The organism is Pseudomonas sp. 02C 26 (assembly GCF_002843585.1).
Classification (GTDB): Bacteria; Pseudomonadota; Gammaproteobacteria; order Pseudomonadales; family Pseudomonadaceae; genus Aquipseudomonas; species Aquipseudomonas shirazensis.
Map to the genome: position 1 here is coordinate 1 of NZ_CP025262.1, position 112969 is coordinate 112969.

100 protein-coding genes, 1 other RNA gene and 7 pseudogenes are annotated in these 112969 nt (G+C 62.8%); 73 read left to right on the forward strand and 35 right to left on the reverse strand.

The genetic code is table 11. From position 1 onward, the window contains the following. Positions 1-235 precede the first annotated feature (235 nt). The 3 genes and pseudogenes from CXQ80_RS25155 to CXQ80_RS00010 form a co-directional block, all read right to left on the reverse strand. Positions 236-967, reverse strand: a pseudogene (locus tag CXQ80_RS25155) (2-oxoadipate dioxygenase/decarboxylase family protein). Positions 968-1004: 37 nt separating this feature from the next. Beyond that, positions 1005-1610: pseudogene (locus tag CXQ80_RS25160) on the reverse strand (2-oxoadipate dioxygenase/decarboxylase family protein); the annotation flags it as partial. A 117-nt stretch (positions 1611-1727) separates the two neighbouring features. After that, positions 1728-2618 (reverse strand): LysR substrate-binding domain-containing protein, encoded by an 891-nt coding sequence (locus tag CXQ80_RS00010; protein ID WP_256585636.1) that lies wholly within the window; start codon positions 2616-2618, stop codon positions 1728-1730. Positions 2619-2754: 136 nt separating this feature from the next. On the opposite strand from CXQ80_RS00010, the pseudogene CXQ80_RS00015 reads away from it, so the two are divergent. Together CXQ80_RS00015 and CXQ80_RS00020 are read left to right on the forward strand one after the other, a co-directional pair. Continuing rightward, positions 2755-4243: pseudogene (locus tag CXQ80_RS00015) on the forward strand (aldehyde dehydrogenase family protein). A gap of 99 nt (positions 4244-4342) precedes the next feature. Then, positions 4343-5628, forward strand: a pseudogene (locus CXQ80_RS00020) (NAD(P)/FAD-dependent oxidoreductase). Positions 5629-5734: 106 nt separating this feature from the next. Here the strand turns inward: CXQ80_RS00020 and CXQ80_RS00025 are convergent. Further along, a pseudogene (locus tag CXQ80_RS00025) lies at positions 5735-7153 on the reverse strand (mechanosensitive ion channel domain-containing protein). Between the two features lie 227 nt (positions 7154-7380). Between CXQ80_RS00025 and ycaC the strand changes: the two are divergent. The 4 genes and pseudogenes from ycaC (at position 7381) to CXQ80_RS00045 (ending at position 11432) form a co-directional block, all read left to right on the forward strand. Next, a pseudogene (gene ycaC, locus CXQ80_RS00030) lies at positions 7381-8012 on the forward strand (isochorismate family cysteine hydrolase YcaC). A 76-nt stretch (positions 8013-8088) separates the two neighbouring features. Next, a complete protein-coding gene (locus CXQ80_RS00035; RefSeq protein ID WP_101315215.1) occupies positions 8089-8655 on the forward strand; it encodes an antibiotic biosynthesis monooxygenase in 567 nt (188 codons plus the stop codon). A 55-nt stretch (positions 8656-8710) separates the two neighbouring features. Further along, positions 8711-9530 (forward strand): annotated as a pseudogene (locus CXQ80_RS00040) (alpha/beta fold hydrolase). Between the two features lie 60 nt (positions 9531-9590). Then, positions 9591-11432 carry an amidohydrolase gene (locus CXQ80_RS00045; RefSeq protein WP_101315217.1) on the forward strand — a complete coding sequence of 614 codons (1842 nt, stop codon included), beginning with the start codon at positions 9591-9593 and terminating at the stop codon, positions 11430-11432. Positions 11433-11635: 203 nt separating this feature from the next. Here CXQ80_RS00045 and CXQ80_RS00050 read toward each other — a convergent pair whose 3' ends face one another. The 3 genes from CXQ80_RS00050 to CXQ80_RS00060 all read right to left on the reverse strand — a co-directional run bounded on the left by CXQ80_RS00050 (position 11636) and on the right by CXQ80_RS00060 (position 16083). Beyond that, complete coding sequence (locus CXQ80_RS00050) at positions 11636-12547, reverse strand: LysR substrate-binding domain-containing protein (RefSeq protein ID WP_101315219.1); 912 nt, start codon at positions 12545-12547, stop codon at positions 11636-11638. 239 nt (positions 12548-12786) lie between these two features. After that, the gene (locus CXQ80_RS00055; RefSeq protein ID WP_101315220.1) at positions 12787-14571 is read right to left on the reverse strand and encodes a monovalent cation:proton antiporter-2 (CPA2) family protein; all 1785 of its coding nucleotides are present in this window, start codon (positions 14569-14571) and stop codon (positions 12787-12789) included. A gap of 210 nt (positions 14572-14781) precedes the next feature. Further along, a complete protein-coding gene (locus CXQ80_RS00060; RefSeq protein ID WP_101315222.1) occupies positions 14782-16083 on the reverse strand; it encodes an Nramp family divalent metal transporter in 1302 nt (433 codons plus the stop codon). A gap of 496 nt (positions 16084-16579) precedes the next feature. Here CXQ80_RS00060 and CXQ80_RS00065 point away from each other — a divergent pair, with 496 nt between their 5' ends. Together CXQ80_RS00065 and CXQ80_RS00070 are read left to right on the forward strand one after the other, a co-directional pair. Then, positions 16580-16834 carry a hypothetical protein gene (locus CXQ80_RS00065; protein WP_101315224.1) on the forward strand — a complete coding sequence of 85 codons (255 nt, stop codon included), beginning with the start codon at positions 16580-16582 and terminating at the stop codon, positions 16832-16834. 12 nt (positions 16835-16846) lie between these two features. Further along, positions 16847-17095, forward strand: coding sequence for a DUF3077 domain-containing protein (locus CXQ80_RS00070; RefSeq protein WP_101315226.1), 249 nt, complete (start codon positions 16847-16849; stop codon positions 17093-17095). 148 nt (positions 17096-17243) lie between these two features. Here CXQ80_RS00070 and CXQ80_RS00075 read toward each other — a convergent pair whose 3' ends face one another. From CXQ80_RS00075 to CXQ80_RS00095, 5 genes are all read right to left on the reverse strand, one after another. Beyond that, entirely contained in the window at positions 17244-17699 is a 456-nt protein-coding gene (locus CXQ80_RS00075; RefSeq protein ID WP_101315228.1) for a transposase, read from the reverse strand. Positions 17700-17862: 163 nt separating this feature from the next. Next, positions 17863-18606, reverse strand: a complete 744-nt coding sequence (locus CXQ80_RS00080) for a penicillin-binding protein activator LpoB (RefSeq protein WP_101315230.1) — start codon at positions 18604-18606, stop codon at positions 17863-17865. 3 nt (positions 18607-18609) lie between these two features. Beyond that, a complete protein-coding gene (gene lpoB, locus CXQ80_RS00085) occupies positions 18610-19197 on the reverse strand; it encodes a penicillin-binding protein activator LpoB (RefSeq protein ID WP_101315232.1) in 588 nt (195 codons plus the stop codon). Between the two features lie 21 nt (positions 19198-19218). Next, positions 19219-19584, reverse strand: coding sequence for a YcfL family protein (locus CXQ80_RS00090; protein WP_101315234.1), 366 nt, complete (start codon positions 19582-19584; stop codon positions 19219-19221). A 15-nt stretch (positions 19585-19599) separates the two neighbouring features. Beyond that, a complete protein-coding gene (locus CXQ80_RS00095; RefSeq protein ID WP_101315236.1) occupies positions 19600-20991 on the reverse strand; it encodes a COG3014 family protein in 1392 nt (463 codons plus the stop codon). A 219-nt stretch (positions 20992-21210) separates the two neighbouring features. Here CXQ80_RS00095 and CXQ80_RS00100 point away from each other — a divergent pair, with 219 nt between their 5' ends. Beyond that, positions 21211-23142, forward strand: a complete 1932-nt coding sequence (locus tag CXQ80_RS00100) for a cytochrome c/FTR1 family iron permease (protein WP_101315238.1) — start codon at positions 21211-21213, stop codon at positions 23140-23142. A 53-nt stretch (positions 23143-23195) separates the two neighbouring features. Further along, on the forward strand, positions 23196-23648 hold the full coding sequence (locus CXQ80_RS00105) for a YaiI/YqxD family protein (RefSeq protein ID WP_101315241.1): 453 nt from the start codon (positions 23196-23198) through the stop codon (positions 23646-23648). 58 nt (positions 23649-23706) lie between these two features. Here CXQ80_RS00105 and elbB read toward each other — a convergent pair whose 3' ends face one another. Further along, complete coding sequence (elbB, locus tag CXQ80_RS00110; protein WP_101315243.1) at positions 23707-24375, reverse strand: isoprenoid biosynthesis glyoxalase ElbB; 669 nt, start codon at positions 24373-24375, stop codon at positions 23707-23709. A gap of 72 nt (positions 24376-24447) precedes the next feature. Beyond that, entirely contained in the window at positions 24448-25071 is a 624-nt protein-coding gene (locus tag CXQ80_RS00115; RefSeq protein WP_101315245.1) for a DedA family protein, read from the reverse strand. Between the two features lie 207 nt (positions 25072-25278). Between CXQ80_RS00115 and hemB the strand changes: the two genes are divergently transcribed. After that, the gene (gene hemB / locus CXQ80_RS00120; protein ID WP_101315247.1) at positions 25279-26289 is read left to right on the forward strand and encodes a porphobilinogen synthase; all 1011 of its coding nucleotides are present in this window, start codon (positions 25279-25281) and stop codon (positions 26287-26289) included. Positions 26290-26308: 19 nt separating this feature from the next. Beyond that, positions 26309-28564 (forward strand): polyphosphate kinase 1, encoded by a 2256-nt coding sequence (ppk1, locus tag CXQ80_RS00125; protein ID WP_101315249.1) that lies wholly within the window; start codon positions 26309-26311, stop codon positions 28562-28564. Here ppk1 and ppx read toward each other — a convergent pair. Beyond that, a complete protein-coding gene (ppx, locus tag CXQ80_RS00130) occupies positions 28551-30053 on the reverse strand; it encodes an exopolyphosphatase (protein WP_101315251.1) in 1503 nt (500 codons plus the stop codon). The genes ppk1 and ppx overlap by 14 nt on opposite strands. A gap of 242 nt (positions 30054-30295) precedes the next feature. Between ppx and trxA the strand changes: the two genes are divergently transcribed. The 5 genes from trxA (at position 30296) to CXQ80_RS00155 (ending at position 35652) form a co-directional block, all read left to right on the forward strand. Beyond that, on the forward strand, positions 30296-30625 hold the full coding sequence (gene trxA / locus CXQ80_RS00135) for a thioredoxin TrxA (protein ID WP_101315253.1): 330 nt from the start codon (positions 30296-30298) through the stop codon (positions 30623-30625). Between the two features lie 229 nt (positions 30626-30854). After that, entirely contained in the window at positions 30855-32114 is a 1260-nt protein-coding gene (rho, locus tag CXQ80_RS00140) for a transcription termination factor Rho (protein ID WP_101315255.1), read from the forward strand. A gap of 209 nt (positions 32115-32323) precedes the next feature. After that, the gene (ubiD, locus tag CXQ80_RS00145; RefSeq protein ID WP_101315257.1) at positions 32324-33790 is read left to right on the forward strand and encodes a 4-hydroxy-3-polyprenylbenzoate decarboxylase; all 1467 of its coding nucleotides are present in this window, start codon (positions 32324-32326) and stop codon (positions 33788-33790) included. Then, a complete protein-coding gene (locus tag CXQ80_RS00150; protein ID WP_101315259.1) occupies positions 33790-34758 on the forward strand; it encodes a CDP-6-deoxy-delta-3,4-glucoseen reductase in 969 nt (322 codons plus the stop codon). Before ubiD ends, CXQ80_RS00150 begins: the two co-directional genes overlap by 1 nt. A 243-nt stretch (positions 34759-35001) precedes the next feature. Further along, entirely contained in the window at positions 35002-35652 is a 651-nt protein-coding gene (locus CXQ80_RS00155) for a gamma-glutamylcyclotransferase (RefSeq protein WP_101315261.1), read from the forward strand. Between the two features lie 18 nt (positions 35653-35670). Here the strand turns inward: CXQ80_RS00155 and CXQ80_RS00160 are convergent, their stop codons facing one another. Continuing rightward, positions 35671-36648, reverse strand: a complete 978-nt coding sequence (locus tag CXQ80_RS00160) for an NADPH:quinone oxidoreductase family protein (protein ID WP_101315263.1) — start codon at positions 36646-36648, stop codon at positions 35671-35673. 158 nt (positions 36649-36806) lie between these two features. Here CXQ80_RS00160 and CXQ80_RS00165 point away from each other — a divergent pair, with 158 nt between their 5' ends. Further along, entirely contained in the window at positions 36807-37211 is a 405-nt protein-coding gene (locus CXQ80_RS00165) for a flagellar basal body-associated protein FliL (protein WP_101315265.1), read from the forward strand. Between the two features lie 167 nt (positions 37212-37378). Here the strand turns inward: CXQ80_RS00165 and CXQ80_RS00170 are convergent, their stop codons facing one another. After that, a complete protein-coding gene (locus CXQ80_RS00170; RefSeq protein ID WP_101315267.1) occupies positions 37379-37831 on the reverse strand; it encodes an EVE domain-containing protein in 453 nt (150 codons plus the stop codon). Between the two features lie 173 nt (positions 37832-38004). Between CXQ80_RS00170 and CXQ80_RS24790 the strand changes: the two genes are divergently transcribed. Beyond that, a complete protein-coding gene (locus tag CXQ80_RS24790; protein WP_178080737.1) occupies positions 38005-38154 on the forward strand; it encodes a hypothetical protein in 150 nt (49 codons plus the stop codon). 13 nt (positions 38155-38167) lie between these two features. Here CXQ80_RS24790 and CXQ80_RS00175 read toward each other — a convergent pair whose 3' ends face one another. The 4 genes from CXQ80_RS00175 to CXQ80_RS00190 all read right to left on the reverse strand — a co-directional run bounded on the left by CXQ80_RS00175 (position 38168) and on the right by CXQ80_RS00190 (position 39577). After that, on the reverse strand, positions 38168-38776 hold the full coding sequence (locus tag CXQ80_RS00175) for a 5-formyltetrahydrofolate cyclo-ligase (protein WP_101315269.1): 609 nt from the start codon (positions 38774-38776) through the stop codon (positions 38168-38170). 80 nt (positions 38777-38856) lie between these two features. Beyond that, positions 38857-39036: non-coding RNA, 6S RNA (ssrS, locus tag CXQ80_RS00180), on the reverse strand. A gap of 17 nt (positions 39037-39053) precedes the next feature. Then, positions 39054-39371: a cell division protein ZapA gene (locus CXQ80_RS00185; protein ID WP_101315271.1), complete on the reverse strand. Its 318-nt coding sequence runs from the start codon at positions 39369-39371 to the stop codon at positions 39054-39056. Beyond that, a complete protein-coding gene (locus tag CXQ80_RS00190) occupies positions 39368-39577 on the reverse strand; it encodes a TIGR02449 family protein (RefSeq protein WP_101315273.1) in 210 nt (69 codons plus the stop codon). Before CXQ80_RS00190 ends, CXQ80_RS00185 begins: the two co-directional genes overlap by 4 nt. 153 nt (positions 39578-39730) lie before the next feature. Between CXQ80_RS00190 and CXQ80_RS00195 the strand changes: the two genes are divergently transcribed. From CXQ80_RS00195 to gcvH, 9 genes are all read left to right on the forward strand, one after another. After that, on the forward strand, positions 39731-40285 hold the full coding sequence (locus CXQ80_RS00195) for a YecA family protein (protein WP_101315275.1): 555 nt from the start codon (positions 39731-39733) through the stop codon (positions 40283-40285). Between the two features lie 20 nt (positions 40286-40305). Then, the gene (gene pepP, locus CXQ80_RS00200; RefSeq protein ID WP_101315277.1) at positions 40306-41640 is read left to right on the forward strand and encodes a Xaa-Pro aminopeptidase; all 1335 of its coding nucleotides are present in this window, start codon (positions 40306-40308) and stop codon (positions 41638-41640) included. Continuing rightward, on the forward strand, positions 41637-42836 hold the full coding sequence (gene ubiH / locus CXQ80_RS00205) for a 2-octaprenyl-6-methoxyphenyl hydroxylase (RefSeq protein ID WP_101315279.1): 1200 nt from the start codon (positions 41637-41639) through the stop codon (positions 42834-42836). The genes pepP and ubiH overlap by 4 nt, the downstream gene beginning before the upstream one ends. After that, a complete protein-coding gene (locus CXQ80_RS00210) occupies positions 42833-43315 on the forward strand; it encodes a DUF4442 domain-containing protein (RefSeq protein WP_101315281.1) in 483 nt (160 codons plus the stop codon). The genes ubiH and CXQ80_RS00210 overlap by 4 nt, the downstream gene beginning before the upstream one ends. A 3-nt stretch (positions 43316-43318) precedes the next feature. Beyond that, positions 43319-44542, forward strand: a complete 1224-nt coding sequence (locus CXQ80_RS00215; protein WP_101315283.1) for a 2-octaprenyl-3-methyl-6-methoxy-1,4-benzoquinol hydroxylase — start codon at positions 43319-43321, stop codon at positions 44540-44542. An 87-nt stretch (positions 44543-44629) separates the two neighbouring features. Further along, complete coding sequence (locus tag CXQ80_RS00220; protein ID WP_101315285.1) at positions 44630-45631, forward strand: extracellular solute-binding protein; 1002 nt, start codon at positions 44630-44632, stop codon at positions 45629-45631. 228 nt (positions 45632-45859) lie between these two features. Next, positions 45860-47482 carry an iron ABC transporter permease gene (locus tag CXQ80_RS00225; RefSeq protein ID WP_101315286.1) on the forward strand — a complete coding sequence of 541 codons (1623 nt, stop codon included), beginning with the start codon at positions 45860-45862 and terminating at the stop codon, positions 47480-47482. 124 nt (positions 47483-47606) lie between these two features. Then, positions 47607-48689 (forward strand): glycine cleavage system aminomethyltransferase GcvT, encoded by a 1083-nt coding sequence (gene gcvT / locus CXQ80_RS00230; RefSeq protein WP_101315288.1) that lies wholly within the window; start codon positions 47607-47609, stop codon positions 48687-48689. 52 nt (positions 48690-48741) lie between these two features. Then, entirely contained in the window at positions 48742-49125 is a 384-nt protein-coding gene (gene gcvH, locus CXQ80_RS00235; protein WP_101315290.1) for a glycine cleavage system protein GcvH, read from the forward strand. Between the two features lie 99 nt (positions 49126-49224). Here the strand turns inward: gcvH and CXQ80_RS00240 are convergent, their stop codons facing one another. The 3 genes from CXQ80_RS00240 to CXQ80_RS00250 form a co-directional block, all read right to left on the reverse strand. Then, positions 49225-49539: a DUF2388 domain-containing protein gene (locus CXQ80_RS00240; protein WP_101315292.1), complete on the reverse strand. Its 315-nt coding sequence runs from the start codon at positions 49537-49539 to the stop codon at positions 49225-49227. Between the two features lie 87 nt (positions 49540-49626). Further along, positions 49627-51306 carry a GspE/PulE family protein gene (locus CXQ80_RS00245; protein ID WP_101315294.1) on the reverse strand — a complete coding sequence of 560 codons (1680 nt, stop codon included), beginning with the start codon at positions 51304-51306 and terminating at the stop codon, positions 49627-49629. Between the two features lie 212 nt (positions 51307-51518). Continuing rightward, positions 51519-51845, reverse strand: a complete 327-nt coding sequence (locus CXQ80_RS00250; protein WP_101315296.1) for a hypothetical protein — start codon at positions 51843-51845, stop codon at positions 51519-51521. Between the two features lie 126 nt (positions 51846-51971). On the opposite strand from CXQ80_RS00250, the gene CXQ80_RS00255 reads away from it, so the two are divergent. Then, a complete protein-coding gene (locus CXQ80_RS00255) occupies positions 51972-52442 on the forward strand; it encodes an Lrp/AsnC family transcriptional regulator (protein WP_101315298.1) in 471 nt (156 codons plus the stop codon). Here the strand turns inward: CXQ80_RS00255 and CXQ80_RS00260 are convergent. Beyond that, the gene (locus tag CXQ80_RS00260; protein WP_101315300.1) at positions 52431-53825 is read right to left on the reverse strand and encodes an inorganic triphosphatase; all 1395 of its coding nucleotides are present in this window, start codon (positions 53823-53825) and stop codon (positions 52431-52433) included. The two genes, CXQ80_RS00255 and CXQ80_RS00260, sit on opposite strands and share 12 nt — an antisense overlap. Before the next feature lie 153 nt (positions 53826-53978). Between CXQ80_RS00260 and argE the strand changes: the two genes are divergently transcribed. Both argE and argA read left to right on the forward strand, forming a co-directional pair. Continuing rightward, positions 53979-55121 carry an acetylornithine deacetylase gene (gene argE / locus CXQ80_RS00265; RefSeq protein ID WP_101315302.1) on the forward strand — a complete coding sequence of 381 codons (1143 nt, stop codon included), beginning with the start codon at positions 53979-53981 and terminating at the stop codon, positions 55119-55121. Between the two features lie 126 nt (positions 55122-55247). Next, the gene (gene argA / locus CXQ80_RS00270) at positions 55248-56546 is read left to right on the forward strand and encodes an amino-acid N-acetyltransferase (RefSeq protein WP_101315304.1); all 1299 of its coding nucleotides are present in this window, start codon (positions 55248-55250) and stop codon (positions 56544-56546) included. A 48-nt stretch (positions 56547-56594) separates the two neighbouring features. Here argA and CXQ80_RS00275 read toward each other — a convergent pair whose 3' ends face one another. Next, positions 56595-57971 carry a glutamine synthetase family protein gene (locus CXQ80_RS00275; protein WP_101315306.1) on the reverse strand — a complete coding sequence of 459 codons (1377 nt, stop codon included), beginning with the start codon at positions 57969-57971 and terminating at the stop codon, positions 56595-56597. Between the two features lie 667 nt (positions 57972-58638). Between CXQ80_RS00275 and CXQ80_RS00280 the strand changes: the two genes are divergently transcribed. The 7 genes from CXQ80_RS00280 (at position 58639) to CXQ80_RS00310 (ending at position 66950) form a co-directional block, all read left to right on the forward strand. Then, entirely contained in the window at positions 58639-59997 is a 1359-nt protein-coding gene (locus tag CXQ80_RS00280; RefSeq protein WP_101315308.1) for a glutamine synthetase family protein, read from the forward strand. 48 nt (positions 59998-60045) lie between these two features. Then, positions 60046-61407 carry an aspartate aminotransferase family protein gene (locus CXQ80_RS00285; protein WP_101315310.1) on the forward strand — a complete coding sequence of 454 codons (1362 nt, stop codon included), beginning with the start codon at positions 60046-60048 and terminating at the stop codon, positions 61405-61407. Between the two features lie 169 nt (positions 61408-61576). Continuing rightward, a complete protein-coding gene (locus tag CXQ80_RS00290) occupies positions 61577-62674 on the forward strand; it encodes a polyamine ABC transporter substrate-binding protein (RefSeq protein WP_101315312.1) in 1098 nt (365 codons plus the stop codon). Positions 62675-62848: 174 nt separating this feature from the next. Continuing rightward, positions 62849-63943 carry a polyamine ABC transporter substrate-binding protein gene (locus CXQ80_RS00295; RefSeq protein WP_101315314.1) on the forward strand — a complete coding sequence of 365 codons (1095 nt, stop codon included), beginning with the start codon at positions 62849-62851 and terminating at the stop codon, positions 63941-63943. A 57-nt stretch (positions 63944-64000) separates the two neighbouring features. Then, a complete protein-coding gene (potA, locus tag CXQ80_RS00300; protein WP_101315316.1) occupies positions 64001-65143 on the forward strand; it encodes a polyamine ABC transporter ATP-binding protein in 1143 nt (380 codons plus the stop codon). After that, the gene (locus CXQ80_RS00305; protein WP_101315318.1) at positions 65140-66060 is read left to right on the forward strand and encodes an ABC transporter permease subunit; all 921 of its coding nucleotides are present in this window, start codon (positions 65140-65142) and stop codon (positions 66058-66060) included. Before potA ends, CXQ80_RS00305 begins: the two co-directional genes overlap by 4 nt. Continuing rightward, positions 66057-66950: an ABC transporter permease subunit gene (locus CXQ80_RS00310; RefSeq protein WP_101315320.1), complete on the forward strand. Its 894-nt coding sequence runs from the start codon at positions 66057-66059 to the stop codon at positions 66948-66950. Before CXQ80_RS00305 ends, CXQ80_RS00310 begins: the two co-directional genes overlap by 4 nt. 215 nt (positions 66951-67165) lie before the next feature. On the opposite strand, the gene CXQ80_RS00315 is transcribed toward CXQ80_RS00310, so the two are convergent. Then, positions 67166-67621: a transposase gene (locus CXQ80_RS00315; RefSeq protein WP_101315322.1), complete on the reverse strand. Its 456-nt coding sequence runs from the start codon at positions 67619-67621 to the stop codon at positions 67166-67168. A gap of 204 nt (positions 67622-67825) precedes the next feature. On the opposite strand from CXQ80_RS00315, the gene CXQ80_RS00320 reads away from it, so the two are divergent. From CXQ80_RS00320 to CXQ80_RS00385, 14 genes are all read left to right on the forward strand, one after another. Then, on the forward strand, positions 67826-68914 hold the full coding sequence (locus CXQ80_RS00320; protein WP_101315323.1) for an efflux RND transporter periplasmic adaptor subunit: 1089 nt from the start codon (positions 67826-67828) through the stop codon (positions 68912-68914). Then, entirely contained in the window at positions 68911-69978 is a 1068-nt protein-coding gene (locus CXQ80_RS00325; RefSeq protein ID WP_101315325.1) for an efflux RND transporter periplasmic adaptor subunit, read from the forward strand. Before CXQ80_RS00320 ends, CXQ80_RS00325 begins: the two co-directional genes overlap by 4 nt. After that, complete coding sequence (locus CXQ80_RS00330; RefSeq protein ID WP_101315327.1) at positions 69975-73031, forward strand: efflux RND transporter permease subunit; 3057 nt, start codon at positions 69975-69977, stop codon at positions 73029-73031. The genes CXQ80_RS00325 and CXQ80_RS00330 overlap by 4 nt, the downstream gene beginning before the upstream one ends. Before the next feature lie 177 nt (positions 73032-73208). After that, complete coding sequence (gene oscA, locus CXQ80_RS00335; protein ID WP_101315329.1) at positions 73209-73391, forward strand: sulfur starvation response protein OscA; 183 nt, start codon at positions 73209-73211, stop codon at positions 73389-73391. A 49-nt stretch (positions 73392-73440) separates the two neighbouring features. Beyond that, positions 73441-74448 carry a sulfate ABC transporter substrate-binding protein gene (locus tag CXQ80_RS00340; protein WP_101315331.1) on the forward strand — a complete coding sequence of 336 codons (1008 nt, stop codon included), beginning with the start codon at positions 73441-73443 and terminating at the stop codon, positions 74446-74448. A gap of 89 nt (positions 74449-74537) precedes the next feature. Continuing rightward, positions 74538-75356 (forward strand): sulfate ABC transporter permease subunit CysT, encoded by an 819-nt coding sequence (cysT, locus tag CXQ80_RS00345; protein ID WP_101315333.1) that lies wholly within the window; start codon positions 74538-74540, stop codon positions 75354-75356. 13 nt (positions 75357-75369) lie between these two features. Further along, positions 75370-76242, forward strand: coding sequence for a sulfate ABC transporter permease subunit CysW (gene cysW, locus CXQ80_RS00350; protein ID WP_101315335.1), 873 nt, complete (start codon positions 75370-75372; stop codon positions 76240-76242). Between the two features lie 3 nt (positions 76243-76245). Beyond that, positions 76246-77235: a sulfate/molybdate ABC transporter ATP-binding protein gene (locus tag CXQ80_RS00355; protein ID WP_101315337.1), complete on the forward strand. Its 990-nt coding sequence runs from the start codon at positions 76246-76248 to the stop codon at positions 77233-77235. Positions 77236-77583: 348 nt separating this feature from the next. Beyond that, on the forward strand, positions 77584-78381 hold the full coding sequence (locus CXQ80_RS00360) for an energy transducer TonB (protein ID WP_101315339.1): 798 nt from the start codon (positions 77584-77586) through the stop codon (positions 78379-78381). Between the two features lie 58 nt (positions 78382-78439). Next, a complete protein-coding gene (locus CXQ80_RS00365; RefSeq protein WP_101315341.1) occupies positions 78440-79168 on the forward strand; it encodes a MotA/TolQ/ExbB proton channel family protein in 729 nt (242 codons plus the stop codon). Between the two features lies 1 nt (position 79169). Then, positions 79170-79571: a biopolymer transporter ExbD gene (locus CXQ80_RS00370; RefSeq protein ID WP_101315343.1), complete on the forward strand. Its 402-nt coding sequence runs from the start codon at positions 79170-79172 to the stop codon at positions 79569-79571. 179 nt (positions 79572-79750) lie between these two features. Continuing rightward, positions 79751-80332 (forward strand): alpha/beta hydrolase, encoded by a 582-nt coding sequence (locus CXQ80_RS00375; protein WP_101315345.1) that lies wholly within the window; start codon positions 79751-79753, stop codon positions 80330-80332. A 63-nt stretch (positions 80333-80395) separates the two neighbouring features. Beyond that, positions 80396-81331 (forward strand): sigma 54-interacting transcriptional regulator, encoded by a 936-nt coding sequence (locus CXQ80_RS00380; RefSeq protein ID WP_101315348.1) that lies wholly within the window; start codon positions 80396-80398, stop codon positions 81329-81331. 180 nt (positions 81332-81511) lie between these two features. After that, positions 81512-82297 (forward strand): MetQ/NlpA family ABC transporter substrate-binding protein, encoded by a 786-nt coding sequence (locus CXQ80_RS00385; RefSeq protein WP_101315350.1) that lies wholly within the window; start codon positions 81512-81514, stop codon positions 82295-82297. Between the two features lie 68 nt (positions 82298-82365). Here CXQ80_RS00385 and CXQ80_RS00390 read toward each other — a convergent pair whose 3' ends face one another. After that, on the reverse strand, positions 82366-84729 hold the full coding sequence (locus tag CXQ80_RS00390) for a penicillin acylase family protein (RefSeq protein WP_101315352.1): 2364 nt from the start codon (positions 84727-84729) through the stop codon (positions 82366-82368). A gap of 86 nt (positions 84730-84815) precedes the next feature. On the opposite strand from CXQ80_RS00390, the gene CXQ80_RS00395 reads away from it, so the two are divergent. Beyond that, positions 84816-85382 carry a sugar O-acetyltransferase gene (locus CXQ80_RS00395; RefSeq protein WP_101315354.1) on the forward strand — a complete coding sequence of 189 codons (567 nt, stop codon included), beginning with the start codon at positions 84816-84818 and terminating at the stop codon, positions 85380-85382. On the opposite strand, the gene CXQ80_RS00400 is transcribed toward CXQ80_RS00395, so the two are convergent. After that, positions 85361-85915: a DUF6436 domain-containing protein gene (locus CXQ80_RS00400; RefSeq protein ID WP_101315356.1), complete on the reverse strand. Its 555-nt coding sequence runs from the start codon at positions 85913-85915 to the stop codon at positions 85361-85363. The genes CXQ80_RS00395 and CXQ80_RS00400 overlap by 22 nt on opposite strands. Before the next feature lie 117 nt (positions 85916-86032). On the opposite strand from CXQ80_RS00400, the gene CXQ80_RS00405 reads away from it, so the two are divergent. Further along, positions 86033-86956, forward strand: a complete 924-nt coding sequence (locus CXQ80_RS00405) for an alpha/beta hydrolase (RefSeq protein WP_101315358.1) — start codon at positions 86033-86035, stop codon at positions 86954-86956. Here CXQ80_RS00405 and CXQ80_RS00410 read toward each other — a convergent pair whose 3' ends face one another. After that, positions 86957-87709 carry a DUF2059 domain-containing protein gene (locus CXQ80_RS00410; RefSeq protein WP_101315360.1) on the reverse strand — a complete coding sequence of 251 codons (753 nt, stop codon included), beginning with the start codon at positions 87707-87709 and terminating at the stop codon, positions 86957-86959. Positions 87710-87829: 120 nt separating this feature from the next. On the opposite strand from CXQ80_RS00410, the gene CXQ80_RS00415 reads away from it, so the two are divergent. Together CXQ80_RS00415 and CXQ80_RS00420 are read left to right on the forward strand one after the other, a co-directional pair. Beyond that, the gene (locus CXQ80_RS00415; RefSeq protein ID WP_101315362.1) at positions 87830-88453 is read left to right on the forward strand and encodes a 2OG-Fe(II) oxygenase; all 624 of its coding nucleotides are present in this window, start codon (positions 87830-87832) and stop codon (positions 88451-88453) included. Next, a complete protein-coding gene (locus CXQ80_RS00420) occupies positions 88440-88943 on the forward strand; it encodes a DUF523 domain-containing protein (RefSeq protein WP_101315365.1) in 504 nt (167 codons plus the stop codon). Before CXQ80_RS00415 ends, CXQ80_RS00420 begins: the two co-directional genes overlap by 14 nt. A 15-nt stretch (positions 88944-88958) precedes the next feature. On the opposite strand, the gene CXQ80_RS00425 is transcribed toward CXQ80_RS00420, so the two are convergent. Then, positions 88959-89444: an ABC transporter substrate-binding protein gene (locus CXQ80_RS00425; RefSeq protein WP_101315367.1), complete on the reverse strand. Its 486-nt coding sequence runs from the start codon at positions 89442-89444 to the stop codon at positions 88959-88961. A gap of 225 nt (positions 89445-89669) precedes the next feature. Here CXQ80_RS00425 and CXQ80_RS00430 point away from each other — a divergent pair, with 225 nt between their 5' ends. Continuing rightward, positions 89670-90146, forward strand: a complete 477-nt coding sequence (locus CXQ80_RS00430) for a DUF4399 domain-containing protein (RefSeq protein ID WP_101315369.1) — start codon at positions 89670-89672, stop codon at positions 90144-90146. Between the two features lie 123 nt (positions 90147-90269). Here the strand turns inward: CXQ80_RS00430 and serA are convergent, their stop codons facing one another. Further along, complete coding sequence (serA, locus tag CXQ80_RS00435) at positions 90270-91499, reverse strand: phosphoglycerate dehydrogenase (RefSeq protein ID WP_101315371.1); 1230 nt, start codon at positions 91497-91499, stop codon at positions 90270-90272. 170 nt (positions 91500-91669) lie between these two features. Here serA and CXQ80_RS00440 point away from each other — a divergent pair, with 170 nt between their 5' ends. From CXQ80_RS00440 to CXQ80_RS00455, 4 genes are all read left to right on the forward strand, one after another. Next, the gene (locus CXQ80_RS00440) at positions 91670-93067 is read left to right on the forward strand and encodes an FAD-binding oxidoreductase (RefSeq protein WP_101315373.1); all 1398 of its coding nucleotides are present in this window, start codon (positions 91670-91672) and stop codon (positions 93065-93067) included. 25 nt (positions 93068-93092) lie between these two features. Further along, positions 93093-93758, forward strand: coding sequence for a fumarylacetoacetate hydrolase family protein (locus CXQ80_RS00445; RefSeq protein ID WP_101315375.1), 666 nt, complete (start codon positions 93093-93095; stop codon positions 93756-93758). Positions 93759-93935: 177 nt separating this feature from the next. Next, entirely contained in the window at positions 93936-94859 is a 924-nt protein-coding gene (locus tag CXQ80_RS00450; protein WP_101315377.1) for an SdiA-regulated domain-containing protein, read from the forward strand. Between the two features lie 80 nt (positions 94860-94939). Beyond that, positions 94940-95851 carry an SdiA-regulated domain-containing protein gene (locus tag CXQ80_RS00455; protein WP_101315379.1) on the forward strand — a complete coding sequence of 304 codons (912 nt, stop codon included), beginning with the start codon at positions 94940-94942 and terminating at the stop codon, positions 95849-95851. 50 nt (positions 95852-95901) lie between these two features. On the opposite strand, the gene rpiA is transcribed toward CXQ80_RS00455, so the two are convergent. Further along, a complete protein-coding gene (gene rpiA / locus CXQ80_RS00460) occupies positions 95902-96576 on the reverse strand; it encodes a ribose-5-phosphate isomerase RpiA (protein WP_101315381.1) in 675 nt (224 codons plus the stop codon). 145 nt (positions 96577-96721) lie between these two features. On the opposite strand from rpiA, the gene ilvA reads away from it, so the two are divergent. The 4 genes from ilvA to ptsP all read left to right on the forward strand — a co-directional run bounded on the left by ilvA (position 96722) and on the right by ptsP (position 101661). Beyond that, the gene (gene ilvA / locus CXQ80_RS00465; RefSeq protein WP_101315383.1) at positions 96722-98236 is read left to right on the forward strand and encodes a threonine ammonia-lyase, biosynthetic; all 1515 of its coding nucleotides are present in this window, start codon (positions 96722-96724) and stop codon (positions 98234-98236) included. A gap of 91 nt (positions 98237-98327) precedes the next feature. Further along, on the forward strand, positions 98328-98753 hold the full coding sequence (locus CXQ80_RS00470; protein WP_101315384.1) for a DUF2269 family protein: 426 nt from the start codon (positions 98328-98330) through the stop codon (positions 98751-98753). A gap of 126 nt (positions 98754-98879) precedes the next feature. Next, positions 98880-99359 (forward strand): RNA pyrophosphohydrolase, encoded by a 480-nt coding sequence (locus CXQ80_RS00475; protein WP_101315386.1) that lies wholly within the window; start codon positions 98880-98882, stop codon positions 99357-99359. Between the two features lie 22 nt (positions 99360-99381). Then, positions 99382-101661, forward strand: coding sequence for a phosphoenolpyruvate--protein phosphotransferase (ptsP, locus tag CXQ80_RS00480; RefSeq protein WP_101315388.1), 2280 nt, complete (start codon positions 99382-99384; stop codon positions 101659-101661). Between the two features lie 23 nt (positions 101662-101684). Here the strand turns inward: ptsP and CXQ80_RS00485 are convergent, their stop codons facing one another. Then, the gene (locus tag CXQ80_RS00485) at positions 101685-102431 is read right to left on the reverse strand and encodes an NRDE family protein (RefSeq protein ID WP_101315390.1); all 747 of its coding nucleotides are present in this window, start codon (positions 102429-102431) and stop codon (positions 101685-101687) included. A gap of 131 nt (positions 102432-102562) precedes the next feature. On the opposite strand from CXQ80_RS00485, the gene CXQ80_RS00490 reads away from it, so the two are divergent. The 3 genes from CXQ80_RS00490 to CXQ80_RS00500 are packed head-to-tail and all read left to right on the forward strand — an operon-like array spanning position 102563 to position 105203. Beyond that, positions 102563-103345, forward strand: coding sequence for a sulfite exporter TauE/SafE family protein (locus CXQ80_RS00490; RefSeq protein WP_101315392.1), 783 nt, complete (start codon positions 102563-102565; stop codon positions 103343-103345). A gap of 28 nt (positions 103346-103373) precedes the next feature. Continuing rightward, positions 103374-104183 (forward strand): prolipoprotein diacylglyceryl transferase, encoded by an 810-nt coding sequence (gene lgt, locus CXQ80_RS00495; RefSeq protein WP_101315394.1) that lies wholly within the window; start codon positions 103374-103376, stop codon positions 104181-104183. A 48-nt stretch (positions 104184-104231) separates the two neighbouring features. Beyond that, on the forward strand, positions 104232-105203 hold the full coding sequence (locus CXQ80_RS00500; protein WP_101315396.1) for a thymidylate synthase: 972 nt from the start codon (positions 104232-104234) through the stop codon (positions 105201-105203). Between the two features lie 42 nt (positions 105204-105245). Here CXQ80_RS00500 and cadR read toward each other — a convergent pair whose 3' ends face one another. Beyond that, a complete protein-coding gene (gene cadR, locus CXQ80_RS00505) occupies positions 105246-105689 on the reverse strand; it encodes a cadmium resistance transcriptional regulator CadR (protein WP_101315398.1) in 444 nt (147 codons plus the stop codon). Between the two features lie 134 nt (positions 105690-105823). Here cadR and CXQ80_RS00510 point away from each other — a divergent pair, with 134 nt between their 5' ends. The 5 genes from CXQ80_RS00510 (at position 105824) to CXQ80_RS00530 (ending at position 112968) form a co-directional block, all read left to right on the forward strand. Continuing rightward, on the forward strand, positions 105824-108097 hold the full coding sequence (locus tag CXQ80_RS00510) for a heavy metal translocating P-type ATPase (RefSeq protein ID WP_101315400.1): 2274 nt from the start codon (positions 105824-105826) through the stop codon (positions 108095-108097). A 9-nt stretch (positions 108098-108106) separates the two neighbouring features. Continuing rightward, positions 108107-108976 (forward strand): LysR family transcriptional regulator, encoded by an 870-nt coding sequence (locus CXQ80_RS00515; RefSeq protein ID WP_101315402.1) that lies wholly within the window; start codon positions 108107-108109, stop codon positions 108974-108976. 145 nt (positions 108977-109121) lie between these two features. Next, entirely contained in the window at positions 109122-110186 is a 1065-nt protein-coding gene (locus tag CXQ80_RS00520; protein ID WP_101315404.1) for a putative 2-aminoethylphosphonate ABC transporter ATP-binding protein, read from the forward strand. Position 110187: 1 nt separating this feature from the next. After that, positions 110188-111912 carry a putative 2-aminoethylphosphonate ABC transporter permease subunit gene (locus CXQ80_RS00525; protein ID WP_101315406.1) on the forward strand — a complete coding sequence of 575 codons (1725 nt, stop codon included), beginning with the start codon at positions 110188-110190 and terminating at the stop codon, positions 111910-111912. A 30-nt stretch (positions 111913-111942) separates the two neighbouring features. Continuing rightward, positions 111943-112968, forward strand: coding sequence for a putative 2-aminoethylphosphonate ABC transporter substrate-binding protein (locus tag CXQ80_RS00530; protein ID WP_101315408.1), 1026 nt, complete (start codon positions 111943-111945; stop codon positions 112966-112968). Position 112969: the final 1 nt, after the last annotated feature.

Here is a 112969-nt window from a genome sequence, read left to right on the forward strand (position 1 = left end):
AGCAGAGCAGCACCGCGACCTTGCTCAGCCGCAACCTGCAGAGCATCGCCCAAGCCAACAGCGAGCAGCACGATGTGGCCAATGAACTGGCCACCACCGCACGTGAGCTGGAAGGCCTGGCGGCGCAGTTGCGCCAGGAAGTGGATCGCTTCCGCGTCCGCTGACAGCGGCAGCCGCCGCGCAGATCGGCCTGCGTAGCGGCTGCAATCAGGCGAGGGTTACAGCGCGCTCAGGTTCAGTGCCTGCGCACAGGCCTGCAGCGAGCGCTGTTCGCTCTGCGCGTATAGCGCCAGCTCGTCCTGCACCGCCAACCCAGCGCCGCCTCGAACGCTTCGCGGTTGGCATTGCTGCCGTAGTTGGCCTGGGCATCGTCGCCCAGGTTGGACTGGAAGATCCCCGCCGCACTGACCGGCAGGAAGTCTTCGTAAACCAGCGCTTCGAAATGCACATGCCCGGCGTCGATCAGGCCCTGCAAGGTGCTCGGCCGGCAGCTTCGTTGCGCGCTGCCAGGCCCTTGTCGGTGGCGAAATAACGGAAGTAGGCCAGGCCCTGCTCGCGCATCTGCGCCAGGTCATCGGGAACTCGGCGAACTGCGCCTGGAGCAACTGCTGGTAGCGCTCGGCATTGGCCTCGGCCGGCACCCGCCGAGTGCTGCGCGGGTCGCATCGAGCAGGGTGTCGTACAGCGCCCGGCCCTTGGGCGTCAGCGCTGCTCCACGCTGTTCGATTTCGCCGAAGCGCGCAGTATGGCTGCCTTCGCTGCCGGCCTGATCGGTGAAGGCGACCTTCTCTTGCAGGGCCTTGAAGCTGGTCTGACGCAGCAGGATCGGGTGACGCCGGGTTGGCGGGCCTTCGACCACTGCCTTGGGGGGAATGCCCTTGGCCGGCATGCCCAGCTGAATCGCATCGATGTCCAGCGTGCGCGGGGTCAGGTGATTGATGTGCGGGGCCTTTGAACGCCACCACATCGGCAATCAGCCGGTGCTGGTCATGCAGCTGCTTATACTGCTCGGCAGTCACTGTCGCCTGCTGGTGCCAGCGGAAGGTGTGCAGCGCCTCCTGCACAAAGGCCTCGGCGTCGGCGGCGTTGAGGCCGTTGTTGCGCTCACATTGGGCGATCAGTTCCAGCACCCGCGGGGTGAAGATCTGCCGCTTGGCCAGAATGCTCGCAGCCAGCTCGCGCAGTTGCGGGTTGTCGATCAGCTCCAGGCGCAGCAGCGAGGTGAACACGCGGAACGGGCTGACGTGCAGCGACTGCTCATGCACTGCGCGAAATGCCGTCGAGTGCACCGGCACGCCCGCCGAGCTCAGGTCGTAGTAACCCACCGGCTGCATGCCCATCACCGCGAACAGGCGGGCGATGGTGGCAAGCTCGGCGGCGGTGCCAACGCGGATGGCGCCATGGCGTTCGTGGTCGAGACGCTCGATTTCGCCGGTCCAGCGCAGCGCTTCAGCGACCTGCGGCTGTTGCTGCATGACCTGCTGGTTGATTTCGCTGACCAGCTCCAGCAGCGTGCCGTACAGCGGCACTTCCTGTTTGTACATGAGCGACATAGCGGCAGAGAACTGCGCACGGATGCTGTCTGGGCTGACGAAATCAAGGGCGGGCATCGCAAGCTTCCTGGTGGTTAATGGGACCGTTACATGAAAACTGGGAATGGACTGCCGCCACAAGCGAAAAAAAGTAGAGGTGTCATTCCCTTTATGATTGATGTCGCCCCGACACTATCAGCCCCCAAGCTGAGTTTTGATCCACTCCACCAACGCCCGCACCTTCGGCACTTCGGCCGCATGCTCGGCATACGCCAGATAATGCGCGCCATTACTGCGCATAGCATGCTGCAGGCAATCACCAAACTGCCCTCGGTCAGTTCCTTCTCCGCTAGATACCGCGGCACCAGCGCGCACGCCGCAGCCCGCCTGAGCCGCACTCAAGGCCATATAAAAGGTGTCGAAGCGTGGCCCGTGGTAGCTGTTGTCGGTGTGCAGGCCCTGCTCCAGGAACCACTCATGCCAGGCCTCCGGCCGTGAAGTGCTCTGCATCAACACCAGTTCGGCCAGCGCACTGGCATCGCTCAACTCGCGCCCTTGCAGCAATTCAGGCGCGCACACCGGCACCACTTCCTCGTCGAACAGCTGCACGCAGGTTGCCCCCGGCCAGGTGCCCTGGCCAAAGAAGAACACCACGTCGGCCGAGCCCTGCAACAGCGAGAACGGCTCCATCTCGTTGCGGATATCAAGGTGGATATTCGGGTAGCGTTTGCCAAAACCCTTGAGGTGCGGGATCAACCAGCGCACGCCAAAACTCGGTTGAGTAGCTACCTTCAATATCTCGGTCTGCTCGCCGTACGTCAGGATGTAGCGGCTGGACATGTCGACCTGGGTGAGGATCTTGTTCACCTCGGCCAGGTACAGGCTGCCCGCAGGCGTCAGTTGCAAGCGCCGGCGAATGCGCAGGAACAGGTGATGGTGGAGCATTTCTTCAAGCTGCGCGACCTGTTTGCTGACCGCACTTTGGGTCAGGTGCAGCTCTTCGGCAGCGCGGGTGAAGCTCAAGTGACGGGCTGCGGCTTCAAAGCACTGCAGGGCCGTCATCGACGGTACCAGACGTTTCGACATGGCAGTCTCTATGCAAGGGGATCATGACCTGACGGAATGATATGCGGAATAAAGGTCGTTTGTTGCACTGCTGTGATCGGATTAATACTGATCCACATCATATTTACCACCCTTCAGCCGATTTAGGAGAAGCACGATGGTTGCTGCATTGCTCGAGCGCCTTGGCGTCGCCGCCCAGGCCTACACCCAGGGCGACTACCCTGTTCACACCCCGATCGACGGTAGCCAGATCGCCACGGTGAAACTGCTCGGCAAGGCCGAGACCACCGTCTGCATCGACCAGGCCCACGCCGCCTTCGAAGCCTGGCGCACTGTACCGGCCCCGCGTCGCGGCGAGCTGGTGCGGCTGTTTGGCGAAGTCCTGCGTCAGCACAAGGCCGAGCTCGGTGAGCTGGTCTCGATCGAAGCCGGCAAGATCACCAGGAAGGCCTGGGCGAAGTGCAGGAAATGATCGACATCTGCGACTTCGCCGTCGGCCTGTCGCGTCAGCTGTACGGCCTGACCATCGCCTCCGAGCGCCCCGGCCATCACATGCGTGAGTCGTGGCATCCGCTGGGCGTGGTTGGCGTGATCAGCGCCTTCAACTTCCCGGTGGCGGTGTGGGCGTGGAACACCGCGCTGGCGCTGGTAGCCGGTAACGCCGTGGTCTGGAAACCGTCCGAGAAGACCCCGCTGACCGCACTGGCCTGCCAGGCGCTGTTCGAAAAAGCCCTGCTGGCCTTCGGTGATGCACCGGCCGGCCTGGCCCAGCTGGTGATCGGCGGCCGTGAAGCCGGCGAAGCGCTGGTCGACGACCCACGTGTACCGCTGGTCAGCGCCACCGGCAGCACCCGCATGGGCCGTGAAGTCGGCCCACGGGTTGCCGCACGCTTTGGCCGCAGCATCCTCGAACTGGGCGGCAACAACGCCATGATCCTCGCGCCGAGTGCCGATCTTGATCTGGCTGTGCGCGGCATTCTGTTCTCCGCCGTCGGCACCGCTGGCCAGCGCTGCACCACCCTGCGTCGGTTGATCGTGCACCGTTCGATCAAGGACGAAGTGGTTGCCCGCGTCAAAGCCGCCTACGGCAAAGTGCGCATCGGCGACCCGCGCGAGAACAACCTGGTCGGCCCGCTGATCGACAAGCAGTCGTTCGACGCCATGCAAGGCGCACTGGCCAAGGCCCGTGACGAAGGTGGCCAGGTGTTTGGTGGTGAGCGTCAGCTGGCCAGCCAGTATCCGAACGGCTACTACGTGACCCCGGCAATCGCCGAGATGCCTGCGCAGAGCGAAGTGGTCCGCCACGAGACCTTCGCACCGATCCTGTACGTGCTGGCTTATGACGACTTCGAGGAGGCCTTGCGCCTGAACAACGAAGTGCCACAAGGCCTGTCGTCGTGCATCTTCACCACCGACCTGCGTGAAGCCGAGCGCTTCCAGAGCGCAGCCGGCAGCGACTGCGGCATCGCCAACGTCAACATCGGCACCAGCGGTGCAGAGATCGGTGGCGCGTTCGGCGCGAGAAAGAAACCGGCGGCGGTCGCGAGTCGGGTTCGGATGCCTGGAAAGGCTACATGCGGCGCCAGACCAACACCGTCAACTACTCACGCGAATTGCCGCTGGCGCAGGGCATCGTGTTCGACTGATGATCGCAGGCGGGGGCCTCGGCCCCCTTTCGCGGCCGTGTGCCGCGAGCGGCCGCCTGGCGGCCACACCGTAACAAGAAAAATAAGCTGAGGCCGGTCATGCCCGAATTGCGTCAACAATGTCTCTGGGAACACGTCACTCCGGCGAGCGTCGCCGTGCAGGCCCTGGCGGGCGAGCACAGGGCCGACGTCTGCGTCATCGGTGGCGGTATCACCGGCCTGTCGGCAGCGATCCATCTGCTCGAACAGGGCAAGTCAGTGATCGTTGTCGAAGCCTGGAAAATAGGCCACGGCGGCTCCGGGCGCAACGTTGGCCTGGTCAACGCCGGCACCTGGATTCGCCCCGACGATGTCGAGGCGACCCTCGGTCAACAACAGGGCAGCCGCTTGAACAAGGCCTTGGGCGAGGCACCCGCCGAGGTGTTCGCCATGATCGAGCGCCTGGGCATCGACTGCCAGGCCCAGCACAAGGCACTCTGCACATGGCGCACAACGCCACTGGCCTGGCTGACCTGGAGGCGCGCCATCAGCAATGGAGCCGGCGCGGCGCCAACGTCGAACTGCTGACCGGCGCGCAGTGCCAGGAATACTGCGGTACCGACAAGATTTCCGCCGCGCTGCTTGACCATCGCGCCGGCACCATCAACCCGATGGCTTACACCCAAGGCCTGGCTGCTGCAGTAGAGCGGCTGGGCGGCAAGCTGTTCCAGCAATCCTCGGTCGAAGGCCTGCAGCGCGATGGCGCTGGCTGGCAGGTCAACACCGGCAAAGGCGTGGTCCGTGCCGACAAGGTGGTGATCTCCACCGGCGCCTACACCGAGGGCGACTGGAGCAACCTGCAAAAGCACTTCTTCCGTGGCTATTACTACCAGGTTGCATCGGCACCGCTGCACGGCGCAGCCGCCGACAAGGTGCTGCCCCATGGCCAAGGCTCGTGGGACACCCGTACCGTACTCAGCAGCATCCGCCGCGATGACCAAGGCCGCCTGCTGCTCGGCAGCCTCGGTCGGGTCGACAACAAGCCGGCATGGTTCGTACGGCGCTGGGCCGACCGCATTCAGAGCCACTACTACCCGGAGCTGGGCAAGGTCGACTGGGAAATGCACTGGACCGGCTGCATCGACTTCACCCCCGATCACCTGATGCGCCTGTTCGAACCTGCACCGGGGTTGGTCGCGGTGACCGGCTACAACGGTCGCGGCAATACCACCGGCACCGTGATTGGCCGAGCCTTTGCCGAGTTTCTGCTCAAGGATGACCCCGAGCGCCTGCCGGTGCCGTTCTCGCCGATGAAAGCCGTCAGCGCGCCGTCGTTGCGTACTGCGTTCTATGAGTCAGGCTTCTCGCTGTACCACGCCGGCCAGTGCTTGCGCGTGGTCCTGTAGGAGCGGCCTTGTGTCGCGAAAGGCCAGCGTAGCTGGCCCGGCGATACCCGCGGCGAAGCTGAAATCTGGGGCCGCTACGCGGCCCTTTCGCGACACAAGGCCGCTCCTACCGCAGCCAGCTGAGAAAGCCGCCTTTCTTGACCAGCACCGGTTTCTGCATCAACAGTGAATCGCGCTCTGCCGCGGAACCGTTGCAGCTTGGTCAAGGCCATCTGCACGTCGCCGCGCTGGTCCAGGCAACTGCGCAGCTGTTCCTTGTCGATCCGATACAGCACGCAGCCCTCAGGGTACGGAACTCCACCGCCGACTCTTCTTCATCGACCAACCTTCAATGGCCAGCAGCTCGCCCGGCCCCATGCGCCCGGCCTCGACCAGCCGCTCGCCATCGCGCACCGACGCCGACACTACCCCGCTGGCAATCACCAACACATGCTGCGAGCGCTCGCCGTGCAAGGATCACCTGATCGACCAGGTACTCCACCGTCGTCATGTGCTGGCTCAGCTCATCACGCTCGTCGCCGCTCAGCGAGCGGAACAGGCGCACCTCATCCAGCAGCTCGCGCTGACGGCTGCGTGGCGCCGAAGCCAGGTCGGCATTCCAGATCACGCCGCTGGCTTCCAGGTGCCGATGGGCCAGGTCGAACAACTGATTGCGCACCTCGCCCTTGCGCGCCATGTCGGTGATGAAACCACTGGCTTCATATTCCACCGACTCCAGGCTTGAGGCTTTTAACCGAGACCTTTGTGCAGGCTTGGCGAGTAGCGCAGAGGTGCCTTGCAGGGCCTTTTCCAGCGCATCGAACACCCGCTTCGGGCGCACTTTGGCCGGCACCACCACGGTGATGCTCAGCCCATGCCGGTCCGCCGGGCGGCTGTGATTGAGCAGCTTGGCCTTGGCTGCCACCGAGTTGGGCACCACCGCCAGGCTGCCGCTGGCAGTGATCATCCGCGTCGCCCGCCAGTCGATATCGACCACTTTGCCCTCGGTGCCATCGATCGAAATCGAATCGCCGATCTGATACGGCCGCGTGGTATTCAGAACGATCCCGAGAACACATCGCTCAAGGTGCTCTGCAACGCCAGGCCGATCACGATCGCCATTACCCCTGACGTCGCCAGCAGCCCCTTGACCGGCAACTGCAGCACATAGGCCGCCGCGGCCACCACCGCCACCAGAAAAATCAATGCCCCGAGCACGTCCTGCAACAAACGCCCGCCATGGCTGCCGCGCGCCACCAGCAGCACGCCGAACACCACCGTCACCGTCCGCGCCGCAAACAGCCACCAGCCAATCGCCAGCACCGTCGCCAACAGATTGCGCGCCACATCATCGACCCACGGCGGCGGCTGCAACGGGCTCATCCCCGCCGCCAGCAAACACCGCGCTGAACAACAGGAAGATCGCCAGACGCGCAGCGATCCGCCACGGCTGGCGCTGCAGCGTGATCAATTGCCAGAGCAGCACATCGAGCAGGATCAAACAGGTGCCGAGCAACAGCGGGTAGGACTGGATGAACGCCAGCATGACGGTCTCGGTGCGGGGGAGGGCTGATGGTAGTAAAGAGTAGGCGAGGGGGACAAGCAACCGGGCCGTAGTCGCAACAACAGGCCGTAATCACCATCGTTCATAAAATAGAACGCTAAAGACAAATTTAGCTATCTAGTCGCACAAAGGTCTTGGTTTTAATCTTTACTCATCAACGCGAAACACCCAACTCACTCGAAACCAAGACCCTTGCGGAGCACCAAGCCATGAACAACTTCAAATACAACCGCCTGAACAAAGACGACGCCGTAGTCCTGCTGGTCGACCATCAAGCTGGCCTGCTGTCGCTGGTGCGTGACATCGAGCCGGACAAGTTCAAGAACAATGTGTTGGCCCTGGCTGACCTGGCCAAGTTCTTCAACCTGCCAACCATCCTTACCACCAGCTTCGAGCAAGGCCCCAACGGCCCGCTGATCCCGAGCTGAAAGCGCTGTTCCCGGATGCGCCGTACATCGCTCGCCCTGGCCAGATCAATGCCTGGGACAACGAAGACTTCGTCAAGGCGGTCAAGGCGACTGGCAAGAAGCAGCTGATCATCGCTGGTGTGGTGACCGAGGTTTGTGTGGCGTTCCCGGCACTGTCGGCGCTGGAAGAAGAGTTCGATGTGTTCGTGGTTACCGATGCGTCCGGCACCTTCAACGAGATCACTCGTGACGCCGCCTGGAACCGCATGAGCAGCGCTGGTGCACAACTGATGAACTGGTTCGGCGTGGCCTGTGAACTGCACCGCGACTGGAGGAACGACATCGAAGGCCTCGGCGCGCTGTGCTCCAACCACATCCCGGACTACCGCAACCTGATGACCACCTACAGCGCCCTGACCGCCGCCGGCAAATAAGCCGCGCCCTCAACCCAGCGCCGGCCCACAGCAACAGCGTGGGCCATGGCCAGCCGCCTTTGCCCAGGGAACACCCATGGACAGTGCAACCGTCGATAACCGCAACGTGGTGACCCTGGTCATCCAGCACAAGGCGCGGGCCGCCGCGCTGGCGCAGTACGAGGCATGGCTCAAGCGCGCGGTAACCACTGCCCGCCAGCAGCCTGGCCACCTCGACGTCAATGTGATCCGCCCCGATGGCGGTGGTTGCCACTTCACCACCGTGGTGCGTTTTGCCGATGCTGAACTGCTGCAGGCATGGGTCAATTCGGCTGAACGCCAGGCACTGATCAGCGAGGTGCTGCCGCTGCTTGAAGACGGCGACCACACCCGTGTGCATGACGATCCGGAGTTCTGGTTCACCCCGGCCAGCAGCAACACCCCAGCGCCGCCGCGCTGGAAGCAGGCCGTGCTGACCTACCCGGTGATCTGCCCGTTGACCATGTTGGTACCGATCGTGCTCGCACCGCTGTTCACTCGCGTGCCGCAACTGGCCGGGCCGGTCATTGGCAACCTGATCGGCAACCTGCTGGTGATCCTGCCGGTGGTGTTTTTCATCATGCCGTGGGTAACCCGCCGCTGCGCCAACTGGCTACGCGGTTGAAACATTTCTGACGCTACGCTGTGCAAGCCCCTACCTAAATTCTGGAGATACCGATATGAGCACGTTCGTAACCCGCGATGGCACTTCGATCTACTTCAAGGACTGGGGCAGCGGCAAGCCCGTGCTGTTCAGCCATGGCTGGCCGCTGGATGCGGACATGTGGGACACCCAGATGGAGTTTCTCGCCAGCCGCGGCTACCGCGCCATCGCCTTTGACCGGCGTGGCTTCGGTCGCTCCGACCAACCGTGGACCGGCTATGACTACGACACCTTCGCCGACGACATCGCCCAGCTGATCGAGCACCTCGACCTGCGCGACGTGACCTTGGTCGGCTTCTCCATGGGTGGCGGTGACGTTAGCCGCTACATCGGTCGGCATGGCAGCGAGCGGGTGGCCAAGCTGGTGTTGCTCGGCGCAGTAACGCCGGTGTTCGGCAAGTCCGAGAGCAACCCGGATGGCGTCGATGCTTCGGTGTTCGAAGGTATCCAGGCGGGCCTCAGAGCCGACCGTGCACAGTTCCTGGCCGACTTCGCCACCCCGTTCTACGGCATCAACAAAGGCCAGGCGGTCTCCACCGGAGTGCAGGCGCAGACCCTCAATATCGCCCTGCTGGCGTCATTGAAAGCGACTCTGGATTGCGTCAGCGCCTTCTCTGCCACCGACTTCCGTCCAGACATGGCCAAAGTCGATGTGCCGACTCTGGTCATTCATGGCGACGCCGACCAGATCGTAACCGATGGAAACCACCGGCAAGCGCGCAGCAGGAATGATCAAGGGCGCTGAGTTCAAGGTATACAGCGGCGCGCCGCACGGCTTTGCGGTCACCCATGCGCAGCAGTTGAACGAAGACCTGCTGGCGTTCCTGGCCAAGTAAGCCACCGAGGCGGCGTGGTTCACTCCGCGCCGCTCCCGCCCCCTATCCGAGGATTTGCCCATGACCGCCGACCTGATCCTGTTCAACGGCAAGCTGCACACCGTCGACCGTGAAAACCCAACCGCCACCGCCGTGGCCATCAAGGACGGGCGTTTTCTCGCCGTGGGCAGCGACGCCGAGGCCATGGCCTTGCGCGGTGACAGCACGCAAATCATCGACCTCAAGCAGCGCACGGTGATCCCCGGCCTCAACGACTCGCACCTGCACCTGATCCGCGGCGGCCTCAATTACAACCTGGAACTGCGCTGGGAAGGCGTGCCTTCGGTAGCCGATGCCCTGCGCATGCTCAAGGACCAGGCGGCGCGCACGCCAACTCCGCAGTGGGTGCGGGTAGTTGGTGGCTGGAACGAATTCCAGTTCGCCGAAAAACGCATGCCGACCCTTGAAGAGATCAACCAGGCCGCGCCCGATACCCCGGTTTTCCTGCTGCACCTGTACGACCGCGCGCTGCTCAACCGCGCCGCGCTCAAAGCCGTCGGCTACGACAAGGACACGCCCAACCCAGCCGGTGGCGAGATCCAGCGCGACAAGTTCGGCAACCCGACCGGCATGCTCATCGCCCGCCCCAACGCGATGATTCTCTACGCGACCCTGGCCAAAGGGCCGAAGCTGCCCTTGGAGTATCAGGTCAACTCGACCCGCCAGTTCATGCGTGAACTCAACCGCCTCGGCCTGACCAGCGCGATCGATGCCGGTGGTGGCTACCAGAACTTCCCCGACGATTACTCGGTAATCCAGGAGCTGGCCGACAACAACCAGCTGACCGTGCGCATCGCCTACAACCTGTTCACGCAAAAACCCAAGGAAGAGCTCGACGACTTCCGCAAGTGGACCTCCAGCGTCAAGCTGCACAGCGGCACCGACTTCCTCCGGCACAACGGCGCCGGCGAGATGCTGGTGTTCTCCGCCGCCGACTTCGAGGACTTCCTCGAGCCGCGCCCTGACTTGCCGCAGACCATGGAAGAAGAGCTGGAACCGGTGGTCCGCCATCTGGTCGAGCAGCGCTGGCCGTTCCGCCTGCACGCCACCTACAACGAGTCGATCACGCGCATGCTCGACGTGTTCGAGAAGGTCAACCGCGACATCCCGTTCAACGGCCTGCCGTGGTTCTTCGACCACGCCGAAACCATCACCCCGCAGAACATCGAGCGCGTGCGTGCCCTGGGCGGCGGTATCGCCATTCAGGACCGCATGGCCTTCCAGGGTGAGTACTTCGTCGACCGTTACGGCGCCAAGGCGGCCGAACAGACCCCGCCGATCAAGCGCATGCTGGAAATGGGCGTGCCGGTCGGTGCCGGTACCGACGCCACTCGGGTTTCCAGCTACAACCCGTGGACCTCGCTGTACTGGATGGTCAGCGGCAAGACCGTCGGCGGCATGGAGCTGTACCCCGAAGGCCTGAGCCGCGATACCGCGCTGCAGTTGTTCACCCAGGGCAGCGCCTGGTTCTCCAGCGAGCAGGGCAAGAAAGGCCAGCTCAAGGTCGGCCAGCTGGCTGACCTGGCAGCGCTGTCGCTGGACTTCTTCAGCGTCAGTGAGGAGGCGATCAAGAGCATCGAGTCGGTGCTGACCATTGTCGATGGCAAGGTCGTGTACGGCGCCGCCGAGTTCGACAAGCTGGGCCCGGCGCAGGTGCCGGTACTGCCTGAATGGTCGCCGGTGGCCAAGGTGCCGGGGCACTGGCGGGCGGGCACACCGTCGCTGGCAGCGATGCCACATCAGTGTTCCGGGCCGTGTGGGGTGCATGCTCACAGCCATGACAAGGCGCGCAAATCGAGTGTGCCGGTGAGTGACTTCCAGGGTTTCTGGGGATCGCTGGGCTGTTCGTGTTTCGCGTTCTGATTTGATCCGAGGCGGCCGCCTCGACGCGATCTCTGTAGGAGCGGCCTTGTGTCGCGAAAGGGCCGCGCAGCGGCCCCGACGATCTCTGGTGCTGCACAGATCCTGGGCCCGCTACGCGCGCCTTTCGCGACACAAGGCCGCTCCTACAGGGATCGCGTCAAACCTCAAGATCAGGCTTCGGGACAGATGTCGCTTTAACCCATTCAAGCCATGTCGCAGGACACGAACTCTTCCGCCAGGTGATCGATCAGCGAGCGTACCGACGGCAGCAGGCCACGCCGCGATGGGAAGATCGCATGGACGATACCGCAGCGCGGATTCCAGCCCGGCAGCACTTCTACCAGGTGCCCGCTAGCCAGATCCTCACGCACGGCCACCTTCGGCAAGTGCGCTATACCGATCCCCGCCAGCACGAAATGGCGCAGCGCAAACAGGTCATCGGTGACCATCCGCGGGGTATGCGGGATGACGATGCTGCGGCTCATGTCCTCGCCCTGAAACAGCTCCCACTGATACTCCCGCTGCGCGCCGCCCCAGTGCAGGCTCGGCAGCTGGCTGAGCTGCTGCGGATCGAAGCCCGCCGGCAGTTGCTCAAGAAACGCCGGCCGACCGACCAGACATTGGATGCTGTTGCTCAGCACCTTCATCACCATGTCGGTGTTTTCCAGCGGTGGAAAGCGCACCCGCAGCGCCACATCGAAGCCCTCGTGCAGCAAGTCGACGCGGCGGTTGGTGCTCTCGATGAACAACTCGACCCGCGGATACTTGAGCATATAGCGCGTCAGCATCGGCCCGACCCAGGAGTTGAGCAGGGTGGTCGGGCAGCTCATGCGCACCAGCCCGCGCGGCTCGCTGCGGTTGCGCTCGATCACCTCGGCAGCGCTCTCGGCCTCGACCCGCATGGCCAGGCAGCGGCGGTAATACTCCTGGCCGATTTCGGTCAGTGAGCAATGCCGGCTGGTGCGGTGCAGTAGGCGCACGCCGAGCCTTTCTTCGAGGTCGGCGATGCGCCGGCTGAGCTTCGATTTGGGCATGTCCAGCGCCCGCCCGGCAGGGGCAAAGCCACCGTGCTCGACTACCTGAGTGAAGAAGTACAGCGAGTTGAGGTCTTCCAAGCGGGTCTCCTGGTCAGTCGCTTGCTGCTGCGCCGGAGTGTTTGCGACTCGAGCGAGACGGAGCGTAACAGGCCAGGGGTAGAGGGGGCGGGGGATTTTTTGTGGTCACGCAGTGGCTGCGACTGAGGGAGCAAGCCGCACTGGCTTGAGATTTGTTACGAGCGCGACCTACGAGCTGTGGCAGGCCGCGCAGCGGGAGCATCCGCCTATCTGTCGACTGGTGTTGGCCTGAGTTGGCCTCAGTCGGCGTCTGACTCGAATAGCCGGGCCAGCTCCACCCGTGCTTCCTTGGCGTTCTGCATGACCTTGGCGCGGTCGTCGCGGATGCGGCCCTGGGCTTCGAGCACCTGCTCGTCATGTTCGGCAAAGCGCTGGATGCGGTCAGCGGCCTGATCATCCGACAAACCCAGGCCGACCAAGGCGCGTCGGCTCATTTCCAGGCTGGAATAGAACGTCTCGCGGATCGGCTCGGCGCCGACGTCCATCAGCTTGTGCACATGCTGGCGGTTGCGCGCGCGGGCGAGCACTTTCAGATGTGGATAGAGACGTTTGACCCTCTCTGCCGTGCGTGTGGTGATCTCGGGGTCGTCAGTGGTCACGATCAGGTATTCGGCCTCGCCGACTTTGGCGGCGTGCAGCACTTCGGCGCGCATCGGGTCGCCGTAGAACACCGGCGCCTGCTCGAAGGTGCGGGTCATCTCGATGGCGTCGACCGAGGTGTCGAGGGCAATGAACGGGATCTTCTGCGCACGCAGGATGCGCGAGACGATCTGGCCCATGCGGCCCATGCCGACGATCACCACCCGCGGCGCATCGGTCTGGATGTCCTTGTACTGTTCCGGCACTTCACGCGTGGCAGGCGGGCGCTTGAGCAGGCGGGCGCAGGCCATCAGCAACAGCGGCGTGGCGGCCATCGATAGAGTGATGGTCATCAGCAGCAGGTCGTAGGTGTAGCTGTCGAGCAGGCCTTGGTCCTTGCCCAGCTTGAACACCACAAAAGCGAACTCGCCGCCAGCCGCCAAGACCACGCCGAGGCGCAGGGCATTGGCCGTATTGAGGCCGCCCAGACGCCCGACCAGCATCAGCATCGGCAGCTTTACTGCGATCAGCAGCGCAGTCAGGCCGAGCAACAGCCAAGGCGTGTCGAACAACAGACTGAGATTGGCGCCCATGCCGACACTGATGAAGAACAGGCCCAGCAGCAGCCCTTTGAACGGCTCGATTTGCGACTCCAGTTCGTGCCGGTATTCCGAGTCGGCCAGCAACAGGCCGGCGAGAAATGCGCCCAAGGCCATGGAGATTCCGGCCAGCTCCATCAGCCAGGCAGTGCCGATCACCACCAGCAGTGCGGTGGCCGTGGACACTTCCGGCAAGCCGGTGCGGGCGACGATGCGGAACACCGGGCGCAGCAGATAACGGCCGCCGACGATGACCACGGCGATGCTGGCAAAGATGGTCAGGCCGTGTTGCAGGCTGTCGCCATGGCTGGTGTCCGGGCCACTGGCGGCGAGCAACGGCACCAGTGCGATCAGCGGGATGGCGGCGATGTCCTGGAATAGCAGAATGGCAAACGCCAGACGCCCGTGCGGGGCATTCAATTGCTTGGTTTCGGCCAGCGTCTGCAAGCCAAAGGCAGTCGACGACAAGGCCAGGCCCAGACCCAGCACCAGCGCTGCGGGCAGTGATTGGGCGAAACCGAACAGAGCGATGGCGCCGAGTATCGCGCCGGTCAGCAGCACCTGTGCCAGGCCCACGCCGAATACCGCTTTGCGCATCAGCCACAACCGCCGCGGTGACAGTTCCAGGCCGATGATGAACAGCAGCAAGACTACGCCCAGCTCGGAAATGTGCGCGACGCTTTCGGTGTCGCGGATCAAGCCTAAAACCTGTGGGCCTATGGCTACGCCGGCAAGCAGGTAACCGATGACGGCGCCGAGTTGCAGGCGCTTGGCCAATGGCACGGCAATCACTGCGGCGAGAAGGAAGATGACCGCGGTTTGTAGCAGGCTGCCTTCGTGTGGCATCGCTCGAACTCCATGAGCTGCGAAGAGGGCAGCGGGATCAGATTAGTCGCGCATTGTGAAGGGCAGGGTGGGTGCAGACAATCCGCCTGTGCAGAGACACATTGTCATTTCAGTGGCGACAATCAACGCACACTGGCTGCAAACAAACACGGGGCAAGCCCTTTTCAAGACCTGCCCCGCAGAGTGTTTACAACAGCGTTGTACGATGACCTAGCTGAACAGCTCCACACCCAGCTGGAACGCCACCCACAGCGCCAGGCCGGTGGCGAATGCCAGGGCGATGTTCTCGAACAGGTTGTTGCGGTATTCCTTGCTCAGCAGCGATTTCTGGTTGGACATGATCAACAGGCCCAGCGAGATCACCGGCAGACCAATGATATTCAGCGCGCTGACGCCGATGGTCAGGGTGACGAAGTCAGGCATGCCCGGAATCGACCAGATCAGTGGCGTAACCAGGATGAACAGCATGAACCAGCGGTGCGCCGGGTCCTTGTGGAACTCCTTGCCATAACGCTCGCGACGCTTGGGCTGCACGTGCTGCAGGGCGTCGGTGATCAGCATCGGGAAGGCTGTGGTCTTGCCGGAAATGCTGGCGAACAGGGTGGCGAACACGCCGATGAAGAACACATACCAGCCGATCGGGCCGAAGAAGATTTCCAGCGCCTTGCCCAGATCGCCGAGGGTTTTCACTTCGATGCCGTTGGGCCGCAGGATTTCTGCGCCGACGATCCAGATCGCCAGGTTGATGACGATACCGACGAATACTGCAAACAGCAGGTCGTTGCGTTGCACACGCTTGTGCTGCGGGCCAACCCAGCCCTTCTGGCGCATCACGTAGGGGTGGACGAAGTTGGCCACCGAACCGGCCACTGCGCCGATCACCGACACCGCTACCAGCATGGCGCCATGCACGCCCTCGTCAGGCGGGATGCTGAAGCCGATGGTGCCTTTGACGATGCCTGCCACATCCGGCCCGGACATCACCGCCAGCGCCAGAAACGCCAGGGTCATGATCGCCAGCAATGCCTTCATCACGCCTTCGATAAGCGAATAGATATTGCGCCCGACCAGCATCCACACCGCCAGCACCACCGCCATCGAGCAAAGCAGCGGGTAGTCGACGCGCAGCAGCATGGCCAGTGATTCGCCGGCGCCCTTGATCATGTATGCATTCATCAGGTGGCCCATGATCAGCGCGTAGCCGAGCATGAACCAGGCGAACACCGGGTGCAGTTGCGCGTAGCCCTGAAGGATGGTCATGCCCTGGTTATTGCACAGTTGGAAGCGGGCGATGATGTTGACGATCAGGTAGCGCAGCAGCAGCGAAACTGCCAGCACCCACATCATTGCGTAACCGTAGTTGGCGCCGGCCACGGAAGAGGTGATCAGATCACCTGCGCCCAGCCACGACAGCACGGCGATGATGCCTGGGCCGAGCAACTTGGCGATGCGCGCGAGGCGGCTTTGCGAGGGCACAGCAGCTTTGCCCTCAACGGAAGGTAGGCTGGTCATTGGATGTCTCCGTTATTTTTGTAGTGAGAGCCGGCGCAGTCGAACATGCTGATAGGACGTCGTACAACTAAAATCGCAGAGCAAACATTACAAAGTATTACGGCAAATCCAGGCTGTTTTGTGCAGGCCTTGCGGGGCTTGAGCTGCCGTGGAATATGGCGTGCTGACATCATGGGGGTGCTTGTAAGACCTTTCCCAACTTCGCGCTGAGCGCTTCAGGCTGGATGGCCTTCGGAAGTATCCTACGTGCTTTGCGGAAGTAGCCATATTGTCGGGGAAATGCCTCAGGGCTAACTTCGTCGGGTCGCCTGAACAGGGCGAACGGGCGTGAGACACCCGATAACAGGCAAACAATCGCTTTATGGCGGTCGTATATGGACAGGCGCATGCCTGGCCGGGTTTGCCTGTGCCCCGGGTCTCACACCATGTACGACTGCCACCCAATTCTGTGAGACGAGGAGGACGGCAGTTCCTATCCGAGCACAGGAGTTGCGCCATGAAAAAAATCGTCCCCGATCCACCCCGTTTCAAGCTGATTATCTCCCCGCATTTTTCTGTCCACAGCGACATGCTCCCGCCTGATTCCCTGGGCTTGGCCAATGAATTTCTCTGCGGCGTGGTCGAGACCCTCGACCAGCAGTGCAGCGACTCGGCTGAGCAACCTGACCTAAACGCCCTGGCCAGCGCCGCCCATGCCACGCGCATGGCCCGTACCCTGGTTGAACACGCATTGACCCGGCTGCGTAGCTGAAGGAGCCAAGGTATGAGCGTGCAAACCAACGGCATTACCACGGTGGGCGTGGCCTCAACCGAGCTGTTCACCGTCCGCCCTGGCATCCCGATCACCCAGGCGTTTGATGAGCTGTCGGTATTGCTGGGTTGTATCCGCCATCTGACCGATGAGGCCGAAATGCAGGGCGACCTCCAGGCCGGCAGCGCGGCGCGGATCCTCAGCGGGCTGGCCAAGGCGCTGGTCAATGACATGGAAACCGGGGTCAATCGACTGCGGTGAATGGCCCTGCAGCGGCGTACAGGGGCCGCTTTGCGGCCCTTTCGCGACACAAGGCCGCTCCTACCCCGACCGCGTACAAGCGCCGTGCGCGGACAATGTAGGAGCGGCCTTGTGTCGCGAAATGAGGGCGAAGCCCTCACCGAGGCCGCTACAGCCAAACACAATCCCAATGCGAATACTCGCCAGCTCTGCGCACCAGTCCCGCGCGTATTGGGTTGCGAATGATGTACAGCGCGACAGCCTTGACATCCTCATCCCGGCGCAGGGCCCGGTCATGAAATCCTTGTTGCCAGATGTGCTGTCGAGCGGCCCCAGCGCGGTACAAACCGACGCTGCAGCGTGATTTAAAGGTACACATCAGACTGGCGAGGGATCCCGTTCCAAGCTCAACCAGCCAGTGAAGGTGGTCGGGCATGAGTACCCAGGCTAAAGAGCGGCATGCACCCTCATCCTGGATTGTGCGTAGTTGATGGATGGCCGTTCTGGCGTAGGTCAGATCAGTGAAAACAGGCTGACGATTTCGGGTGACAGTGGTGAGTAAATATAAGCGTCCGGGCTCAGATGTTCGACCGTGGCGCAAGCTGCTGGCGTGAGGACTGTCCATGTCCTGCTCCTGTGATTACGGTTTGGAAACGGTAGTCGCGGTGGCGCAGAGGTATGTGTGATTACGGTATCTGGATGTGACTTCGGTGAGGGCTGCGCCCTCATTTCGCGACGCAAGGCCGCTCCTACAGGAGCGGGCTTGCCCGGGAGAGTGCTTTCAGCTCTCAGCGCAAAATCTGCGCCGGTTCGTCCGGCGGCAAGTTGCTCTGCACACCTTCTCGCGCTGGCGCCGCCGACACTTCGCCGGCCAGCTGCTCGGCCAGTTGCCGCGCTACATCCATGCCCAGCTCCCTGGACACCTCGCGGACCACCCGCGGGCGGTTGAGGGTGACGCGCGCATCCTGGCGTTTTACCAGCTTGGTGTCCTGGCCCTCGCCCATGGCGGTGAAGGCCGAGGTGATCTCGTAGGTGCGGGTATTGATCAGGCTGAAATCAGCCACCACGCTCAGGGCCAGTACCGCCGAGTAGCTGTCGGTGTGGTCGAGTGCGTTGATGTCCCTCTGGAAGTCGATATCCGACAGGGTGCCGAACAGCACGTAGTCGGCACCTGGGAACGAGCCGGCTTTGATCCGGGCGATCACGTCGTAGACATCGTCGTTGGAACGGCTGGTGTAAGGCTTGCCCTGCACCAGCTGGAACAGCCCACCCTTGAGGATTGCGCCCTTGATGTCGCCACCGAAATTGCGCAGCTCGGTCTGCTCGATGTAGCTCTTGCTGCTCTCGTACTCGCTGTAGCTGGCCGAGTGGCTGGCGCTGTACGGGCTCGCCTGGCCGCTGTTGTGCGCACTGACGCTGTGGATGTATTCCTCCACCTGCGCCTGATAGGCAAGGTCGGTGACTGCGACCTTGGGCGCCGCCTGCGCAGAAAATGCGCAAGCCAGAGCGATGACTGCCATCCATGTACGCATCGCTTAGCGCTCCGTGGTCTTGCGGATTTCTTTTTCGTCCATCCATTCAGCCAGGCCGCTTTCGACGTCGACCAACTGCAGGCTGAACTTGTAGAACACGTCTTTGTAATCGCTGCTGCGTTTGACGATGGAGCTGATCGAGCCTTCCAGGCGGTACTGCGCGGCGATCATGTTGCCCGTCTTGGCGACGGTGGCTTTTTTGTACAGGCCGCTTTGGTTCTGCAACTTGAGCTGGTCGACCTGGCTCTGCATGTCGGTGTTGTCGCTGGCAAAGCGGGCAACGCCGGTCTTGAGCAGTTGGGTCTTGATCGTGGTGGTGATCTCGCGGGTATCGATGTACTCGCTGGTCTTGTTCTTCACGTCATACACCTGCACCACCGGGCGGCCATGCAGCACGCCGGACTGGGCCAGCGAGCGGGTCATGCTCTCGGCGATCATCTGCAGGTCGGTGGAGCCGAATTCGTTGGTAATCAGCTCGACTGCCTTGGTGTCGCCGTAGCTGATGTTCTTGCTGCCCAGGCCTGGTGACGGCGTGCTGCAGCCGCTGAGCAAGGCGAGGGTGAGGGCGGCGAGGGTAATGCGTGCAAACATCAAAAGTGCTCCTGAAAATAATTACCGGGTATGGACTTCGAGGCGGAAGTCGCGCGCCTGCGGCAGCGGGGCGATGGCGGGCAGGAAGCTGGCCTGCTTGCCGTAAAGGGTGAGGGTCTTCCAGCTTTCTTCATCGCCTACCGGGAAGCCGTCGTCGCCCAGCCAGGCGAAGCGGTAGTAAAGGGTCTGGTTGCTGCGGCTGGTGTTGTTGATGGCGACCTTGACGGTGAGAAATCCGCGTTCGCGGGCCACCCGCATCGGGCCAATGTCAAAGTCGTCGAGCTGGCCCATGGTCACCACCTTGCTGGCGGCGCTGCCTGGCTCGGGCGGACTGGCGCAGCCTGCCAGGAGGGCGGCGGCGACAAGAGCGATGCAGATTAAACGCATGTTCGATCCTTGAGATTATTTGAGGTTGGCAAGCACCGGCGCTTGGGCCGGCTGCGGCAGTTGTATGGCGGCGCCACTGGCGAACACCTGATGGCCGAGCACGCGCAGGCTGATCACTTGGTAGGGTTGGTCGATCTTGACCTTGAGCGTACCGCTGCCGAGGATCGCCGGCAGGCTCAGGCGATGTTCGCCTTGGGCCAGATGCACGCGGGCGACCTGGGTCTGGTTGGGCAGGGTGCGCCAGGTGCGGGTGTCGGCGCCTTCGACCACTGCCGCGGCAATGCCCACGATCAGGGCTGCCAGCGGATCGACCTCGTTCAGCTTTTTTTGCGCCAGGGTGCGGCTGACCGCGCGCACGCTGGTGCGCAGGATGATCTCCGGCATGTCGTCACGCAGGGCCCTGCGCGACATGGCGCTGGTGTTGTTGAGTGAAGTGAGGCTGACAGCCTGGTCGTTCAGGTAGACCTCGGCAAAGCGCGCAGTGCTGTTGTCTTCTCTTATCACCGGGAACGACAGCGTGGTGATCACCAGATTACCGTCGATCGTCAGTGGCAGCGGGATGCGCATCGAGTCGCGTGCCGGTGCCAGGCCGCTCTGGACCACAATCAGCACATCGCTTTCGCCGGACTTGCTTCGCTTGCCATCAAGGTTGAGCAGGGCTTGCTCGAGCAATGGCGTCTTCGGCCGTAGCTCGGCTGCAGTGCGGTAGCCCGGCGCGGCCAGGCCCTTCTCGCCAAGGGCCTCGTAGACGAAGCCGGACAGGTAATGGCTGAACGCGCTCTGGTAGCTGTTTTTCAGACTGACCACTTCAGGGTCGTCGAGGCTGGCCACCGGATATCCCTTCAGATCTTTGAACTCGGTGCTGGCACCTTGTTGTTCGGCTTCCTGCTCGCCCTTGAGGTACTGCTTGTCACGCAGCTCGGCGATGACCGCTTCGCGTTCGTGGGTCTTCTTGATTTCGGTACGGGCGCCGGCGAAATCGTTCTGCGCCAGCAGGTTCAGGGCCATCTGGGTGGTCAGCATGACCTTTTCGTAGTCGTAGCCCTGGTAGCGGCGGACCTTGTCGTTGACCAGATAGCTGGCGAACTGGCTGAGGTACTTTTCAGTGTCCAGTTTGACTGCTTCTTCCCACTCGAAGACCACGCCGTCGGCCACGCGCCAGGCTTGCTGGCTACCCTGCAGATCACCTTTGGAACGCAGCAGCTCGCCTTTTTCGAAGTAGTAGAGGAGGTCTTTGACGTCGCTCTTGTTGTTGCTCTCGAGCAGAGCCAGGGCAGCGTCGACATTGCCGGCGACAAGCTGCTGGTTGGTTTCCTGAAGCTCGCTGTCGTAACTGCGAAACACAGCGCAGCCGGTCAGTTGCGTGACGGCGATAAGCGCTGCCAGAAGTACTGCGCGGGGGACCATCGGTGTTGTTCTTCCTGAATGGATGGACTGCGTCCTGCGCCAGCGCGGCCCGTGATTGCGGGGGAACAAAGGCAAAGGCGCGACATTATAAGCACAAGGTGGCGTTTTGCTGGCATGGAGGCTTGAATTAGGTTGCGCTGGTCCCTGTCGCTAATCTGTTACAAGATTTTTCGTGAAATCTGCCGGCAGCCCTTGAGCAGGCGCGAGTGGAAGTGAACAATGTTCTCTTTCGTATTCCCCTCGAGATCGGCCATGACTTCCCGTCCCCGTTTACTCGCCTGGCTGCTGTGGCCAGTGCTGGCGCTGTGCAGCACGCTGGCCACGGCCGAAGCCCCTGCAGAGGCGACCAAGGCCTTGCACCTGCTCGATTACATTGGCGCGGATTACCCGCCAACGGTGCGCGAGGGCAGGGTGGTCGATGACGGTGAGTACCGCGAGCAGCAGGAATTCAGCAGCGTGCTCGCCGAACTGGTGAAAAACCTGCCAGCGCACGCCGAACGTGATGCCCTCGAACAGGGCGTACAGGCCTTGCGCACCGCCATCGACCAGCGCCAGGACGGCCCTACCGTTGCTCGCGAGGCGCGCCAGCTCGGTGCCCGTCTGGCGGTTGCCTATGAGGTCAGCCAGGCCCCGATAATCACCCCTGATCCTGCCCGCGGCGCCGCGCTGTACGCGCAAAACTGCTCGATCTGCCACGGTGACAGTGGTGCCGGCGATGGCCCGGCCGGGCTCGGTCTGGAGCCAGCGCCGGCCAACCTGCGCGACGTCGCCCGGCTCGATCAGCTCAGCCTGTTCGACCTCTACAACACCCTTGGCCTGGGCATCGAAGGCACCGAAATGCCCTCGTTTGCCGACCAGCTCGACGAGCGTCAGCGCTGGGACGTAGCGGCCTTTGTCGCCAGCTTTAGCGCCGAGCCGCAGGCCGCTGCTGGTGCCCCGGCCTGGAACCTGGCTGATCTGGCCCGGCAGACCCCTGCAGAAGTCGCCGCCAGCCACAGCGCCGAGGCCGTCGCTGCGTTTCGCGCCCAGCGTGCACAGCCGCCGCAGGTCAAGCGCGGCCCGGCGCAGTTGCTCGACTACACCGCCAGCACCCTCGACAAGAGCCTGGCGGCCTATAGCGACGGCGATCATGACCAGGCCTACGACCTGTCGGTTGCGGCGTATCTGGAAGGTTTCGAGCTGGTCGAAAGCTCCCTCGACAACATCGATGCCCAGGTACGCAAAGACACCGAGAAGGCCCTGATGGCCTATCGGCAGTCGTTGCAGGACGGCCTGCCCGTCGCCCAGGCCGAACAGCGCCTGAGCGAGGCCAAGGTCAAGCTCGACGCCGCCGCCAAGCTGCTTGGCAGCGATGGCCTGAGCTGGTCGCTGAGCTACATCTCCGGGCTGTTGATTCTGCTGCGCGAAGGCCTCGAGGCGATTCTGGTGCTGGCCGCGATCCTGGCCTTCCTGCGCAATACCGGCCAGCAATCTGCGGTGCGCAGCGTCAACGTTGGCTGGGCGCTGGCACTGGTCGCAGGCTTCGCCACCTGGGCGGTAGCGGCGTATCTGATCGACGTTGGCGGTGCTCAGCGCGAATTGCTCGAAGGTTGCACCGCGCTGTTTGCCAGCGTGATGGTGCTGTGGCTCGGCGTGTGGATGCACGACCGGCGCCACGCTGCGGCCTGGCAGGACTACATCAAAAGCAGCCTGGTCGGCGGCGGCGGGCGCTTTGGTTTTGCCTTGCTGGCGTTCTTCTCGGTGTACCGCGAGCTGTTCGAGGTGATCCTGTTCTACGAAACCCTGTGGCTGCAATCAGGGCCTGCCGGGCACAACGCTGTGCTGGCCGGTGGTGCCACCGCGCTGGTGCTGTTGGTGGGCCTGGCCTGGGTGATCCTGCGCGGTTCGGCCAAGCTGCCGTTGGCGCTGTTCTTCAGCATCAACGCCGCGCTGCTGTGCGCACTGTCGGTGGTGTTCGCCGGGCATGGCATCAAGGCCTTGCAAGAGGCAGGCATCCTCGGCACGCGGCCGGTGGCGTTCTTTGAATTCGACTGGCTGGGCATTCATGCCGATGCCTACTCACTGGCGGCACAAGCCTTGGCACTGAGCGCGATCGCGCTGCTGTATGGCCGCTCGTGGCTGCTCGAGCGGCGCCGCGCTGCGGCCAGTTGAGCTGCGATCTGGCACACTGGGTGCAGTGATTAACAGCCGATGAGAATGCAGCAATGCGTATATGGATCGATGCCGACGCCTGCCCCAAGGCAGCCAAGGACCTGATCGTAAAGTTTGCCCTCAAGCGCAAACTTGAGGTAGTGATGGTCGCCGGCCAAGCGCAGATCAAGCCGGCATTTGCCTGCGTAAAGCTGATCTTGGTGCCGAGCGGACCGGATGCCGCCGATGATTATCTGGTCGAGAATGCCGTACCGGGCGAGTTGGTGATCTGCAGCGATATCCCCTTGGCCGACCGCCTTGTGAAAAACGGCGTGGCGGCGCTCGACCCACGTGGCCGTGAGTTCGATGAGCGCAATATGGCCGACCGGTTGGCGACGCGTAACTTGTTCACCGAGCTGCGTGAACAGGGCCAGGCCAGTGGTGGCCAGGGGCCTTACGGCGAGAAAGAGAAGCAGGAGTTCGCCAACTCACTCGATCGCATCCTGACCCGCCTCGCGAGGGGCTGATTACGACATTGATCACAGCACCACGCAGCGCCGGCCTGGGCCAGCGCTGCAGGGCAGCTCAGTGGTCGTTGGCGTGGGTCAATTCCAGCACCCGATCGACCAGTTTGTAGATGCCGCTGGCCGCATCGCTGATCGAGGTAGCGAGCATGTACGCCGGGGTGGTCACCAGCTTGCGCTGGGTGTCTTCGACGATGTCATGTACATCGCACTCTTCGTGGGTGCCGCCCATCTTCACCACCGCCGCGCTGGTGCCGGCATCGTTACCGATGGTGCAGACCACGCCTGGGCCGTAGATCTTCGCTGCCAGAGCTGGCGAGATGCACATCAGGCCGACCGGTTTGCCGGCTTCGGCGAAGGCCTCGGCCAGCGCCAGTACGTCTGGTTGAACCGTGCACTTGTCACCTTCAACGGCAAAGTTGGAGAGGTTTTTTGCAGCGCCAAAGCCGCCGGGCACGATCAGCGCGTCAAACTCGCTGACGTCTGCTTCGCGAATGTCCTTGACCTGGCCGCGGGCAATCCGCGCCGACTCGACCAGCACATTGCGAGTCTCGCTGGTTTGCTCACCGGTCAGATGATCGATTACATGCAGTTGGGGGATGTTTGGTGCAAAGCACTGCACCTGCGCGCCGCGCTGGTCCAGGCGCAGCAGCGTGATCACGCTTTCGTGGATTTCAGCGCCATCGTAGACACCACAGCCGGAAAGAATCACCGCCACTTTTTTTGTCATGCTTGTTTCTCCAGAGTCCACGCGCCAATTGTTGCTTGGCACTTTACTAGGATCACGGCAACAGCGGCATGTTCATTCTTGCGGTGGGCTTGGCTTGTCCGTCAGCTGCTCGGTCGCAGCCGCGTCGGCGGCCGCCTTGCGCTCGGCGCGCTGGGTGCGAAAACGCCGGCGCAGCCACAGCAGCAGGCCCAGCACCAGCAGGCCGCCAAGTACCCACAGCTCGTACTTCTTGACGTTGCCAAGCAGGCCTTCGAGGATCGCCCCGAAGTGGTAGGCCGCAGCGCCCAGGGCCACTGCCCACACCGCAGCGCCAATGCCGTTGAGCAACAGGTAGCGGCGTGGCGGATAGCCCGACAAGCCAATTGCCACCGGCATCACCGTGCGCAGGCCATAGACGAAGCGGAAGCTCAGTACCCAGATGTCCGGGTGGCGGCGGATATGATCCAGGGCACGGTCGCCCATGGCCTGCCAGCGCGGCCTGCGCGCCAGGATTGCGCGGCCATGGCGGCGGCCCATGAAGTACCACAGCTGGTCGCCGGCATAGCTGCCGAAGAAGGCCACCACGCACACCATGTTGATGTCCATGTAACCGCGGAACGCAAGAAATCCCGCAAGCACCAGGATGGTCTCACCTTCAAAAAATGTGCCGAGAAAAAGGGCAAAGTAGCCGAAATCCTGCAGGAATTGTTGAAGCATCTTCTGGGGTGCTGGCGAAATGAACGCGCAGCCTACCCCTTCGCGGGCCGTGGGGAAAGTGTCCAAATGTGTCTCGACGTGAACAATTCCTACATGGTGATTGCCTGTGGCGACACGTCGCAGGGTTGCCCAAGGGTGTAACACAGGCGTCATAATGGCCGCTTATAACTGTCGCGCTGCCCGCCTGCGCGGGCTCAGGAGTCTGCCGTGAGCTTTACCCCCGCCAACCGTATGTTTCCTGCCACACGTCTGCGTCGCAATCGCCGCGACGAGTTTTCCCGTCGCCTGGTGCGTGAAAACACCCTGACGGTCGATGACCTGATCCTGCCGGTATTCGTTCTGGATGGTGAAAACCGCCGGGAAGAAGTGCCGTCCATGCCAGGTGTCGAGCGCTTGTCGATCGACTTGCTGCTGGAAGCTGCGCAGTCCTGGGTGGACCTGGGGATTCCGGCCTTGGCACTGTTCCCGGTAACCCCGGTCGAGAAAAAGACCCTGGATGGCGCCGAAGCGTGGAACCCGGACGGCATTGCCCAGCGCGCTACCCGCGCCCTGCGTGAACGCTTCCCGGAGCTTGGGGTGATCACCGACGTTGCCCTCGACCCGTTTACCACCCACGGCCAGGATGGCATCCTCGACGAAGACGGCTACGTGCAGAACGACATCACCGTCGATGCGCTGGTGCGCCAGGCGCTGTCCCACGCCGAGGCTGGCGCGCAAGTGGTGGCGCCTTCTGACATGATGGACGGCCGCCTCGGCGCGATCCGCGAGGCGCTGGAAGTCGCCGGCCACGTCAACGTGCGCATCATGGCCTACTCGGCCAAGTACGCCAGTGCCTACTACGGCCCGTTCCGCGATGCGGTAGGCTCGGCTTTGAACCTGGGCAAGGCCAACAAGGCGTCGTACCAGATGGACCCGGCCAACAGCGACGAGGCCCTGCACGAAGTGGCCACTGACCTGGCCGAAGGTGCCGATATGGTCATGGTCAAGCCAGGCATGCCGTACCTGGATATCGTTTACCGGGTCAAAACCGAGTTCAAGGTGCCGACCTTTGTCTATCAGGTCAGCGGCGAGTACGCCATGCACATGGCGGCAATTCAGAATGGCTGGCTGAGCGAGGCCGTGATCCTCGAATCGCTAACCGCTTTCAAACGTGCAGGCGCCGATGGCATTCTCACTTATTTCGCCGTTCGCGCCGCCCAATTGTTGAGAGGGCAGTAACGCCCTTCAGGAACGTCAGATGAATAACGAAGTGCTATCCCCGGTCGACATCAAGGATGCTCAAGCGCTACCGCAAGAGCTGACGCAAACGCCGCCAGACCTTGAGCCGGTGGCCGAGCCTGTGGTCGAAGCGGTTGCCGACGCTGCGCTCGAAACCGCCGCGCCGACCCCTGCGCCGGCGCCGGCGATCCCGGTGCCTGGGCTGGACGACAGCAGCCTGTACATTCATCGCGAGCTCTCGCAGCTGCAGTTCAACTTCCGCGTGCTGGAACAGGCGCTGGACGAGTCGTATCCGCTGCTCGAGCGCTTGAAGTTCCTGCTGATCTTTTCCAGCAACCTCGACGAGTTCTTCGAGATCCGCGTCGCCGGCCTGAAGAAGCAGATCAATTTTGCCCGTGAGCTGGCCGGCGCCGACGGCCTGCAGCCACATCAGGCCCTGAGCCGGATCAGCGAGCTGGTGCACCACGAAGTGGATCGCCAGTACGCGATCCTCAACGACGTGCTGCTGCCAGAGATGGAAAAGCACAACATTCGCTTCATTCGTCGGCGCAACTGGACGCCGAAGATCAAGACCTGGGTGCGGCGTTTCTTCCGCGACGAGATCGCGCCGATCATCACCCCGATTGGCCTCGATCCGACCCACCCGTTCCCGTTGCTGGTGAACAAGAGCCTGAACTTCATCGTCGAGCTCGAAGGGGTCGATGCATTCGGCCGCGATTCGGGCCTGGCGATCATCCCCGCGCCGCGTTTGCTGCCTCGGGTGATTCGCGTACCGGAGGAGGTAGGCGGCACCGGTGCCAACTACGTATTCCTCTCGTCGATGATTCACGCCCACGCCGATGATTTGTTCCAGGGCATGAAGGTCAAGGGTTGCTATCAGTTCCGCCTGACCCGTAACGCCGACCTGGCGCTGGACTCGGAAGAGGTCGACGACCTTGCCCGCGCTCTGCGTGGTGAGCTGTTCTCGCGTCGCTACGGCGATGCGGTGCGCCTGGAAGTCGCCGACACCTGCCCCAAGCATCTGTCCGACTACCTGCTCAAGCAGTTCAGTCTGAGCGAGAACGAGCTGTATCAGGTCAATGGTCCGGTCAACCTGACCCGGCTGTTCAGCATCACCGGCCTGGAAAGCCACCCAGAACTGCAGTACCTGCCGTTCACCCCGGCGATCCCCAAGCTGCTGCAGAACGCCGAAAACATCTTCAGCGTGGTCAGCAAGCAGGACATCCTGCTGATGCACCCCTTCGAGTCGTTCACCCCGGTGGTCGACCTGCTGCGCCAGGCAGCCAAAGACCCGCACGTGCTCGCCGTGCGCCAGACCCTGTACCGCAGCGGCGCCAACTCGGAGATCGTCGACGCACTGGTCGACGCAGCGCGTAACGGCAAGGAAGTCACTGCGGTGATCGAGCTGCGCGCGCGCTTCGACGAAGAGTCCAACTTGCAGATGGCCAGCCGCCTGCAGGCGGCCGGCGCGGTGGTGATCTATGGCGTAGTCGGCTTCAAGACCCACGCCAAGATGATGCTGATCCTGCGTCGCGAACAGGGCGAAATCGTCCGCTACGCGCACCTCGGCACCGGCAACTACCACGCCGCCAACGCCCGTCTGTATACCGACTACAGCCTGCTGACCTCGGATGACGCGCTGTGCGAAGACGTTGGCAAGCTGTTCAGCCAGCTGATCGGCATGGGCAAGACCCTGCGCATGAAAAAGCTCCTGCATGCGCCGTTCACGCTGAAGAAGGGCATGCTCGACATGATTGCCCGCGAGACCCAGTGCGCGCTCGACGGCAAGCCGGCGCACATCATCGCCAAGTTCAACTCGTTGACCGACGCGAAGATCATCCGCGCGCTGTACAAGGCCAGCCAGTCAGGTGTACGTATCGATCTGGTGGTGCGTGGCATGTGCTGCCTGCGCCCGGGCATCGCCGGGGTTTCGCACAATATTCACGTACGCTCGATCATCGGCCGCTTCCTTGAGCACACGCGGGTGTTTTACTTCCTCAATGGCGGCGAAGAGCAGATCTTCCTGTCGAGTGCCGACTGGATGGAGCGCAACCTCGATAAACGCGTCGAGACCTGCTTCCCCGTCGAGGGCAAGAAGCACCTGCTGCGGGTCAAGAAGGAGCTGGAAAGCTACCTGACCGACAACACTCAAGCATGGATCCTGCAGTCCGACGGCCGCTACGTGCGCAGCACGCCAACCGGCAACCAGAACCCGCGCAGTGCCCAGGCGACCCTGCTGGAGCGCCTGAGCAACCCGGTCCTCAACGTACGCTGAGGACGAAGCCGACTCGGGCCAGCCACTCCGCCTCGTTGGCGAAGTCGGCCTGGGTCAGCGGGTGCTGTTCCAGCCAACCGTCCGGGAATACTACTTCCAGGCTATTTTCGTGGGCTTGCAGCACCACTTTGGGCATCTCTTGGGTGCCGCGGATGTGGTGGAAGAGGATGGCAAAGCGCAGCAGTACGCACAGGCGAATCAGCTGGCTGCCTTCATCGCCGAACTCGGCGAATTTGTCCTTGGGAATGTTGCGGCGATGGCCGCGTACCAGCAGCGCGAGCATCTGCTGGTCTTCACGCGAGAAACCGGCCAGGTCGGAGTGCTCGATCAGGTAGGCGCCGTGCTTGTGGTAGTGATAGTGGGCGATGTCCAGGCCCACCTCATGGACCTTGGCCGACCAGCTCAGCAGGTCGCGCCAGTTGCCTTCTTCCAGATCCCAGTCTTTGGCCACTTGATCAAACGCGTGCAGCGCCTTGCGTTCGACCCGCGCGGCCTGGCCGTGGTCGACGTGGTAGCGCTCCATCAACGAATTGAGGGTGCGCTCGCGCACATCTTCGTGGTGATGGCGGCCAAGCAGGTCGAACAGCACACCTTCACGCAGGGCGCCGTCGCAGTGGTCCATGCGTTGCAGTTCGAGTGCATCGAAAATGGCTTCGAGAATCGCCAGGCCGGCCGGGAAGATCGTGCGGCGGTCAGGCTTGACCCCTTCGAAGTCGATCTTGTCGGTGTCGCCCAGCTTGAACAGCTTGCGTTTGACCCAAGCCAGGCCTTCGGCATTGACCTCACCGTTGCCCAGGCCGCCAGCCTTGATCGCCGCGCCGATGGCGCGAATGGTCCCGGACGAGCCGATCGCTTCGTCCCAGGTCAGCCGGTGCAGGGCGGTTTCGATGCTCATCAGTTCCAGGCGCGCAGCGGTGTAGGCCTGGGCGTAGCGCGCCGGGGTGATCTTGCCGTCGCGGAAGTAGCGCTGGGTATAGCTGACGCAGCCCATTTGCAGGCTCTCGCGCAGCAACGGCTCGAAGCGCTGGCCAATGATGAACTCGGTGCTGCCGCCACCAATGTCGGCGACCAGGCGCTTGCCCGGATTGTCGGCCAGGGTGTGCGACACGCCGAGGTAGATCAGGCGCGCTTCTTCACGGCCGGAGATGACCTCGACCGGGTGGCCGAGGATAGCTTCGGCGCGCTGGATGAATTCGTTGCGGTTGCGCGCTTCGCGCAGCGCGTTGGTGCCGACGATGCGCACGGCGCCATCGGGCATGCCGTTGATCAGCTGGGCGAAGCGCTTGAGGCACTCCAGGCCGCGCTGCATGGCTTCTTCGCTGAGGCGGCGCTCTTCGTCGATACCGGCGGCCAGCTGAACCTTCTCGCCCTGCCGCTCAAGAATGCGGATTTCCGTGTGGTGGGCCTTGGCCACGACCATGTGGAAACTGTTGGAGCCCAGGTCGATGGCGGCGATCAGGGATAGGTTCTTCGCGGAGTTCTGCGGCATGATTTTCGAGATTCTCGGTCGGTTACCTGGCAATCCTGCCACGAACGCGGGCATACGCCAACGCGTGGCTGGGCAAGGTTTGATGCAAAGCAAGGTGCGCACGGATCGTATGACACCTATGTGACAGTTTCGATGCGAGGTGTCTTGCTCCACTATAGTTACACTCAATCGTCCGCGACTTCCTGTAGCCAGCCGGTGCAGCTATGATGGGCCACGATTTTGCTTTCCACCTGGAGATATCCATGAGCAACGACCTGATCAAACATGTCACCGACGCCACCTTCGAGGCTGAAGTCCTGAAGGCAGAAGGCCCGGTGCTGGTCGACTACTGGGCTGAATGGTGCGGCCCATGCAAGATGATCGCTCCAGTCCTGGACGACATCGCCACTACCTACGAGGGTAAACTGACCGTCGCCAAGCTGAATATCGACGACAACCAGGAAACCCCGGCCAAGCACGGCGTGCGTGGCATCCCGACGCTGATGCTGTTCAAGAACGGTAACGTCGAGGCAACCAAGGTCGGCGCGCTGTCGAAATCACAACTGGCTGCGTTCATCGACGCCAACCTGTGATGTGAAATGGCCCCGGTAAATCCGGGGCTTTTCTTTTTGCGAACCCTAGACGCGCAAAAAAGCAAGTGTTACATTCGGCCTCGCACTGTTTCTTCAAGTGCCCCCTGCACGCCGTCGCCGAAGCATCCCAATTCGAATCAGTACGCGATCCTGTCGCCTTCTTGCGGCGCGGCTTCATTAAGCCAGAAGCTTAATTCTCCCTTCTTACATGATTACGTCCACTCCCCTTATGAACCTGACTGAACTCAAGCAAAAGCCGATTACTGATCTGCTAGAAATGGCCGAACAGATGGGCATTGAAAACATGGCCCGTTCGCGCAAGCAGGACGTGATTTTCGCCCTGTTGAAAAAACACGCTAAGAGCGGCGAAGAGATCTCGGGTGACGGCGTGCTGGAGATTCTCCAGGATGGTTTCGGTTTCCTGCGGTCGGCTGATGCGTCCTACCTGGCCGGCCCTGACGATATCTACGTCTCGCCCAGCCAGATCCGTCGCTTCAACCTGCGTACCGGTGACACCATCGTTGGCAAGATTCGCCCGCCAAAGGAAGGGGAGCGTTACTTCGCGCTGCTCAAGGTCGACACGATCAACTACGACCGTCCAGAAAACGCGAAGAACAAGATCCTCTTCGAGAACCTGACGCCGTTGTTCCCCAACAAGCGCCTGAAGATGGAAGCCGGCAACGGCTCCACCGAGGACTTGACCGGGCGTGTGATCGACCTGTGCGCGCCGATCGGCAAGGGCCAGCGTGGCCTGATCGTCGCTCCGCCAAAAGCGGGCAAGACGATCATGCTGCAGAACATCGCTGCCAACATCACCCGTAACAATCCCGAGTGCCACCTGATCGTTCTGCTGATCGACGAGCGCCCGGAAGAAGTTACCGAGATGCAACGCACCGTGCGCGGCGAAGTGGTTGCTTCGACCTTCGACGAGCCGCCAACCCGCCACGTGCAGGTTGCCGAAATGGTCATCGAAAAGGCCAAGCGCCTGGTTGAGCACAAGAAAGACGTGGTCATCCTGCTCGACTCGATCACCCGTCTGGCCCGTGCCTACAACACCGTCATCCCGAGCTCCGGCAAGGTCCTGACCGGTGGTGTCGATGCCCATGCGCTCGAGAAGCCAAAGCGCTTCTTCGGTGCTGCGCGTAACATCGAAGAAGGCGGCTCGCTGACCATCATCGCCACCGCGCTGGTTGAAACCGGCTCGAAGATGGATGAAGTGATCTACGAAGAGTTCAAAGGTACCGGTAACATGGAACTGCCTTTGGACCGTCGTATCGCCGAGAAACGTGTGTTCCCGGCCATCAACATCAACAAGTCGGGCACGCGTCGTGAAGAGCTGCTGACTGCTGATGACGAGCTGCAGCGCATGTGGATCCTGCGCAAGCTGCTGCACCCGATGGACGAGATCGCCGCTATCGAGTTCTTGATCGACAAGCTCAAGCAGACCAAGACCAACGACGAGTTCTTCCTGTCGATGAAGCGCAAGTAAGCTTCGCGCTTAATATGCTGAAGATTTGGGGCCGCTGCGCGCCCCTTCGCGGGTAAACCCGCTCCCACAGGGATTACATCGAACCTTGTGGGAGCGGGTTTACCCGCGAAGGGCTGCGCAGCGGCCCCAAGTCATTTTGGCATCCTAAAAAAGCCTGATCGGCGCTACACTCTGCACCCCGACCGATACGGCCAACACGAGGCTTACGCATGCAGTATCGCGATTTGCGCGACTTTATCCGTGGCCTGGAGCAGCGCGGCGAACTCAAGCGCATCCAGGTTCCGATTTCACCCGTCCTGGAAATGACCGAAGTCTGCGATCGCACCTTGCGTGCCAAGGGCCCGGCGTTGCTGTTCGAAAAGCCTGTCGGTTTCGACATCCCGGTGCTGGGCAACCTGTTCGGCACACCGGAGCGGGTCGCAATGGGCATGGGCGCCGAGTCGGTTGCAGAACTGCGCGAGATCGGCAAGCTGCTGGCCTTCCTCAAGGAGCCCGAGCCGCCCAAGGGTCTCAAGGATGCCTGGTCGAAGCTGCCGATCTTCAAGAAAGTCGTGTCGATGGCGCCCAAGGTGGTCAAGGACGCGGTGTGCCATGAGGTGGTGATCGAGGGCGACGACGTCGACCTCAGCCAGCTGCCGATTCAGCATTGCTGGCCGGGCGACGTCGCGCCGCTGATCACCTGGGGCCTGACCGTCACCCGCGGGCCGAACAAAGAGCGGCAGAACCTGGGCATCTATCGCCAGCAGGTGATCGGCCGCAACAAAGTCATCATGCGCTGGTTGAGCCATCGAGGCGGCGCGCTGGACTATCGCGAGTGGTGCGAGAAGCACCCGGGCCAGCCATTCCCGGTGGCGGTGGCGCTCGGCGCCGACCCGGCGACCATCCTTGGCGCGGTCACGCCGGTGCCGGATACCTTGTCCGAGTACGCCTTTGCCGGCCTGCTACGCGGTAACCGTACCGAGCTGGTCAAGTGCCGCGGCAGCGACCTGCAGGTGCCGGCCACGGCGGAAATCATCCTTGAAGGGGTTATCCACCCTGGCGAGATGGCCCCGGAAGGCCCGTATGGCGATCACACCGGCTACTACAACGAAGTCGACAGCTTCCCGGTGTTCACCATCGAGCGCATCACCCATCGGCGTAATCCGATCTATCACAGCACCTATACCGGCCGGCCACCGGATGAGCCGGCGATTCTGGGTGTGGCCCTGAACGAAGTGTTCGTGCCGATCCTGCAGAAGCAGTTCCCGGAGATCACCGACTTCTACCTGCCGCCGGAAGGCTGCTCGTACCGTATGGCGGTGGTGACCATCAAGAAGCAGTACCCAGGCCATGCCAAGCGGGTAATGCTCGGTGTGTGGTCGTTCCTGCGACAGTTCATGTACACCAAGTTCGTTATTGTCACCGACGACGATATCAACGCCCGCGACTGGAACGACGTGATCTGGGCCGTCACCACGCGCATGGACCCCAAGCGTGATACGGTGATGATCGACAACACGCCGATCGACTACCTGGATTTTGCCTCACCGGTGTCGGGGCTTGGCTCGAAGATGGGCCTGGACGCCACACACAAGTGGCCGGGCGAGACAACACGCGAATGGGGCCGGGTCATCGTCAAGGACGATGCCGTCACCCGCCGTATCGATGAGCTGTGGGATCAGTTGGGAATAGATTGATGCAGGTAACGTTGCAGCCCTCCGGGGCGGTACTGGCGCTGGAGCCCGGTGAAAGGATTCTTGATGGTGCGCGGCGCCTGGGCTATGACTGCCCGAGCAGCTGTCGCAATGGCAACTGCCATGTCTGCGCGGCACTGCTGGTCGAAGGCCGGGTGCGCCAGGACGGTGAAGTGCGCGATCACGGCGAGCTGTTCACCTGCATTGCCGAGCCGCTGGAAGACTGCGTGCTGCTCTGGGATGGCGTTCTGGCCCTGGGCGAGCTGCCGCTGCGCACGCTGGCCTGCACGGTCAGCGAGTGCATCGAGGTTGGCGGTGATGTCTGGCGCGTGCGCCTGCGTGCCCCGGCCGGCAAGCCACTGCGCTACCACGCCGGCCAATACCTGATGATCGAGCGCGATGGCGCCGACAAGGCTGCCTTCTCGCTGGCCTCGGCACCGCATGCCGGGCGGGATCTGGAGCTGCATGTACTGGCTCGCGAGCCCAGCTCGGTGGCATTGATTGAGCAATTGCAGCGCGACGGCCTGGCGCGTATTCAGATGCCGTTTGGCGACACCCACCTGGCCGAGCTGCCGGATGGGCCGCTGGTGTTGATCGCCGCCGGCACCGGCATGGGCCAGATGCACAGCCTGATCGAGCACTGCCGGGCCAACGGCTTCAAGCACCCGGTGCACCTGTACTGGGGCGTGCGTCGCCCTGAGGACTTCTACGCGCTCGAGCACTGGGACGAGTGGCAGCGCTTGCCCAACCTGTTCCTGCACAAGGTGGTCAGCGACCTGTGTGGTTGGGAAGGGCGCTGCGGCATGCTCCACGAGGCGGTTTGCGAAGATATCGCTGACCTCAATGACGTTCACGTGTACGCCAGCGGCTCGCCCAACATGGTCTATGCCACGCTGGATGCTCTGGTCGAAGCCGGTATGGACGCCCATCGCATGCGCGCAGATGTATTTGCCTACGCCCCGCGTGGTTGATCGCTAATAACCAAAGTTGTTCGACTTGATTATAAGGCGGTAAGTCTTACCGCCCTTGCCAATAACTTTATCTATACTCGCAACAGCACTGCACATTCGCCTGCAGTGCCCATGTTGCGGCTGCTCCTGCCTGCGTCAGGGCTTGTAATACGGTGCCTTTCTGCCGTACGGTAAGTCCAGCGCAGCGCCAGTGAGTTACAGTGGCGCTCATTGTAAGTTCTCGGGGAATAATGGCGGCAGCTTATGTCGGCACTTGAAAGTCTATCCTGGAAAGTTTCCTATCCGCCGTCGCTGGACTTTGGTCAGCAACTCACGCGCGAGCAACTGTCAGTTTCTATGCAGTCGACCATGTCGCGTCACCGTGGCGGGCCGGTGTGGTTGTTTGCCTATGGTTCGCTGATCTGGCGGCCGGAGTGCAACTCGGTCGAACGTCAGCGCGCGCGCGTGCACGGTTATCATCGCGGGCTGTACCTGTGGTCGCATGAGCATCGCGGCACACCCGAGTGCCCGGGGCTGGTGTTTGGCCTGGATCGCGGCGGCTCGTGCAGCGGCTTTGCCTACCGGCTGGACGACAGCAATCTGGATGACTCGCTGATGGCCCTGTGGCAACGGGAGATGCCGTACCCGGCCTATCGCCCGCACTGGCTGACCTGCCGGCTCGACAATGGCAGCAAGGTGCAAGCCTTGGGTTTCGTGCTGGAGCGGCACTTGCCGTGTTACGCCGGCGACCTGCCGGATGGGCTGCTGAGCCAGATCTTGGCCAGCGCCAGCGGGCGCTTCGGCACCACCCGCGATTATGTCGAGCAGACCTTGAACGCGCTGCGCAGCCACCAGATGCCTGATCGCAATCTGGAAGCGCGTTTTCGCCGCTGCCATAACCTGCGCGAGGTTTGACCCCCGCGCAGGCTTCGTTCAACGGGTCTGCACCACCAGCTTGCCCACCGCCTTGCGCTGCGCCAGTTGCTCTATGGCGCTGCCGGCTTCGGCCAGTGGGTAGGTTTTCGATACCAGTGGTTTGATCTTGCCCTCGGCGTGCCAGGCGAACAGTTGACGGAAGTTGGCGGCGTTGTCCTGTGGCTGACGCTGGGCAAATGCACCCCAGAACACTCCCACTACCGCCGCGCCCTTGAGCAGCGCCAGATTGACCGGGAGTTGTGGGATCACGCCGCTGGCAAAGCCCACCACCAGCAGCCGGCCGTTCCAGGCCAGGCCGCGCACCGCCTGGTCGAACAGCTCGCCGCCGACCGGGTCGTAGATCACGTCGACGCCCTGGCCGCCGGTCAGGCGCTTGATTTCATCCTTGAGCGAGCTTGTGCTGTAGTCGATCAGCTCATCTGCACCGGCAGCCTTGGCTACCGCCAGCTTGTCGGCGCTGCTGGCTGCTGCGATCACCTTGGCACCCATGGCTTTGCCGATCTCCACGGCGGCCAGGCCGACGCCACCGGAAGCGCCCAGCACCAACAGGGTTTCTCCAGGCTGCAGGTTGGCCCGCTGGCGCAGTGCGTGCAGCGAAGTGCCGTAGGTCATGCCCAGCGCGGCGGCGGTGGTGAAGTCCATGCTGTCGGGGATTGGCAGCACGTTGTAGTAGGGCACCGCGACCTGCTCGGCAAACGCGCCCCAGCCGGTCAGCGCCATGACCCGCTGGCCCACCTCGAACGCGCCTGCCTTGGCGCCCACCGCCGCAACCACCCCGGCCGCTTCGCCACCCGGCGAGAACGGCAGCGGTGGCTGGAACTGGTATTTGCCTTCGATGATCAGCGTGTCAGGGAAGTTGACCCCGGCGGCGTGCACGTCGAGCAGGACCTCGTTGATCTTCGGCTGGGGGCTGGCGACGTCTGCAAGCACAAGATCGCGCGCCGGGCCCAGGGTTTTGCACAACACGGCTTTCATCGGGGCTATTCCTTTGCAGGTGATGGCCGATAAGTGTAGGAGGACTGCTTGCCCGGTCAACGAGCATGCTCGGCCCTGATGGCCCGGCATAAGCCCGGGCTTGGGTTTGCGCGACGTGCTGGGTAAGCTGGCGCCAACTGTATGTGAGGAGCGAATTCGTGAAAGCGTGGATCTTGATGGTTATGGCGCTGATGCTGCCAATGGCGGCGATGGCCGAGGAAGCCGCAGAAGGCGCGCCGAAGGTTGCCTATATCAGCCTGAGCCCGCCCTTTGTCGGCAACTACGCACTGGATGGCAACAGCAAGCTGCGCGTGTACAAGGCTGACGTGGCCCTGCGCGTGACCGGCGATGCCGCTGCGGCGGCGGTCAAGCACCACGAGCCGCTGATTCGTAATCAGCTGGTGGCGCTGTTCACCCAGCAGACCGTGGACAGCATGAGTAACGTCGAGGCCAAGGAGCGCCTGCGTCAGGAAGCGTTGAAGCAGGTACAGCAGGTGATGGAGAACGAGGAAGGCAAGCCGATCGTCGAGGACCTGCTGTTCAATAACCTGATCGTGCAGTAAAGCCAACCGGGGCCGCTCTGCGGCCCTTCGCGGCGGTCCGGCGTCCCGGTAAACCCGCTCCCACAGGGTTCAGCGGCGTTTGTCGAAATTCGGTTTCAAAACCGCTGTGATCCCTGTGGGAGCGGGTTTACCCGCGAAGGGCTGCAAAGCAGCCCCTCTGCTTTCCACTACTTGGCCAAGGTCAGGATCGCAGCCCACTGCTTCAAGGTCACCGGCATTACCGACAGCCGTGTACCTTTTTGCACCAGCGGCATCTCCTCCAGAGCTGCCTGCTGCTTGAGCAAGCCCAGCCCGAGCAAAGGCTTGAAGGTGCGCACATGGGCGACATCGACGGCGCTCCAGGGGTTCTTGTCGGCGCTGGCCTTGGCATCGTGGTAGTGACTCTGCGGGTCAAGTGCCGTAGGGTCGGGGTACGCCGCTGCAACAATTTTGGCGATACCGGCAATCCCCGGCTGCGGGCAGCTTGAGTGATAGAAGAAAAATTCGTCGCCAACCGCCATGGCCCTGAGGAAATTGCGCGCCTGGTAGTTGCGCACCCCGTCCCAGCGCGCTTCGCCGAGGCGTTTGAGGTCATCGATGGACAATTCGTCCGGCTCGGATTTCATCAGCCAATAGGCCATGGACGCTGCTCCTGACAAAGTCTGAAATAACTAGTTGCATGAAACCGACAGCCGGTTGACGTCAACGTTTGCGTGTCGGCTCCGGTTGGCGGAAAATGCGCCGATTTTAAGCACTATGCTCAGTCAGCACTGAAAAAGCTGGCAAGCCCGAATCAGTTGCCAGGGGGCAATCAATGAACAAACGCAAACCGGACCTGCTGTGGATCCTGGCCTTTATCTTCGGTCTTGGGGTCGTTACCACCGGTTATGCGCAGAGTTTGCTGGAGCGAAAGATGGACGTCGCCTACCAGACCCCCGTCGAGCAAGCGCCACAGCAGCGCTGAAGTCATTGCGCGCTCAATTGCGCGCCAGGTACCAGTGGCGGTCCGAGACCGTGCCTTGCAGCGGTACATCCCAACTGGCCTGCGCCAGACGCTCGACCTTCTGGCATTCATGCGCCAGGCCCAGCAGCAGCGGTTTCTTCCAGGTCTTGCGCCGGCTCTGATAGGCCAGGCTGCGGTCATAGAACCCGCCCCCCATGCCCAAGCGGCCGCCCACTTCGTCAAACCCGACCAACGGCAGCAGGATCAAATCCAGCGCCCAGATTGGCCGTTGCCGCTTGCGCTCGATTACCGGCTCCGGGATGCGAAAGCGATTGCGCTTGAGCACCTCACCCTGGTCGTAACGCTGAAACACCATGCGTGTGGCCGGCCAGGCGTGCAGTACCGGCAGGTAGATCCGCTTGCCGCGCCGATGGCCCTCGCGCAGCAGCAGGCGCGGGTCGATCTCGCCGTCATTGGGCAGGTACAGGGCAATGTGGCGGGCGCGGCGGAATAACGGATGCTGGGCCAGCTGACGGTACAGGCCGCGAGACGCCTGACGCTGTTGTGCAGGCGTAAGGGCGCGGCGTGCGTTACGCAGCTGGCGACGAAGTTGCGGGCGGGTGAGGGGCGCGGTGTCGGTCATGGCACAGAGGTCCCGGAGGTGTCGGCCGCCGTGGCGGCCAGACCAGTTGCCCGCCAGAGCAGGCGAGCAATGCAGAATTCAGGCTCCCCGATAAGACCGCTATCGGCGTAGCCCTTGAACCCGAAAGTTCAAGGTGGAGATTGCAGGGGGCGTTAAGGCTTTCCGTCGGGCGGACATGCACACCGGCCCCAGCGTGCAACCCCCGTGGTTGTGCGTATCGGCTCAGGGACATAACCGACTGGCGCATCTCCCAGGGAGTGACGCCAGTATACCGATCTCAGCCGTTTTTGGTACCCGTGTCGTCGGCCAATGCGCTGTCGACGCGCTCGAGCAGGTCACGCACCTGCTCACGGGTAGTACCGCCGCTGGCCACTTCAGGGGTTTCCTGGCGGTGGAGCATTTCGTGGGTAATGTTCAAGGCCGCCATCACCGCAATGCGATCGGCGCCGATGACTTTGCCGCTGCTGCGGATCTCGCGCATCTTGCCATCCAGATAGCGCGCGGCGCTGACCAGGTTGCTGCGCTCTTCGGGCGGGCAGATGATCGAGTAGTCTTTGTCGAGGATCTGTACGGTGACGCTATTGCTTGAACTCATGAGTCTTGCTCCAGGGCCTTGAGCCGCAAGATCATGGATTCGACCTTACGCCTTGCGATCTCATTTTTTTCAATGAGGTGGGCGCGCTCTTCGCGCCAGGAAGTTTCCTGCGCTAATAGGAGTGCATTTTGCCGTTTAAGTTGCTCGACGCGCTCGATCAGCAGCTCGAAACGGCTCATCAGCGCTTGCAGGTCGTTGTCTTGCATGGGGGGCACTCGTTTCGCTCCATCGTTTACGGCCTGGCCATGATGCCGGTGCCGGGCCTTGGGCGGCCAGTGCCGATGGTCTTGGCGCGCCTGCCGGTGCTAGGATACAAGGTCTTCATTCTAGACATTGCGCCGTCTGGCGCCTAGCAGCCCATGCCTAATACTCAATCGCCGTACACCGCTTTCGCCGCACTGCTCTCGAGCAATGGCCACCCTGTCTCCCCCGCCGAGCTGCACGGCCTGTTGATTGGCCGCAGCTGCGCCGGCGCAGGCTTCGATGCCGAGGCCTGGTTGGCCGACGCCGCCAACGCCCTCGAGGTCGAACCGAACGACTCTGTGCGCAACGCCTTGATCGGCCTGCAGGAGATGGTCAAGGCCGAACTCACCGGCGATGACGTCGCTCTGGTGCTGTTGCTGCCGGGGGATGAACAACCGCTGACCGAACGTGCCGCCGCCCTTGGCGAATGGTGCCAGGGCTTCATCGCCGGCTTCGGCTTGAACGCCGGTGGCAAGGACCTGTCCACCGAAGCCAAGGAAGTGCTGCAGGACCTGGTGGCGATTTCGCAGGTGCAAGACGCCCTGGAAGAATCCGAGGACGGCGAGAGCGACTACATGGAGGTCACCGAGTACCTGCGCGTCGCGCCGCTGCTGCTGTTCACCGAGCTGGCCGCGCCAGTTGCGCCTGCCCCCAAGCCATCGCTGCACTGATCAATCGGGGTCGTCTGCCCATGAGCCACATACCCAAGGCCGAGTATGCCCGTCGGCGCAAGGCGCTGATGGCGCAGATGGTCCCCAACAGCATCGCCATCCTGCCCGCCGCTGCGGTTGCCATTCGCAACCGTGATGTCGAGCACGTGTACCGTCAGGACAGCGACTTCCAGTACCTCAGCGGCTTTCCCGAGCCTGAGGCGGTCATTGTTCTGATCCCCGGTCGCGAGCATGGCGAATACGTGCTGTTCTGCCGTGAACGTAACCCGGAGCGCGAGCTGTGGGACGGCTTGCGTGCCGGTCAGGAAGGTGCCCTGCGCGAGTATGGCGCGGACGATGCATTTCCGATTACCGACATCGACGAGATCCTGCCGGGCCTGATCGAAGGCCGCGAGCGGGTGTACACGGCGATGGGCAGCAACCCTGAGTTCGACCGGCGCTTGATGGACTGGATCAACCTGATTCGCTCCAAGGCCCGCCTCGGTGCGCAGCCGCCCAACGAGTTCGTTGCGCTGGATCATCTGCTGCACGACATGCGCCTGTATAAATCGGCAGCAGAAGTGAAGGTCATGCGCGCCGCTGCGGCGATTTCTGCACGGGCCCATGTGCGGGCGATGCAGGCCTGCCGGGCGGGGCTTTACGAATACAGCCTGGAGGCCGAGCTCGATTACGAGTTTCGCAAGGGCGGGGCGAAGATGCCGGCCTATGGCTCGATCGTCGCTGCTGGGCGTAATGGCTGCATCCTGCACTATCAGCAGAACGACGCCGTGCTCAAGGACGGCGACCTGGTGCTGATCGATGCCGGCTGTGAAATCGACTGCTATGCCAGCGACATCACCCGCACGTTCCCGGTCAGCGGGCGTTTTTCTGCTGAGCAGAAAGCCATCTACGAGCTGGTGCTCGAAGCCCAGGCTGCGGCCTTTGCCGAGATCGCCCCAGGCAAGCACTGGAACCACGCCCATGAGGCGACGGTGCGAGTGATTACTGCAGGCCTGGTGCGGCTGGGCTTGCTCAAGGGCGAAGTGCAGGCGCTGATCGACAGCGAGGCCTACCGCGCGTTCTACATGCACCGCGCCGGGCACTGGCTGGGGATGGATGTGCACGATGTCGGCGAGTACAAGGTCGGCGGCCAGTGGCGGGTGCTCGAAGTGGGCATGGCGCTGACCGTCGAACCCGGCATTTACATCGGCGCCGACAATCAGGCCGTGGCCAAGAAGTGGCGCGGTATCGGCATCAGGATCGAGGACGACGTGGTGGTTACCAGGCAGGGCTGTGAAATTCTTACCTCCGGCGTGCCGCGGACGGTTGCCGAGATCGAGGCGCTGATGACCGCTGCCCGCGAGCAGGCGGCATGAGCCGGGTCAACCTGGCAATCATCGGCGGCGGCCTGGTCGGCGCCAGCCTGGCGCTGGCGCTGCAGGCTGGGGCCAAGGCGCGTGGCTGGAAAATCCTGCTGATCGAGCCGTTCGCCCCTGGCGATGCGTTTCAGCCAAGCTACGATGCGCGCTCGTCGGCGTTGTCGTTCGGCACCCGGCAGATCTACCAGCAGTTGGGCCTGTGGCCGGCCATCAGCCAGCGCGCCGAGCCGATTCTGCAGATTCACGTGTCCGACCGCGGTCGCTTTGGCGCCACCCGCCTGGACGCCAGCGAAGAAGGCGTGCCGGCGCTGGGCTATGTGGTGGAAAACGCCTGGCTCGGCCAGTGCCTGTGGCAGGGCCTGGACCCGGAAGTGGTGAGCTGGCGATGCCCGGCCGAGGTCAAGGCGATGCAGCCGATCGAAGGCGGTTACCGCTTGCAGCTGGATGACGACACCAGCCTTGAGTGTGACCTGGCTGTGCTGGCTGACGGTGGTCGCTCGGGCTTGCGCGAGCAGTTGGGCATCCATGTGCAGCGCCGGCCTTATCAGCAGAGTGCCTTGATCGCCAATATCACCCCCGGTGAGGCCCACGGCGGTCAGGCCTTCGAGCGCTTTACCGAACAGGGGCCTATGGCTTTGCTGCCATTGCCGGACAACCGCTGCGCGCTGGTCTGGACCCGCCAGGGGATGGACGCCAAGCGCCTGGCCGAGATCGACGAGCGCAACTTCCTCGCCGAGCTGCAGCAGGTCTTTGGCTACCGCCTCGGCGCACTGCGCCAGGTTGGCGCGCGGCATCTGTACCCGTTGGCGCTGGTGGCTGCCAGCGAGCAGGTGCGCCCGCATCTGGTGGTCCTCGGCAATGCCGCGCACAGCCTGCACCCGATTGCCGGGCAGGGCTTCAACCTGTCGCTACGCGATGTGCAGGCGCTGGCTGAAGGCTTGCTGGCCGGCCCGCAGCACCCCGGCGACCTGGCGACCCTGCAGACCTATCAGCAGCGGCAGCAACTCGACCAGAGCCTGACCATCGGCTTCTCCGATCAGGTCACGCGGATGTTCGGCAGCAGACAGCCGTTGCTGGCCACCGGACGCAACCTGGGTTTGCTTGGCCTTGATCTGTTGCCACCGGCCAAGCGCTGGTTCGCCCGCCAGGCGATGGGCCTGGGCACCCGCAGCGATCTGCGGGGCCGCCTGTGAGCGATTCGCGTCGGCTGGCGCGCAAGGCCCGCATGCTGCGCTGGTTGCTGAATATCTACCCGCCGTACCTGGGTGCTGGTATTCGGGTGCAGCAGATCAGCCCCGACATGAGCCACATCAAAGTGCGCATGAAGCTCACCCGCTGGAACCGCAACTACGTCGGCACCCAGTTCGGCGGCAGCCTGTATTCGATGGTCGACCCGTTCTACATGCTGTTGCTGATCGAGCGTCTGGGCAGCGAGTACATTGTCTGGGACAAGGCCGCCAGCATCGATTTCATCTCACCGGGCAAAGGCCCGGTGTATGCCGAGTTCAACGTCGATGACGCGCTGCTGGCCGAGATTCGCCAGCACACCGCCAGCGGCAAGAAGTACCTGCCGCGGCTGCAGGTCGACATCCGCGACGGTGCCGGTGAACTGGTGGCGCGGGTCGATAAAACTCTTTATGTACGGCTCAAGCCGCAAGTGAGGCAGGCGTAAGGCATGGAAACGCGCGCAGATGTACTGATTGTCGGTGCCGGTATGGTCGGCAGCGCCCTGGCCCTGGCATTGCGCCACAGCGGCCTGCAAGTTGTCCTGCTCGACGGCGGCCCATTGTCGGTCAAGCCGTTTGACCAGCAAGCCGCGTTCGAGCCGCGGGTCAGTGCCTTGTCGGCAGCCAGCCAGCGCATCCTCGAGCGCCTCGGCGCTTGGGATGGCATCGTCGCCCGGCGCTTGTCGCCGTACACCGACATGCACGTGTGGGACGGCAGCGGCACCGGCCAGATCCACTTCTCGGCGGCCAGTGTGCACGCCGACCTGCTGGGCCACATCGTCGAAAACCGGGTAGTCCAGGACGGCCTGCTGGAGCGCTTGCTCGACAGCGACATCGGCCTGCTGGCCAATGCCCGCCTGGAGCAGATGCGCCGCTCCGGTGATGAGTGGCTGCTGACCCTGGCCGATGGCCGTCGCCTGCGCGCACCACTGGTCATCGCTGCCGATGGCGCCAACTCGGCGGTGCGCCACCTGACCGGCTGCGAAACCCGCGAGTGGGACTACCTGCACCAAGCCATCGTCACCAGCGTGCGCTGCAGCGAGGCGCACCAGGCCACCGCCTGGCAGCGCTTCACCGACGAGGGGCCGCTGGCCTTTCTGCCGCTGGCGCGTGATGGCGGCCAGCAGTGGTGCTCGATCGTCTGGTCGACTACCCCAGAGCAGGCCGAGCAACTGATGAAGCAGGATGATGCCGCCTTCGTCGAGGCGCTGCAGCGCGCCTTTGAGGGGCGTCTGGGTCAGGTCCTTGAGGTTGACCCTCGGGTCTGCGTGCCGCTGCGCCAGCGCCACGCCAAGCGCTATGTGGCTGAAGGTCTGGCATTGATCGGCGATGCCGCCCACGTGATTCACCCGCTGGCCGGGCAAGGCGTCAACCTGGGCTTGCTTGATGCCGCCGTATTGGCCGAAGAACTGGTACGGGCCTGCGAGCGCGGCGAGCGGTTGGCGGATGTGAAGGTACTGAGCCGCTACGAGCGCCGGCGCATGCCGCACAACCTGGCGCTGATGGCGGCTATGGAGGGCTTCGAGCGGCTGTTCCAGGCCAATCCGTTGCCGCTGCGCTGGCTGCGCAACAGCGGTTTGAAGCTGGTCGAGCAGTTGCCTGAGGCCAAGGCGCTGTTCGTACGGCAGGCGCTGGGCTTGTCTGGCGATCTGCCGGAATTGGCCCGGCCCTGACTGCAACATCTGGTAACTGCTCAGCGGGTGAGCTGCTTAATGGTATTCACTACCATTCGCAGCTCAATCACCCGCGAGGAATACCCGATGTTGCCACGCAAGCACCTACTGGCCGCCCTGGCCCTGACCCTGTTCGGCGGCACTGTGCAGGCGGCGGACGAAGTGGTGGTGTACTCCTCGCGCATCGATGAGCTGATCAAGCCGGTGTTCGACGCCTACACGGCCAAGACCGGGGTCAAGATCAAGTTCATCACCGACAAGGAAGCGCCGCTGATGCAGCGCATCAAGGCCGAGGGCCAGAACGGCGTGGCTGACCTGCTGTTGACCGTGGATGCCGGCAACCTCTGGCAGGCCGAGCAGATGGGCATTTTGCAGCCGATCAAGTCGGACGTCATCGACGCCAACATCCCCCCTCAGTACCGCGCCAAGTCCCATGACTGGACCGGTCTGAGCCTGCGTGCGCGGACCATCGTCTACTCCACCGAGCGGGTCAAACCGAGCGAGCTGAGCACCTACGAGGCGCTGGCCGACAAGCAGTGGGAAGGGCGCCTGTGCCTGCGCACTGCGAAAAAGGTCTACAACCAGTCGCTGACCGCGACCATGATCGAGACTCACGGCGAGGCCAAGACCGAGCAGATCATCAAGGGCTGGGTCGGCAACCTGTCCACTGACGTGTTCTCCGATGACACCGCTGTGCTACAGGCCATCGAAGCCGGCCAGTGCGACGTGGGCGTGGTCAACACCTACTACTACGGCCGCCTGCACAAGCAGCAGCCCGATCTGCCGATCAAGCTGTTCTGGCCGAATCAGGGTGACCGTGGCGTGCATATCAACCTCTCGGGCATTGGCCTGACCAAGCATGCGCCGCACCCGGAGGCGGCGAAAAAACTGGTGGAGTGGATGACCGGCGAAGAAGCGCAAAAGCTGTTTGCCGACATCAACCAGGAGTTCCCGGCCAACCCACAGGTCAAGCCATCGGCTGAAGTGGCCGCCTGGGGCACGTTCAAGGCCGACAGCCTGCCGGTGGAAGTGGCCGGCAAGCGCCAAGCAGAGGCGATTCGCCTGATGGATCGGGCTGGCTGGAACTAAACGCCAGGCTTTATGCTTGAAATTCCCTTCGGGGTGATGCCGGTCAGTTAAGCCAATGGGGCTGCTCTGCAGCCCTTCGCGGCGGTCCGGCGTCCCGGCAATCCCGCTCCCACAGGTAAAACGCTGGAGTCAGACTTCGCGCGTTCCCTATGGGAGCGGGCTTGCCGGGACGCCGGACCGCCGCGAAGGGCCGTAAAGCAGCCCCAACTCATAAACGAGACTCTGGATTTGTCCCACGCTCCCCAACGCCGCTGGTATCTGCCGGTCGGCCTGATCGCCGCTCTGGTACTCCTGCCGCTGAGTGTTCTGCTGCTGTCATGGCAGTCGATCGATATGCAGATCTGGTCGCACCTGCTCGACACCCAAATGAGCCGTCTGCTGGGCAATACCCTGACCCTGGTGCTTGGCGTGGGCATCGGCGTTACCGTGCTTGGGGTGAGCCTTGCCTGGCTCACCAGCCTGTGCGAGTTCCCCGGGCGGCGCTGGCTCGACTGGGCCTTGATGCTGCCGTTCGCCATTCCGGCCTATGTGCTGGCGTTCGTATTCGTTGGCCTGCTGGATTTCGCCGGGCCGGTGCAGAGCGCCCTGCGTGAGCTGTTCGGGCCGATGCGCCTGCCGCGCGTGCGCTCGACCGGCGGGGTAATCACCGTGCTGGTGCTGGTGTTCTACCCCTACGTGTATCTGCTCGCGCGCAGCGCTTTCATGGCTCAGGGCAAAGGCCTGATGGAAGCAGCGCGGGTCCTGGGCCTTTCGCCGGTGCAGGCGTTCTGGCGGGTTGCGTTGCCGATGGCGCGGCCCGCCATCGGCGCCGGTATCGCCCTGGCGCTGATGGAAACCCTGGCGGATTTCGGCGCCGTAGCGGTGTTCAACTTCGACACCTTCACCACCGCCATCTACAAGACCTGGTACGGCTTCTTCAGCCTGTCCAGCGCGGCCCAGCTGGCCAGTTTGCTGCTGTTGGTGGTGATGCTGGTGCTGTATGGCGAACGCCGCGCTCGCGGTGCCAGCCGCAGCGGTAACGAGCGGCCACGGGTGCAGGCGTTGTATCACCTGCGCGGGCTCAAGGCGTGGGCGGCCAGCGGCTGGTGTCTGCTGGTGTTCGCCTGCGCCTTCGTCATCCCGCTGCTGCAACTGCTGGTGTGGTTCTGGCAGCGTGGCCGGCACGACCTTGATGAGCGCTATGTCGGCCTGGTCATGCACACCCTGTACCTTGGCGCGATGGCGGCACTGATCACGGTCAGCGCGGCGTTACTGCTGGCGTTTGCCCGCCGCCAGGCACCGACCGGGGCTATCCGCGCTGGTGTTGGCCTGGCCAACCTGGGTTATGCCTTGCCCGGCTCGGTGCTGGCGGTGTCGATCATGCTGGCGTTCAGTTACCTCGACAATCAACTGGTGGTGCCGCTGTCGCAATGGCTGGGCGGTGCCGGCCGGCCGTTGCTGCTGGGCAGCCTGGCGGCATTGTTGCTGGCCTATCTGATGCGCTTTATCGCGGTCGCCTATGGCCCGCTGGAAAGCAGCCTTGAGCGGATTCGCCCGTCACTGCCGGAAGCCTCGCGCAGCCTCGGCGTCGGCGGGCCGAGATTGTTTTTCAAGGTTTATCTGCCGTTGCTGGTACCGGGCGCTCTCAGCGCTGCCTTGCTGGTGTTCGTCGATGTGCTCAAGGAGATGCCGGCAACCTTGCTGATGCGCCCGTTCGGCTGGGATACCCTTGCCGTGCGGGTGTTCGAGATGACCAGCGAGGGCGAGTGGGCACGCGCTTCGCTGCCCGCGCTGACGCTGGTGCTGGTCGGCCTGTTGCCGGTCATCGGCCTGATACGCCGTTCGGCCCGTCGCCCGGGTCAGACTCACTGAGGATGCCAGTCCGCGCCCTTGCCGCTACAATGCGCGCCATTCGCTGCGGCGGGTCCTACAAGATCAGGTGACGATTAAACGTCGCCGACCGTCGCCGCTTCGCCACGCCCGGAAGGAGAAACCCATGGGACAGCGCACACCTTTGTACGACTGGCATTTGGCGCTAGGCGCCAAGATGGTCGACTTTGGCGGTTGGGACATGCCCCTGCACTATGGCTCGCAAGTCGAGGAGCACCATCAGGTGCGCGCTGACTGCGGCGTATTCGACGTCTCGCACATGACGGTGATCGATGTCGATGGCCCAGCAGCCACACGCTGCTTGCAGTACCTGCTGGCCAATGACGTGGCCCGCCTCGGCAGTACAGGCAAGGCGCTCTACAGCACCCTGCTGAATGAACAGGGCGGGGTAGTCGACGACCTCATCGTGTATCGCACCGAAGCGGGCTACCGGCTGGTGGCCAATGCCGCTACCCGAGCCAAGGTCGTCGCCTGGCTGCAGGCGCACAGCGCCGGCTACGAGGTCAACGTCACGCCACGTCCGGAGCTGGCCATTATCGCCATCCAGGGCCCCCGTGCTCGCGACAAGGTGGCTGAACTGGTGTCCTGGTCGCGCGCAGCGCTGATCCGTGAGCTGCAGCCATTCGAAGGCGTGGCCGAGGGCGATTGGTTCATCGCGCGCACCGGCTACACGGGCGAAGACGGCCTGGAGATCATTCTGCCCGCCGAACAAGCCCCGGTTTTTTTCAATGACCTGGTTGGCGCCGGTATCGCCCCAAGTGGCCTCGGCGCGCGCGATACCTTGCGTCTGGAAGCCGGCATGAACCTGTACGGCCAGGACATCGACGAGCAGCACACCCCACAGACCTCCAACCTCGGCTGGTGTATTGCCTGGCAGCCGGCCGAGCGCGAGTTCATCGGCCGCAGTGCGCTGCTCAATGAAATCGAGCACGGCGTGCAGGAAAAACTGGTTGGGCTGGTGCTCGAAGAACGCGGCGTGCTGCGTGCCCATCAGGTAGTTCGCGTCGCCGGGATTGGCGAAGGGGAGATCACCAGTGGTAGTTTCTCTCCTACGCTGAGCAAGTCGATTGCCCTGGCGCGTGTGCCGATGGCCACCGGCGAGCGCGCCGAGGTCGAAATTCGCGGCAAGTGGTACCCGGTGCGGGTGGTCAAACCGACCTTCGTGCGCCACGGCAAGATTCTTATCTGAACAATTACCTGGCGGGTCGACCGCTGATCCCTGACATCGAGGACCCTACGACATGAGCAATATTCCCGCCGAACTGCGTTTTGCCGAAAGCCACGAATGGGCACGGCTGGAAGCCGATGGCACGGTAACCGTTGGCATCAGCGATCACGCCCAGGAGGCTCTGGGTGACGTGGTTTTCGTTGAGCTGGCTGAAGTTGGCAAAGTGTTCGCAGCAGGCGACGCTGCTGGCGTGGTCGAGTCGGTCAAGGCCGCATCGGATATCTACGCGCCGGTGTCGGGCGAAGTGATTGCGGTCAACGAAGCCTTGGCGGACAGCCCCGAATCGCTCAACGACAGCCCTTATGAGTCGTGGATCTTCAAACTCAAGCCGGCCAACACTGCCGAGCTGGACAAGCTGCTCGACGCCGCTGGCTACAAGGCCGCTATCGGCGAGTAATCGCCTCCACTGCGGCGCTTATCGCTCCTGGGCCGGCACGGCTGGCCCAGGAGCGGTCGCTATCACTCAGTCGCCACCATCGGTAGCAACAGCGCGGGCTTATTCAGCTACAGCGTTTTTGGCCAGGATGGCATTGGCCAGTTGCATGTCGCTTGCCTCCAGGCCTGGATTGTCGGCTCGTACCTGACGCATCGCAGCTTCAAGGAACGGCCCGCGAATAGCCCCGTCACTGGCAACGAAGCTGCCGGCATCGTCCTGCGCAGCGACGATCATCTTGTGATCCTTGAACGTCAGGTAGGTCGACGCAGTAGTTGCACCGGACGAGATGACGTTGTGCCAGAAACTGTCGGCCATGGCCGAGCCAACGGGCAGCGAAAGCAGGACAGCGGCGGCGATGGCTGTTTTGAAACGCATGCTGAAGTACCTAGGAGGGTGGGCGGATAATGCTTGCTTGGATGCTCGATACACAGGCCAAGTTCCTTGCGCGCTAAGGAATATTCGTCAGCTGCAGACGCTCAGCACTTCACTCAGACTGGTCAGCCCGCGGGCGATCTTGGCCTCACCGTCGCTGCGCAGATCGCGCAGGCCATCGCGCAGGGCATGCTGACGCAGCTCCGCCAGGTCGGTCGCCGGGCCAATTCTGCCGAGAAAGGCTGCACCCGGTGTGAGCAGCTCAAATAGCCCGATACGGCCCAGGTAACCGGTACTTCGGCATGCCCGACAGGGTATGGGCGGCTGCGTTGACTGGCCTTTGCAGGTGGCGCACAGGGTGCGCACCAAGCGCTGGGCCATCACCCCGATCAACGTGGCTTTGATCAGGTAATCGGCAACGCCCAGCTCTTGCAGGCGAACAATCGCTGCGCAGGCATCGTTGGTGTGCAGGGTCGACAACACCAGATGGCCGGTCAGCGCTGCCTGCATGGCCACCTGAGCGGTTTCACGGTCGCGAATCTCACCAATCATGATGATGTCCGGGTCTTGCCGCAGCAGGGCGCGCACGCCGTTGGCAAAGCCCAGATCAAGGCTGGGCTGCACCTGCAGCTGGTTGAAAGCGGGTTCCAGCCGCTCGATCGGGTCTTCGATGGTGCACAGGTTGACCTCAGGCGTGGCCAACCGCTTGAGGCTCGCGTACAGCGTGCTGGTCTTGCCCGAGCCGGTCGGCCCGGTTACCAGAATGATGCCCTGACGCTGGCGCAGCAGTGCCTGCCAGCGGTGCCGCAGCTCGCCGTCGAGGCCGAGCCGGTCGAAGTCCTCATGCAACTGCTGCGGGTCGAACAGGCGCAGCACCAGCTTTTCGCCAAATGGGGTGGGCAGGGTCGACAGGCGCAGCTCGACTTCCATCTCGCCGGCCAGCCGCGTCTTCAGGCGACCGTCCTGCGGTCGGCGTTTCTCCGCAACATCCATGCGGCCAAGATGCTTGAGGCGGCTCACCAGCGCCAGGGTCACGGCCAGCGGAAAGGCATACACCGTGTGCAGCAGGCCGTCGATGCGATAGCGCAGCTGGCCTTGTTCACGGCGCGGTTCGAGGTGGATATCGCTGGCGCGCTGCTCGATCGCGTACTGCAGCAGCCAGTCGACGATATGCACGATGTGCGCATCCTCCGCGCCAGCCTCGCCCTGGCGCTTGCCCAACTCCAGCAACTGTTCAAGCTCGCCCAGGCTGGCATCCTGTTGCAGGCCGGCACCCTGCACCGAGTGGGCCAGGCGGAACAGGCTCTGGCTCAGTTGGCGAATGTGCACCGGGCTGGCCAGCACGCGCTGGACGCGCTTGCCCAGGCTGCGTGCCAGATCATGCTCCCACTCACGCTGAAAGGGCTGCGCACTGGCCACGGTGACGCTGTGCACATCGACCGCCAGAGCGAGGATGCCATGGCGGTCGGCGAAGGCGCGCGAGATCAGGCTGCCGACCTGGGCCAGGTCGATCTGCAGCGGGTCGAGCCGGACGAAGGGCTGCTGCACGACATCGGCCAGCCATTGGCACAGGCTGTCCAGATCGAGGACATGGCCGGGGCGCTGCTGATCGCTGAGGTTCAGGCTGGCGATAATTTCGAGCGGGTGGCTGCTGCACTGGTTTGGCTGCTCAAGGGCGCGCAGGACGTCACCGGGTTGCAGGCGGTGGTCGGCGAGCAGAGCGTCGAGGAGGCGTTTGAGGTCGAGGTCGTGGCTGTCTTGGGTATGCATCGCGGCGGCGTCCGTGCCGAAAAGGTACAGGCAAGGCTAGCCGTCTGGACAGCTTTGGCGTCGATGCAACGATTGCGGGGTTTTACTGGCTGAAACTTGTGTCGTATTCAGTAAATTGGGGCCGCTTTGCGCCCCTTCGCGGGTGAACCCGCTCCCACCGGGACTTGTAGCGCCGCCTAAACCTGTAGGCTGCGAAGCAGGCCCAGCACCTATCAGCCCGCTGCTACGCCTTGCAACTGCGGCAAGTTGCTCAGCTCGACTTCGCCGACACAAACCAGATTGCGCAGCTTCTGGGCGATGACTTCCGCGCGATGCCAGCTCAAACCATCGATGCCGATTTCCAGCTCAAGCCAGTCGCCCTGTTGACGCATCTGCACACTATTGGGCGTGAGGAACTGCATCGCGAACAGGTTCAGCACTCGGCACAGGCTGTCTGGCTCGGCCTCGGCTTGCAGTTGATAACGCACGTGGCTGTGCGCCGCGCTGGCGGCCCAGACGTCGGAGCGGGGCAGGGTGTCGGGCCGTTCAAGTGCGTTCATGTGATTCTCCTCCAGGACGGAAGAAATTCTGCCACGCGGCAGGTGGCATTTTTTCGCTATGATTGAGACGATTTGTCAGCTAGGCAGATTGATCTATTCGCCTATTGGCGGCTTGGAGAATAATTAATGCAAAGCGAACTGGACGCCTATGACCGGCGCATCCTTCAGCTGCTACAAGAGGATGCTTCATTGTCCAGCGCGCAGATTGCCGAACGCGTCGGCCTGTCGCAGTCACCCTGCTGGCGGCGTATTCAACGGCTGAAGGAAGAAGGGGTGATTCGCGCTCAGGTGACCCTGCTCGACCGCAAGAAGGTCGGTCTGAATACACAGATCTTTGCCGAGGTGAAGCTCAACGCCCACGGGCGGTCCAACTTCGCCGGCTTTACCGAAGCGATCCGTGAATTCCCCGAGGTGCTGGAATGTTACGTGCTGATGGGGTCGGTCGACTTCCTGTTGCGCATTGTCACCCCGGACATCGAAGCTTACGAACGATTCTTCTTCGAAAAGCTGTCGAATGTGCCGGGGATCCAGGAGGTCAACTCGATCGTGGCCTTGTCCGAAATAAAGTCCACGACCAGCCTGCCGTTAGCGCGTTGACGGCGACTTGAGCAGGTGCTTCCAGGCGCGGTTCTGCTCGATCGCACGGGCCTGCTCGACGCGGGCGATCAGCAGTTCGTCGTTCTCTTCCTCGCCCAACGGCTGCTCAGCCAGCTTGTGCAGCTTGTTCAGCTCGCCATAGAGGCGATCCATTTGCGGCACGTCGAGCACCTGGCGGGCGTGGCGCAGCCAGGTCAGCAGGGTTTCGATGCGTGGCAACTGCTCGCCAAGGTCTTCCGGCTGCTGCACATAACGCTCTTGCAGCTTCAGCGCGCGGGCTTCTTCGCCGACCAGGTGTTGCAGCCAGTTGGCCAGCTGCGCCTTGCCCTGGCGTTCGCCACGGCCTTTGCGCTCGACGGTCCAGGCGCGGGCCAGCAGCCAGCGTGAGGTTTCCAGCGAGAACTGGCCCCAGCGTGGGTCTTCCAGCTCTTCGCTGAACTGCTCGGGCGCGGCGCGGCGGACGTCTTCGTCGTCGTTACCGGCCTGTACCAGCGGGCGCCAGTCTTCCAGCAGCGCGTCGAGGCTGGCGCGCAGGACGCTGGTGGTCGCGCGCGGCGCGGCCTGGCCCATGCTGCCGGCCAGGGCGCGCAGCTCGCTCAGGCACTGCACCCAGTCCTGCAGCAGGCGCCAGTGGCCGCTGTGGCGGTACTGCTCGGCCAGCCGTTGGCTGCTCGCCAGCAACTGCCAGGCCAGGGCGGTGAAGGCATCGTCGACCGGCATTTCGGCGTCGAGCTCGGCGCTCGGCAGGTCCAGCTCGTAGCTGTCTGGCTCAAGCAGGCGATAGCCGCGCTCGGCCTTGCTGATGTCGCAGGGCATCAAGGGCAGGCTCGCGGCCAGCTCGGCGGCCAGTTCCAGCAGGGCTTCGGCGGAACCTTCGCGCAGCTCAAGCTCCAGCTCGCAGATTTCTTCCTTGCGCTTGCCAGCGATGACAAAGCCTTGGTCCAGCGCTGCTTCGATAACCACTTTGGCCTTGCCGCGGCCCCAGGAGATCTCGGCGAACTCGCGGGTGAAGTCGGTGGTGAACAGCGGTTTGATGGTCTTTTTGTCGAGCTCGGCGAGTTGCTCGGGCCAGCAGCTGGCGTCGAGTTTTTTCAGGTCGAGCTTGGCTTTTTCCAGCGGCCACTCGAATTCGTTGCGCTCAGACAGGCCTGCGACGCTCTGGCCACGGCACTTGAGGGTCTGGATGACGGCATCGCCATCGCGGCGTAGACGCAGGGCGACACGCGCGGCGGACAGCTCACGCTCAGGGGTGTCGAAGTACTGGTTGAGCAGTTCGCGGGTCTGCCAGCCGGACTTGTTGCGCTTCTTCAGCAGGGGGTGCTCACGAAGGGCGGTGAGAGTCTCGCGGCTGGCGCGGAGTTTGAGTTCGGTTTCTTTGTGCATCGCGGGCTCGAAGGAGGGGCATCGTTGCAAGGCAGTCTACAGCAGTCAGCCGTGCTGCTGTGATCCGACTGGTCGGTTGCCCCGGTGCAGCGGCCTTGCGCCGTCTACGTCAGGCGTTGTTATGATGGGCCGACGTTTTCGAGGAATCCGCGCATGCCGTTGCCATCGCTGAAAGACCAGTTCGCCGCCCTGATCGCCGCGCCATCGGTCAGTTGCACCCAGCCCGCACTGGATCAGTCCAACCGTGTGGTAATCGACTTGCTCGCCGGTTGGCTGGCTGACCTTGGCTTCACATGCGATATCCAGCAGGTCACCCCCGGCAAGTTCAACCTGCTGGCCAGCCGCGGCACGGGCCCTGGCGGGCTGATTCTGGCTGGCCACAGCGACACGGTGCCGTTCGACGAGCAGTTGTGGCAGAGCGACCCGCTGAAACTGACCGAGGTGGGCGATCGCTGGGTTGGGCTGGGTAGTTGCGACATGAAAGGTTTCTTCGCGCTGGTGATCGAGGCCGTGCTGCCGCTGCTCGAACATGACTTCAAACAACCCCTGCTGATCCTTGCTACGTGCGACGAAGAAAGCTCGATGTCCGGCGCCCGCGCCCTGGCCGAGGCCGGTCAGCCGCTTGGCCGCGCAGCGGTGATCGGCGAGCCGACCGGGCTCAGGCCGATTCGCCTGCACAAGGGCATCATGATGGAACGCATCGATATTCTCGGCCGCAGCGGCCATTCGTCAGACCCAAGCCTGGGCCACAGTGCGATGGAAGCGATGCACGCGGTGATGGCCGAGATGATCGGCCTGCGCCAGCAATGGCAGCAGACCTACAGCAACCCGCAGTTCACCGTGCCGACGCCAACGCTGAACTTTGGCTGCATTCACGGTGGCGACAACCCCAACCGGATCTGCGGCCAGTGCGCGCTCGAGTTCGACCTGCGGCCATTGCCCGGGATGGACCCGGAGCAGCTGCGCGCGGCCATTCGTGCCAAGCTGGTGCCGCTGGCCGAGCAGCATCAGGTGAGCATCGACTACAAACCGTTGTTTCCTGAGGTGGCGCCGTTCGAGCAGGCCGCCGACAGCGAGCTGGTACGTGTGGCCGAGCGCTTGACCGGGCACCGCGCCGAAGCGGTGGCCTTCGCCACCGAGGCGCCGTACCTGCAACAGCTGGGCTGCGAGACCATTGTGCTTGGGCCGGGCGACATCGCCTGTGCTCACCAGCCCGGCGAATACCTTGAAATGTCACGTATCGAGCCTACCGTGCGTCTATTGCGTGACCTGATCAGGCACTATTGCCTGAGCTAAACGTCCATTGAGCTGATTCGTTCCTGCCTAGAGGAGAGTGCGCGTGACCGCAAGCCTGTTCCGACGATGACCTCGCACCGTTGTGCGTCTTGACCGTTCTCCGTCCACTTAGCCACAGGCCCTGTCATGCCCGATTACGTAACCTGGCTCCGCCACGCTTCGCCGTACGTCAATGCTCACCGTGACTGCACCTTCGTCGTCATGCTGCCCGGCGACGGCGTCGATCACCCCAACTTTGGCAATATCGTCCACGACCTGGTGCTGCTGCACAGCCTTGGCGTACGCCTGGTGCTGGTGCACGGCTCGCGCCCGCAGATCGAAAGCCGCCTGGCCGCCCGTGGCCTGACCCCGCATTACCACCACGGCATGCGCATTACCGATGCCGCCACCCTGGACTGCGTGATCGACGCGGTCGGCGCCTTGCGCGTGGCAATCGAGGCGCGCCTGTCGATGGACATGGCCTCCTCGCCAATGCAGGGCGCACGACTGCGCGTGGCGTCCGGCAACCTGGTCACTGCACGGCCGATCGGCGTGCTCGAAGGGGTCGACTACCACCACACCGGTGAAGTCCGCCGTATCGACCGCAAGGGCATCAATCGCCTGCTCGACGAACGCTCGATCGTGCTGCTGTCGCCGCTGGGCTACTCGCCGACCGGCGAGATCTTCAATCTGGCCTGCGAAGACGTCGCCACCCGCGCTGCTATCGAACTGGCCGCCGACAAACTGCTGCTGTTTGGCGCCGAACCCGGCCTGCTCGATGAAAACGGCCGGCTGGTGCGCGAGCTGCGCCCTCAGCAGATCGCGCCGCACCTGGCACGGCTGGGCAGCGACTATCAGGGCGAACTGCTCGATGCCGCCGGCGAGGCGTGCAAGGGCGGCGTGGCGCGTAGCCATATCGTCAGTTATGCCGAAGACGGTGCGCTACTCACCGAGCTGTTCACCCGCGACGGCGGCGGCACCTTGGTGGCGCAGGAGCAGTTCGAGATCGTCCGTGAGGCGAGCATCGAAGACGTCGGTGGTTTGCTTGAGCTGATCAGCCCGCTGGAAGAGCAGGGCATTCTCGTGCGCCGTTCGCGCGAGGTGTTGGAGCGTGAGATCGAGCAGTTCAGTGTGGTCGAGCGCGACGGTCTGATCATCGCCTGTGCGGCGTTGTACCCGATTGCCGATTCGTCGGCGGGGGAGCTGGCGTGCCTGGCGGTCAACCCGGAGTACCGCCACGGCGGCCGTGGCGATGACCTGCTCGAGCGGATCGAATCGCGGGCGCGTACGCTCGGGCTGAAGACCCTGTTCGTGCTGACCACGCGGACTGCGCACTGGTTTCGCGAACGCGGCTTCGAGCCCAGTGGCGTCGAGCGGCTGCCGGCGGCGCGGGCTTCGCTGTACAACTTCCAGCGCAACTCGAAGATCTTCGAGAAGACCCTGTAAACCTCACGCCACAATGAAAAACGCCGTCTGATCAGACGGCGTTTTCATTTACACGGTGTGCAGATACCAGTTGTACTCGAGGTCGGAGATCGAGTGCTCGAACTCCTCCAGCTCGCTTTCCTTGCACGCGACAAAGATGTCGATGTACTTCGGATCGATGTACTTGTTCAGCACTTCGCTGTCGTCCAGCTCGCGCAGGGCATCGCGCAGGTTGTTCGGCAGGCTCTGATCAAGCTGCTCGTACGAGTTGCCTTCGATCGCCGGGCCCGGTTCGATCTTGTTGGTCAGGCCGTGGTGCACGCCTGCCAGCACCGCTGCCATCATCAAGTACGGGTTGGCGTCGGCGCCTGCTACACGGTGCTCCAGGCGGACCGAGTCGGGCGAGCCGGTCGGCACGCGCACGGCGACGGTACGGTTGTCCAGGCCCCAGCTCTGTGCGTTGGGCACGTAGAACTGCGAACCGAAGCGGCGGTACGAATTGACGTTCGGGCACAGGAACGCCATCGACGCGGGCAGGGTCTCGAGCACACCGCCGACTGCGTGGCGTAACGCGGCGTTCTGCTCGGGATCCTCGCTGGTGAAGATGTTGTGGCCATCTTTATCCAGGATCGAGATGTGCACATGCAGGCCATTGCCAGCCTGGCCGGGGTACGGCTTGGCCATGAACGTGGTGTCCATTTCATGGTCGTAGGCAATGTTCTTGATCAGACGCTTGAGCAGCACTGCATAGTCGCAGGCCTTGAGCGCATCAGGCACATGGTGCAGGTTGACTTCGAACTGCGCCGGGGCGCTTTCCTTGACGATGGCGTCAGCCGGGATGCCTTGCTCTTTGGCACCTTCAAGGATGTCCTGCAGGCAGTCGGCGTATTCGTCGAGGTCGTCGATCAGGTAGACCTGAGTCGACTGCGGGCGTTTGCCCGAGATCGGCGAGCGCGGCGGCTGTGGACGGCCGTTCACGTTTTCCTGGTCGATCAGGTAGAACTCGAGTTCGAATGCGGCGCAGATGGTCAGGCCCATGTCGTCGAACTTGCTCACGACCTGGCGCAGCACTTCACGTGGATCGGCGAAGAACGGCTCGCCTTCGATCTCGTGCATGGTCATCAGCAGCTGAGCTGTAGGGCGCTTCTGCCACGGCTCGTTGCACAGGGTGTCAGGGATTGGGTAGCAGATGCGGTCCGCATCGCCGATGTCCAGACCCAGGCCCGTGCTTTCAACGGTCGAGCCGTTGATGTCGAGGGCGAAGAGGGAGGCCGGCAGGTTGATGCCTTTCTCGTAAACCTTGTGGAGGCTGGTGCGCTCAATGCGCTTGCCGCGCACCACACCATTCATATCTGCAATCAGAAGGTCAACGTAGAGAACCTCAGGATGTTCCTTAAGGAACGCGTTCGCTTCGTTAAGCTGAACGGCACGCGGGGGTACCGACATGATGCAACACCTTTGTTGTTAAAAATATCAATCAAGGGGGGCTTGCAGTTCCAGTCAATCGGAAACGCAAACCGAAGTCAAGCCAACCCCTTAACGCCCTGAAATGGCACATCTACGGCAGATTTGCTGCATATCGGGGCGAAGCATTATCCGCTATTTAAGCCGAAAAGGGTTATCTCGGCCTGCCTGTCTTTTATTTTTTACGGAGGTGTTGTGTAAAAAAATGAACAAGGCTAAGCTCGGTCGCAACCCAAAACACAATAATACGAGGGTCATATGGTCCGCTTGTCGCGACCTGCAGGTGCTGTCTGTGCAGTGCTTTCAGGGACTCAATCCGTCCGCCGCAAGGGCAACGCTCAGCCATTTGCTGAGGCTGATGCTCTGGCCGCAATAATTGACGGTCGCCCCGGTCCATACGCCTTACGTCGCAGTCTGCTGCACCCCCTTCGCTTGTTCTGCCCTGTGAATGCTTCAAGGAATCCCGCCGTCGGCGTGGTTCCGATGACGTCCTGTGCGCGCAGTTTTGCAATGCCCGGCTACTCCATCCAGAATCAAGGCGCGGGTCTGCTGCGGCCCTTGCGCCGAGCCGGCTACCGCCTTGATCGACGCCCGACGTCAGCACTGCCCGAGCTATCCCGACCGGGCCACCTTACCTCCTGAGGTATTTATGAGTAACAACCTCGACCAGCTCACCGATTGGTTGAAAGAACACAAGATCACCGAAGTGGAATGCATGATCAGCGACCTGACCGGCATCACCCGCGGCAAGATCTCGCCGACCAACAAGTTTATCGCCGAAAAGGGCATGCGCCTGCCTGAGAGCGTGCTGCTGCAGACCGTGACCGGCGACTATGTCGACGATGACATCTATTACGAACTGCTCGACCCGGCCGACATCGACATGATCTGCCGACCTGACGAGAACGCGGTGTTTCTCGTGCCTTGGGCCATCGAGCCAACTGCTCAGGTGATTCACGACACCTACGACAAAAAGGGCAACCCGATCGAGCTGTCGCCGCGCAACGTATTGAAGAAAGTGCTCAAGCTCTACAGCGACAAGGGCTGGCAGCCAATCGTCGCGCCGGAGATGGAGTTCTACCTGACCAAGCGCAGCGAAGACCCGGACTTCCCGCTGCAGCCGCCGGTAGGCCGCTCGGGCCGCCCGGAAACCGGCCGCCAGTCGTTCTCGATCGAAGCCGCCAACGAATTCGACCCGCTGTTCGAAGACGTCTATGACTGGTGCGAACTGCAGCAGCTGGACCTCGACACGCTGATCCACGAAGACGGCACGGCGCAGATGGAGATCAACTTCCGTCACGGTGATGCACTGCACCTGGCCGACCAGATACTGGTGTTCAAACGGACCATGCGCGAGGCTGCGCTCAAGCACAACGTTGCCGCCACCTTCATGGCCAAGCCAATGACCGGCGAGCCGGGCAGCGCCATGCACCTGCACCAGAGCGTGGTCGACATGCAGACCGGCAAGAACATCTTTGCCAATGCCGACGGCAGCATGAGCGCGCTGTTCCTCAACCACATCGGCGGGCTGCAGAAGTTCATCCCGTATGTGTTGCCGCTGTTCGCCCCCAACGTCAACTCATTCCGCCGCTTCCTGCCCGACACCTCGGCGCCGGTCAACGTCGAGTGGGGTGAAGAAAACCGCACCGTCGGCCTGCGTGTGCCGGATGCCGGGCCGCAGAACCGCCGAGTCGAGAACCGTCTGCCAGGCGCCGATGCCAACCCGTACCTGGCCATCGCTGCCAGCCTGCTGTGTGGCTACATCGGCATGATCCAGGCCATCGAACCAAGCGCTCCGGTGCAGGGCCGTGGCTACGAGCGGCGCAACCTGCGTCTGCCGCTGACCCTGGAAGATGCACTGGAACGCATGGAGAACTGCCATGAGCTGGAGCAGTACCTGGGCAAGAAATTCATCGCCGGCTACGTCGCCACCAAGCGCGCCGAGCATGAAAACTTCAAACGCGTGATCAGCTCCTGGGAACGTGAATTCCTGCTGTTTGCCGTCTGAACCAAACCCGGCCCGCAGGAGCGCGGCTGTCGCACAACGGAGAAGCACATGAGCGTCAACAACCCGCAAACCCGTGACTGGCAAACCCTCAGCGGTGAGCACCACCTGGCACCTTTCAGCGACTACAAACAGCTGAAGGAGAAGGGCCCGCGCATCATCACCAAGGCTGAGGGCGTGCACCTGTGGGACAGCGAGGGTCACAAGATCCTCGACGGCATGGCCGGGCTGTGGTGCGTTGCGGTCGGTTACGGGCGTGAAGAGCTGGTGCAGGCGGCAGAGAAGCAGATGCGCGAGCTGCCGTACTACAACCTGTTCTTTCAGACCGCCCACCCGCCGGCGCTGGAGCTGGCCAAGGCGATCAGCGACGTGGCCCCGGCGGGCATGACTCATGTGTTTTTCACCGGCTCCGGCTCAGAAGGCAACGACACCGTGCTGCGCATGGTTCGCCATTACTGGGCGCTCAAGGGCAAGCCGCACAAGCAGACCATCATTGGTCGCATCAACGGCTATCATGGCTCGACCGTGGCCGGTGCCAGCCTGGGCGGCATGAGTGGCATGCACGAGCAGGGCGGCTTGCCGATCCCGGGCATCGTGCATATTCCTCAGCCGTATTGGTTCGGTGAGGGCGGTGACATGAGCCCGGACGCCTTCGGTGTGTGGGCGGCCGAGCAGCTGGAACAGAAGATTCTCGAAGTCGGCGAAGACAATGTTGCGGCGTTTATCGCCGAGCCGATCCAGGGTGCTGGCGGGGTGATCATTCCACCAGAAACCTACTGGCCGAAGATCAAGGAGATCCTCGCCAAATACGACATCCTGTTCGTTGCCGATGAAGTGATCTGCGGTTTCGGCCGCACCGGCGAGTGGTTCGGTTCGGACTACTACGACCTCAAGCCTGACCTGATGACCATCGCCAAGGGGCTGACTTCCGGTTACATCCCCATGGGCGGTGTGATCGTGCGTGACAAGGTGGCCCAGGCACTCAGCGAAGGCGGCGATTTCAACCACGGTTTCACCTACTCCGGGCACCCGGTGGCGGCTGCGGTCGGCCTGGAAAACCTGCGCCTGCTGCGCGATGAGCACATCGTCGAACGCGCCAGGACAGAAGCGGCACCGTATTTGCAAAAGCGTTTGCGTGAGCTGCAGGACCACCCATTGGTAGGCGAAGTGCGCGGCCTTGGCCTGCTCGGCGCGATCGAGCTGGTCAAGGACAAGGCAACTCGCAGCCGTTATGAGGGCAAGGGCGTCGGCATGATCTGCCGTAACTTCTGCTTCGACAATGGCCTGATCATGCGCGCCGTGGGCGACACCATGATCATCGCGCCGCCGCTGGTGATCTCCCATGCCGAGATCGACGAACTGGTCGAAAAAGCGCGCAAGTGCCTGGATTTGACCTATGAAGCGGTGAAATGAGCGCCTGCTACGCTAGCGTTGTGACATTAAGCGGTTACAAGGGTCTGCTGTTGTTGATACAGCGCCTTGTAACTTGCCAGACTAGCGACTGATTCAGTCGCCCAGCGCTTGCACCATGGGACCTGGCTGCTGAACAGATGGCTTGATAATAAATTCTGGAGCATTACGCATGAAGAAAATGGGCAAGACGTTGCTGGCCGCCGCCCTCATGGGTGCCATGGCTACCGCAGTTCAGGCTGACGACAAAGTACTCCACGTCTACAACTGGTCGGACTACATTGCCCCGGATACCGTGGCCAAGTTCGAAAAGCAGACCGGCATCAAAGTGGTCTACGACGTGTTTGACAGCAACGAGACCCTCGAGGCCAAGCTGCTGGCAGGCAAGTCTGGCTACGACATCGTCGTACCGTCGAACAACTTCCTCGCCAAACAGATCAAGGCCGGCGTCTATCAGGAGCTGGATCGCTCCAAGCTGCCCAACTGGAAAAATCTCGACGAAGACCTGCTCAAGGCCGTTGGCGATGCCAGCGACGAAGGCAACAAGCACGCCTTCCCGTACATGTGGGGTTCGATCGGTATCGGCTACAACCCGGAGAAGGTCAAGGCCGCGCTGGGCGTGGACAAGATCGACTCGTGGGACACCGTGTTCAAGCCAGAGAACATGGCCAAGCTCAAGAGCTGCGGCGTGACCTTCCTCGACGCGCCGACCGAAATGATCCCGGCCGCCTTGCACTACCTGGGCAAGCCGACCAACAGCAAAGACAAGGCTGACCTGAAAGCAGCCGAAGACCTGTTCATGAAGATCCGCCCATCGGTGGCGTACTTCCACTCGTCCAAGTACATCTCCGACCTTGCCAACGGCAACATCTGTGTTGCAGTCGGCTACTCGGGTGACCTCGAACAGTCCAAAGCCCGTGCTCACGAGGCTGGCGACAAGGTCAAGCTGGCGTACACCATTCCCAAGGAAGGTGCCGGCACCTTCTACGACATGGTCGCCATCCCCAAGGATGCCAGCAACCTCGACGCTGCCTATCAGTTCATGAACTACCTGCTGCAGCCTGAAGTCATGGCCGAGATCACCAACGCCGTGCGCTTCCCGAACGGCAACAAGGCGGCGACTGCCCTGGTCGACAAGGACATCACCAGCGACCCGGCCATCTACCCGTCGGATGCGGTGAAGAAACAGCTGTACGCAATCAGCGATCTCGATGCAGGCACCCTGCGTCTGATCACCCGCAGCTGGACCAAGATCAAGTCGGGCAAGTAAGCCTGAGTGAAAGCCTCTGGGCCGCGGTTTTCGGCCCGGAGGCGCACTGCGACGAATAAGTTTGCCGCAGCGTTCCTGCAAGGGTAAGTTGCGCGCCGGTTTTGCCAGTCTGGCGGCGCCTTTATCACTGACGGCTACCGTCACCGAATGCACTGTTTGCCAAGGAGCATCCACTTGTCTAAATCTGTACTTCGCAAGGCCTTGCTGGCCGGAGCGGGCCTGACGCTGGCATGCAGCGTCCAAGCGGCGCCTACGGTGCATCTGTACAACTGGTCGGACTACATCGGGCCAACCACCCTCGCCGATTTCGAGAAAGAAACCGGGATCAAACCGGTGCAGGACGTTTTCGACTCCAACGAAACCCTGGAAGGCAAGCTGCTCGCCGGTCGTACCGGCTATGACGTGGTCGTGCCGTCCAACCATTTCCTCGGCAAGCAGATCAAGGCGGGCGCATTCCAGAAGCTCGACCGCAGTCTGCTGCCCAACTATGCCAACCTCGACCCGGCGCTGATGAAGCGCCTGGAGAAGAACGACCCTGGCAACCTCTATGCCGTGCCGTATCTGTGGGGCACCAATGGCATCGGTTACAACGTCGACAAGGTCAAGGCCGTGCTCGGCGTCGACAGCATCGACTCGTGGGCAGTGCTGTTCGAACCGGAAAACATGAAGAAGCTGTCCAAATGCGGTGTGGCCTTCCTCGATTCGGCTGACGAAATGCTGCCCGCGGTGCTCAACTACATGGGCCTCGATCCCAACAGCAGCAACCCCAAGGATTACGCCGCCGCCGAGAAAAAGCTGCTGGCCGTGCGCCCTTACGTGACCTACTTCCATTCCTCCAAATACATCACCGACCTGGCCAACGGCGACATCTGCGTGGCCGCCGGTTTCTCCGGTGATGTGTTCCAGGCCAAGGCCCGTGCTGAAGAAGCGAAGAAGGGCGTCAACCTGGCCTACGCGATTCCCAAGGAAGGCGGCAACCTCTGGTTCGATGTACTGGCGATTCCGGCCGACTCGAAAAACAGCAAAGAGGCCCACGCTTTCATCAACTATCTGCTCAAGCCTGAGGTTATCGCCCAGGTCAGCGATTACGTCGGTTACGCCAACCCGAACCCCAAGGCTGGCGCGCTGATGGACCAGGATGTCAGGAACGACGCCGCGGTTTACCCACCGCAGGAAGTACTGGACAAGATGTTCGTCAACAGCGAGTTGCCGCCCAAGGTGCAACGTTTGATGACCCGCAGCTGGACCAAGGTCAAGTCGGGCAAATAATCATCCAGACCCGCCTCCTTGAGGGCGGGCTTAAAAATCTTGTTGGGAGTTTCACTCATGGCAGTTGCCTCCAGTGCCTATAAGAAAGCCCTCGAGGGTGGCCAGCAACCCAAGCAGGTGCTGGTCAAGATCGACCGGGTCACGAAGAAGTTCGACGAAACAATTGCCGTGGACGATGTGTCCCTGGAAATCCGCAAAGGCGAGATCTTCGCCCTGCTGGGTGGCTCCGGCTCCGGTAAATCGACCCTGCTGCGCATGCTGGCCGGGTTCGAGCGGCCGAGCGAAGGGCGCATCTATCTGGATGGCGTCGACATCACCGACATGCCGCCGTACGAGCGGCCGATCAACATGATGTTCCAGTCCTACGCCTTGTTCCCGCACATGACCGTGGCGCAGAACATCGCCTTCGGCCTGCAGCAGGACAAGATGCCCAAGGCCGAGATCGACGCCCGCGTGGACGAGATGCTCAAGCTGGTGCACATGACCCAGTACGCCAAGCGCAAGCCGCATCAGCTGTCCGGTGGCCAACGCCAGCGGGTGGCGCTGGCGCGCTCGCTGGCCAAGCGGCCGAAATTGCTGCTGCTCGATGAGCCGATGGGCGCGCTGGACAAAAAGCTGCGCTCGCAGATGCAGCTGGAACTGGTGCAGATCATCGAGCGGGTCGGCGTGACCTGCGTGATGGTGACCCACGACCAGGAAGAAGCCATGACCATGGCCGAGCGCATCGCCATCATGCACCTGGGCTGGATCGCTCAGATCGGCTCGCCGATCGACATCTACGAAACCCCCACCAGCCGCCTGGTGTGTGAGTTCATCGGCAACGTCAACCTGTTCGAAGGGCAGGTGGTCGACGACGCCGAGGGCCACGCGCTGATCGCCAGCCCCGAGCTTGAGCGCAATATCTACGTCGGCCACGGTGTTTCCACCTCGGTCGAGGACAAGAGCATCCTCTACGCGCTGCGTCCAGAGAAGATGCTGGTCACCACCGAGCAGCCGAGCTACGAATACAACTGGTCGCGCGGCAAGGTGCATGACATCGCCTACCTGGGCGGCCACTCGGTGTTCTACGTCGAGCTGCCGAGCGGCAAGATCGTCCAGTCGTTCGTGGCCAACGCCGAGCGCCAGGGCACCCGCCCGACCTGGGGCGACGAAGTCTACGTGTGGTGGGAAGACGACAGCGGCGTGGTACTGCGCTCATGAAAATCCGCAAGCTCAAGCGAGCCTTCCAGCGGCTGGTCCCGGAGGGACGGCACCTGGTGATCGGCGTGCCGTTCATCTGGCTGTTCCTGTTCTTCATGCTGCCGTTCTTCATCGTGTTGAAGATCAGCTTTGCCGAAGCCGACGTGGCGATCCCGCCGTACACCGAGATCTACACCTACGTCGAAGACAAGATTCAGTTGGTGCTCAACCTGGCCAACTATGGGCTGTTGACCGAGGATGAGCTGTATATCTCGGCCTACTTGGGCTCGTTGAAGATGGCCTTCATCAGCACCGTGCTGTGCCTGCTGATCGGTTATCCGATGGCCTATGCCATCGCCAACGCGCGCAAGGAAAGCCAGACGGTTTTGCTGCTGCTGATCATGATGCCGACCTGGACCGCGATCCTGATCCGGGTCTACGCCTGGATGGGCATCCTCAGCAACAACGGGCTGCTCAACAGCTTCCTGATGTGGATCGGCCTGATCGATCAGCCACTGCAGATCCTCAACACCAACCTGGCGGTGTATATCGGCGTGGTCTATTCATACCTGCCGTTCATGATCCTGCCGTTGTTCGCCAACCTCGTGAAGCACGACCAGAGCCTGCTGGAAGCCGCTTCGGACCTCGGTTCGAGTACCTTCAACAGCTTCTGGAAGATCACCGTGCCGCTGTCGAAAAACGGCATCATTGCCGGCTGCATGCTGGTGTTCATTCCGGTGGTGGGTGAGTTCGTCATTCCGGAACTGCTCGGCGGCCCGGAAACCCTGATGATCGGTAAAGTGCTGTGGCAGGAATTCTTCAACAACCGTGACTGGCCGGTAGCCTCGGCGCTGGCGGTAGTGATGCTGGCGATCCTGATCGTACCGATCCTGCTGTTCAACCGTAGCCAGGCCAAAGAGATGGAGGGCAGAGCATGAAGCGTTTCAGTTTTTCCAAGCTGATGCTGGTGCTCGGCTTGCTGTTCATCTACCTGCCGATGCTGATCCTGGTGATCTACTCGTTCAACGCCTCCAAGCTGGTAACGGTATGGGGCGGCTGGTCGCTGAAGTGGTACATCGGTCTGCTCGACAACACCCAGCTGATGGGCTCGGTGATGCGCTCGCTGGAGATCGCCTGCTACACCGCGGTCGCCGCGGTGGCGCTGGGTACCCTGGCCGCGTTCGTGCTGACCCGGGTCACCCGCTTCAAGGGCCGCACGCTGTTCGGTGGCCTGGTCACGGCGCCGTTGGTCATGCCCGAGGTGATCACCGGTCTGTCGCTGTTGCTGCTGTTCGTGGCCATGGCGCAGATGATCGGCTGGCCGCAGGAGCGCGGCATCGTCACCATCTGGATCGCCCACACCACGTTCTGCGCAGCCTACGTGGCGGTAGTGGTGTCGGCGCGCCTGCGTGAACTGGACCTGTCGATCGAAGAAGCGGCGATGGACCTCGGTGCCAAGCCGTGGAAGGTGTTCTTCCTGATCACCATCCCGATGATCGCGCCGTCGCTGGCGGCGGGCGGCATGATGTCGTTCGCGTTGTCGCTGGATGACCTGGTACTGGCCAGCTTCGTCTCTGGGCCGGGCTCGACTACCTTGCCGATGGAAGTGTTCTCGGCAGTGCGGCTTGGGGTCAAACCTGAAATCAACGCCGTGGCCAGCCTGATCCTGCTGTCGGTATCGCTGGTGACCTTCATGGTCTGGTACTTCAGCCGCCGCGCTGAAGAGCACCGCCGCAAGGCCATCCAGCAGGCTATTGAGGAGGGTGCAGCGGCAAGCGTTGGCCAGCCTCAGGTACGTCGCCCGGCGCAGACTGCAGCGTCCGTCTGACCTACCTCGGGGGCCGCTTCGCGGCCCTTCGCGGGTAAACCCGCTCCCACAGGCATCGCGATCGTTTCAAGAGCATCGCGGTGCCAGTGGCGGCCCCGATACCGCTCAGCTTTCAATGGCGTGTGAGTGATCCGTACTTGCTGGGTCGCCTCATTTTCATGAGTTCCTCAGAACCCTGTAGGAGCGGGTTTACCCGCGAAGGCCACGACACGGAATTACTGCCAGACCGTATCCCAATGCGGGTAATCGCCAATGCTGTCGACAAGCTTGGCCCGTACTGGGTTCTCAACGATATACGTCGCTACACTGCGCATGCTTTCTTCCCTACGCAGCGCCCGATCCTGATACCCGGCTTGCCAAACCGGCCCATAGCGAACGCCGGCCTTGTGCAAGGCAAGACTGGATCTCGACTTGAACCTGCGCATCAAAGTCCCCAGCGTCACCGACTTCAATTCGATCAGCCAATGCACATGATCTGGCATCACCACCCAGGCCAACGACTGGCAGTCCTGTTCCTGATCTGACAAACGCAGCTGCTGCACAACGATGCGTGCTGTGTGTAATTGACCAAACAGCGCTTCACGCTGATGAGTGACCGTGGTCAGTAAATAACGCCTGCCAGGCTCGGACCAGCGGCCACGGCGCAGCAGGTAGGATTCGGCGAATGTCATGGTTCTTCCTTGAGTTTGACGCCCTCTTGAACCGTAGCCGTTGCCGCATGGAGAACGCGGTGCTTCTCGTTTCCGGGTATGACATTCGCGACTCTTTACAGGATCAGTCAGGCTGACTGACCCCTATCAGTGCCGATTGCGGAACCCTGATCTACGCTAACAGTCGCATCCCTCGAACCATTCGCGCGCAAGCAAGGAGCACGCATGCCGTTGAGGCGCCTATTGTCGGTCGCTTGCCTGGGTTATTTGTCGCTATTGGTGGGTTGCAAAGAAGAAATTGCCCCGCCGGAACTGCCCAGAGTAGGTGTACAGCAAGTCCAGACCACAGATTTTGCCGCCAACGTGACCCTTACCGGTGACGTGCAGGCGCGTGTGCAGACCGACCTGTCTTTCAGGGTCGGCGGCAAGATCATCTCGCGCAGCGTCGACGTCGGCGATCACGTCAAGGCCAACCAGGTGCTGGCGCGGCTCGATCCCAAGGACCTGCAGAACAACGTCGACTCGGCCAAGGCCGAGGTATTTGCTGCGCAGGCGCGGGTAACCCAGACCAGCGCAGCCTTCGTTCGTCAGCAGAAACTGCTGCCCAAGGGCTACACCAGCCGCAGCGAATATGATTCTGCCGAGGCGGCGCTGCGCGGCAATCAAAGTGCTTTGAAGGCTGCTCAGGCGCAGTTGGCCAATGCCAGGGAGCAACTGAGCTACACCGCGCTGGTTGCCGACGCCGATGGCGTCATCACCTCGCGCCAGGCCGAGGTTGGCCAGGTGGTGCAGGCGACCATGCCGATCTTTGGCCTGGCCGTGGACGGTGATCGCGATGCGGTCTTCAACGTCTACGAATCGCTGCTGATGGCGCCGCCCAGCGACGCGCCAGTGATCGTGAAGCTGCTCGACAATCCGCAGGTGCAGGCGCAGGGCCAGGTGCGCGAAGTGACCCCGACGGTGTCCGCCGACAGCGGCACGGTGCAGATCAAGGTCGCCCTGCAGAGTGTGCCCGCCGGCATGCAACTCGGCTCGCCTGTCACTGCCAGCGGCCGCACCCAGGGCCGGCCGAGCATCGAACTGCCGTGGTCGGCCTTGACCAAGGCGCTCAAGGAGCCGGCAGTGTGGGTGGTCGGCGAGGGCGACAAGGTTGAACTGCGCCCAGTCCAGGTCGGCCGCTATCTCACCGGCAGAGTGGTGATTGCCGATGGCGTCAAAGGCGGCGAGACCGTGGTGGTCAGCGGCGGGCAGCTGTTGCACCCCGGTATGCAGGTCGAGAAAGTCAACGCCAAGGACGGAGGCGCCGCGCCATGAAAGCAGTGCTGCTGATACTCTGCTCGGCTGCGCTGCTGGGCGGCTGTGGCAAGGACGAGGAGGCTGCCGAACCGGTTCGCCCGGTGCTGTCGACCGTGGTCCAGCCGCAGGTTCAGGCGCAGTTGGGGCGCTTCGCCGGGACGATCCAGGCCCGCTATGAAAGCACCCTGGGCTTTCGCGTGTCAGGACGGATCGCCCGGCGCTGGCTCGATGTCGGCGCCCAGGTCAAACCGGGCGATATCCTCGCCACCCTCGACCCGACCGATCAACAGAACCAGTTGCGTGCCGCCGAGGGCGACCTGGCGCGGGTCCAGGCGCAGTGGATCAATGCCCAGGCCAATGCCCGTCGCCAGCAGCAGCTGTACGACCGCGGCGTTGGCGCCCAGGCGCAACTGGACATCGCCCAGACCGACTTGAAAACCACCGGTGCCTCGCTCGAACAAGCGCGCGCCGCAGTCAGCCAGGCCCGCGACCAGCTCGACTACAGCACCCTGCGCAGCGACAACGCCGCGGTGGTTACCGCCTGGCGTGCCGAGGCCGGGCAAACCGTCAGTGCTGGCCAGGAAGTGGTCACGCTGGCCCGCCCCGACGTCAAAGAGGCGGTCATCGACCTGCCAATCGGCCTGGCCGAACAATTGAGCAAAGACCTGACTTTCACTGTTGCCGCGCAGCTCGACCCTGCGGTCAATACCACCGCGACCCTGCGCGAGCTGGAGCCGCAAGCCGACGCCACCACCCGCACCCGGCGTGCGCGTTTGACCCTGGCCAGTACCCCCGCAGCGTTCCACCTGGGCACGGCGATCAGCGTCAACCTGTCCTCGGCGGTCACCCCGCGTAGCGAGTTGCCGCTGAGCGCCTTGCTCGAACGCGACGGCAAGACCCAGGTGTGGGTCCTCGACACTCAACAAAAGACCGTGGCCCTGCGCGACGTGACCCTGATCGACCGCACCGCCAGCAGCATCGTCGTGGCCTCCGGCGTGCAGCCGGGCGAGCGCGTGGTGACTGCCGGCGTGAACAGCTTGAAGCCCGGCCAGCCGGTCAGCTTTGACGAGGATGCGCAATGAAAGGAAGCTTCAACCTGTCCGAATGGGCGCTCAAGCATCAGTCCTTTGTCTGGTACCTGATGTTCGTCAGTGTACTGATGGGGGTGTTCTCCTACTTCAACCTGGGCCGTGAAGAAGACCCGTCGTTCACCATCAAGACCATGGTCATCCAGACCCGCTGGCCCGGCGCGACCCAGGACGAGACGCTCAATCAGGTCACTGACCGCATCGAGAAAAAGCTCGAAGAGCTGGACTCGCTCGATTACGTCAAAAGCTATACCCGCCCCGGTGAGTCGACGGTCTATGTGTATCTGCGCGATACCACCAAGGCGCCGGATATCCCGGCCATTTGGTACCAGGTGCGCAAGAAGATCGACGACATTCGCGGCCAGTTCCCCAAAGGTATTCAGGGCCCGGCGTTCAACGATGAATTCGGCGACGTTTACGGCACCATCTATGCCTTCACCGCCGATGGCCTGAGCCAGCGGCAACTGCGCGATTACGTCGAGCAGGCCCGCGCCGAAGCCCGCGAAGTGCCTAACATCGGCAAGATCGAGCTGTTTGGCGTGCAGGACGAAGTGCTCTACCTGAACTTCTCGACGCGCAAACTGGCGGCGCTGGGGATCGACCAGCGCCAGGTCATGCAGGCTCTGCAAGCCCAGAACGCCGTTACCCCAGCGGGGGTGATCGAGGCCGGCCCTGAGAGGATTTCGGTGCGCACCAGCGGCCAGTTCAGCTCCGAGAAAGACCTCGAGGGCGTCAACCTGCGGATCAATGATCGCTTCTTCCGCCTGGCCGACATCGCCAATATCCAGCGCGGCTACACCGACCCGCCTGCACCGATGTTCCGTTACAACGGCCAGCCGGCGATTGGCCTGGCCATTGGCATGAAAGCCGGCGGCAACATCCAGGCGTTCGGCGCCGAGATGAAAGCCAAGATGGACCAGATCATCACCAACCTGCCGGTCGGGGTTGGTGTGCACACCGTGTCGGATCAGGCCGTGGTAGTGAAGAAGGCAGTTGGCGGCTTCACCAGTGCCTTGTTCGAGGCGGTGCTGATCGTGTTGGCGGTAAGCTTCGTCAGCCTCGGCGTGCGCGCCGGGCTGGTGGTGGCGTGCTCGATCCCGTTGGTGCTGGCGATGGTGTTCCTGTTCATGGAATACAGCGGCATCACCATGCAGCGGATCTCGCTGGGTGCCCTGATCATCGCCCTCGGCCTGCTGGTGGATGACGCGATGATCACCGTCGAGGTGATGGTCACGCGCCTGGAAATGGGCGAAACCAAGGAGCAGGCGGCGACCTTTGCCTATACCTCGACGGCCTTCCCGATGCTGACCGGCACCCTGGTCACGGTGGCCGGCTTTGTGCCCATCGGGCTCAACGCCAGCTCTGCCGGCGAGTACACCTTCACCCTGTTCGCGGTGATCGCAGTGGCGTTGATCGTGTCGTGGGTGGTGGCGGTTTTCTTCGCCCCGGTACTCGGCGTGCATATCCTCAAGGCCAACAAGGTCAAGGAACACGAAGCCAAGACCGGCCGCGTCGGTCGTGCCTTCGAGCATGGTTTGCTGTGGTGCATGCGCAACCGCTGGTGGACGATCATCGGCACGGTGCTGATCTTCGCTCTGGCGCTGTTTTCGATGCGCTTTGTGCAGAACCAGTTCTTCCCGTCATCGGACCGCCCGGAAATCCTGGTCGACCTCAACCTGCCGCAAAACGCCTCGATCGAGGAGACCCAGAAGGTGGTCGATCGGCTTGAAGCGAAGATCAAGGACGACCCCGATCTGGTGCACTGGAGCAGTTACATCGGCCAGGGCGCGATCCGTTTCTACCTGCCGCTCGATCAGCAGCTGCAGAACCCGTACTACGCCCAGCTGGTGATCGTCAGCAAAGGCCTGGAGGAGCGTGCCGGGCTGATGGACCGGCTGCGCAAGCTGCTGCGCGAAGACTTCGTCGGCATTGGCAGCAATGTTCAGTCGCTGGAGATGGGCCCGCCGGTGGGCAGGCCAATCCAGTACCGGATCAGCGGCAAGGACATCGACCTGGTACGCAAGCACGCGATCGACCTGGCGACCCTGCTCGACAGCAATCAGCACATAGGCGAGATGATCTTCGACTGGAACGAGCCGGGCAAAGTCCTGCGGGTCGAGATCGCTCAGGACAAGGCGCGTCAGTTGGGATTGTCGTCCGAAGACGTCGCCAATGTGATGAACAGCATTGTCAGCGGCGTGCCGATCACCCAGGTCAACGACAGCATCTACCTGGTCGACGTGATCGCCCGCGCCGAAGACAGCGAGCGCGGCTCGCCCGATACCTTGCAGAACCTGCAGATACTGACTCCCAACGGCACCTCGATCCCGCTGCTGTCGATTGCCACGGTGCGCTACGAGCTGGAGCAGCCGCTGGTGTGGCGCCGCGATCGCAAGCCGACCATCACCATCAAGGCCTCGGTCAACGGCGATATCCAGCCGACCGACCTGGTCAAACAGCTCAAACCGGATATCGAAGAGTTCGCCAGCAAGTTGCCGCCGGGCTACGAAGTGGCCACCGGCGGTACGGTCGAGGAGAGCGGCAAGGCGCAGGGGCCAATTGGCCAGGTTATCCCGTTGATGCTGTTCCTCATGGCGACTTTCCTCATGATCCAGCTGCACAGCGTGCAGAAGTTGTTCCTGGTGGTCAGCGTGGCGCCTTTGGGCTTGATCGGGGTGGTGCTGGCGCTGGTGCCGACGGGTACGCCAATGGGCTTTGTGGCGATCCTCGGAATCCTGGCGCTGATCGGCATCATCATCCGTAACTCGGTGATCCTGGTCACCCAGATCGACGAATTCGAGGCGCAGGGCCTGTCGCCCTGGGCTGCGGTGCTTGAGGCGACCAACCATCGCCGCCGGCCGATCCTGCTCACCGCAGCGGCGGCCAGCCTGGGCATGATCCCGATTGCCCGCGAGGTGTTCTGGGGGCCGATGGCCTACGCCATGATCGGCGGCATCATCAGTGCAACGCTGCTGACGCTGTTGTTCCTGCCGGCGCTGTATGTGGCCTGGTACAAGATTCGCGAGCCAGAACAGTCATCCAGCTAATACCGCGCGCCGTTCAGAAAAGGCCATTGCCCAGCGCAATGGCCTTTCTGTTTTTGGTTATATAAACATTCTTAAATAGTATTTTTAAGAATATCCGCTCCTCACTATTATCAGCTTCAAGCCAGGCGCAAATCCCCTTCAAACCCTGCCCGGCACTTCACTCACAGGAGAACGAGCATGAGTGCATCCCTGCGTAGCATCGACGGTCAGGACGAAGCGACCATTTTGCGTGAGATCCAGGCCGCCCTGCGCGACCTGCGCTTCGGCGCGGTGGAGATCACCGTGCATAACGCTCAGGTCGTGCAGATCGAGCGCAAGGAGAAGTTCCGCCTGCAGCAGCCCGGCAACAAGACCGGCTGATCGCGCACTACTTACCAATTAGAAAAAAAGCCAATTCGGGAGCTTCACCATGTCCATCCGCCGTTATGCGCTCGCCGCTCTGGCCAGTGCCGTGTTTGCCGGTTCCGCCATCGCCAAGGACTACGAACTGCTCAACGTGTCCTATGACCCAACCCGTGAGCTGTATCAGCAGTACAACGCCGAGTTCATCAAGCACTGGCAGCAGGCGCACCCGGATGACAAGGTCAAGATTCAGCAATCCCATGGCGGCTCGGGCAAGCAAGGTCGCGCAGTGATCGACGGCCTGCGCGCCGACGTGGTGACCCTGGCCCTGGCCGGCGACATCGACGAAATCGCCAAGCTCGGCAAGACTCTGCCAGAGAACTGGCAGACCCGCCTGCCGGACGCCAGCACACCGTACACCTCGACCATCGTCTTCCTGGTGCGCAAAGGCAACCCGAAAGGCATCAAGGACTGGGGCGACCTGGTCAAGAACGACGTGTCGGTGATCACTCCCAACCCGAAAACCTCCGGCGGCGCTCGCTGGAACTTCCTCGCCGCCTGGGCCTATGGCCTGAAAGCCGGCGGCAGCGAAGCCAAGGCCCAGGAATACGTGCAGCAGCTGTTCAAGCACGTGCCTGTGCTGGACACCGGCGCGCGCGGCTCGACCATCACCTTCGTCAACAATGGTCAGGGCGATGTGCTGCTGGCGTGGGAAAACGAAGCGTTCCTGGCCTTGAAGGAAGATGGCGGCGGCGACAAGTTCGAAATCGTCGTGCCTTCGCTGTCGATCCTCGCCGAGCCGCCAGTGGCAGTGGTCGACAAGAACGCGCAGAAGAAAGGCAACGAGCAGATCGCCGAGGAATACCTCAAGTATCTGTACAGCCCGGCCGGGCAGAAAATTGCCGCCGAGAACTTCTACCGCCCGCGTGACCAGAAAGTGGCTGCCGAATATGGCAAGCAATTCCCCAAACTTGACCTGGTGACCATCGACAAGGACTTCGGCGGCTGGAAAACTGCACAGCCGAAATTCTTCAACGATGGCGGTGTGTTCGATCAGATCTACCAGGCGCAGTAACTCGGCAGTACAGTGCCGCACTGGAGCTTCAGTAGCCTGCATGGGCCCGGGACTTGTCCCGGGCTTGATGCGTTAAACCAGGGACCTTTATGTCACGTCGTATATCCCCCGTCATACCCGGCTTCGGGCTGACTCTGGGCTACACCTTGGTGTACCTCAGCCTGATCGTGCTGATACCGCTGGCGGCCATGTTCGTGCATGCCTCGCAGCTGACCTGGGAGCAGTTCTGGAACATCATCAGCGCCCCGCGAGTGATTGCCGCGCTGAAGCTGAGTTTCGGCACTGCCCTGTTCGCCGCCATCATCAACGGCATCATCGGCACCCTGCTGGCCTGGGTGCTGGTGCGCTACACCTTCCCCGGGCGCAAGATCATCGACGCGATGATCGACCTGCCGTTCGCCTTGCCCACGGCAGTCGCCGGCATCGCCCTGACCGCGCTGTATGCGCCGTCCGGCTGGGTCGGGCAGTTCGCCACCGACCTCGGTTTCAAGATCGCCTACACGCCGCTGGGTATCACCCTGGCGCTGACCTTCGTCACCCTGCCATTTGTGGTGCGGACGGTGCAGCCGGTGCTGGCGGACATCCCCCGAGAAGTCGAAGAAGCGGCTGCCTGCCTGGGCGCGAAACCGTTGCAGGTATTCCGCCATATCCTCATGCCGGCGCTGCTACCGGCCTGGTTGACCGGCTTCGCGCTGGCCTTTGCTCGCGGTGTTGGCGAGTACGGCTCGGTGATCTTCATTGCCGGCAACATGCCGATGAAGACCGAAATCTTGCCGTTGCTGATCATGGTCAAGCTCGACCAGTACGACTACACCGGCGCTACTGCCATCGGCGTCTTGATGCTGGTGGTTTCCTTCATTCTGCTGCTGCTGATCAACTTGCTTCAGCGGCGCATCGAAACCCCTTGAAGGAGGACCGCCCATGTCTGCTTCAACTCTAGGCGCAACGGCCGCCGCCAACGCCGCCCGCCGCGGCAGCGCCACCTCACGGCGGGTGCTGATCATTTCGGCCTGGCTGGTGTTTGCGCTGTTTCTGCTGTTGCCGCTGGTGATCGTGGTTTCCCAAGCGCTGAAGAACGGCTTCGGTACGTTCTTCGAGGCGATCTTCGAGCCCGATGCACTGTCGGCGCTCAGGCTGACCTTGCTCGCGGTGGCCATTTCGGTGCCGCTGAACCTGCTGTTCGGGGTCAGTGCGGCGTGGTGCGTGAGCAAGTACAACTTTGCCGGCAAGAGCATCCTGGTGACCTTGATCGACCTGCCGTTCTCGGTGTCGCCGGTAATCGCCGGTCTGGTCTATGTGCTGATGTTCGGCGCGCAGGGCTTCTTCGGGCCGTGGCTGCAGGATCACGACATCCAGATCGTGTTCGCCTTGCCGGGCATCGTCCTGGCGACCATCTTCGTTACCGTGCCATTCGTGGCCCGCGAGCTGATCCCGCTGATGCAAGAGCAGGGCACTCAAGAGGAAGAGGCCGCGCGCCTGCTTGGCGCCAATGGCTGGCAGATGTTCTGGCACGTGACCCTGCCCAACATCAAATGGGGCCTGATCTACGGCGTGGTGCTGTGTACTGCGCGAGCGATGGGCGAGTTTGGTGCGGTGTCGGTGGTCTCCGGGCATATCCGCGGGGTTACCAACACCTTGCCGCTGCACGTCGAAATCCTCTACAACGAATACAACCACGTCGCGGCGTTCAGCGTGGCGAGCTTGCTGCTGATCCTGGCGCTCTTCATCCTGCTGCTCAAGCAGTGGAGCGAGAACCGTATTAACCGTCTGCGCCAAAGCGCAGCGGAGGAATAATTCATGTCGATCGAAGTTCGTAACGTCAGCAAGCGCTTCAACAGCTTCCAGGCTCTGGACAACATCAACCTGGATATCAACAGCGGCGAGCTGGTGGCTCTGCTCGGCCCGTCGGGCTGCGGCAAGACCACCCTGCTGCGGATCATCGCCGGTCTCGAAACGCCGGACGATGGCAGCATCGTTTTCCATGGCGAAGATGTCTCCGGGCATGACGTGCGTGATCGCAACGTCGGCTTCGTGTTCCAGCATTACGCGCTGTTCCGCCACATGAGCGTGTTCGACAACGTCGCCTTCGGCCTGCGCATGAAGCCCAAGGGCGAGCGGCCGAGCGAAAGCCGCATCGCCGAGAAGGTCCATGAGCTGTTGAACATGGTCCAGCTCGACTGGCTGGCCGACCGTTACCCCGAGCAGCTGTCCGGCGGCCAGCGTCAGCGTATCGCTCTGGCTCGCGCCCTGGCGGTCGAGCCCAAGGTACTGCTGCTCGACGAGCCGTTCGGTGCGCTGGATGCCAAGGTGCGTAAAGAGCTGCGCCGCTGGCTGGCGCGGCTGCACGAAGACATCAACCTGACCTCGGTATTCGTTACCCACGACCAGGAAGAAGCGATGGAAGTCGCCGACCGCATCGTGGTGATGAACAAGGGCGTGATCGAGCAGATCGGCTCGCCGGGTGAGGTCTATGAAAAGCCAGCCAACGACTTCGTCTATCACTTCCTTGGTGACTCCAACCGCATGAGCCTGAGTGAAGGCAACCATGTGCTGTTCCGCCCACACGAGGTGTCGTTGTCGCGGCATGAAACCGAAGGCCACCATGCGGCCGAGGTGCGTGATATTCGGCCATTGGGCGCGACCACGCGGGTGACCTTGAAGGTGGAAGGGCAGAGCGAGCTGATCGAAGCCGAGGTGGTCAAGGACCATGACAGCCTGACCGGGCTGGCGCGGGGCGAGACGTTGTTCTTCCGGCCCAAGGTTTGGCAGAAGGTGGCTGATATCTGATCCATTCTGGGGCCGCTTTGCGGCCCAATCGCGACACCAGGCCGCTCCTACCGGGACCGCGCAGTCCCTGACACGGCGCGGCCTCTGTAGGAGCGGCCTCGTGTCGCGATTGGGCTGCAAAGCAGCCCCATCCCCCGCAAGACCAATGCCTTCCAGGAATATTTCAAATGCCGCCCAGGCATCAAAATCCCCGCCATCACGGCCAGCCCACGAACCACGCGGGCTGCGGCCTTCCCCCTAATACCAATATTCAATAAAATTCTAAGTTTACGTTTAAACATTACTTTCAGAGATAAGCGTCTGGCACCGATGATTCAGCCATGAATCGAGACCCCAGGAGTTTGATCAATGGGTAATGTCCATACGGCCGTCAGGGCCTACGACCAGCCATGGCGCCCGGCCCCGGGCGACCTGGTCGAGCTTGGACGCACGCTTCGTCTGCCGCTCGGCCAGCTGCGCCTGCAACGCACGCCGGTCAGCGGCCTCAAGCGCCGCGACAAATGGGCCTTGGCCCTGCTGGTAGTGGCGTTGCATGGCGCGGCGGCGTACTGGATCAGCCAGAGCCCGACCCCGCCGTTACCGGTCGTGCCACCGCAGATCCCACCCATGACCATCGAGTTTGCCGCACCGGCCCCGCCCGTGGTCGAACCGCCACCGCCTGCACCAGCGCCTCCGGTAGTCGAGCCGCCACCGCCGCCGGTAGTCGATGAGCTGGCGGCCAAACCTGCACCCAAGCCTGTGCCTAAACCGAAACCCAAGCCGGTGCCAAAGCCTGTCGCCAAGCCCGTGCCGAAACCGGTGGAAACTCCGCCGCCGCCAGTTGCAGCACCTGCGCCAACGCCAGCTCCACCGGCGCCAGCGCCGGTCACGCCGCCGTCGGCCAACGCTGCCTACCTGAAGAACCCGGCGCCGGAATACCCGCAGATGGCCCAGCGCCGCGGCTGGGAAGGCACCGTGCTGCTGCGGGTCGAGGTCATGGCCAGCGGCAAGCCCGGCCAGATCCAGATTCAGAAAAGCAGTGGCCGCCCGGCCCTCGACGACGCCGCACTGGCGGCCGTCAAGCGCTGGAGCTTTGTCCCGGCCAAGCAGGGCGATGTCGCCCAGTCCGGCTGGGTAAGTGTGCCGATCGACTTCAAGCTGCGCTGATTACACCCCTGAACATGCACCTGAACCGTATACCGACCGAACATAGGAAGACTTCATCATGAGCCTGCTGGCATCCGCATCTCCCCTCGAGTCCGTTGAAGTAGCCGTGATCTGGCTGCTGGTTGTGTTCTCTGTCGCCACCTGGGGCCTGGCGCTGATCAAGGCCGTACAGTTCGTGCGCCTGAAGAACCAGGACAAACGCTTTCACAAGCAGTTCTGGGCTGCCTCCAGCCTCGACTCGGCGGCCGAGCTCAGCCATGAACTGCCAGGCCCGGCCGCCCGTGTGGCGCAGTCCGGGTACGCCGCCATCGCCGTGGGTGAGCCTGGCCATGCCAGCGACCTTAGCCAGTCGATCAACCATCAGGACCGCCTCGAACGTGCCCTGCGCCAGCAGATCGTGCGTGAACGGCGCTCGCTGGAAACCGGCCTTGCTGTAGTCGCCAGTATCGGCAGCACCTCGCCCTTCATCGGTCTGTTCGGCACCGTGTGGGGCATCATGGAAGCGCTCAAGGGCATCAGTGCGGCAGGTTCGGCCAGCCTCGAAACCGTGGCCGGGCCGATCGGTGCGGCACTGGTTGCAACCGGCGTTGGTATTGCCGTCGCGGTGCCGGCGGTGCTGGTCTACAACTACTTCCTGCGCCGGCTCAAGCTGACCGCTGCCGACCTCGATGACTTTGCCCATGACTTCTACAGCCTGGCCCAGAAGAGCGCCTTCCGCGTGCTGGTCCACCCGACTGCACACAAGCCTCAGGCCGGCTTCACCCAGCCCGTGAAAGAGGCGTCCTGATATGGCCTTTTCAACCCAGGACAACGACGAAGTCCTCAGTGAAATCAACGTCACGCCACTGGTCGACGTCATGCTGGTGCTGCTGGTGGTGTTCATCGTCACCGCACCGCTGCTGACCAACGCCATACCGATCAACCTGCCCAAGACCGAAGCCGTGGCCCCGGTCGAGCAGAAAGACCCGCTGGTGGTCAGCATCGATGGTGGCGGCAAGCTGTTCATCAACAAGGACGAGATCCAGCCAGACCTGCTCGAAAGCAACCTCAAGGCGGCCAAGCTCAAGGACGCCGAGGTGCGAGTGCAGCTGCAGGCCGACGATGGCGTCAATTACGGTGAAGTAGCCCGCGCCATGGCGGCCATCGAACGCGCCGGGATCACCAAGCTGGCGGTGATAACCGCACGCTAGAGCCCGTCGTACCCTCTTCAGGCAAGTGCTTCAGGGCCATACCTCTTGGCAGGGGGGTGGCCCTTTTTTTATTTTCGAAACGTAAATTGGTTATAAATACATAGCTTCTTATTCCTTTACGGATATATCCCGCTCCCTATACTGGTCAACAAGCACGCAAACTTCCTGGAGGCGTCCCCATGCGCAATGAGTCAATTCGTTACCTGATTGTGCCGGGCTGGCAAGGATCGCCAGACAATCATTGGCAAAGCCACTGGCAGCGCAGCCTGCCCAACAGCGCTCGGGTCGAGCAGGCCGACTGGCTGACGCCGCAGCGGCACGATTGGGTGCAGGCGCTGGAGCAGGCGATTGCCGCCGACAGTACGCCGGTAATCCTGATTGCCCACAGCCTGGGCTGCATCACCGTTGCCCATTGGGCCGCTGCGGCCAGCCCGGCCTTGCTCGCACGGGTACGTGGCGCCTTGCTGGTGGCACCGGCGGATGTCGAACGGCCAACCTGCGCGCCGGCGCTGCGCAACTTCGCGCCGATCCCGCTGCAGGCACTGCCGTTTGCCAGCCAGGTAGTGAGCTCGGACAACGACCCAGCGGTGAGCGTGCCGCGGGCGCTGTATCTGGCCCAGGAATGGGCGGCCGAGGCGGGCCTGTTGGCCAATGCCGGGCATATCAACGTCAAGTCCGGGCATGAGCGCTGGGAGCAGGGCTTTGCCTACCTGTACCGCCTGCAAAGCCGGATCGAGCAGCGCACGCTACGGCGCGCCTGACCCGGCAGTTATCCACAGAATGCCTGAGACGCCCGGCTGCTGATGGCCCGGCGGGAGTTTGTCATGACCTTGCACGCCCCTTTCGGCCAGCCGCTGCTGACCTTCCCCGAGCTGGATAAAAGCCCGCTGAGCATTCGCGCCAAGGCGCTGGTGTTTGTCGACCCGCGCTCGCAGCAGCTGCGCCGAGACCTGGAGCGTCTGGCAGTGCAGCCGCTGCCGGTGCTGATCCGTGGCGAAACCGGCACCGGCAAGGAGCTGCTGGCGCGGCAGATCCATCGCGCCAGCGACCGCGCCGGGCTGTTCGTTTCGGTCAACTGCGCCGCCATCAGCCATACCTACGCCGATGCCGAACTGTTCGGCTACAGCGCCGGCAGCCACGGCGGCACCGCCAGCAGCCGGGCCGGTTGGTTTGGTTCGGCCAATGGCGGCACGCTGTACCTGGATGAGATTGCCGACCTGCCGTTGGCGATTCAGGCCAAGTTGCTCGCCGCGCTGGAAAACCGTGAAGTGACCCGGGTCGGTGCGCAGCAGCCGCAGCCGGTCGACGTGCGCCTGGTTGCCGCTTCGAGCATTGACCTGGCCCTGGCCGTGGCGGCCGGGCGCTTCAACGAGCGGCTCTACCTGTACCTGCACGAGGGCGAGCTGGAACTGCCGGCACTGCGTGAGCGGGTAGGCGATATCCTGCCGTTGGCCGAGTACTTCGTCGGCATCTACAGCGCCCGGCTGGAGCGGCCGGTGCCACTGATCAGCGACCTGGCCCAGCAAGCGCTGGAGGCGCATACCTGGCCGGGCAATACCCGCGAGCTGGAAAACGTCATCCATTTCGCCCTGCTGGTGAGCGATGGCGACGAGATCCTCGCCGAGCAACTCGACCTGCCCGACACCGCACCGCTGGCCAGCCTGGCGGCGCGACTGAGCCAGCTCGGTCATAGCCGGGAGCCGCACACCAGCGCAGCCCTGCGCCAGTTGCTCGAGTCAGCATTGGCGGCACTCGAATAGTCGATCGTGTGGCTAATAAGCGAAGTCGATGATGGCCAATTCTTTTTGATATAAGCAGCTAATCAAAAGATATTGTTCCGGAATATAAAATCCCGGTATCGTCCGCTTCACGCCCAGCGCAGCTTGCGCCGGGCACCCCATATTGCCGTCGCCGATGGCTCAGCTTACTTAAGGATCACCATGAAGAAATCCCTGCTGACTGCGGCCCTGGCTGCTGCCCTGGCGCTGACTGGCGTTGCCCATGCGGCCGAGAAACTGGTAGTCGCTGCCACCCCGGTGCCGCATGCCGAGATCCTCGAACTGATCAAGCCGACCCTGGCCAAGGAAGGTGTCGATCTGGAGATCAAGGTCTTCACCGACTACGTGCAACCGAACGTGCAGGTCGATCAGAAGCGCCTGGATGCCAACTACTTCCAGACCCTGCCGTACCTGAAGAGCTTCAACGAAGGTAAAGGCACCAACCTGGTCACCGTGATCGGTGTCCACGTTGAACCCTTCGGCGGCTACTCGAAGAAGATCAAGAACCTCAGCGAGCTGAAAGACGGCGCTACCGTTGCCATCCCCAACGAGGGCAGCAACAGCGGCCGCGCCCTGATCCTGCTGCAGAAGGCTGGCCTGATCACCCTGAAAGACCCGAAAAACGCCCTGGCCACGCCGAAAGACATCGCCGAGAACCCAAAGAACCTCAAGTTCAAGGAACTTGAATCGGCCATGCTGGCGCGCGTGCTGGACCAGGTTGACCTGGACATGATCAACACCAACTACGCCCTAGAAGCAGGTCTGAACCCGGCCAAGGACGCCTTGATCATCGAAGGCAGCGACTCGCCGTACGTCAACTTCCTGGTGGCTCGCCCGGACAACAAGGACAGCGATGCCATGCAGAAACTGGCCAAAGCGCTGACCAGCCCGGAAGTGAAAGCCTTCATCGCCAAGAAATACAGCGGTGCGGTACTGCCAGCGTTCTGATTTGCACGCTGACTGCCCTGAAAAAAACGCCGACGCATTTGCGTCGGCGTTTTTGTTTCTGCGAAAGGCTATTCGGCAGGCAGCAGGCGCAAGGTACTGCGCGCCGGGATCACGCCCAGCTGCGCCCGCTGATAACGGCCTTCGATGTAGTCCTCGGCCTGATCGCGATAATGCCGGTCGAACGGCACGCCGCTCTGGCCGAGCGGGTTGATGCTCAGCGCCTGGGCGGCGTCGGCGAAGTCGATTATCCGCCTGGTGGACGGCCCATAGGTGACCGGCCATGGCGCGGGGCCGATCTTGGCCGAGAGGTTGTTCGGCGCCTCGTGGGTGCCCGGCGCGGCAAACGGGCCGACGTTGAACAGCAGGTTGAGCGGCTTCTGCACGCCAAGCGGATGGTTATGGGTCAGGGTATGCGCCTTGCCCCATTGCCAGTTGGCCGGGTCGGCGCCAAAGGTTTCGCCCAGGTGGGCCAACGTCTTGTGCCAGGCCTCGCGCACCACCGCACTGCGCCCTGCAGGTTGACTGTTCCCGCGCTGGCTCCACCAGGGTGATTGCGGATCAGCTGCAAGGCGGGGAAGGGCGGCATCGATGGCGCGGGTGTTGAGCAGCATCGTGAACCAGGTATCGCCCAGCTCATCATGCAGTGCGGCATGGGCCAACTCGTACAGAAACTGGTTGAACAGGGTCGCGCTGGTCGAATCCAGCGGGTAGTCACCGCGCCACGCAGCGAGCTGCTCGACCAGCTCCTGCTCCTGCACGCCCTCGGCAGCTTCGCGCAGGGTCGCCAGCAATGGCGCAAGCAGGCGTGGGCCGTAGTCGCTGGCGGTGTCCAGTTGCAGCGCCTTGCTGTTGTCCATGTCCCACTTGATCTGCGGGTTGGCCAGTTGCCGGTCAAGCTGGCGACCACGGTCGGCCAGGTTGTAGTAACCCGGCACCGGGATCGTGGCCGGCGGCTGGAAGTTGGCCGAGACGATGTAGCCGCTGGCCGGGTTTTCCTGCTGCGGGTTGAGGCTGAAGGGGTAGAAGCCAAGCTTGTCTGCCTGGCTGCTGCTGCCGTCGAGGATGAACGCCGGGTTGACCCCCTCCGGGCGGATTGGCAACTGCGCCGCGGCCCACCAGCCGATGTCGCCAGCGGCATTGGCCCACACCAGGTTCAGCCCGGGCGACTGAATCTTCACCGCCGCCAGGCGCATCTTGTTCAGGCTGTCGGCGCGGTTGAGCTGGTAGAAGCCCTCAAGAATCGGGTTTTCGGTTTGCAGAAACGCCCACCACATGGCAATCGGCGTGGGTCCCGCCGTTTCGCCGAGCACGCTGTTGACGATCGGCCCGTGGGGCGAGCTGCGCAAGGTGATCTCGACCGGCGCTGCGTCCTTCACGGCGATCTGCTGCTGGCTGCGCTGCAGGGTTTGCCACTGGCCGTCGATCATCACCTGTTCGGGATTGGACGGGTTGCTGCGCTCGGCAATCAGGTCGACGTCGTCGTTCTGGAACATGGTCAGGCTCCAGCCGAAGTCGCGATTGTGACCGAGCAGGGCAAACGGATTAAGTGCCTGGAAGTAGCCATACAACTCAAAACCCGGCGCCGACAGCTCGGCCTCATACCACACCGCCGGCACGGCAAAGCTGATATGTGGGTCGCCGGCCAGCAGCGGGCGGCCGCTACGGGTGCGGCTGGCTGAAACTGCCCAGGCATTGCTGCCCTCGAACTGCGGCAGGCCGGCGGCGGCCAGAGCATCCTGGCTGGCGCTGGCCAGTTGCTCGAGGCTGCGCCAGTCGGCGGCTGCCAGGCGCGGGGCGAGGGCGCCTTCGGGCTGCCATTCCAGGTCAAAGATGTTCAGGTAATCGGCGCCAAGCTGATCGCGGATGTAGGTCAGCGCCGGTTCAGTGCGAAACGCGGCGGCGAAGCTGTAGGCCAGATAACCGGCGATGCTCAGGGTGTCTTCGGCGCTGAAGGGGCGTGGGGTGATACCGAGCAGGTCGAACTCGACCGGCTTTGGGTGGCTGGCCTGCCATTGGTTGACCCCATCCAGATAAGCCTGCAAACCTTGCCAGGCGGGGCCTTGGCGATCCTGACGCTGGACCATGCGGGTGGCCTGCTCGCGGATGCGCAGGCTGCGGAACAGGGTATCGGTGGCGACCAGCTTGCTGCCGAGCACTTCGGCCAGCTCGCCACGGGCCAGGCGGCGCATGATCTCCATTTGGAACAGCCGGTCCTGGGCGTGCACATAGCCCAGCGCGCGGTACAGGTCGGCTTCGCTCTGCGCCTGGATGTGCGGCACGCCGCGCTCGTCGTAGCGCACGTTGACCGGCGCTTGCAGGCCTCGCAGGCTCAGTTCGCCGTGGCGTTGGGGCTGCTTGCTGTGGACATACCAGTAACCGCCGGCAGCGGCCACGGCAATCACCACGACCAGCACGGACAAGCTGCGTTTCATCAGAACTCCTTGTGCATATCAACGCAAACGGTTGTCAGATCATTGACCGAAATCGCGCCACCAGCATAGCCCCCAAAGGAGTCTGCATGTCCCTCAGCGAAAAACAGAAGATGCTCAGCGGCCAGCTCTATCACGCAGGCTGCCCCGAGTTGCAGGCTGAGCAACGCAGCAACAAGCAGTGGATGGACCGCTACAACGGCAGCGACGAGCAGCTCAAGCTCAGCCGCCATACATTGCTGGCCGAGCATCTTGCCGCAGTCGGCGAGGGCGTGGTCATCCGCCCGCCGTTCTATTGCGACTATGGCTACAACATCAGTATCGGCGCCAACACCTTCATCAACTTCAGCTGCGTGATCCTCGACGTGCTGCCGGTACACATTGGCCACGACTGCCAGATCGCGCCGTCGGTGCAGATCTACACCGCCGATCATCCGCTCGACCCGGACGTGCGCCGCACCGGCCTGGAAAGCGGGCGCCCGGTGCACATCGGCAACAACGTCTGGATCGGTGGCGGTGCGATCATTCTGCCGGGGGTCACCATCGGTGATGACGCGGTGATTGGTGCTGGTAGCGTGGTTACCCGCGATGTCGCCGCCGGTGCGGTTGTGGTGGGCAATCCGGCCCGCGAGCGTCAGTCAGCCCAAGGGCAGTAACAGCCGACCGCGAGGGTGTTGGAGGCGCTGACATTGCGGTTCTCGAGCAAGGCCTTGAGGATCGGCTCGATGAAGCTGTTGCTTGAGTTGCACACGGCGCCTTCGCTGTATGGGCCGAAGTAGGCCAGTCGGCCCTGGCGGTCCCAGATCGCCACCGCAGGGCTGGCGGGCAGGCTGGCACTGCCGGGCAGCTCGCTCAGGACCTTGAGCGCGGCCAGGTTGGCCGGCAGCGCGCCATGGCTGGCGGGCTTTTGCAGCAGATAGAAACTCACTCCCTGCGGCGTGAACTGTTCGACCAGTTCGCTCAGATGTTGCTGGTTGCCGACGTTGCACGGGCAAGCCGGGTCCCAGAAATGCACCACACGGATCGCCCCGGGGCCGGCAAGCTCGGCGGGCAGGCGCAACTGGCTACCATCGAACAGCGTGGCCTGATTGGCGAACGGGCGCAGGTAACGTGACTGGAAACTGTCGTAAGCCCACCAGAGCACGGCGGCGCAGAGCAGGGTGATGGCCAAGGTCGACAGCTTTTTCATGGGGGGGCCGCAGCTGCGGTACTCGCTTTTTGCAATGAGTTGGAGGGGCGCCCAGCTTGCCATGCGCCGCGCTTGAGCTGAATATCCCAGATCAATACTTGTTCGCGGATTTTGCCGATGCCTGCTCCTTTCAACGTCGACCTGCGCAGCGGCCTCGCGCCATTGTCGAGCCGCCAGCCGTTATCTGCCCAGGCGCTTGCGTACCAGCGCTTCTATGGCCTGGATCTGCCTGTGCAGCGTTTGCTCGGCAGCTTCGAGGCGGGCGGTTTCGAGCTGGTCGGCCAGGCCTGGCTGCCGCCGCAGCCGGTGGCGACGCTGTTCGTGCTGCACGGCTACTATGACCATATGGGGCTGTACCGGCATGTCATCGAGTGGGCGCTGAGCAAGGGCTTGGCGGTGGTCAGCTGTGATTTGCCCGGGCATGGTCTGTCCAGTGGCGAGCGGGCCAGCATCAGTGACTTCGGGCTTTATCAGCAGACACTGGTGGCGCTGTTCGGCCAGGCCCGCGAGCTGGAGCTGCCACGCCCGTGGCATCTATGCGGGCAGAGCACCGGTGGCGCGATCGCGGTCGATCACGTGCTGCATGCCGGCGAACACAGCCCGGTCGATGGCGAGCTGATCCTGCTGGCACCGCTGGTGCGGCCGCGGGCGTGGCACTGGTCCAAGCTCAGCTATCGGTTGCTGCGCCACTTCGTCAACGGCATCCAGCGCCAGTTCAGCGAAAACAGCACCGACCCGGCGTTTCTGCCGTTTCTGCAGGCCGACCCGCTGCAACCACGGCGCTTGCCGACTGCCTGGGTAGGTGCGCTGATGAGCTGGGTCAAGCGGATCGAGGCGGCGCCGCCGAGCACGCGCAGGCCGTTGATCGTGCAGGGCGAGGCGGATGGCACGGTCGACTGGCGTTACAACCTCAAGGTGCTCAAGGCCAAGTTCGCTGATCCGCAGATCCTGCTGCTGCCAGAGGCGCGCCATCATCTGGCCAATGAACTGCCGGCAACCCGTCAGCGCTACCTCGATTTCATCAGCCAGCGGCTGGGCTGATTACTTGAGCTGATTGCCGTTCTGGCCGACCGCAAGCCCGGCACGCACTGCCGCCAGTGCCGCCTGGTAGTACGCCTGGCCGTCGGCGGATTCGGCGAAGTTGGCGAACTCTTCCAGTTCGGCATCGCTGAGCTCGCGGTAGACGTAGAGCAAGGTGTTGTTGAGGTCTTCGCCGATCTGGTTCATCAGGCGCTGGCGCTGGCCGTCGAGCAACCCTTGCGCCTGACCGCCACCAAACAGCCCTGGGATCATCGAGCTGAGGCTGTCGGCAGCCACGCCGGCGATCGCCAGGCTGACTTCGGCGCCGGCTTCGCGCGCGGGCAGGGCCTGGGCCAGGTGGCCCATGATCAGTTGCCGGGTGTCGCTGACCTGCAGCTTGGGCAGGCCTTTGGCGTTCTTGGCCAACTGGTCCTTGCGTGTGGCGAGCAACTCGGCGGCCACTACTTTGCGCCCCAACGGCGAATTGAAGAACGCCAAGGCTGGCGCCGGGTTGGCCAGCTTGCTGCGTAGCTGCGCCTGTGCGCGCTGGTCCATGGCTTGGGCCTGGAAGCGTTGGTTGCTGTTGCTCACCAGCGCCTGGTAAACCGCAGGCGGCAGGCTGTTGCGGTAGCGCTGTTGGGCAGCACTCACGGCATCATTGAAATGGGCGCGCTGGTCGGGCCAGCCGGCGGCCTTGTACAGCTGATCGAGGCTGTCTGCCCAGACAGGCATGGTGCAGATCATCAGCAACAGCAGGGAAAACAAACGGCGCATTCAGGACTCCTGTCGGCAGTGCGCTATTGTCCGTGGCGCAGTGGGAGTTTGTCGAGACGCAATGACGCCGGTCAGCCAAGTGGCGCTGGAGGGGGCCTGGGCGAATGGCTATGATGCGCCATGCACATTACTTCCGATGTTTCCAAGCTGTCCGCGATTGTCGATGACCTGGCCAGCCAGGGCTGGTCGCAGCAGGCCGACTTTTTGCCGGCCGAGCTGGTCAGCGCGCTGGCCGCTGAATGCCGGCGGCGCGCCGGCGACGGCCAGCTCAACCCTGCCGGGGTTGGCCGTGGCGGCACGCTAGAGGTTCGCGAGGCGATCCGTGGCGATCACATCCGCTGGCTGGAGCCTGGCGAGTCGAGCGCTTGCGACCGTTACCTGGACACCATGGACGCGCTGCGTCAGGCAATCAATCAGGGCTTGTTCATCGGCCTTGAAGATTACGAATGCCATTTCGCCCTGTATCCGCCGGGGGCGTTCTATCGGCGCCATCTGGACCGCTTTCGCGATGACGACCGCCGCGCCGTGTCGGCTGTGATCTATCTCAATCAGGACTGGCAGCCCGGCGACGGCGGCGAGTTGCGCATGTTCCTCGATGACCAGCGCGTGCATGACGTAGCGCCGACAGCGGGCACACTGGTGGTGTTTCTGTCCGGCGACGTGCCCCACGAAGTGCTGGCGGCCGGGCGTGAGCGCTTGTCATTGACGGGTTGGTTCCGTAGGCGTGGCAATGAACCGTTCTGAATTGTCGCCGGTTTTGGTCAGCGCGTGTCTGCTGGGCCAGCCGGTGCGCTACGACGGGCGTGCCAGTGGCCATCCGGACGTGCTGCAAGGCTGGCAGGCCGAGGGTCGTGTGGTAGCGCTGTGCCCGGAGGTAGCTGGCGGCTTGCCGACCCCGCGGCCACCTGCAGAAATCCCCGGCGGGCAGGGCGCGCAGGTGCTCGACGGGCAGGCGCAGGTGATTACGGTGTCGGGCGAGGACGTCAGTGCGGCGTTTCTAGCGGGTGCGCAGATCGCCCTGGCGCTGGTGCGTCGGCACGGCATCCGGGTCGCCGTACTCAAGTCCGGCAGCCCCTCCTGCGGTAACCAACTGACCTACGACGGCAGCTTCAGCGGGGTCAAAGTGGCGGGGCAGGGCGTGACTACTGCGCTGCTGCGCCGCGAAGGCGTGCTGGTGTTCAGCGAGCTGCAGTTGGCCGAGGCGCAGCAGGCGCTGGCAGCCCTCGACCATTGAGATGTCATCAGCAGGTTACTGGCCGGCGGTAGGTCTCTCACCCTTGAGCCATTTCTTTTCAAGGTCCGCCAGCCTGCCGTCATCCTTGATCCGCTGCAGGGCGTTGTTCACTGCGCTCTCGAAGGCCGGGTTGTCTTTCTGGAACGGGATTACCAGCTTGTCACTGCCAAACGGCTGGCTGACATCCAGTGCCGCGTCGACCTTCTGCGCGGCGCGCAGCTGGCTCAGGGCAACATCGCTCTTGCCGCTCTCGACCTCGGGCAATATCTGTTCTGCGGGGGTTTCGATGAACTCGGCACGCAGGTCCAGCTCCTTGGCCAGGGCCTGGCCCAGCTCGACATCGAAGCCCGCCAGGTGTTCGTCCTGCTTGAAGGCATAAGGCGGTGTATCGGCTTGCACGGCAATGCGCAGTTCGCCCCGGTCGTTGATTTCGTCTATCAGCTCGGCCTGGGCCAACGGACTGATCAGTACTGTCAGCAGTACGCCAATGGTCAAACGCATGAGTATCCCTTCTTGTTCAGCAGGTAAATTTCATTCGCCGCTGCTTTATTTGTGGTGGCGGTCGAACGCTGGCTATGACCGTGGGTCTCTCCTAATGTTTAAACCGCTGATAAATTATTTGTGACAGCGGGCCCAGACACCTCGGGCCACATTTGGACTATGTTGATGCTCCGCTGCCGATCGTTACCTGGCGGCGGTCAATGAAGTGAATCACAGGAGAAGTGAATGAACAGCCTATTTTCGCGTGCTGCCGTTGCCGGTCTGCTCATGGGGGCGTCGGTACTCGCCAGTGCAGCGGATGCACTGCAAAGCCAGGAGCCGCCGAAGGATGCCAAGGTCTTCATTGTTTCCCCGGCGGATGGTGCCACGGTCGACAAGACCTTTACCGTCAAATTTGCCATCGAAGGCATGGCGCTGAAACCCGCTGGCGACCAGACTCCGCATAGCGGCCACCACCACTTGCTGGTAGATGTCGACAAGCAGCCACTGAGCGATACACCGCTGCCGACCAGCCTTATGCCGGAAAACAACGCGCCGCTGCCGGCTGGGCCGCAGGTGCTGCATTTCGGCAAGGCGCAGACTGAAGCGACCATCACCCTGACACCAGGCAAGCACACCCTGCAGTTGGTGCTGGGCGACAAGTATCATGTGCCGTTCAAGCCTAGCGTTGAGTCGCAGAAAATTACCGTTACCGTTAAGTGAAGTAAATGGGGCCGCGTTGCGGCCCTTCGCGGGTAAACCCGCTCCCACAAGGTTTGCTGTGGGAGCGGGTTTGCCCGCGAAGGGTCGCAAAGCGGCCCCAATATCTTCAGCCTGCAATCAAGCTCAGAACAGTACGCGCGAGCGGATAGTGCCCTTCACGTGCTGCAGTTTTTCCTGAGCCAGATCCGAATACTCGGCATCGACGTCGATCACCACGTAGCCAACCTTCTCGTCGGTCTGCAGGAACTGACCGGAGATGTTGATCCCGTTTTCGGCGAAGACCTTGTTGATCTCGCTGAGCACGCCCGGGATGTTTTCGTGGATGTGCAGCAGGCGGTGCTTGCCTGGGTGGGCCGGCAGGGCCACTTCCGGGAAGTTGACCGACGACACCGAAGTACCGTTGTCGCTGTACTTGACCAGCTTCTCGGCGACTTCCAGGCCAATGTTGGCCTGCGCTTCGGCAGTCGAGCCACCGATGTGCGGGGTGAGGATGACGTTGTCCAGGCCACGCAGCGGGCTTTCGAACTCGTCATCGTTGGAGCGCGGCTCCACCGGGAATACGTCGATGGCGGCGCCGATCAGGTGCTTGTCCTTGATCGCGTTGGCCAGGCTTTCCAGCTCGACCACAGTACCGCGGGCGGCGTTGATCAGGATCGAGCCCTTTTTCATCGCGCGGATCTCTTTCTCGCCGATCATCCACTGGGTCGATGGCAGCTCAGGGACGTGCAGGGAGACGATGTCAGCCAGACCCAGCAGTTCGTTGAGGCTAGCCACCTGCGTGGCGTTGCCCAGCGGCAGCTTGGTCAGCGGGTCGTAGAAGTACACCTGCATGCCGACGCTTTCGGCCAATACCGACAGCTGGGTGCCGATCGAGCCGTAGCCGACGATGCCGAGCTTCTTGCCGCGAATCTCGAACGAGTTGGCCGCGCTCTTGATCCAGCCGCCGCGGTGGCAGGCAGCGTTTTTCTCGGGGATGCCGCGCAGCAGCAGGATCGCTTCGGCCAGGACCAGCTCGGCCACCGAACGGGTGTTCGAGTAAGGCGCGTTGAACACGGCAATGCCGCGCTCGCGAGCAGCGCCGAGGTCGACCTGGTTGGTGCCGATGCAGAAACAACCTACCGCCACCAGCTTCTTCGCGCAGTCGAAGATTTCTTCGGTCAGTTGGGTCCGCGAGCGGATACCAATGAAGTGCGCGTCGGCGATCTTTTCCTTGAGCTCGGCTTCGGGTATTGAACCGGTCAGATACTCGATGTTGGTGTAGCCGGCAGCCTTGAGGGTATCGACCGCGTTCTGATGCACACCTTCAAGAAGAAGGAACCGGATCTTGCTCTTGTCGAGAGAAGTCTTGCTCATCTGCGTAAACCTGTATCCCGGAGAAATAATGGCGAGGAGGTGAAGCGGCGCGGCGTCGGCCTTAGCACGAACAGCGGGAGGGCTATGCTAGCATACGCGACACAATCTGAGCTCCCACCGACAGGTGAAGAGTGCTCAGGGTGACTATGAATAAGTCGAGAGTTCCGGCGATGACCCATCCTGCGGTAATGGAAGAGCTGCTGACCCTGGTCGACCCTGGCAAGGTGCTTACCGACCCTGCTTCGCTGGAGGCATACGGCAAGGACTGGACCAAGCATTACCCGCCTGCGCCAAGCGCGATTGTGCTGCCCAAGACCATCGAGCAAGTGCAGGCCATCGTCGCCTGGGCCAATCGCCATCAAGTTGCCCTGGTACCCTCCGGTGGCCGCACTGGCCTGTCCGCCGGGGCCGTCGCTGCCAACGGTGAAGTAGTGGTGGCCTTCGACGCCATGAACCAGGTGCTCGCCTTCAATGAGTTCGACCGCACCGTGGTCTGCCAGCCTGGCGTGATCACTCGTCAGTTGCAGCAGTTGGCCGAAGAACACGGTCTTTATTATCCGGTCGACTTTGCTTCGTCAGGCTCCAGCCAGATTGGCGGCAACATCGGCACCAATGCCGGCGGGATCAAGGTGATCCGTTATGGCATGACCCGCAACTGGGTGGCCGGTATCAAGGTCGTCACTGGCAAGGGCGAGCTGCTCGAGCTGAACAAGGACCTGATCAAGAACGCCACCGGCTATGACCTGCGCCAGCTGTTCATCGGTGCCGAGGGCACCCTGGGGTTTGTCGTCGAGGCGACCATGCGCCTCGACCGGGCGCCACGCAACCTCACGGCGATGGTTCTTGGCACCGCTGATTTCGACTCGATCATGCCGGTGCTGCACGCGTTTCAGGGCCGGCTGGACCTGACCGCCTTCGAATTCTTCTCCGACAAGGCCCTGGCCAAGGTCATGGGCCGCGGCGATGTCCCGCCGCCGTTCGCTACCGCCTGCCCGTTCTATGCACTGCTGGAATTCGAAGCCAGCAACGAGGACGTGGCCAATGACGCCCTGGCTACCTTCGAGCACTGCGTCGAGCAGGGCTGGGTGCTGGATGGGGTGATGAGCCAGAGCGAGACCCAGCTGAAAAACCTGTGGAAGCTGCGCGAGTACATCTCCGAAACCATCTCGCACTGGACGCCGTACAAGAACGACATCTCGGTCACCGTTTCCAAGGTGCCGGCCTTCCTGCGTGAGATCGATGCCGTGGTCGCCGAGCATTACCCGGACTATGAAGTGGTCTGGTATGGCCATATCGGCGACGGCAACCTGCACCTGAACATCCTCAAGCCCGCTGACATGAGCAAGGACGATTTCTTCGCCTCCTGCGCCAGGGTCAACAAGTGGGTGTTCGAGATCGTCCAGCGCTACAACGGCTCGATCTCGGCCGAGCATGGCGTCGGCATGACCAAACGTGACTACCTCGGTTACAGTCGCTCAGCGCAAGAAATCGCCTGCATGAAGGCAATCAAGGCCGTTTTCGACCCTAACGGCATCATGAATCCGGGTAAGATCTTCGCTCCTGAATAAAAGCAGCCAGCACAAGGAATCGGCCATGAGTTACCAGCACCAGTATGTAGACGGCACGCGCATCCACTTCCCGCTGGGCAAAGTGGTCTGCATCGGGCGCAACTACGCCGAGCACGCCAAGGAACTGGACAACCCCATCCCGAGCGAGCCACTGCTGTTCATCAAGCCTGGCAGCTGCGTGGTGCCTCTGGCGGGCGGCTTCAAGATCCCGAGCGATCGTGGTGCGGTGCACTATGAAGCCGAAATCGCCGTGCTGCTGGGCAAGTCCCTTTCGGCCAAGCCATCGGTAGAAGAAGTGCTCGACGCCATCTCCGGTTTTGCCCCGGCGCTGGACCTGACCCTGCGTGACGTACAGGCCAAACTCAAGGAAAAGGGCCTGCCGTGGGAGCTGAGCAAGAGCTTTGATGGCGCCTGCGTACTGCCGCCGTTCGTGGCCGCCAGCGCATTCGACGACCTCACCGACATCCCGGTACGCCTGACCATCAATGGTGCCGTGCGCCAGGACGGCAGCAGCGCGCTGATGCTCAACCCGATCGTGCCGATGATCCAGCACATGGCCGCGCAGTTCTCGCTGCAGGCCGGTGATGTGATCCTGACTGGCACCCCAGCTGGGGTCGGCCCGTTCGAGGCCGGTGACGAGTTGGTGCTGGAACTGCCTGGCGTGTGCCGCTTCGAGAGCAAGGTGCTCTAAGGGGCTGTTTGCCTAGCGCGCTGGCTCCATGGTGGAGCAAATCCCCAGAGCGGGGAGCCAGCGCGATGTTTATGCAAGGCTTGTCATTTTTTTCACAAACGATCTGGATAATGCGGCTACCCGAAAGCCCATTCGCCGCGGCCAAACCCTGCTCGGCTGTCTCAGGAATCTCCTGCCATGACGTCATCCAGCGCTTCAACTCCCCCTTCCCGCAAGCGACGCCTGTTCCTGCGTTGGCCCTTTTTGCTGGGTGTCGTGGCGGTGATCGGTTATGGCGTGGTGTTCGCCATGCACTGGGATGATCGTGGCCTGCTCTGGGTCAAGGAGCGCTTCGAAACCACCGGCGAGCGCAGCGAAAGCATCTGGCTACCGGACTACACGGCCGACATCGATGCCAAGGTGCTGCCCGGCATGAACGATGACGAAGCCTCTGACCTTGCCTACAACCCCCGGACCAAAACCCTGTTTGCGGTGATGGGCAAGAACCCGTTTCTGGTCGAGCTGACGCTGGACGGTGACGTCTTGCGCAAGATGCCGTTGCATGGCTGGTCCAACCCGGAAGGCGTGGCGGTGCTTGAGGGTGACCATCTGGCCATTGTCGATGAGCGCAACCATGAGCTCACCCTGGTTGTGGTCGGGCCTGAGACCCGCGAGCTCAAGCGTGAGGATTTTCGCAGCTACGACCTGGGTGACTCAGCCAATCAGAACAAGGGTTTCGAAGCCGTTGCCTGGGACCCGCTGCGCCAGCGTCTGCTGTTCGGCGAGGAGCGTCCACCGCGCTTGTTCACCTGGGCCACCGATGGTCGCAGCCCGCTTGCAGGTACCAAACAGCCAGTGCCTAGCGATGAACTCGACCTGCGCAACCTGTCGGGCATGAGCATCGACCCGCGTACCGGTCACACACTGCTGCTGTCGGCTGATTCGAACATGCTGCTGGAACTGGATGAAACCGGCGGGCAAGTCAGCTTCATGACCCTGCTCGGTGGCTTCAACGGTCTCAAAGACCGTATCCCGCGCGCTGAAGGCGTGGCCATGGATGAGCACGGCACCTTGTACATGGTCAGCGAGCCGGATCTGTTCTACCGCTTCAAGAAGAAATAACGGCAAAGGCAATGATGGCATTAAGCTTGTCTTCAGCTGATCGTGATTAGCTTTGCCTCCCATTCACCGAGTTTGCCTCCATGCGCCGTTATCTCCGCTTGCCTGTGCTGTTGCTGCTGTCAGTTGTTGTCGTGTTACTGGCGATCGGCGTCAAGGGTTATGAATCGCGACTGTTCGAGCGCGGCTGGTTCAACCTCAAGACCTGGTGGCAGCCGGCCGAGCAAAGCATCGGCCTGGACCGTTATCAGGTGGTGCTTGAAGGACAGGTCATCGAGGGCCTGGATGACGATGTATCGGCGCTGACCTTCGACCCTGATCGTAAAACCCTGTTTACCGTCACCAACAAACGCTCCGAGCTGATCGAACTGTCGCTGGACGGGCGCATTCTGCGCCGCGTGCCGTTGACCGGTTTCGGTGATCCAGAGGCAGTCGAGTACATCGGCCCCAACAGCTACGTGATTACCGACGAGCGCCTGCAACGGCTGATCCGGGTGCGCCTGGATGACAACACGCGCTTTCTCGACGCCAACGACGCCGAGCAGCTCAGCCTGGGCATCGGCCTGAACGGCAACAAGGGCTTTGAGGGCCTGGCCTACGACTCGGCCGGCAAGCGCCTGTTCGTGGCCAAGGAGCGCGATCCGATGGTGATTTATGAGGTGCGCGGCTTCCCCCACGATAATCCCGAACAGCCTTATTCGGTGCAGGTCGACCAGGACCGCAAGCGCGATTCGCGGTTGTTCGTGAAGGACTTGTCGAGCCTGCAGTTCGATGAGCGCAGCGGCCATCTGCTGGCGCTGTCGGATGAATCACGGCTGGTGGTGGAGCTGGATGTGAAGGGCAAACCGCTGAGTACGCTGTCGCTGCGCAAGGGTTCGCAAGGCCTGCAGAAGACGGTGCCGCAGGCGGAGGGGATTGCCATGGATGATGCCGGGACGATCTATCTGGTCAGCGAGCCGAACCTGTTCTACGTGTTCAAGCAGCCGGCTGACTGAGTAGCGCAGCCCACGGCCACCTTGAACAGGGGCCGTGGGCGCATCGCTGTTTACTCGGCGGTGAGAGTCTTGACCCCTTCGGCGGTGCCGAGCAGCAGCACATCGGCCGGGCGCGCGGCGAACAGGCCGTTGGTGACCACGCCGACGATGGCGTTGATCTGCCGCTCGAGCTCGACCGGGTCTGTGATCTGCATGTTATGCACATCCAGAATCACGTTGCCGTTATCGGTCAGCACGCCTTCGCGGTAGACCGGGTCGCCGCCCAGCTTGACCAGCTCGCGGGCAACGTGGCTGCGCGCCATCGGAATCACTTCGACCGGCAGCGGGAACTCGCCTAGCACCGGCACCAGCTTGCTGCCGTCGGCGATGCAGATGAAGGTCTTGGCCACGGCGGCGACGATCTTCTCGCGGGTCAGTGCGGCGCCGCCGCCCTTGATCAGGTTCAGGTGCGCGTCGCTCTCGTCGGCGCCGTCCACGTAGAACTCCAGCTCGCTGACGCTGTTCAGCTCGTACACCGGAATGCCATGGCCCTTGAGGCGCTGGGCAGTGGCCTCGGAGCTGGCGACCGCGCCATCGAAGGCGCCTTTGTGCTGAGCCAGGGCGTCGATGAAGAAGTTGGCAGTCGAACCGGTGCCGACGCCAACGACGCTCTTGTCGTCCAGCTTGGGCAGAATGAGATCGACAGCGGCCTGGGCGACGGCCTGTTTCAGTTGGTCCTGGGTCATGCGGGCTCCGAGTGGGGCTGGGGAGTTTCGAGAGGCGCACAGTATAGCGGCAAGTGCCGGCAAAACCTCGGCTTTGCTGTGGTCCGCCGACGTGGCGCTGGGGTAGACTCGCAGGCCTTGTCCCGCGGCCAGTGATGCTTTCCCGATGCTCGAACAGTACGTCAAGATGATCCTCACCTCGCGCGTGTACGACGTTGCCGTCGAAACGCCGCTGCACAGTGCCGGCCAGTTGAGCAAGCGCCTGAACAATCAGGTGCTGCTCAAACGTGAAGACCTGCAGCCGGTGTTCTCGTTCAAGATCCGCGGGGCGTACAACAAGCTGGCGCAATTGACTGCCGAAGAGCTGGCCCGTGGCGTGGTCACTGCCTCCGCCGGCAACCATGCCCAGGGCCTGGCCCTGGCTGCGCGCGAGCTGGGCATCAAAGCCACCATCGTGATGCCCAAGACCACCCCGGAAATCAAGATCGAAGGCGTGCGCTCGCGTGGCGGCAAGGTCGTCCTGCACGGCGACTCGTTCCCCGAGGCGCTGGCCTATTCGCTCAAGCTGGTGGATGAAAAGGGCTTTGTCTATATCCACCCCTACGATGACCCGCATACCATCGCCGGCCAAGGCACCGTGGCCATGGAAATTCTGCGCCAGCACCCGGGCCGCCTCGACGCGATCTTTGTGCCGGTCGGCGGCGGCGGTTTGATTGCCGGCATCGCTGCCTACGTCAAATATCTGCGCCCGGAAATCAAGGTGATCGGCGTCGAGCCGGACGACTCCAACTGCCTGCAGGCGGCCATGGCCGCTGGCGAGCGAGTAGTGCTGCCGCAAGTCGGGCTGTTCGCCGATGGCGTTGCGGTCGCGCAGATCGGCCAGCACACCTTTGATATCTGCAAGCTGCACGTGGACGAGGTGATCACGGTCAGTACCGATGAAATCTGCGCGGCGATCAAGGATATCTACGACGATACCCGCTCGATAACCGAGCCTGCCGGCGCTTTAGGCGTTGCCGGGATCAAGAAGTACGTGGAAATGAGCGGTGTCAGTGGTCACACACTGGTCGCCATCGACTCCGGCGCCAACGTCAACTTCGACCGCCTGCGCCACGTGGCCGAGCGCGCCGAGCTGGGCGAGAAGCGCGAAGCGATCATCGCCGTGACCATCCCCGAGCGGCCGGGCAGCTTCAAGGCCTTCTGCGAGGCCATCGGCAAGCGCCAGATAACCGAATTCAACTACCGCAAGCACACCTCGGACGAGGCGCACATCTTTGTCGGCGTGCAGACCCATCCCGATACCGACCCGCGCGCCGCGCTGGTGCAGCAGTTGATCGAGCAAGGCTTCCCGGTTATCGACCTGACCGACAACGAACTGGCCAAGCTGCACATTCGCCATATGGTCGGCGGCCATTCGGCGCGGGCCCACGACGAGATCGTGCTGCGCTTCGAATTCCCCGAACGGCCGGGGGCGCTGTTCAACTTCCTGACCAAGCTGGGCGGGCGCTGGAATATCTCCATGTTCCACTACCGCAACCATGGCGCCGCAGACGGGCGCGTGGTGGCCGGCTTGCAGGTGCCCGAAGACGAGCGTCATCTGGTGCCGGCAGCGTTGGCCAAGATCGGCTACCCGTACTGGGATGAAAGCGAAAACCCGGCCTACCGGCTGTTTTTGGGTTGAGGGGCTAAGCTAGACCTCGAGAGGCTTCTCGGCGCGGTGCTGTATCAGCCAGCCGCGCCAAGGCCCGCACGCGCAACCCAAGGATCTGCACATGGAATATCTGACTACCCTGAAGACCGTGCACGTTGTCGCCACCGTGCTGTTGCTCGCCTGCGCCCTGGGCCTGGCCATCTACACCTGGCGGCTGCGCCAGCGCAGCGATGCTGCGGTCTATAGCCAGTTGCTGCGCCGCCCCCTGCTGTTTGTCTGGCTGTTGCTCGGCGTGTGCCTGGTGAGCATGCCATTCACCGGCTGGTGGCTGGTGCACCTGGTCGGCTGGCCGCTGGGGCAGACCTGGCTGTTGGCCTCGAGCGTGATCTACACCGTCGGTGCGCTGAGTGTGTGGTGGCTGCTGATCCGCCTCAACCGCTTGCGCCGGGCTGAGCCTGGCAGCCTGCGCCTGACCTTGGCACTGGCCGTGTTCAGTGCGGTGTGCTTTGTCTCGATTGCGGGCCTGATGGGCGCCAAGCCGGTCTGAGGCAGCCCGCAACAGCCCCATTTCACAGGGAATTTCACCTGGCTGCACATAAGCACGGCAGGCGCGTTGCTGCGCTTGTGAGCTTTGTGGAACAATGCGGCAATATGCGTTTTCGAGGTTGCTGCCGTGATCGACCCGGATGGATTTCGCCCCAACGTCGGTATCATTCTCACCAATGATGCTGGACAGGTGCTTTGGGCTCGACGGATCAACCAGGATGCCTGGCAATTTCCCCAGGGCGGTATCAACCCTGATGAGACGCCGGAAGATGCCCTGTACCGCGAGCTGAATGAAGAAGTCGGCCTGGAGCGTGACGATGTGCAAATTCTTGCCTGCACCCGCGGCTGGTTGCGTTATCGTCTACCCCAGCGGCTGGTGCGCACGCACAGCCAGCCATTGTGTATCGGCCAGAAACAGAAGTGGTTCCTGCTACGCCTGGTGAGCAACGAGCAACGGGTGCGTATGGACCTGACCGGCAAACCGGAATTCGACGGCTGGCGCTGGGTCAGCTATTGGTATCCGCTGGGCCAGGTCGTGACATTCAAGCGCGAGGTTTACCGCCGCGCCCTGAAAGAGCTAGCCCCGCGCCTGCTGACGCGCGACTGACGACGGAGTTCGACCCCGAGCCATGCTCAATACGCTGCGCAAGATCGTCCAGGAAGTGAACTCCGCCAAAGATCTCAAGACGGCGTTGGGGATCATTGTCTTGCGCGTCAAGGAAGCCATGGGCAGCCATGTCTGCTCGGTTTACTTGCTTGACCCGGAAACCAACCGGTTCGTGCTGATGGCCTCCGAAGGCCTCAACAAACGCTCGATCGGCAAGGTCAGCATGGCCCCCAACGAAGGCCTGGTTGGCCTGGTCGGTACCCGGGAAGAGCCGCTGAACCTGGAAAACGCCGCCGATCACCCGCGTTATCGCTACTTTGCCGAAACCGGTGAAGAGCGCTACGCGTCGTTTCTCGGTGCGCCGATCATCCACCACCGTCGTGTGGTCGGGGTGCTGGTCATCCAGCAAAAGGAGCGGCGCCAGTTCGACGAGGGCGAAGAAGCCTTCCTGGTAACCATGAGCGCGCAGCTGGCCGGGGTTATCGCCCACGCCGAAGCCACCGGTTCGATCCGTGGCCTGGGCCGTCAGGGCAAAGGCATTCAAGAGGCGCGCTTCGTCGGCGTACCGGGTTCGCCTGGCGCTGCGGTAGGCCGCGCGGTGGTGATGCTGCCGCCCGCCGATCTGGAAGTGGTGCCGGACAAGACCGTCGATGACATCGACGCCGAACTGAAACTGTTCAATAACGCCCTCGAAGGCGTGCGCGCCGACATGCGCAAGCTGTCGGCCAAGCTTGCCACCCAGCTGCGCCCGGAAGAACGGGCGCTGTTCGACGTCTACCTGATGATGCTCGAAGACGCTGCCCTTGGTGGCGAAGTGGTCGAAGTGATCAAGACCGGCCAGTGGGCCCAGGGCGCCTTGCGTCAGGTGGTCGGCGAGCACGTCAACCGCTTCGAGCTGATGGACGACGACTACCTGCGCGAGCGCGCCTCCGACGTCAAGGACCTTGGCCGGCGGCTGTTGGCTTACTTGCAGGAAGCCCGTTCGCAGACCCTGGTCTACGCCGAAAACACCATTCTGGTCAGTGAAGAGCTGACGCCCGCGATGCTTGGCGAGGTGCCGGAGGGCAAGCTTGCCGGTCTGGTTTCGGTGCTTGGCTCGGGTAACTCGCATGTGGCCATTCTGGCCCGGGCGATGGGTATCCCGACGGTGATGGGCCTGGTCGACCTGCCGTACTCCAAGGTCGACGGCATCGAAATGATCGTCGACGGCTACAAGGGCGAAGTCTTCACCAACCCCAGCGATGTGCTGCGCAAGCAGTACAAGGAAGTCGTCGAAGAAGAACGCGAACTTGCCAGAGGCCTGGACGCACTGCGCGAGCTGCCCTGCGTAACCCCGGACGGCCATCGCATGCCGCTGTGGGTCAACACCGGCCTGCTCGCCGACGTGGCCCGGGCGCAGCAACGCGGCGCCGAAGGGGTTGGCCTGTACCGCACCGAAGTGCCGTTCATGATCCAGCAGCGCTTCCCCAGCGAAAAGGAACAGCTGGCGATCTATCGCGAGCAGCTCGCTGCCTTCCACCCGCTGCCGGTGACCATGCGCACCCTGGACATTGGCGGTGACAAGGCGCTGTCGTACTTCCCGATCAAGGAAGAAAACCCGTTTCTCGGCTGGCGCGGTATTCGCGTCACCCTCGACCACCCGGAAATCTTCCTGGTGCAAACCCGCGCCATGCTCAAGGCCAGCGAGGGCTTGAATAACCTGCGCATCCTGTTGCCGATGATCTCCGGCATCCATGAGCTGGAAGAAGCCCTGCACCTGATCCACCGTGCCTGGGGCGAGGTGCGCGACGAAGGCACCGACGTACCGATGCCGCCGGTGGGGGTGATGGTCGAAATCCCGGCAGCGGTGTACCAGACCAAAGAGCTGGCGCGTCAGGTCGACTTCCTCTCGGTTGGCTCCAACGACCTGACCCAGTATCTGCTGGCGGTCGACCGCAACAACCCGCGGGTCGCCGACCTGTATGACTACCTGCACCCGGCAGTGCTGCAAGCCGTGCAAACCGTGGTGCGCGATGCCCATGCCGAAGGCAAGCCGGTGAGTATCTGCGGCGAGATGGCCGGTGACCCGGCGGCAGCGATCCTGCTGATGGCGATGGGCTTTGACAGCCTGTCGATGAACGCCACTAACCTGCCCAAGGTCAAGTGGATGCTGCGTCAGGTCAACATGAGCAAGGCCAAGGAACTGCTGGCCGACGCCATGAGCCACGACAACCCGCAAGTTATCCACAGCTCGCTGCAGCTGGCGCTGAAGAACCTCGGCCTGGCGCGGATGATCGGGCCTGGCGCGAACAAAACCCTCTAAGCCAAGGATGCTGGTGGCTCTGCTCAGACCGCCAGCTCGACCTCACCCAGATGCCCGCCGTAGGGACCAAAGCTGCGTTCGAGCATGCGCCGCTGCCCCGACTTGTGCACAAGCAGCACCGTGCTGGCGCGGGTGCCGTAGTTCTGGCTGGCGATGAATGCGCTCGACAGCAGCCGCTCGGTGGCCAGGCCGACACCGGTGTCCGGCAAATCGGCGTCCAGCGCAGGCTGAGCGTTGCCAAGCAAACCCAGCAGCCGCTGCGGGTCGGCCTCGTCGAGCAGCTCGCGCAGGCCTTGGCGGGTCTGCACCAGCTTCGGCCACGGCGTATCCAGCCGTGCATTGGACAGCCCGTAGACGCCCGGCTCAAGCAATTGCGGCGCTGCGTCAGAGGCGTGCAGGTAGCCCAGCTGCTGCTCGTCGCCAATCAACAGATTGAAGCCTGAGTACTCGCTGCTGCGGCTAGCCACCTGCTCAAGGTATTGCTCAACGCCGAGCTCGCCGCGCAGGTAACCAGCCACCAGTTCACCGCGAGAGCGCAGGCCTTGTGGCTGGCGCGGGTCACGGATATTGGTCAGCGCCGCGAAGCGCCCGTTCGGACCAATCCCCAGCCAACTGCCGCCGGCCTCGAGGTCGCGCCCGGCGTACACCCCCGGTGCGTCGTCCCACGCGCCCAGCGCCTGACTGGGGCGGGCATAGAACTCGTCCCGATTGGCCGCAACGATCAGCGGCAGGGCATGCCCCGGCCGCCAGGCAAATACGATCAGGCACATGGCGTAGCCTCTGGTTTTTGCTCACTCTACCCACTGCATCGAGCACTGGCCATCAGCTGACACAGACTTCACTAGAGCCACAAGGCCAGCTTCCGTTACCATGCCGGACTGAATTGTCATGGGGTCGACGAATGGAGTTCGTACTCTACCTGCTGTTGGGCGCCTGCGCCGGCGTCCTGGCCGGGCTATTCGGCGTGGGCGGCGGGATCATCATCGTGCCGGTGCTGGTGTTCAGCTTCACCTTGCAGGGCTTCGAGCCCTCGGTGCTGACCCACCTGGCCGTCGGCACCTCGCTGGCGACCATCATCTTCACATCGATCAACGCCGTGCGTGAGCACCAGCGCAAAGGCGCGGTGCAATGGTCGGTCTTTGTCTGGATGACCGTTGGTATCCTGATCGGTGCGGGTATCGGCGCCAAAACCGCTTCGTTGATCCAGGGCCCGATGCTGCAGAAGATCATTGGCGTGTTTGCCCTGGTGGTCGCCGCGCAGATGGCCCTCGACCTCAAACCCAAGGCCAGCCGTGGCATCCCTGGCAAGCCTGGGTTGTCGGTTGCCGGCGTGGTAATCGGTTGGGCCTCGGCAATCTTTGGCATCGGTGGCGGCTCGCTGACCGTGCCGTTCCTGACCTGGCGCAGCCTGCCGATGCAGCAGGCGGTGGCGACCTCATCGGCCTGCGGCTTGCCGATCGCCCTGGCCAGCGCCCTCAGCTTCATGCTGCTGGGCTGGGACGACAGCCACCTGCCGCCGCACAGCCTGGGTTACGTGTACCTGCCGGCACTGCTTGGCATTGCCCTGACCAGCATGTTTTTTGCCCGTTATGGCGCGCGCCTGGCGCACAAGCTGTCGCCGCGCCTGCTCAAACGTCTGTTCGCCGCGTTGCTGTTCTGCGTCGGCCTGAGTTTTTTGATTTAGCTGCCTGATTTGATCGAGAGGAATCACCATGCTGCCTTACCCGCAGATCGACCCCGTGGCCCTGGCCATCGGGCCGCTGAAAATCCATTGGTACGGCCTGATGTACCTGATCGGCATCGGCGGTGCCTGGCTGCTGGCCTCGCGCCGGCTGAACCGCTTCGACCCGACCTGGAGCCGCGAGAAGCTCTCTGACCTGGTGTTCTGGCTGTCAATGGGGGTAATCGTCGGCGGACGCCTGGGCTATGTACTGTTCTATGACCTGCACGCCTACCTGGCCAACCCGACGCTGATATTCGAAGTGTGGAAGGGCGGCATGTCGTTCCACGGCGGCTTTATCGGCGTGATGCTGGCCGCGCTATGGTTCGGCAAGCGCAACAACAAGTCGTTCTTCGAGCTGATGGACTTCGTAGCGCCGCTGGTGCCGATTGGCCTGGGTGCCGGGCGCATCGGCAACTTCATCAACGCCGAGCTATGGGGCAAGGCCACCGACGTGCCGTGGGCGATGGTCTTCCCGCCGTTCAGCGACCCGGCGCAGCTGCCGCGTCACCCGTCGCAGCTGTATCAGTTTGCCCTCGAAGGTGTGGCATTATTCCTGATCCTTTGGCTGTACTCGCGCAAGCCGCGCCCGACCATGGCCGTGTCCGGCATGTTCGCGCTGTTCTATGGCATCTTCCGCTTCATCGTCGAGTTCGTGCGTGTGCCTGATGCCCAGCTTGGCTACATCGCCTTTGGCTGGTTGACCATGGGCCAGTTGCTCTGCCTGCCGATGATCATTGGCGGCATCGTGCTGATCTGGCTGGCCTACAACCGCAAACCCACGGCCAACGCCGCGGTCTGATTTTCACGGCAGGGGCGATCCCCCTGCCGTTCTCGTTACAGGTAAGTCATGAAACAGTATCTAGATCTGGTCCGCGACGTCATCGACAACGGCACCCTGCAGAGCAACCGCACCGGCGTGCGCACCATCAGCCTGCCCGGCGCCATGCTGCGCTTCGACCTGCAGAAAGGCTTCCCGGCCGTGACCACCCGCCGCCTGGCGTTCAAGTCGGCCATCGGCGAGATGGTCGGTTTTCTGCGCGGGGTGAAAAACGCCGGCGAGTTCCGCGAGCTGGGCTGCAAGGTCTGGGACCAGAACGCCAACGAAAACGCCCAGTGGCTGGCCAACCCGTTCCGTCAGGGGCATGACGACCTCGGCGAAATCTACGGCGTGCAATGGCGCCAGTGGCCAGGCTACAAGCGCGTGCCGCTGAGCAACCCGGCGGCCATCGCCATGGCCGAGCAACAAGGCTTCCGCCAGATCGCCCAGGACGAAGAAGACGGCCAGGCGTTCGTCATCCTCTACAAGGCCATCGATCAGGTGCGTCAGTGCCTCGATACCATCGCCAACGACCCGGGCAGCCGGCGCATCCTGTTCCACGGCTGGAACTGCGCCCAGCTCGACGAAATGGCCCTGCCGCCGTGCCACCTGCTGTACCAGTTCCACCCCAATGTCGAGACCAGGGAAATCTCCCTGACCCTCTACATCCGCTCCAATGACCTCGGCCTGGGCACGCCATTCAACCTCACCGAAGGCGCTGCGCTGCTGTCGCTGTTCGGCCGCCTGACCGGCTACACCCCGCGCTGGTTCACCTACTTCATCGGCGACGCCCATGTGTACGAGAACCACTTGGACATGCTCAACGAGCAGTTCACCCGCGAGCCATTGCCGGCACCCAAACTGGTGATCAGCGACCGCGTGCCTGAGTTTGCCAAGACCGGGGTGTACGAGCCGGAGTGGCTGGAGAAGATCGAGCCGAGCGACTTCAGCCTGGAAGGCTACGAGCATCACCCGCCACTGACGGCGCCGATGGCGGTGTGATTCGGATTGGTCGCGGGGTCAGGTGCCCCGCGATATTCCTGATCAATGCCCATGACTTCTGCCCACATGCGAGTGCTCGGTCTCTGGCACTGACACCGCACCATTCACCTCCAACTGCTGCAGAATCGCGCATTCCGCCCCGGGTGCGGTGCAGCGTTGGCGCAATTCCACCAGTTGCTCTTGCAGTGCCAGCAGGCCGTCGATGCGGGCCTGGACGTGGTCGATGTGCTCGTCGATCAGCGCGTTGACGCTGCCGCATTGGCCCTCCGGGCTGTCGCGCAGGCGCAGCAGGCTGCGGATCTCGTCCAGGGTCATGTCCAGCGTACGGCAGTTGCGGATGAAGGTCAGGCGCTCGACGTGGGCCTGGGTGTACAGCCGGTAGTTGCCGTCACTGCGGGCGGGCTCGGGCAGCAGTTGCTCGCGCTCGTAGTAGCGGATGGTCTCGACGGCGCAGTCAGTGGCTTTGGCCAATTCCCCGATTTTCATCACGAATCCTCTGCAGATGGCTTGACCCTATAGTGGCTACAGGGTGTTCACTTGGCAATAACTACCCTGTAACCGAGCGTCTTTGCCGCGCAAAGCCTGCTCAAGGGATCGGCGCATCAGCTAAGGACGACTCCATGAACCAGCCTGTCAGCCATGACCACGCGCATGACCATGACGCCCATGACCACGGCCATGAGCACCAGCATGCGCATGCCGCCAAGAGCGCTTGCCAAGACACCAAGGCCCACAGCTGCTGTGGCGGCGAGCCTGCGCCTGCGCTGGTGCAACTGACCGAGCAGGCCAGCAGCGATGCGCAGCTCAGCCGTTTTCGCATCCAGGCCATGGACTGCCCGACCGAGCAAGGTCTGATCCAGGACAAGCTGGGCAAGATGGCCGGTATCGAGCAGCTTGAATTCAACCTGATCAACCGTGTGCTCGGCGTGCGCCATACGCTGCAAGGCACGGACGCAATCGAGCGGGCGATCGACAGCCTGGGCATGCGCGCCGAGCCGCTGACTGACGATGAAGACAGCGCCGCTGCGCCTGCCGCCAAGACCCGCTGGTGGCCGCTGGCACTGTCGGCAGTGGCGGCGATTGCCGCCGAAATCGTGCACTTCAGCGAGCTGGCGCCGGAGTGGGTGGTGGCCTTGCTGGCCTTGGCAGCCATTCTTGGCTGTGGTCTGGGCACCTACAAAAAGGGCTGGATCGCCCTGAAAAACCGCAACCTCAACATCAACGCGCTGATGAGCATCGCGGTGACCGGCGCCGTATTGATCGGCCAATGGCCCGAGGCGGCGATGGTGATGGTGCTGTTCACCGTTGCCGAGTTGATCGAAGCGCGCTCGCTGGACCGCGCGCGCAACGCCATCGGCGGCTTGATGCAGCTGACCCCGGATATGGCCACCGTGCAGCAGGCCGATGGCCAGTGGCTTGAGGTGGAAGTGCGCGGGGTAGCGCTCGGTGCGTCGGTGCGGGTGCGTCCTGGCGAGCGCATCGGCCTCGACGGGGAAGTGCTCAGCGGGCAATCGAGTGTCGATCAGGCGCCGATCACCGGTGAAAGCCTGCCCGTGGAGAAGGTTGTCGGCGACAAGCTGTTCGCTGGCACCATCAACCAGGAAGGCGCGCTGGAGTACAAAGTTACTGCCCTTGCCGGCCAGTCAACCCTGGCGCGGATCATCAAGGCTGTGGAAGAAGCGCAGGGCGCGCGTGCGCCGACCCAGCGCTTTGTTGATCAGTTTTCGCGCATCTACACCCCGGTGGTGTTTGCCCTGGCCCTGGCCGTGGCGATTCTGCCGCCGCTGCTGATGGGCGGCGCCTGGTTTGACTGGATCTATCGCGCACTGGTCCTGCTGGTAGTGGCGTGCCCATGTGCACTGGTGATTTCAACCCCGGTGACGATTGTCAGTGGCCTTGCCGCTGCCGCGCGCAAGGGCATTCTGATCAAGGGCGGGGTGTATCTGGAGGGCGGGCGCAAGCTGGACTTCCTGGCCCTGGACAAGACCGGCACGATCACCCATGGCAAACCGGTGCAGACCGATTTCAGCGCGCTTGATCCGCTCTTTGCAGACCGCGCCCAGGCGCTGGCTGCCAGCCTCGGCGAGCGCTCCGACCACCCGGTATCGCGGGCCATCGCGCAGTTTGCCCAGGCGCAGCAACTGCCGTTGAGCGACGTCAGCAACTTTGCCGCGCTGTCCGGGCGCGGTGTGCGTGGCGAGATCGACGGCCAGCTGTACCACCTGGGCAACCATCGCCTGGTCGAAGAGCTGGGCCTGTGCTCGCCGCAACTGGAAGCGCAGCTCGATACGCTGGAGCGCCAAGGCAAGACCGTGGTTCTGCTGCTCGATCGCAGCGGCCCGCTGGCGCTGTTTGCCGTAGCCGATACGGTCAAGGACAGCAGCCGCCAGGCGATTGCCGAATTGCATGAGCTGGGTATCAAAACGGTCATGCTGACCGGTGATAATCCGCACACCGCGCAAGCGATCGCTGCCCAGGTAGGTATCGACCGAGCCGAGGGCAACCTGCTGCCAAGCGACAAGCTGAAGACCATCGAAGCGCTCTACGCCCAAGGGCACCGGGTCGGCATGGTCGGCGACGGCATCAACGATGCACCGGCACTGGCCCGCGCTGAAATCGGCTTCGCCATGGCGGCAGCGGGAACCGACACGGCGATTGAAACCGCTGATGTGGCCCTGATGGACGACGACTTGCGCAAAATCCCAGCATTCGTCAGGCTTTCCCGCGCCAGCGCGGCCATTCTCATCCAGAACATCGTTCTCGCGTTGGGGATCAAGGCGATCTTCCTGGTGGTTACCTTTACCGGCATGGCCACCCTGTGGATGGCGGTCTTCGCCGACATGGGCGTGAGCCTGCTGGTGGTGTTCAACGGTCTGCGCCTGCTGCGCAAATAAGGGATCTGCATGCTGAGTTCCGAGCTCAAGGCCTTCTACATGGTTGCCCGCCTGGGCAGCATCACCCAGGCGGCGAAGAAGCTCGGGCTCAGCCAGCCCACGGTGACCACGCAGATTCGCCAGCTGGAAAGCCACTACGCGGTGGAGCTGTTCTACCGCGGTGGGCGCCGGCTGGTATTGAGCGAGAGCGGTGCGCGCCTGCTACCGATGGTCAAGACCTTGCTGCAGCAGGAAGCGGACATCGAGTTCGAGCTTCGCAACAGCGGCCAGGCCCAGGGCAGTCTGCGCATCGCCGCCACCGCGCCGTATTACATTCTCGACCTGGTGAAAATTTTTCGCCAACGCCTGCCGCAGGTGGACGTAGCGGTGGAAATCGGCAACTCGCAACAGGTGCTGGAGATGCTCGAAGACTATCGCGTGGACGTCGCCGCATCCTCGCAACTGGTCGAGGATGCACGACTGGTGCGGCGAGTGCTGGGCACGGACCCGCTGGTGGTGGCCGTGCACCGTAGCCATCCGTTGGCGCAACGGCAGACGCTGGCCATCGATGCCCTGGCCGGTCATTGCCTGCTGATGCGCGAGCAGGGTTCAACCACGCGGCTGATGACCGAACAGATGCTTGCCGGGCGTGGGGTCAAGGTCGGCACCTTGCTCGAGATCGGCAGCCGCGAGTCGATCCGCGAGGCCGTGCTGCGCAACATCGGCATCAGCATCATCGCCCGCCATGAGGTACCGCATAACCCCGAGCTGGCCGTGCTCACCCTGGAAGGTGCACCGGTCATGCACGAGTACCTGTATTGCCTCAAGGAGCGGCGCCAGGCGCGCCTGCCAGCGGCGTTTCTTGGTGTCGCGCAGGAAGTATCAGGTATTCAGTTGTAAGTGCTGCGGCAGGCTTCATTGCGCAAAGGCCAGCACGGCCACTCCCAAATCTGCCTATGGCACTATCGCCAGCTTTGCCCTGAACGCCACAGAACCTTCGCATTGCCTCCCTAGCATGGCCTCTATCTGATCACGAGGCCTGGCCATGACCCACGCTACCCCTACCCCTGGCGCACCGGTAAAAGTGCGCGGTATCGACAAACGCTTCGGCGCCTTCGCTGCGCTGAACAACGTTTCCCTGGATATCGGTGCCGGCGAGTTGGTGTGCCTGCTCGGCCCGTCCGGCTGCGGCAAGACCACCCTGCTGCGTTGCATCGCCGGCCTCGAGCGGCAGGACCGTGGCGAGCTGTACCTGGGCGAGCGCGACATCTCCGAGCTGCCGCCGCAGGCCCGCGACTACGGCATCCTGTTCCAGTCCTATGCGCTGTTCCCCAACCTCACGGTCGAGGCCAACATAGCCTACGGTCTGAATACCAGCAGCCGCGACCAAGCGCGCCAGCGGGTCGGGCAGATGCTTGAGTTGGTCGGCCTGCTTGGCAGCGAGAAGAAATATCCAGGCCAGTTGTCCGGTGGTCAGCAACAACGGGTGGCGTTAGCCCGCGCCCTGGCCCCGGCGCCGTCTTTGTTGTTGTTGGACGAGCCGATGTCGGCGCTGGATGCGCGGGTACGTGAGCACCTGTGTGGCGAGCTGCGCCAACTGCAGCGCCAGCTCGGCATCACCACCCTGATGGTCACGCACAACCAGGACGAAGCCATGTTGATGGCCGACCGCATAGCCGTGATGAACAACGGCCAGGTCGAGCAGTACGACACCCCGCAAGCGATCTACGACCGGCCGGCCACGCCATTCGTGGCCGAGTTCGTTGGCCAGGGCAACTGGCTGCCGTTCCAGCGCAACAGTGCCAGCCACGCCCAGGTCGGCGGGATGAACCTGCGCCTGGCCGCCAATGCCGGTGCGGCCAGCAGCGGTAGGCTGTTCTGTCGCCCTGAGGCGATCACGGTCAACCCGCTGGTGCATGAAGAAAACCTGTTCCCGGCCAAGGTGCGCGAAGTCACCTTCCTCGGTAACCGTTGCCGCATGGCCTTTGAGCTGCACACTCTGCCGGGGCATACCCTACTTGCCGAGCTGGCGCCGGAGGCCATGCCGCGCCTTGGTTCTCAGGACATCTGGGTGGCGCTGCCGCCGCAGAGCCTGCAGGTGTTTGCCTGAGATGGCCGGGCCAATCTCCATGCCCTTGAACCTGGCCACGGCGGACCGAGGCAATGGCGTTGCGCTGGCCGACCGGATCTTTGTGCTCGGCGGCAAAAGCCTGCTGCTGGTGCTGCTGATCGTGGCAGTGCTGCTGCCGCTGCTGGCGATCTTCTGGCGCGGCTTCAGCGGCGACGCCGGCCAGGGCGGCGGCTTGCTGGCAGCACGCGAGCTGTTTACCAGCGCCAACTTCCGCTGGCTGCTCGGTAACAGCCTGGCAGTTGCCTTCACCGTGGCCGCTATCGTCATACCGCTGGCGTATCTGTTTGCCTACGCCCTGCAGCGCACCTTGATCCCGGCCAAGCCACTGTGGCGGGGGATTTCCCTGCTGCCGTTGTTGGCCCCGTCGATGTTGCCGGCGATTGCGCTGGTCTATCTGTTCGGCAACCAGGGCCTGCTGCGCAGCCTGCTCGACGACAACATCTACGGCTTCTGGGGCATCGTTGTCGGTGAGGCCATCTATACCTTCCCGCATGCCTTGATGATTCTGCTGTCCGCGCTGTCGCTGGCCGATGCGCGGCTGTTCGAAGCGGCTTCGAGCATGGGCGCGGGACCAGTGCGGGCATTCTTCAGCGTGACTTGGCCGGCGACCCGCCAGGCCGTGTTTGCCGCATTCTGCCTGGTGTTCACCCTGACCATCACCGACTTCGGTGTGCCAGTGGTGGTGGGCGGTGACTATCAGGTGCTGGCGCTGGAAGCCTACAAAGCCGTGGTAGGGCAGCAGCAGTTTGGCCGAGGTGCACTGATCGGCATGGTCCTGCTGCTGCCGGCGCTGTTCAGTTTTGCTGTCGATGCCTGGCTCCGCCGGCGCCAGGGCCAGGCCATGAGTGGCCGGGCGCAGGTGTTCGAGCCCAAGCCGTCGCGCCGCCGCGATGCTGTGTTTCTCGCGGTGGTGGTGCTGGTGTGCAGCGTGCTGCTGGCGGTGGTGGGCATGGCGGTGTATTCGTCGCTGGTCACCTTCTGGCCTTACAACTTGTCGCTGTCGGTCAAGCACTACCTGTTTGAAGACACCGCCGGCGGTGGCTGGCTGGCCTATCGCAACAGCGTGAGCATGGCGCTGTGCACGGCCTTGATCGGCAGTCTGGTGATCTTCGTCGGCGCCTACCTGATGGAAAAAACCCAGGGCCAACGGCTGCTCAACCAGTCGCTGCGACTGCTCAGTTTCATTCCGATGGCGGTGCCGGGGCTGGTGTTGGGCCTGGGTTACGTCTTCTTCTTCAACCTCGCCAGCAACCCGCTGCACGTGTTCTACGGCAGCATGACCCTGTTGGTGGTGTGCACCATTGCGCACTATCTAACTACCGCACAGATGACCGCAACCACCGCCCTGCGCCAGCTCGACGGCGAATTCGAAGCCGCGGCGCTGTCGCTCAAGGCGCCGCTGTACCGGCATTTTCTGCGGGTCAGCCTGCCGATTTGCCTGCCGGCCTTGCTCGACATCATCCGCTACCTGTTCGTCTCGGCGATGACCACGGTGTCGGCGGCGATCTTCCTCTACAGCCCCGACACCATCCTCGCCGCCGTGGCGGTGTTGAACATGGACGACGCCGGCAATGTTGGCGGCGCTGCGGCGATGTCGACGCTGATCCTGCTCACCAGTGCTACCGCTTCGTTGCTGCTGGCCGCCGCCTCGCGCGGCCTGCTGCGCCGCTCCCAGGCCTGGCGCCAATCCGCGCCCGGCCATTGACTGCCTGCCCACCTTGAAAGGAACCGCACCATGTTCAAGCCAGTTGCCCTTGCTGCTGCCGTCAGCGCCATTTTCAGCCTGCAGGTGTCTGCCGCAGAGACTCAGCTGACGGTCTACACCGCGCTCGAAGCCGAGCAGCTGAAGACCTACAAACAGGCCTTCGAAAAGGCCAACCCGGACATCGAGATCAAGTGGGTGCGCGACTCCACCGGGATCATTACCGCCAAGCTGCTGGCCGAGAAAGACCGCCCGCAGGCTGATGCAGTGTGGGGCCTGGCGGCGTCCAGCCTGGCCATTCTCGACCAGCAGAAAATGCTCGAAGCCTATGCGCCGAAGGACCTGGCGACGATCTCGAAGAACTACCGCGACGCGGCCAATCCGCCGGCCTGGGTGGGCATGGATGTATGGGCCGCGACCATTTGCTTCAACACCGTCGAGGCCGAAAAGCAGGGCCTGAGCAAGCCCGTCAGTTGGCAGGACCTGACCAAGCCTGAGTACAAGGGCAAGATCGTCATGCCCAACCCGGCCTCATCGGGCACTGGTTTCCTCGACGTCAGCGCCTGGCTGCAGACCTTTGGCGAGCCGCAGGGCTGGGCGTACATGGACGGCCTGCACCAGAACATCGGCCAGTACGTTCACTCCGGCTCCAAGCCGTGCAAGCTGGCCGCGTCGGGTGAATTCCCGATCGGCATTTCCTTCGAGTACCCGGCCGTGCAGCTCAAACGCCAGGGTGCGCCGCTGGACATCATCCTGCCCAAGGAGGGCCTGGGCTGGGAGATTGAAGCCACAGCGGTGATCAAGGGCACGCCCAAGGCCGCTGCCGCCAAGCGCCTGGCAGACTTCTCGGCCAGCCCTGCGGCGATGGACCTGTATAAGGAGAACTTCGCCGTGCTCGCTGCCCCCGGCATGGCCAAGCCGCAGACCGAGTTGCCGGCAGACTATGAGCAGCGCCTGATCAAAAACGACTTTGGCTGGGCCTCGCAGAACCGCGACAAGATCCTTGCCGAGTGGCGCAAGCGCTACGACGGCAAGTCAGAGAAGGTCGCCCAGCAGTAAC

Coding starts and splice junctions, on each gene's coding strand:
- CXQ80_RS00315 (WP_101315322.1), bottom strand. CDS start 67,621: ATGACATTCGCCGAATCCTACCTGCTGCGCCGTGGCCGCTGGTCCGAG.
- CXQ80_RS00425 (WP_101315367.1), bottom strand. CDS start 89,444: ATGCGTTTGACCATTGGCGTACTGCTGACAGTACTGATCAGTCCGTTG.
- CXQ80_RS00220 (WP_101315285.1), top strand. CDS start 44,630: ATGTTGCCACGCAAGCACCTACTGGCCGCCCTGGCCCTGACCCTGTTC.
- CXQ80_RS00240 (WP_101315292.1), bottom strand. CDS start 49,539: ATGCGTTTCAAAACAGCCATCGCCGCCGCTGTCCTGCTTTCGCTGCCC.
- rpiA (WP_101315381.1), bottom strand. CDS start 96,576: ATGACCCAGGACCAACTGAAACAGGCCGTCGCCCAGGCCGCTGTCGAT.
- elbB (WP_101315243.1), bottom strand. CDS start 24,375: ATGACAAAAAAAGTGGCGGTGATTCTTTCCGGCTGTGGTGTCTACGAT.
- CXQ80_RS00490 (WP_101315392.1), top strand. CDS start 102,563: ATGGAGTTCGTACTCTACCTGCTGTTGGGCGCCTGCGCCGGCGTCCTG.
- CXQ80_RS00450 (WP_101315377.1), top strand. CDS start 93,936: ATGACGTCATCCAGCGCTTCAACTCCCCCTTCCCGCAAGCGACGCCTG.
- potA (WP_101315316.1), top strand. CDS start 64,001: ATGGCAGTTGCCTCCAGTGCCTATAAGAAAGCCCTCGAGGGTGGCCAG.
- CXQ80_RS00090 (WP_101315234.1), bottom strand. CDS start 19,584: ATGCGTTTAATCTGCATCGCTCTTGTCGCCGCCGCCCTCCTGGCAGGC.
- ilvA (WP_101315383.1), top strand. CDS start 96,722: ATGCTCGAACAGTACGTCAAGATGATCCTCACCTCGCGCGTGTACGAC.
- CXQ80_RS00065 (WP_101315224.1), top strand. CDS start 16,580: ATGAAAAAAATCGTCCCCGATCCACCCCGTTTCAAGCTGATTATCTCC.
- ptsP (WP_101315388.1), top strand. CDS start 99,382: ATGCTCAATACGCTGCGCAAGATCGTCCAGGAAGTGAACTCCGCCAAA.
- CXQ80_RS00060 (WP_101315222.1), bottom strand. CDS start 16,083: ATGACCAGCCTACCTTCCGTTGAGGGCAAAGCTGCTGTGCCCTCGCAA.
- CXQ80_RS00375 (WP_101315345.1), top strand. CDS start 79,751: ATGCGCAATGAGTCAATTCGTTACCTGATTGTGCCGGGCTGGCAAGGA.
- argA (WP_101315304.1), top strand. CDS start 55,248: ATGCCCGATTACGTAACCTGGCTCCGCCACGCTTCGCCGTACGTCAAT.
- CXQ80_RS00405 (WP_101315358.1), top strand. CDS start 86,033: ATGCCTGCTCCTTTCAACGTCGACCTGCGCAGCGGCCTCGCGCCATTG.
- CXQ80_RS00355 (WP_101315337.1), top strand. CDS start 76,246: ATGTCGATCGAAGTTCGTAACGTCAGCAAGCGCTTCAACAGCTTCCAG.
- CXQ80_RS00150 (WP_101315259.1), top strand. CDS start 33,790: ATGCAGGTAACGTTGCAGCCCTCCGGGGCGGTACTGGCGCTGGAGCCC.
- CXQ80_RS00510 (WP_101315400.1), top strand. CDS start 105,824: ATGAACCAGCCTGTCAGCCATGACCACGCGCATGACCATGACGCCCAT.
- CXQ80_RS00280 (WP_101315308.1), top strand. CDS start 58,639: ATGAGTAACAACCTCGACCAGCTCACCGATTGGTTGAAAGAACACAAG.
- CXQ80_RS00245 (WP_101315294.1), bottom strand. CDS start 51,306: ATGCATACCCAAGACAGCCACGACCTCGACCTCAAACGCCTCCTCGAC.
- oscA (WP_101315329.1), top strand. CDS start 73,209: ATGAGTGCATCCCTGCGTAGCATCGACGGTCAGGACGAAGCGACCATT.
- argE (WP_101315302.1), top strand. CDS start 53,979: ATGCCGTTGCCATCGCTGAAAGACCAGTTCGCCGCCCTGATCGCCGCG.
- CXQ80_RS00310 (WP_101315320.1), top strand. CDS start 66,057: ATGAAGCGTTTCAGTTTTTCCAAGCTGATGCTGGTGCTCGGCTTGCTG.
- CXQ80_RS00430 (WP_101315369.1), top strand. CDS start 89,670: ATGAACAGCCTATTTTCGCGTGCTGCCGTTGCCGGTCTGCTCATGGGG.
- CXQ80_RS00325 (WP_101315325.1), top strand. CDS start 68,911: ATGAAAGCAGTGCTGCTGATACTCTGCTCGGCTGCGCTGCTGGGCGGC.
- CXQ80_RS00290 (WP_101315312.1), top strand. CDS start 61,577: ATGAAGAAAATGGGCAAGACGTTGCTGGCCGCCGCCCTCATGGGTGCC.
- lgt (WP_101315394.1), top strand. CDS start 103,374: ATGCTGCCTTACCCGCAGATCGACCCCGTGGCCCTGGCCATCGGGCCG.
- CXQ80_RS00190 (WP_101315273.1), bottom strand. CDS start 39,577: ATGCAAGACAACGACCTGCAAGCGCTGATGAGCCGTTTCGAGCTGCTG.
- ubiD (WP_101315257.1), top strand. CDS start 32,324: ATGCAGTATCGCGATTTGCGCGACTTTATCCGTGGCCTGGAGCAGCGC.
- CXQ80_RS00255 (WP_101315298.1), top strand. CDS start 51,972: ATGCAAAGCGAACTGGACGCCTATGACCGGCGCATCCTTCAGCTGCTA.
- CXQ80_RS00275 (WP_101315306.1), bottom strand. CDS start 57,971: ATGTCGGTACCCCCGCGTGCCGTTCAGCTTAACGAAGCGAACGCGTTC.
- CXQ80_RS00260 (WP_101315300.1), bottom strand. CDS start 53,825: ATGCACAAAGAAACCGAACTCAAACTCCGCGCCAGCCGCGAGACTCTC.
- CXQ80_RS00365 (WP_101315341.1), top strand. CDS start 78,440: ATGAGCCTGCTGGCATCCGCATCTCCCCTCGAGTCCGTTGAAGTAGCC.
- CXQ80_RS00075 (WP_101315228.1), bottom strand. CDS start 17,699: ATGGACAGTCCTCACGCCAGCAGCTTGCGCCACGGTCGAACATCTGAG.
- CXQ80_RS00420 (WP_101315365.1), top strand. CDS start 88,440: ATGAACCGTTCTGAATTGTCGCCGGTTTTGGTCAGCGCGTGTCTGCTG.
- gcvT (WP_101315288.1), top strand. CDS start 47,607: ATGGGACAGCGCACACCTTTGTACGACTGGCATTTGGCGCTAGGCGCC.
- CXQ80_RS00340 (WP_101315331.1), top strand. CDS start 73,441: ATGTCCATCCGCCGTTATGCGCTCGCCGCTCTGGCCAGTGCCGTGTTT.
- CXQ80_RS24790 (WP_178080737.1), top strand. CDS start 38,005: ATGAACAAACGCAAACCGGACCTGCTGTGGATCCTGGCCTTTATCTTC.
- CXQ80_RS00215 (WP_101315283.1), top strand. CDS start 43,319: ATGGAAACGCGCGCAGATGTACTGATTGTCGGTGCCGGTATGGTCGGC.
- CXQ80_RS00520 (WP_101315404.1), top strand. CDS start 109,122: ATGACCCACGCTACCCCTACCCCTGGCGCACCGGTAAAAGTGCGCGGT.
- CXQ80_RS00500 (WP_101315396.1), top strand. CDS start 104,232: ATGAAACAGTATCTAGATCTGGTCCGCGACGTCATCGACAACGGCACC.
- CXQ80_RS00155 (WP_101315261.1), top strand. CDS start 35,002: ATGTCGGCACTTGAAAGTCTATCCTGGAAAGTTTCCTATCCGCCGTCG.
- CXQ80_RS00250 (WP_101315296.1), bottom strand. CDS start 51,845: ATGAACGCACTTGAACGGCCCGACACCCTGCCCCGCTCCGACGTCTGG.
- CXQ80_RS00095 (WP_101315236.1), bottom strand. CDS start 20,991: ATGGTCCCCCGCGCAGTACTTCTGGCAGCGCTTATCGCCGTCACGCAA.
- CXQ80_RS00470 (WP_101315384.1), top strand. CDS start 98,328: ATGGAATATCTGACTACCCTGAAGACCGTGCACGTTGTCGCCACCGTG.
- CXQ80_RS00440 (WP_101315373.1), top strand. CDS start 91,670: ATGACCCATCCTGCGGTAATGGAAGAGCTGCTGACCCTGGTCGACCCT.
- CXQ80_RS00370 (WP_101315343.1), top strand. CDS start 79,170: ATGGCCTTTTCAACCCAGGACAACGACGAAGTCCTCAGTGAAATCAAC.
- CXQ80_RS00045 (WP_101315217.1), top strand. CDS start 9,591: ATGACCGCCGACCTGATCCTGTTCAACGGCAAGCTGCACACCGTCGAC.
- CXQ80_RS00485 (WP_101315390.1), bottom strand. CDS start 102,431: ATGTGCCTGATCGTATTTGCCTGGCGGCCGGGGCATGCCCTGCCGCTG.
- ppx (WP_101315251.1), bottom strand. CDS start 30,053: ATGCCGCAGAACTCCGCGAAGAACCTATCCCTGATCGCCGCCATCGAC.
- CXQ80_RS00320 (WP_101315323.1), top strand. CDS start 67,826: ATGCCGTTGAGGCGCCTATTGTCGGTCGCTTGCCTGGGTTATTTGTCG.
- CXQ80_RS00400 (WP_101315356.1), bottom strand. CDS start 85,915: ATGAAAAAGCTGTCGACCTTGGCCATCACCCTGCTCTGCGCCGCCGTG.
- CXQ80_RS00080 (WP_101315230.1), bottom strand. CDS start 18,606: ATGCGTACATGGATGGCAGTCATCGCTCTGGCTTGCGCATTTTCTGCG.
- cysW (WP_101315335.1), top strand. CDS start 75,370: ATGTCTGCTTCAACTCTAGGCGCAACGGCCGCCGCCAACGCCGCCCGC.
- CXQ80_RS00195 (WP_101315275.1), top strand. CDS start 39,731: ATGCCTAATACTCAATCGCCGTACACCGCTTTCGCCGCACTGCTCTCG.
- trxA (WP_101315253.1), top strand. CDS start 30,296: ATGAGCAACGACCTGATCAAACATGTCACCGACGCCACCTTCGAGGCT.
- CXQ80_RS00395 (WP_101315354.1), top strand. CDS start 84,816: ATGTCCCTCAGCGAAAAACAGAAGATGCTCAGCGGCCAGCTCTATCAC.
- CXQ80_RS00100 (WP_101315238.1), top strand. CDS start 21,211: ATGTTCTCTTTCGTATTCCCCTCGAGATCGGCCATGACTTCCCGTCCC.
- CXQ80_RS00330 (WP_101315327.1), top strand. CDS start 69,975: ATGAAAGGAAGCTTCAACCTGTCCGAATGGGCGCTCAAGCATCAGTCC.
- CXQ80_RS00530 (WP_101315408.1), top strand. CDS start 111,943: ATGTTCAAGCCAGTTGCCCTTGCTGCTGCCGTCAGCGCCATTTTCAGC.
- CXQ80_RS00160 (WP_101315263.1), bottom strand. CDS start 36,648: ATGAAAGCCGTGTTGTGCAAAACCCTGGGCCCGGCGCGCGATCTTGTG.
- CXQ80_RS00170 (WP_101315267.1), bottom strand. CDS start 37,831: ATGGCCTATTGGCTGATGAAATCCGAGCCGGACGAATTGTCCATCGAT.
- rho (WP_101315255.1), top strand. CDS start 30,855: ATGAACCTGACTGAACTCAAGCAAAAGCCGATTACTGATCTGCTAGAA.
- CXQ80_RS00525 (WP_101315406.1), top strand. CDS start 110,188: ATGGCCGGGCCAATCTCCATGCCCTTGAACCTGGCCACGGCGGACCGA.
- CXQ80_RS00035 (WP_101315215.1), top strand. CDS start 8,089: ATGGACAGTGCAACCGTCGATAACCGCAACGTGGTGACCCTGGTCATC.
- lpoB (WP_101315232.1), bottom strand. CDS start 19,197: ATGTTTGCACGCATTACCCTCGCCGCCCTCACCCTCGCCTTGCTCAGC.
- CXQ80_RS00055 (WP_101315220.1), bottom strand. CDS start 14,571: ATGCCACACGAAGGCAGCCTGCTACAAACCGCGGTCATCTTCCTTCTC.
- CXQ80_RS00010 (WP_256585636.1), bottom strand. CDS start 2,618: ATGTCGAAACGTCTGGTACCGTCGATGACGGCCCTGCAGTGCTTTGAA.
- ppk1 (WP_101315249.1), top strand. CDS start 26,309: ATGAATAACGAAGTGCTATCCCCGGTCGACATCAAGGATGCTCAAGCG.
- CXQ80_RS00415 (WP_101315362.1), top strand. CDS start 87,830: ATGCACATTACTTCCGATGTTTCCAAGCTGTCCGCGATTGTCGATGAC.
- CXQ80_RS00385 (WP_101315350.1), top strand. CDS start 81,512: ATGAAGAAATCCCTGCTGACTGCGGCCCTGGCTGCTGCCCTGGCGCTG.
- CXQ80_RS00185 (WP_101315271.1), bottom strand. CDS start 39,371: ATGAGTTCAAGCAATAGCGTCACCGTACAGATCCTCGACAAAGACTAC.
- cysT (WP_101315333.1), top strand. CDS start 74,538: ATGTCACGTCGTATATCCCCCGTCATACCCGGCTTCGGGCTGACTCTG.
- gcvH (WP_101315290.1), top strand. CDS start 48,742: ATGAGCAATATTCCCGCCGAACTGCGTTTTGCCGAAAGCCACGAATGG.
- CXQ80_RS00105 (WP_101315241.1), top strand. CDS start 23,196: ATGCGTATATGGATCGATGCCGACGCCTGCCCCAAGGCAGCCAAGGAC.
- CXQ80_RS00305 (WP_101315318.1), top strand. CDS start 65,140: ATGAAAATCCGCAAGCTCAAGCGAGCCTTCCAGCGGCTGGTCCCGGAG.
- ubiH (WP_101315279.1), top strand. CDS start 41,637: ATGAGCCGGGTCAACCTGGCAATCATCGGCGGCGGCCTGGTCGGCGCC.
- CXQ80_RS00360 (WP_101315339.1), top strand. CDS start 77,584: ATGGGTAATGTCCATACGGCCGTCAGGGCCTACGACCAGCCATGGCGC.
- CXQ80_RS00285 (WP_101315310.1), top strand. CDS start 60,046: ATGAGCGTCAACAACCCGCAAACCCGTGACTGGCAAACCCTCAGCGGT.
- CXQ80_RS00410 (WP_101315360.1), bottom strand. CDS start 87,709: ATGCGCCGTTTGTTTTCCCTGCTGTTGCTGATGATCTGCACCATGCCT.
- serA (WP_101315371.1), bottom strand. CDS start 91,499: ATGAGCAAGACTTCTCTCGACAAGAGCAAGATCCGGTTCCTTCTTCTT.
- CXQ80_RS00115 (WP_101315245.1), bottom strand. CDS start 25,071: ATGCTTCAACAATTCCTGCAGGATTTCGGCTACTTTGCCCTTTTTCTC.
- CXQ80_RS00455 (WP_101315379.1), top strand. CDS start 94,940: ATGCGCCGTTATCTCCGCTTGCCTGTGCTGTTGCTGCTGTCAGTTGTT.
- pepP (WP_101315277.1), top strand. CDS start 40,306: ATGAGCCACATACCCAAGGCCGAGTATGCCCGTCGGCGCAAGGCGCTG.
- cadR (WP_101315398.1), bottom strand. CDS start 105,689: ATGAAAATCGGGGAATTGGCCAAAGCCACTGACTGCGCCGTCGAGACC.
- CXQ80_RS00515 (WP_101315402.1), top strand. CDS start 108,107: ATGCTGAGTTCCGAGCTCAAGGCCTTCTACATGGTTGCCCGCCTGGGC.
- CXQ80_RS00175 (WP_101315269.1), bottom strand. CDS start 38,776: ATGACCGACACCGCGCCCCTCACCCGCCCGCAACTTCGTCGCCAGCTG.
- CXQ80_RS00390 (WP_101315352.1), bottom strand. CDS start 84,729: ATGAAACGCAGCTTGTCCGTGCTGGTCGTGGTGATTGCCGTGGCCGCT.
- CXQ80_RS00445 (WP_101315375.1), top strand. CDS start 93,093: ATGAGTTACCAGCACCAGTATGTAGACGGCACGCGCATCCACTTCCCG.
- CXQ80_RS00380 (WP_101315348.1), top strand. CDS start 80,396: ATGACCTTGCACGCCCCTTTCGGCCAGCCGCTGCTGACCTTCCCCGAG.
- CXQ80_RS00070 (WP_101315226.1), top strand. CDS start 16,847: ATGAGCGTGCAAACCAACGGCATTACCACGGTGGGCGTGGCCTCAACC.